The 115343-nt window shown below is 42.9% G+C and carries 117 protein-coding genes, 1 other RNA gene and 1 pseudogene (1 of these 119 running past the window's edge); 84 read left to right on the top strand and 35 right to left on the bottom strand.

The features are described from left to right. From GTK07_RS16620 to pgmB, 3 genes are all read right to left on the bottom strand, one after another. Positions 1 to 382: the 5' portion of a hypothetical protein gene (locus GTK07_RS16620; protein ID WP_163636358.1), read on the bottom strand. It extends 1274 nt beyond the left edge of the window; only the first 382 of its 1656 coding nucleotides appear in the window; the start codon lies at positions 380 to 382; the stop codon falls past the left edge of the window. Positions 383 to 606: 224 nt separating this feature from the next. Further along, positions 607 to 2454 (bottom strand): tetratricopeptide repeat protein, encoded by a 1848-nt coding sequence (locus tag GTK07_RS16615; RefSeq protein WP_163636357.1) that lies wholly within the window; start codon positions 2452 to 2454, stop codon positions 607 to 609. 92 nt (positions 2455 to 2546) lie between these two features. After that, a complete protein-coding gene (pgmB, locus tag GTK07_RS16610) occupies positions 2547 to 3206 on the bottom strand; it encodes a beta-phosphoglucomutase (protein ID WP_163636356.1) in 660 nt (219 codons plus the stop codon). Between the two features lie 203 nt (positions 3207 to 3409). Between pgmB and guaA the strand changes: the two genes are divergently transcribed. Genes guaA through GTK07_RS16585 form a run of 5 tightly spaced genes read left to right on the top strand, consistent with a single transcriptional unit; the run spans position 3410 to position 9092 of the window. Continuing rightward, positions 3410 to 4942 carry a glutamine-hydrolyzing GMP synthase gene (gene guaA / locus GTK07_RS16605; RefSeq protein WP_163636355.1) on the top strand — a complete coding sequence of 511 codons (1533 nt, stop codon included), beginning with the start codon at positions 3410 to 3412 and terminating at the stop codon, positions 4940 to 4942. After that, positions 4939 to 7080, top strand: a complete 2142-nt coding sequence (locus tag GTK07_RS16600; RefSeq protein ID WP_163636354.1) for a LysM peptidoglycan-binding domain-containing protein — start codon at positions 4939 to 4941, stop codon at positions 7078 to 7080. Before guaA ends, GTK07_RS16600 begins: the two co-directional genes overlap by 4 nt. After that, complete coding sequence (locus tag GTK07_RS16595) at positions 7058 to 7462, top strand: OsmC family protein (RefSeq protein WP_163636353.1); 405 nt, start codon at positions 7058 to 7060, stop codon at positions 7460 to 7462. Before GTK07_RS16600 ends, GTK07_RS16595 begins: the two co-directional genes overlap by 23 nt. Continuing rightward, the gene (locus GTK07_RS16590; protein ID WP_163636352.1) at positions 7450 to 7989 is read left to right on the top strand and encodes a DUF922 domain-containing protein; all 540 of its coding nucleotides are present in this window, start codon (positions 7450 to 7452) and stop codon (positions 7987 to 7989) included. Before GTK07_RS16595 ends, GTK07_RS16590 begins: the two co-directional genes overlap by 13 nt. A gap of 44 nt (positions 7990 to 8033) precedes the next feature. Then, the gene (locus GTK07_RS16585) at positions 8034 to 9092 is read left to right on the top strand and encodes a family 20 glycosylhydrolase (protein ID WP_163636351.1); all 1059 of its coding nucleotides are present in this window, start codon (positions 8034 to 8036) and stop codon (positions 9090 to 9092) included. Positions 9093 to 9105: 13 nt separating this feature from the next. Here the strand turns inward: GTK07_RS16585 and GTK07_RS16580 are convergent, their stop codons facing one another. Continuing rightward, on the bottom strand, positions 9106 to 10065 hold the full coding sequence (locus tag GTK07_RS16580; RefSeq protein WP_163636350.1) for a sugar phosphate isomerase/epimerase family protein: 960 nt from the start codon (positions 10063 to 10065) through the stop codon (positions 9106 to 9108). Between the two features lie 49 nt (positions 10066 to 10114). Continuing rightward, the gene (locus tag GTK07_RS16575; protein ID WP_163636349.1) at positions 10115 to 10978 is read right to left on the bottom strand and encodes a hydroxypyruvate isomerase family protein; all 864 of its coding nucleotides are present in this window, start codon (positions 10976 to 10978) and stop codon (positions 10115 to 10117) included. Positions 10979 to 11021: 43 nt separating this feature from the next. Between GTK07_RS16575 and GTK07_RS16570 the strand changes: the two genes are divergently transcribed. The 4 genes from GTK07_RS16570 to GTK07_RS16555 all read left to right on the top strand — a co-directional run bounded on the left by GTK07_RS16570 (position 11022) and on the right by GTK07_RS16555 (position 15508). Continuing rightward, positions 11022 to 11264, top strand: coding sequence for a DUF3820 family protein (locus tag GTK07_RS16570; protein ID WP_163636348.1), 243 nt, complete (start codon positions 11022 to 11024; stop codon positions 11262 to 11264). A gap of 49 nt (positions 11265 to 11313) precedes the next feature. Next, a complete protein-coding gene (locus GTK07_RS16565; RefSeq protein ID WP_163636347.1) occupies positions 11314 to 12948 on the top strand; it encodes a CTP synthase in 1635 nt (544 codons plus the stop codon). 65 nt (positions 12949 to 13013) lie between these two features. Continuing rightward, entirely contained in the window at positions 13014 to 14882 is a 1869-nt protein-coding gene (yidC, locus tag GTK07_RS16560; protein ID WP_163636346.1) for a membrane protein insertase YidC, read from the top strand. 80 nt (positions 14883 to 14962) lie between these two features. Beyond that, complete coding sequence (locus GTK07_RS16555; protein ID WP_163636345.1) at positions 14963 to 15508, top strand: DUF6515 family protein; 546 nt, start codon at positions 14963 to 14965, stop codon at positions 15506 to 15508. Between the two features lie 283 nt (positions 15509 to 15791). Here the strand turns inward: GTK07_RS16555 and GTK07_RS16550 are convergent, their stop codons facing one another. Beyond that, positions 15792 to 17627, bottom strand: coding sequence for a fasciclin domain-containing protein (locus GTK07_RS16550; protein WP_235932904.1), 1836 nt, complete (start codon positions 17625 to 17627; stop codon positions 15792 to 15794). Positions 17628 to 17859: 232 nt separating this feature from the next. Here GTK07_RS16550 and mnmA point away from each other — a divergent pair, with 232 nt between their 5' ends. The 3 genes from mnmA (at position 17860) to GTK07_RS16535 (ending at position 20631) form a co-directional block, all read left to right on the top strand. Beyond that, the gene (gene mnmA, locus GTK07_RS16545) at positions 17860 to 19050 is read left to right on the top strand and encodes a tRNA 2-thiouridine(34) synthase MnmA (RefSeq protein WP_163636343.1); all 1191 of its coding nucleotides are present in this window, start codon (positions 17860 to 17862) and stop codon (positions 19048 to 19050) included. Between the two features lie 116 nt (positions 19051 to 19166). After that, positions 19167 to 20108 carry an NAD(P)H-dependent flavin oxidoreductase gene (locus GTK07_RS16540; RefSeq protein WP_163636342.1) on the top strand — a complete coding sequence of 314 codons (942 nt, stop codon included), beginning with the start codon at positions 19167 to 19169 and terminating at the stop codon, positions 20106 to 20108. A gap of 49 nt (positions 20109 to 20157) precedes the next feature. Further along, the gene (locus tag GTK07_RS16535; protein ID WP_203583829.1) at positions 20158 to 20631 is read left to right on the top strand and encodes a YfiM family lipoprotein; all 474 of its coding nucleotides are present in this window, start codon (positions 20158 to 20160) and stop codon (positions 20629 to 20631) included. Here the strand turns inward: GTK07_RS16535 and GTK07_RS16530 are convergent. The 6 genes and pseudogenes from GTK07_RS16530 to GTK07_RS16505 form a co-directional block, all read right to left on the bottom strand. Beyond that, positions 20624 to 21958: pseudogene (locus GTK07_RS16530) on the bottom strand (DUF58 domain-containing protein). The gene GTK07_RS16535 and the pseudogene GTK07_RS16530 sit on opposite strands and share 8 nt — an antisense overlap. A 5-nt stretch (positions 21959 to 21963) precedes the next feature. Next, positions 21964 to 22962 carry an AAA family ATPase gene (locus GTK07_RS16525; protein WP_163636341.1) on the bottom strand — a complete coding sequence of 333 codons (999 nt, stop codon included), beginning with the start codon at positions 22960 to 22962 and terminating at the stop codon, positions 21964 to 21966. A 5-nt stretch (positions 22963 to 22967) separates the two neighbouring features. Beyond that, a complete protein-coding gene (locus tag GTK07_RS16520; RefSeq protein ID WP_163636340.1) occupies positions 22968 to 24179 on the bottom strand; it encodes a DUF4350 domain-containing protein in 1212 nt (403 codons plus the stop codon). 2 nt (positions 24180 to 24181) lie between these two features. Further along, entirely contained in the window at positions 24182 to 24901 is a 720-nt protein-coding gene (locus GTK07_RS16515; protein WP_163636339.1) for a DUF4129 domain-containing protein, read from the bottom strand. Continuing rightward, complete coding sequence (locus GTK07_RS16510; protein ID WP_163636338.1) at positions 24898 to 25839, bottom strand: hypothetical protein; 942 nt, start codon at positions 25837 to 25839, stop codon at positions 24898 to 24900. The genes GTK07_RS16515 and GTK07_RS16510 overlap by 4 nt, the downstream gene beginning before the upstream one ends. After that, the gene (locus GTK07_RS16505) at positions 25820 to 26791 is read right to left on the bottom strand and encodes a stage II sporulation protein M (protein WP_163636337.1); all 972 of its coding nucleotides are present in this window, start codon (positions 26789 to 26791) and stop codon (positions 25820 to 25822) included. Before GTK07_RS16505 ends, GTK07_RS16510 begins: the two co-directional genes overlap by 20 nt. 35 nt (positions 26792 to 26826) lie before the next feature. On the opposite strand from GTK07_RS16505, the gene GTK07_RS16500 reads away from it, so the two are divergent. The 5 genes from GTK07_RS16500 to GTK07_RS16480 all read left to right on the top strand — a co-directional run bounded on the left by GTK07_RS16500 (position 26827) and on the right by GTK07_RS16480 (position 32796). Next, complete coding sequence (locus GTK07_RS16500; RefSeq protein WP_163636336.1) at positions 26827 to 27552, top strand: RDD family protein; 726 nt, start codon at positions 26827 to 26829, stop codon at positions 27550 to 27552. Between the two features lie 2 nt (positions 27553 to 27554). Continuing rightward, positions 27555 to 28166 carry a trimeric intracellular cation channel family protein gene (locus tag GTK07_RS16495; protein ID WP_163636335.1) on the top strand — a complete coding sequence of 204 codons (612 nt, stop codon included), beginning with the start codon at positions 27555 to 27557 and terminating at the stop codon, positions 28164 to 28166. Between the two features lie 199 nt (positions 28167 to 28365). Further along, complete coding sequence (locus GTK07_RS16490; RefSeq protein WP_163636334.1) at positions 28366 to 29511, top strand: hypothetical protein; 1146 nt, start codon at positions 28366 to 28368, stop codon at positions 29509 to 29511. Between the two features lie 146 nt (positions 29512 to 29657). Then, positions 29658 to 32246, top strand: coding sequence for a TonB-dependent receptor (locus GTK07_RS16485; protein ID WP_163636333.1), 2589 nt, complete (start codon positions 29658 to 29660; stop codon positions 32244 to 32246). A gap of 10 nt (positions 32247 to 32256) precedes the next feature. Further along, a complete protein-coding gene (locus GTK07_RS16480) occupies positions 32257 to 32796 on the top strand; it encodes a hypothetical protein (protein ID WP_203583828.1) in 540 nt (179 codons plus the stop codon). Here GTK07_RS16480 and GTK07_RS16475 read toward each other — a convergent pair. Further along, positions 32726 to 33445: a dienelactone hydrolase family protein gene (locus GTK07_RS16475; RefSeq protein WP_163636332.1), complete on the bottom strand. Its 720-nt coding sequence runs from the start codon at positions 33443 to 33445 to the stop codon at positions 32726 to 32728. The genes GTK07_RS16480 and GTK07_RS16475 overlap by 71 nt on opposite strands. 50 nt (positions 33446 to 33495) lie before the next feature. Next, the gene (locus GTK07_RS16470) at positions 33496 to 34212 is read right to left on the bottom strand and encodes a peptidylprolyl isomerase (protein ID WP_163636331.1); all 717 of its coding nucleotides are present in this window, start codon (positions 34210 to 34212) and stop codon (positions 33496 to 33498) included. Between GTK07_RS16470 and GTK07_RS16465 the strand changes: the two genes are divergently transcribed. Both GTK07_RS16465 and GTK07_RS16460 read left to right on the top strand, forming a co-directional pair. After that, a complete protein-coding gene (locus GTK07_RS16465; protein ID WP_163636330.1) occupies positions 34211 to 34852 on the top strand; it encodes an NUDIX hydrolase in 642 nt (213 codons plus the stop codon). The two genes, GTK07_RS16470 and GTK07_RS16465, sit on opposite strands and share 2 nt — an antisense overlap. Positions 34853 to 34889: 37 nt before the next feature. Then, positions 34890 to 35702, top strand: coding sequence for a lysophospholipid acyltransferase family protein (locus GTK07_RS16460; protein ID WP_163636329.1), 813 nt, complete (start codon positions 34890 to 34892; stop codon positions 35700 to 35702). Here GTK07_RS16460 and GTK07_RS16455 read toward each other — a convergent pair. From GTK07_RS16455 to GTK07_RS16445, 3 genes are all read right to left on the bottom strand, one after another. Beyond that, positions 35699 to 36340 carry a hypothetical protein gene (locus GTK07_RS16455; protein ID WP_417939607.1) on the bottom strand — a complete coding sequence of 214 codons (642 nt, stop codon included), beginning with the start codon at positions 36338 to 36340 and terminating at the stop codon, positions 35699 to 35701. The genes GTK07_RS16460 and GTK07_RS16455 overlap by 4 nt on opposite strands. Positions 36341 to 36345: 5 nt before the next feature. Further along, the gene (locus GTK07_RS16450; RefSeq protein WP_163636327.1) at positions 36346 to 36840 is read right to left on the bottom strand and encodes an RNA polymerase sigma factor; all 495 of its coding nucleotides are present in this window, start codon (positions 36838 to 36840) and stop codon (positions 36346 to 36348) included. A gap of 66 nt (positions 36841 to 36906) precedes the next feature. After that, complete coding sequence (locus tag GTK07_RS16445) at positions 36907 to 38334, bottom strand: amidohydrolase (RefSeq protein ID WP_163636326.1); 1428 nt, start codon at positions 38332 to 38334, stop codon at positions 36907 to 36909. A 100-nt stretch (positions 38335 to 38434) separates the two neighbouring features. Here GTK07_RS16445 and GTK07_RS16440 point away from each other — a divergent pair, with 100 nt between their 5' ends. Then, positions 38435 to 39742 (top strand): NAD(P)/FAD-dependent oxidoreductase, encoded by a 1308-nt coding sequence (locus GTK07_RS16440; protein WP_163636377.1) that lies wholly within the window; start codon positions 38435 to 38437, stop codon positions 39740 to 39742. A 96-nt stretch (positions 39743 to 39838) separates the two neighbouring features. Next, positions 39839 to 40354 (top strand): hypothetical protein, encoded by a 516-nt coding sequence (locus GTK07_RS16435; RefSeq protein WP_163636325.1) that lies wholly within the window; start codon positions 39839 to 39841, stop codon positions 40352 to 40354. Positions 40355 to 40356: 2 nt separating this feature from the next. Here the strand turns inward: GTK07_RS16435 and xerD are convergent, their stop codons facing one another. Further along, on the bottom strand, positions 40357 to 41253 hold the full coding sequence (gene xerD / locus GTK07_RS16430; protein WP_163636324.1) for a site-specific tyrosine recombinase XerD: 897 nt from the start codon (positions 41251 to 41253) through the stop codon (positions 40357 to 40359). Positions 41254 to 41490: 237 nt separating this feature from the next. Here xerD and GTK07_RS16425 point away from each other — a divergent pair, with 237 nt between their 5' ends. The 3 genes from GTK07_RS16425 to aroQ all read left to right on the top strand — a co-directional run bounded on the left by GTK07_RS16425 (position 41491) and on the right by aroQ (position 43023). Further along, the gene (locus tag GTK07_RS16425) at positions 41491 to 42003 is read left to right on the top strand and encodes a hypothetical protein (RefSeq protein WP_163636323.1); all 513 of its coding nucleotides are present in this window, start codon (positions 41491 to 41493) and stop codon (positions 42001 to 42003) included. A gap of 78 nt (positions 42004 to 42081) precedes the next feature. Continuing rightward, positions 42082 to 42534 (top strand): hypothetical protein, encoded by a 453-nt coding sequence (locus tag GTK07_RS16420; RefSeq protein WP_163636322.1) that lies wholly within the window; start codon positions 42082 to 42084, stop codon positions 42532 to 42534. A gap of 72 nt (positions 42535 to 42606) precedes the next feature. Beyond that, positions 42607 to 43023 carry a type II 3-dehydroquinate dehydratase gene (gene aroQ / locus GTK07_RS16415; RefSeq protein WP_163636321.1) on the top strand — a complete coding sequence of 139 codons (417 nt, stop codon included), beginning with the start codon at positions 42607 to 42609 and terminating at the stop codon, positions 43021 to 43023. Here the strand turns inward: aroQ and GTK07_RS16410 are convergent. The 6 genes from GTK07_RS16410 to GTK07_RS16385 form a co-directional block, all read right to left on the bottom strand. Continuing rightward, a complete protein-coding gene (locus tag GTK07_RS16410) occupies positions 43015 to 43296 on the bottom strand; it encodes a DUF3817 domain-containing protein (RefSeq protein ID WP_163636320.1) in 282 nt (93 codons plus the stop codon). The two genes, aroQ and GTK07_RS16410, sit on opposite strands and share 9 nt — an antisense overlap. A gap of 8 nt (positions 43297 to 43304) precedes the next feature. Then, on the bottom strand, positions 43305 to 44693 hold the full coding sequence (gene lpdA / locus GTK07_RS16405; protein WP_163636319.1) for a dihydrolipoyl dehydrogenase: 1389 nt from the start codon (positions 44691 to 44693) through the stop codon (positions 43305 to 43307). Between the two features lie 125 nt (positions 44694 to 44818). Continuing rightward, positions 44819 to 45349, bottom strand: coding sequence for a DUF1572 family protein (locus GTK07_RS16400; protein ID WP_163636318.1), 531 nt, complete (start codon positions 45347 to 45349; stop codon positions 44819 to 44821). 6 nt (positions 45350 to 45355) lie between these two features. Next, entirely contained in the window at positions 45356 to 45760 is a 405-nt protein-coding gene (gene msrB, locus GTK07_RS16395) for a peptide-methionine (R)-S-oxide reductase MsrB (protein WP_163636317.1), read from the bottom strand. 4 nt (positions 45761 to 45764) lie between these two features. Next, positions 45765 to 46259: a peptide-methionine (R)-S-oxide reductase MsrB gene (gene msrB, locus GTK07_RS16390; RefSeq protein WP_163636316.1), complete on the bottom strand. Its 495-nt coding sequence runs from the start codon at positions 46257 to 46259 to the stop codon at positions 45765 to 45767. Between the two features lie 116 nt (positions 46260 to 46375). Further along, positions 46376 to 46954, bottom strand: coding sequence for a collagen-like protein (locus GTK07_RS16385; RefSeq protein ID WP_163636315.1), 579 nt, complete (start codon positions 46952 to 46954; stop codon positions 46376 to 46378). Positions 46955 to 47115: 161 nt separating this feature from the next. Between GTK07_RS16385 and glgB the strand changes: the two genes are divergently transcribed. From glgB to GTK07_RS16335, 10 genes are all read left to right on the top strand, one after another. Further along, positions 47116 to 49011 (top strand): 1,4-alpha-glucan branching protein GlgB, encoded by a 1896-nt coding sequence (glgB, locus tag GTK07_RS16380; protein ID WP_163636314.1) that lies wholly within the window; start codon positions 47116 to 47118, stop codon positions 49009 to 49011. Positions 49012 to 49107: 96 nt separating this feature from the next. Then, the gene (locus GTK07_RS16375) at positions 49108 to 51507 is read left to right on the top strand and encodes a glycoside hydrolase family 31 protein (protein WP_163636313.1); all 2400 of its coding nucleotides are present in this window, start codon (positions 49108 to 49110) and stop codon (positions 51505 to 51507) included. A 39-nt stretch (positions 51508 to 51546) separates the two neighbouring features. Next, a complete protein-coding gene (locus tag GTK07_RS16370; RefSeq protein WP_163636312.1) occupies positions 51547 to 52356 on the top strand; it encodes a M48 family metallopeptidase in 810 nt (269 codons plus the stop codon). Between the two features lie 118 nt (positions 52357 to 52474). Beyond that, positions 52475 to 53794 (top strand): MFS transporter, encoded by a 1320-nt coding sequence (locus GTK07_RS16365; protein WP_163636311.1) that lies wholly within the window; start codon positions 52475 to 52477, stop codon positions 53792 to 53794. A gap of 4 nt (positions 53795 to 53798) precedes the next feature. After that, positions 53799 to 54716, top strand: a complete 918-nt coding sequence (locus GTK07_RS16360; protein WP_163636310.1) for a polysaccharide deacetylase family protein — start codon at positions 53799 to 53801, stop codon at positions 54714 to 54716. Between the two features lie 194 nt (positions 54717 to 54910). After that, the gene (locus GTK07_RS16355) at positions 54911 to 55555 is read left to right on the top strand and encodes a DUF4304 domain-containing protein (RefSeq protein ID WP_163636309.1); all 645 of its coding nucleotides are present in this window, start codon (positions 54911 to 54913) and stop codon (positions 55553 to 55555) included. 122 nt (positions 55556 to 55677) lie between these two features. Further along, entirely contained in the window at positions 55678 to 56751 is a 1074-nt protein-coding gene (locus GTK07_RS16350; RefSeq protein ID WP_163636308.1) for an FAD-dependent monooxygenase, read from the top strand. 197 nt (positions 56752 to 56948) lie between these two features. Beyond that, the gene (locus tag GTK07_RS16345) at positions 56949 to 57581 is read left to right on the top strand and encodes a hypothetical protein (protein WP_163636307.1); all 633 of its coding nucleotides are present in this window, start codon (positions 56949 to 56951) and stop codon (positions 57579 to 57581) included. 163 nt (positions 57582 to 57744) lie between these two features. Further along, the gene (locus GTK07_RS16340; protein ID WP_163636306.1) at positions 57745 to 58137 is read left to right on the top strand and encodes a DUF1398 domain-containing protein; all 393 of its coding nucleotides are present in this window, start codon (positions 57745 to 57747) and stop codon (positions 58135 to 58137) included. 179 nt (positions 58138 to 58316) lie between these two features. Continuing rightward, the gene (locus GTK07_RS16335; protein WP_163636305.1) at positions 58317 to 59864 is read left to right on the top strand and encodes a serine hydrolase domain-containing protein; all 1548 of its coding nucleotides are present in this window, start codon (positions 58317 to 58319) and stop codon (positions 59862 to 59864) included. Between the two features lie 98 nt (positions 59865 to 59962). Here GTK07_RS16335 and GTK07_RS16330 read toward each other — a convergent pair whose 3' ends face one another. The 4 genes from GTK07_RS16330 to GTK07_RS16315 are packed head-to-tail and all read right to left on the bottom strand — an operon-like array spanning position 59963 to position 62918. Next, the gene (locus tag GTK07_RS16330) at positions 59963 to 60688 is read right to left on the bottom strand and encodes a head GIN domain-containing protein (RefSeq protein WP_163636304.1); all 726 of its coding nucleotides are present in this window, start codon (positions 60686 to 60688) and stop codon (positions 59963 to 59965) included. A 34-nt stretch (positions 60689 to 60722) separates the two neighbouring features. Beyond that, positions 60723 to 61820 (bottom strand): DUF4097 family beta strand repeat-containing protein, encoded by a 1098-nt coding sequence (locus GTK07_RS16325; protein ID WP_163636303.1) that lies wholly within the window; start codon positions 61818 to 61820, stop codon positions 60723 to 60725. After that, positions 61801 to 62358, bottom strand: coding sequence for a hypothetical protein (locus GTK07_RS16320; RefSeq protein WP_163636302.1), 558 nt, complete (start codon positions 62356 to 62358; stop codon positions 61801 to 61803). The genes GTK07_RS16325 and GTK07_RS16320 overlap by 20 nt, the downstream gene beginning before the upstream one ends. Then, positions 62355 to 62918 (bottom strand): RNA polymerase sigma factor, encoded by a 564-nt coding sequence (locus tag GTK07_RS16315; RefSeq protein WP_163636301.1) that lies wholly within the window; start codon positions 62916 to 62918, stop codon positions 62355 to 62357. Before GTK07_RS16315 ends, GTK07_RS16320 begins: the two co-directional genes overlap by 4 nt. Positions 62919 to 63144: 226 nt before the next feature. Between GTK07_RS16315 and lon the strand changes: the two genes are divergently transcribed. Together lon and cmk are read left to right on the top strand one after the other, a co-directional pair. Further along, the gene (gene lon / locus GTK07_RS16310) at positions 63145 to 65586 is read left to right on the top strand and encodes an endopeptidase La (protein ID WP_163636300.1); all 2442 of its coding nucleotides are present in this window, start codon (positions 63145 to 63147) and stop codon (positions 65584 to 65586) included. Positions 65587 to 65639: 53 nt separating this feature from the next. Further along, the gene (gene cmk, locus GTK07_RS16305) at positions 65640 to 66338 is read left to right on the top strand and encodes a (d)CMP kinase (protein WP_163636299.1); all 699 of its coding nucleotides are present in this window, start codon (positions 65640 to 65642) and stop codon (positions 66336 to 66338) included. A gap of 280 nt (positions 66339 to 66618) precedes the next feature. On the opposite strand, the gene GTK07_RS16300 is transcribed toward cmk, so the two are convergent. Beyond that, entirely contained in the window at positions 66619 to 66999 is a 381-nt protein-coding gene (locus GTK07_RS16300) for a LysM peptidoglycan-binding domain-containing protein (protein WP_119647148.1), read from the bottom strand. A gap of 261 nt (positions 67000 to 67260) precedes the next feature. Here GTK07_RS16300 and rpsA point away from each other — a divergent pair, with 261 nt between their 5' ends. Then, entirely contained in the window at positions 67261 to 69093 is a 1833-nt protein-coding gene (gene rpsA, locus GTK07_RS16295) for a 30S ribosomal protein S1 (protein ID WP_163636298.1), read from the top strand. 83 nt (positions 69094 to 69176) lie between these two features. Here rpsA and GTK07_RS16290 read toward each other — a convergent pair whose 3' ends face one another. Further along, the gene (locus GTK07_RS16290; RefSeq protein ID WP_163636297.1) at positions 69177 to 69671 is read right to left on the bottom strand and encodes a hypothetical protein; all 495 of its coding nucleotides are present in this window, start codon (positions 69669 to 69671) and stop codon (positions 69177 to 69179) included. Positions 69672 to 69841: 170 nt separating this feature from the next. On the opposite strand from GTK07_RS16290, the gene pyrR reads away from it, so the two are divergent. The 9 genes from pyrR to GTK07_RS16245 all read left to right on the top strand — a co-directional run bounded on the left by pyrR (position 69842) and on the right by GTK07_RS16245 (position 77404). After that, positions 69842 to 70378 carry a bifunctional pyr operon transcriptional regulator/uracil phosphoribosyltransferase PyrR gene (gene pyrR, locus GTK07_RS16285; RefSeq protein ID WP_163636296.1) on the top strand — a complete coding sequence of 179 codons (537 nt, stop codon included), beginning with the start codon at positions 69842 to 69844 and terminating at the stop codon, positions 70376 to 70378. Positions 70379 to 70384: 6 nt separating this feature from the next. Next, complete coding sequence (locus tag GTK07_RS16280; RefSeq protein ID WP_163636295.1) at positions 70385 to 71311, top strand: aspartate carbamoyltransferase catalytic subunit; 927 nt, start codon at positions 70385 to 70387, stop codon at positions 71309 to 71311. Position 71312: 1 nt separating this feature from the next. Beyond that, complete coding sequence (locus tag GTK07_RS16275; RefSeq protein ID WP_163636294.1) at positions 71313 to 71645, top strand: ribonuclease Z; 333 nt, start codon at positions 71313 to 71315, stop codon at positions 71643 to 71645. A 33-nt stretch (positions 71646 to 71678) separates the two neighbouring features. Then, entirely contained in the window at positions 71679 to 72035 is a 357-nt protein-coding gene (locus GTK07_RS16270; protein WP_203583827.1) for a four helix bundle protein, read from the top strand. Between the two features lie 45 nt (positions 72036 to 72080). After that, positions 72081 to 72986, top strand: coding sequence for a ribonuclease Z (locus GTK07_RS16265; RefSeq protein WP_163636293.1), 906 nt, complete (start codon positions 72081 to 72083; stop codon positions 72984 to 72986). Between the two features lie 296 nt (positions 72987 to 73282). Further along, positions 73283 to 73930, top strand: coding sequence for a pyridoxamine 5'-phosphate oxidase (gene pdxH / locus GTK07_RS16260; RefSeq protein WP_163636292.1), 648 nt, complete (start codon positions 73283 to 73285; stop codon positions 73928 to 73930). Between the two features lie 10 nt (positions 73931 to 73940). After that, complete coding sequence (locus tag GTK07_RS16255) at positions 73941 to 74429, top strand: SixA phosphatase family protein (RefSeq protein WP_163636291.1); 489 nt, start codon at positions 73941 to 73943, stop codon at positions 74427 to 74429. Beyond that, entirely contained in the window at positions 74430 to 76505 is a 2076-nt protein-coding gene (ppk1, locus tag GTK07_RS16250) for a polyphosphate kinase 1 (RefSeq protein ID WP_163636290.1), read from the top strand. It abuts the gene before it with no gap. 11 nt (positions 76506 to 76516) lie between these two features. After that, entirely contained in the window at positions 76517 to 77404 is an 888-nt protein-coding gene (locus tag GTK07_RS16245; protein WP_163636289.1) for a Ppx/GppA phosphatase family protein, read from the top strand. Here the strand turns inward: GTK07_RS16245 and GTK07_RS16240 are convergent. Next, positions 77401 to 77982, bottom strand: a complete 582-nt coding sequence (locus GTK07_RS16240; protein ID WP_163636288.1) for a MiaE family protein — start codon at positions 77980 to 77982, stop codon at positions 77401 to 77403. The two genes, GTK07_RS16245 and GTK07_RS16240, sit on opposite strands and share 4 nt — an antisense overlap. Before the next feature lie 52 nt (positions 77983 to 78034). After that, entirely contained in the window at positions 78035 to 79786 is a 1752-nt protein-coding gene (locus GTK07_RS16235) for a DNA polymerase III subunit gamma/tau (RefSeq protein WP_163636375.1), read from the bottom strand. A 107-nt stretch (positions 79787 to 79893) separates the two neighbouring features. On the opposite strand from GTK07_RS16235, the gene rnpB reads away from it, so the two are divergent. Next, an RNA gene (gene rnpB / locus GTK07_RS16230) (RNase P RNA component class A) lies at positions 79894 to 80209 on the top strand. Here the strand turns inward: rnpB and GTK07_RS16225 are convergent. The 3 genes from GTK07_RS16225 to GTK07_RS16215 are packed head-to-tail and all read right to left on the bottom strand — an operon-like array spanning position 80208 to position 82302. Further along, entirely contained in the window at positions 80208 to 80753 is a 546-nt protein-coding gene (locus GTK07_RS16225) for an RsmD family RNA methyltransferase (protein ID WP_163636287.1), read from the bottom strand. The genes rnpB and GTK07_RS16225 overlap by 2 nt on opposite strands. After that, positions 80754 to 81587, bottom strand: a complete 834-nt coding sequence (locus GTK07_RS16220) for a DUF3822 family protein (RefSeq protein WP_235932903.1) — start codon at positions 81585 to 81587, stop codon at positions 80754 to 80756. It abuts the gene before it with no gap. Then, positions 81568 to 82302, bottom strand: a complete 735-nt coding sequence (locus GTK07_RS16215; protein ID WP_163636285.1) for a hypothetical protein — start codon at positions 82300 to 82302, stop codon at positions 81568 to 81570. The genes GTK07_RS16220 and GTK07_RS16215 overlap by 20 nt, the downstream gene beginning before the upstream one ends. Positions 82303 to 82410: 108 nt before the next feature. Between GTK07_RS16215 and GTK07_RS16210 the strand changes: the two genes are divergently transcribed. The 37 genes from GTK07_RS16210 to GTK07_RS16040 all read left to right on the top strand — a co-directional run. Beyond that, entirely contained in the window at positions 82411 to 83844 is a 1434-nt protein-coding gene (locus GTK07_RS16210) for an ATP-dependent DNA helicase (protein ID WP_163636284.1), read from the top strand. A 29-nt stretch (positions 83845 to 83873) separates the two neighbouring features. Continuing rightward, positions 83874 to 84437: a DUF4126 domain-containing protein gene (locus GTK07_RS16205; protein ID WP_313790823.1), complete on the top strand. Its 564-nt coding sequence runs from the start codon at positions 83874 to 83876 to the stop codon at positions 84435 to 84437. 37 nt (positions 84438 to 84474) lie between these two features. Then, positions 84475 to 85188: a 3-deoxy-manno-octulosonate cytidylyltransferase gene (gene kdsB / locus GTK07_RS16200; protein ID WP_203583830.1), complete on the top strand. Its 714-nt coding sequence runs from the start codon at positions 84475 to 84477 to the stop codon at positions 85186 to 85188. Further along, entirely contained in the window at positions 85179 to 85886 is a 708-nt protein-coding gene (locus GTK07_RS16195; protein WP_163636281.1) for an HAD family hydrolase, read from the top strand. Before kdsB ends, GTK07_RS16195 begins: the two co-directional genes overlap by 10 nt. Beyond that, positions 85886 to 87013, top strand: a complete 1128-nt coding sequence (locus GTK07_RS16190) for an iron-containing alcohol dehydrogenase family protein (protein ID WP_163636280.1) — start codon at positions 85886 to 85888, stop codon at positions 87011 to 87013. The genes GTK07_RS16195 and GTK07_RS16190 overlap by 1 nt, the downstream gene beginning before the upstream one ends. Before the next feature lie 38 nt (positions 87014 to 87051). After that, the gene (locus tag GTK07_RS16185; protein ID WP_163636279.1) at positions 87052 to 87591 is read left to right on the top strand and encodes a 1-acyl-sn-glycerol-3-phosphate acyltransferase; all 540 of its coding nucleotides are present in this window, start codon (positions 87052 to 87054) and stop codon (positions 87589 to 87591) included. A 514-nt stretch (positions 87592 to 88105) separates the two neighbouring features. Next, on the top strand, positions 88106 to 88417 hold the full coding sequence (locus tag GTK07_RS16180) for a hypothetical protein (protein WP_163636278.1): 312 nt from the start codon (positions 88106 to 88108) through the stop codon (positions 88415 to 88417). A 327-nt stretch (positions 88418 to 88744) separates the two neighbouring features. Then, complete coding sequence (locus GTK07_RS16175) at positions 88745 to 89140, top strand: hypothetical protein (RefSeq protein ID WP_225604828.1); 396 nt, start codon at positions 88745 to 88747, stop codon at positions 89138 to 89140. A gap of 118 nt (positions 89141 to 89258) precedes the next feature. After that, complete coding sequence (locus GTK07_RS16170; RefSeq protein ID WP_163636277.1) at positions 89259 to 93659, top strand: CusA/CzcA family heavy metal efflux RND transporter; 4401 nt, start codon at positions 89259 to 89261, stop codon at positions 93657 to 93659. Positions 93660 to 93677: 18 nt separating this feature from the next. Then, positions 93678 to 94928 (top strand): efflux RND transporter periplasmic adaptor subunit, encoded by a 1251-nt coding sequence (locus GTK07_RS16165; protein WP_163636276.1) that lies wholly within the window; start codon positions 93678 to 93680, stop codon positions 94926 to 94928. A gap of 114 nt (positions 94929 to 95042) precedes the next feature. Continuing rightward, the gene (locus tag GTK07_RS16160) at positions 95043 to 95381 is read left to right on the top strand and encodes a P-II family nitrogen regulator (protein ID WP_094998960.1); all 339 of its coding nucleotides are present in this window, start codon (positions 95043 to 95045) and stop codon (positions 95379 to 95381) included. 10 nt (positions 95382 to 95391) lie between these two features. Further along, entirely contained in the window at positions 95392 to 95814 is a 423-nt protein-coding gene (locus tag GTK07_RS16155) for a Fur family transcriptional regulator (protein WP_094998959.1), read from the top strand. A 34-nt stretch (positions 95815 to 95848) separates the two neighbouring features. Further along, positions 95849 to 96220: a SpoIIAA family protein gene (locus GTK07_RS16150; RefSeq protein ID WP_094998958.1), complete on the top strand. Its 372-nt coding sequence runs from the start codon at positions 95849 to 95851 to the stop codon at positions 96218 to 96220. A gap of 27 nt (positions 96221 to 96247) precedes the next feature. Continuing rightward, a complete protein-coding gene (locus GTK07_RS16145; RefSeq protein ID WP_036383466.1) occupies positions 96248 to 96466 on the top strand; it encodes an SHOCT domain-containing protein in 219 nt (72 codons plus the stop codon). Positions 96467 to 96508: 42 nt separating this feature from the next. Then, positions 96509 to 97279, top strand: a complete 771-nt coding sequence (locus GTK07_RS16140) for an AlbA family DNA-binding domain-containing protein (protein ID WP_163636275.1) — start codon at positions 96509 to 96511, stop codon at positions 97277 to 97279. A gap of 69 nt (positions 97280 to 97348) precedes the next feature. Further along, on the top strand, positions 97349 to 97708 hold the full coding sequence (locus GTK07_RS16135; RefSeq protein ID WP_072882268.1) for a SpoIIAA family protein: 360 nt from the start codon (positions 97349 to 97351) through the stop codon (positions 97706 to 97708). A 50-nt stretch (positions 97709 to 97758) separates the two neighbouring features. Beyond that, positions 97759 to 98031, top strand: a complete 273-nt coding sequence (locus tag GTK07_RS19490) for a zinc-ribbon domain-containing protein (RefSeq protein WP_072882269.1) — start codon at positions 97759 to 97761, stop codon at positions 98029 to 98031. A 250-nt stretch (positions 98032 to 98281) separates the two neighbouring features. After that, positions 98282 to 98731 carry a hypothetical protein gene (locus GTK07_RS16125; RefSeq protein ID WP_235932902.1) on the top strand — a complete coding sequence of 150 codons (450 nt, stop codon included), beginning with the start codon at positions 98282 to 98284 and terminating at the stop codon, positions 98729 to 98731. 15 nt (positions 98732 to 98746) lie between these two features. After that, a complete protein-coding gene (locus GTK07_RS16120) occupies positions 98747 to 99637 on the top strand; it encodes a bestrophin family protein (RefSeq protein ID WP_163636273.1) in 891 nt (296 codons plus the stop codon). A gap of 1 nt (position 99638) precedes the next feature. Then, positions 99639 to 100061: an MgtC/SapB family protein gene (locus GTK07_RS16115; RefSeq protein ID WP_072882271.1), complete on the top strand. Its 423-nt coding sequence runs from the start codon at positions 99639 to 99641 to the stop codon at positions 100059 to 100061. 154 nt (positions 100062 to 100215) lie between these two features. Next, the gene (locus GTK07_RS16110; RefSeq protein ID WP_072882272.1) at positions 100216 to 100578 is read left to right on the top strand and encodes a SpoIIAA family protein; all 363 of its coding nucleotides are present in this window, start codon (positions 100216 to 100218) and stop codon (positions 100576 to 100578) included. Then, entirely contained in the window at positions 100575 to 102533 is a 1959-nt protein-coding gene (locus GTK07_RS16105; RefSeq protein ID WP_163636272.1) for a heavy metal translocating P-type ATPase, read from the top strand. The genes GTK07_RS16110 and GTK07_RS16105 overlap by 4 nt, the downstream gene beginning before the upstream one ends. 80 nt (positions 102534 to 102613) lie before the next feature. After that, positions 102614 to 104602 (top strand): heavy metal translocating P-type ATPase, encoded by a 1989-nt coding sequence (locus GTK07_RS16100; RefSeq protein ID WP_163636271.1) that lies wholly within the window; start codon positions 102614 to 102616, stop codon positions 104600 to 104602. A gap of 39 nt (positions 104603 to 104641) precedes the next feature. Next, positions 104642 to 105076, top strand: coding sequence for a Fur family transcriptional regulator (locus GTK07_RS16095; protein ID WP_036383475.1), 435 nt, complete (start codon positions 104642 to 104644; stop codon positions 105074 to 105076). A gap of 87 nt (positions 105077 to 105163) precedes the next feature. Further along, a complete protein-coding gene (gene lpdA, locus GTK07_RS16090; protein WP_036383477.1) occupies positions 105164 to 106567 on the top strand; it encodes a dihydrolipoyl dehydrogenase in 1404 nt (467 codons plus the stop codon). A 19-nt stretch (positions 106568 to 106586) separates the two neighbouring features. Continuing rightward, the gene (locus GTK07_RS16085) at positions 106587 to 106796 is read left to right on the top strand and encodes a hypothetical protein (protein WP_036383480.1); all 210 of its coding nucleotides are present in this window, start codon (positions 106587 to 106589) and stop codon (positions 106794 to 106796) included. Between the two features lie 43 nt (positions 106797 to 106839). Beyond that, on the top strand, positions 106840 to 107640 hold the full coding sequence (locus GTK07_RS16080; RefSeq protein WP_036383482.1) for a cation efflux transmembrane domain-containing protein: 801 nt from the start codon (positions 106840 to 106842) through the stop codon (positions 107638 to 107640). Between the two features lie 36 nt (positions 107641 to 107676). Then, positions 107677 to 108588: a cation diffusion facilitator family transporter gene (locus tag GTK07_RS16075; protein ID WP_081894367.1), complete on the top strand. Its 912-nt coding sequence runs from the start codon at positions 107677 to 107679 to the stop codon at positions 108586 to 108588. Next, positions 108585 to 109583 carry a sodium:calcium antiporter gene (locus tag GTK07_RS16070; RefSeq protein ID WP_036383486.1) on the top strand — a complete coding sequence of 333 codons (999 nt, stop codon included), beginning with the start codon at positions 108585 to 108587 and terminating at the stop codon, positions 109581 to 109583. The genes GTK07_RS16075 and GTK07_RS16070 overlap by 4 nt, the downstream gene beginning before the upstream one ends. 3 nt (positions 109584 to 109586) lie before the next feature. Beyond that, positions 109587 to 109760 (top strand): hypothetical protein, encoded by a 174-nt coding sequence (locus tag GTK07_RS19200; protein ID WP_164732281.1) that lies wholly within the window; start codon positions 109587 to 109589, stop codon positions 109758 to 109760. 14 nt (positions 109761 to 109774) lie between these two features. Further along, entirely contained in the window at positions 109775 to 109951 is a 177-nt protein-coding gene (locus tag GTK07_RS19195; protein WP_162987829.1) for a hypothetical protein, read from the top strand. A gap of 275 nt (positions 109952 to 110226) precedes the next feature. Further along, positions 110227 to 111069, top strand: a complete 843-nt coding sequence (locus GTK07_RS16065; RefSeq protein ID WP_036383490.1) for a universal stress protein — start codon at positions 110227 to 110229, stop codon at positions 111067 to 111069. Between the two features lie 365 nt (positions 111070 to 111434). Then, positions 111435 to 112505 (top strand): di-heme oxidoredictase family protein, encoded by a 1071-nt coding sequence (locus tag GTK07_RS16060; RefSeq protein WP_051947306.1) that lies wholly within the window; start codon positions 111435 to 111437, stop codon positions 112503 to 112505. Beyond that, a complete protein-coding gene (locus tag GTK07_RS19420; protein ID WP_036383492.1) occupies positions 112506 to 112946 on the top strand; it encodes a QcrA and Rieske domain-containing protein in 441 nt (146 codons plus the stop codon). It begins immediately after the preceding gene. Continuing rightward, positions 112936 to 114150: a hypothetical protein gene (locus GTK07_RS16050; protein ID WP_225604827.1), complete on the top strand. Its 1215-nt coding sequence runs from the start codon at positions 112936 to 112938 to the stop codon at positions 114148 to 114150. The genes GTK07_RS19420 and GTK07_RS16050 overlap by 11 nt, the downstream gene beginning before the upstream one ends. A gap of 207 nt (positions 114151 to 114357) precedes the next feature. Next, complete coding sequence (locus GTK07_RS16045; protein WP_203583825.1) at positions 114358 to 114516, top strand: ArsR/SmtB family transcription factor; 159 nt, start codon at positions 114358 to 114360, stop codon at positions 114514 to 114516. Between the two features lie 40 nt (positions 114517 to 114556). Next, positions 114557 to 115343, top strand: a 787-nt coding sequence (locus GTK07_RS16040; RefSeq protein WP_313790820.1) for an efflux RND transporter periplasmic adaptor subunit, incomplete at its 3' end; no start/stop codon positions are given.

Genomic DNA, 115343 nt, shown 5'->3' with positions numbered 1-115343 from the left:
CATCCAAAACCGTTACCGAGATTGGAATACCTTCTTTAAGTTCTTGTTGGATGGATTCATCCAAATCCTCATTTTTAAAGGATAAGTTGGCCAGATTGTTCAGTTCGTCAAAAAGAACGACTTGGTCCTCTATGTTTGAGGTGGACTCTATGGAAATTACCGCTTTGTAAGGTACATAACCTTTTTTTGCAATATCCCTACCGCTGATACTGATACCGATTTCCCCTTCATCAGTTTCAAATTCATTTGTGGAAATGGGGCTAGGTAGTACCTCTATCCCTTTTTTTGGAGGTTCTGGCGATTCATCCTTGCTACAGGCCATAAATAAAACGACCAGTAATGTGAGGGCCATTTTACTAAAATTATTAAATGTTGTTTTCATGATTCCGTGGTTTTGTGGTTAAACTTTTTAATGCGTTTTGTGCGACTCGCCCGGTAACGGTCTGCAGCCCTTAGCCGAGCAAGACCACAAAACGGTTTTGTCAAAATCATTGACAGGACAAACATAAAATGCTGATTTTGAGGAAGGAAATAATGGTGGTGGACAAAGGGTGGACACCCCATATTTTAATAAAGGGACATCAAGTGGACAGGGAGGTATTGATTTTATAGACTTAACACCAGGTCCTGAAGAGAATCCTCGGTGGCAATGTTCAGTTTTTTTCGGAGTCTGTACCGAGCTTTTTTGATGCCTTCTTGCGATATGTTCAAGATATTGGCAATCTCCTTGGAAGATAGGTTCATTTTCAGCAGTGCCAGCAAACGCAATTCATTTGCGGTGATATTGGGGAACCTGGCCTTTACGTTACTGTTGAAATCTTTATGGACTTCTTCAAAATATCGGGAAAAATTTTTCCAGTTATTGTCGTCCTGAAGGTCAAAATCAATGGTGCGGATGAGTTGCTGGTAACCATTTTTGGAAGCGTCGTTTTGCTTCAACTCTTTTGCTTTTTGTTTCAGGTCTTCCAGGACTTCGTTCTTTTTGGCCAAGTGAAGGGCATGGGTAGTAAGCTCCTTTCGCTTGAAGGCCAGTTCTGCATCCACTTTGGCTTTTTCCGCCTTGTTCCGTTTTAGTTTCTGCCGCACACCGTAAAACCCAAACCCAAAAACCAATACCGATAAGCCAAGTCCACCTCCCAAGAGTAATTTTTGAAGGTCACTTACCTTGGCCTCCTGTTCCAACAATACGATTTGCTGTTCCTTTTTTTCGGTTTCGTAAATGGTTTTCAGTTCTTCCGTGGCCTTGGTGCGGTTCAAGGTAAAGATGGAATCACTGATGGATTTGTTCTTCTTGAAATTGGTCAAGGCTTCCTGATAATCTTTTAGCCCTTCCAATGTTTCCGCTTTTGCCAAGTACACTTTGGCGAGAATTTCGGGGTCCCCCAAATCCTTGCCAATCTCCAAGCCTTTATCAAAATAGGTCATTGCTTTGTTCAGGTTCCCTTGCTTTTTGTAGGTCCTGCCCAAATATAAGAGGGATGTTGCCTCATTGTAAGGGGAGCCTATCGTTTCCCAAGTGACCAAGCTCGATTCGAAGTGCAATATGGCTTCCGTATAGGCATCCCGTGTAAACTCAAGAAGGCCTTTGTTGGAATACACCCTTGCTATGTTGGCATTGTATTCGAGTTTTTCCGAGAGGGCCAATGCTTCGTCCAAATCCTTTTCCGCGGACTCCAACTGTTTCAATTTGATTTTAGAGTCGGCCAGATAGTTCAGGGCCTGGGCCACACTTTGGTCGTTTTCTATTTTTTTGTAGTACCCAATGCTTTCCTCAAAAATGGCAATGGCCTTCTCGTGATCTTGAGTGGTCTGGTAAATGGTTCCGATTTGGAACAGATCCTCGGCCATCCTAAATTCATCGTTCAATGCTTTATGGATTTTCAACGCCTTTTGGGTTTCTTGCAGTGCTATGTTGAAAAATCCATTGGTCATGCCTATTTTTCCTTTCAGCAGATAGGCATTCCCTAAATGAACTGAATCCTTGAACTTGTTAAAAACAGGGATGTTCTCGTCCATAATGGCATTTGCACTTTCTGTGTTGCCTTGGTAATGGTCCAGTATCCCAATGTTGTGCCGGATCACCGAGGCGCGTAAGGTATCTCCCAACTTAAGGGATTTGTCCACCGAGGATTTAAGATAGCGTCGTGCAGAATCAATTTTGCCAAGTCTATAATAATAATTGGCCTTTTGGGCGTACAATTTGGCCACTCCCTTATCATTTTTGCTTTTTTGGTACAATGCCTGGGCCTTTTCCAGATATTCAAGGGTCTTGTTCTGGTCGTTGTACATGGTAAGGTCCGAGAGTTCCAGATAATTGCGCGCAGCAACGGTGTCAATTTTGGTTTGATTTATGATTTGAAGAATACTATCTATTTTTTTTTGATTCTCCTGACCCCGAACATTGGCAATTAAGCAAAGACAAAAGAGAAAGGCGCAGGGGATGTAGGGCTTCATGGAGGTTGAATTACACTCCTAAAATAACAATTTGTTCCAACTTTTTGAAAAAGAACGGATTATCGTGAAAAAAGTAAAACCTGAAAAAAGTTTTAGAAAAAATCCGAAAAGAAGGATTTGACCTCAAAAAAGGTGGCTTCTTTCATGGAATTGAACCTCACTTCCGCATGGCCCACCCTTTCCTCTGGGCCAATGCCCACACTGTGGAATCCTCCGGCAATGGCGGCATCAATGCCTTTTTCGGCATCCTCGAAAACCACACAGTTGCCGGGTTGCAATTTTAATTTTTCGGAGGCATATAAAAAGATATCCGGCGCAGGTTTGCTCTTGGCAACGCTGTTCCCATCCCCGATCACATCAAAAAAATGGGTGGCGTTGAGCTGTTGTAGCACTTTAATTGCATTTTTGCTCGCACTTCCCAAAGCGACCAAAAATCCCTCTTGGCGTAGATGGGTCAAAAGTTCTTTGGCGCCCGGTAGGTAATCGTTCGGGGTCATCGTATCCAAGCTGGCCACGTAGATGTTATTTTTTTTGGTGGCAAGTTCAACCACGGCATCATCGGTCAGGGTAACATGATTATGGTCCATGATGACTTTGATGGAATCCATCCGCGAAATCCCACGGAGTTTTTCATTGAGCTCGCGATCAAAGTGCCAGCCCATTTCATCCGAGAGTTTTTTCCACGCTTCAAAATGGAGTTCGGCCGTATCGGTGATTACTCCGTCCAAATCAAAAATGAATCCCTTGATCATGGTTTGGTTTATTTTGGTCTGCAAAGAAATGACGAAAACAGTTAAGAAAAAAACTACATTACGTTATGTTGATGACATTGTTCGGTAAGGTGCACAAATGATGTGGCCAATTGAGGAGGCAAACCCACTTCAGATGGAAAAAGTTGTCATAAATATCCATTAAAAGATACTTTTCCAACAAAACCAAATTGCTATTTTTGCCCATGCATAACAACGTACTTATTCTAGACTTTGGTTCCCAGTACACTCAATTGATCGCAAGACGCGTGAGGGAACTCAACATTTATTCCGAGATAAAACCGTTCAACAAACTGCCCAAGGACCTGTCGGATTACAAGGCTGTGATCTTATCGGGATCACCTTCATCTGTACGGTCAGAGCAGGCACCACACCCCGATCTTTCAGAAATAAAGGGAAAAATGCCTTTGCTGGGTATTTGTTATGGGGCGCAATACCTATCCCATTTCCATGGTGGAAATGTGGCGCCTTCCGCAACGCGTGAGTACGGTAGGGCCAATTTATCCTTCGTGAAGAATGACGAGGCGTTTTTAAAAGGACTGGACCAAGGAAGCCAGGTTTGGATGAGCCATAGCGATACCATCAAGGAGCTTCCTGAAGGAGGAATTCGATTGGCCAGTACACACGATGTGGAAAATGCAGCCTTTAAGATTGATGGAGAAACCACATATGGTATTCAGTTTCACCCCGAGGTTTACCATACCACGGATGGCAAGAAGTTGCTTGAAAACTTTTTGGTGAACATTGCAGGATTGAAACAGGATTGGACTCCTGACGCCTTTGTGGAAACTACCGTGGAGGAGCTCAAAAAGGAAATCGGGGATGAAAAGGTAATCCTGGGATTGTCAGGTGGTGTTGATTCCAGTGTTGCGGCCATGTTGTTGAACAAGGCCATTGGAGACCATCTTTATTGCATATTCGTAAACAATGGTCTTTTGCGCAAAAATGAGTTTGAAAGCGTTTTGGATCAATACAAACACATGGGTCTCAATGTGAAGGGAGTGGATGCTTCGGCACGTTTTTTGGATGCCTTGAAGGGTGAATCGGATCCGGAAGGCAAAAGAAAGATCATCGGAAGGGTCTTTATCGAAGTTTTTGATGACGAGTCCCACAAGGTCGAAAATGCAAAATGGTTGGCACAAGGGACCATTTATCCGGATAGGATCGAATCGGTTTCAGCAAGTGGAGGTCCATCAGCAGTGATCAAAAGTCACCACAATGTTGGTGGGTTGCCCGATTATATGAAATTGAAAGTGGTAGAGCCCCTAAAAATGTTGTTCAAGGATGAAGTGAGACGAGTGGGTGCCAGCATGGGCATGTCCGAAGATATTTTAGGAAGACACCCTTTTCCTGGTCCTGGTTTGGGAATCCGTATCTTGGGCGATATTACTGCAGAAAAAGTGGCCATTTTGCAAGAAGTGGATGCCATTTTTGTGGACGGATTGAAAAAATGGGGACTTTATGACAAGGTGTGGCAGGCCGGAGCCATGCTTTTGCCCGTAGATAGTGTAGGAGTTATGGGAGATGAGCGTACGTACGAAAAATGTGTGGCGCTCAGAGCGGTGGAAAGTACCGATGGTATGACCGCGGATTGGGTAAATTTACCTTATGAGTTCCTTCAAAAGGTTTCTAATGATATAATAAACAAGGTCAAGGGCGTTAATAGAGTAGTGTACGACATTAGCTCAAAACCACCTGCAACTATAGAATGGGAATGAAAAAAACACTTTTTAGACTGGTTTTGGCGGTTCTTTTTTTGGCCGTATTGCCAGCCACCGCGCAAAACTATGCCACGCATGCCGTAAAGGAAGGGGAGACGCTTCAGAGCATCGCACAAAAGTATCGGGTTACCCCATATTCCATCCTTCAGGCCAATAAAGAGATCAAGACTGCCACGGACGTTAAGGTGAACACGATTCTTGTGATTCCAATCAATGGCAATGCCACCCTCGAAAAAAAGGAGGAGAAACCCGCTCAGGAAGAGATCAAACCGATTGGATTTACCAAGCACAGGGTCCGTAAAAAGGAAACCCTTTTTGGGCTTACCCAAAAATATAAGATTACCGAGGAGCAACTCAAAAGATATAACAGGGAACTGTATTCTTCTTCCTTACAAAAAGGAATGGTCCTGCAAATACCAAAATTCCCGGAGGTTGACCCCAATGAAGAAAAGGACCTGGATTATGTAACGTATTTGGTACAACCAAAAGAAACCCGTTGGAGTATTGCACACAAATATGGGATTACAGTGGATAGCCTTCTTCTGTTAAACCCAGAGTTGCTAAAGAATACCGATTATTTGGCAGCTGGCCAGGAGCTTAAATTGCCAAGGCCCAAAGGGGATAGCTTAAAGGATCAGAAGGTGGAGCTTTTTTCTTCTTACACCGTTCCTCCAAAAATGACCCTGTACAGTTTGGGGAGGGAATATGGAATTCCTTCGGATTCCATAGTGAAGTTGAACCCCGAGATCATGAAAGAAGGGGGGCTTAAGGAAGGGATGGTCATCCGATTGCCTAAAAAGGCAAGTGACGCTGGAGTAGTAAATACTGAAAACTTTATTTTTTACGAAGTAAAACCCAAACAGAATATTTTCAGGATTACCCAAAACCTCAAAATTTCAAGGGATGAATTGTACCGTCTCAATCCTGATCTGGAAAATGGACTTAAGGCCGGTATGGTACTGAAGCTTCCAAAAGAGAAAGCCGCTGGACTTGAAGTGAAAAACGCCTTGGTTTTGGATCGAGTGAACCTAGTTGATAGTATTGATGTAGCCAACAGGCCCAAATTGGTGTTCATGTTGCCCTTTCGATTGGATAGGGTCAATATCAACGATGTGGAAAAGACCGAGGGCCAGATCAAGACCCGTAGAGATATGAACCTAAGTCTAGGTTTTTATTCCGGGGCATTAATGGCTTTGGATTCCATTAAAAAGCTTGGTGTTTCGGTAGATGTACAAACGTATGATACCGAATTGAGCCAGACCAAGGTCAAAGAGATCTTGTTTAGGGACAATCTTTCCGGGGTAAGTGCCATAATTGGTCCAGTCTCTGGGGCGGCCTTGGATGAGGTGGCCGTGCAGGCTGCCACCAAAAATATTCCGGTAATAGCACCGATTGCCTCGGAAAGTAAATTGAGCCATGGCAATGTTTTCTTTTCGGTTCCTAGGGATGCCGTCTTGCGGGAAAAGATGCTTTCTTATATGAAGAGGATCTATAACAATGAGAATGTGATCATCATTGCCGATTCAACCCATCAAGTGGCCAATGATTCCATTTTGGGAAAATTTCCGGCAGCACAAATGGCCAAATTGATAGACAATAAGTCCCTACATTTGGACCAGTTTTTGGTGAAACTCTCCGAGACCAAGGAAAACTGGGTGTTTTTGGAAACGGACCAACCCAATATGGTGTCGAGTGTCACTTCTATCCTCAACTCGGCCATTTCGGGTGATATCAAGGTACGTATGTTCACCACCAGTTATAATGGTGCTTTTGAGGACGATGCCATTTCCAAGACCCATTTGTCCAATTTAAAGTTCACCTATCCTTCCTTTTACAGGGAAGTGGGCACGGATAGTTTTACCAAAGCCTATGTAAAACGGTTTAATGGGAATCAACCGGACCGCTATGCAATCCGAGGTTTTGATGTGACTTTTGATGTTTTGTTGAAACTGGCACACAAGAACAATCTTTTTGAAACTTCCAAGATTATTGGGTTGACCGAATATACAGGTAACAGTTTTGATTATTTCAACGATTGGACTTCGGGATATTTCAATAAGGCATGTTACATTATGCAGTACGAAGATTTGCAAATCAAAGAAGTAAAACAGGATGACCTCAAAAGTAACCTATAACGGAAATCTTAGGACCACAAATGTACATGTACGGTCCGGGAACGAATATATTACGGATGCCCCATTGGACAATAATGGCAAGGGAGAAGCCTTTTCCCCAACCGATACGGTTGCTACGGGTCTCGCAAATTGCATGATGACCATGATGGGCATAAAAGCCCGTGATCTTGGTATTGACCTTACGGGTTCCTCGGCGGAAGTGACCAAGCACATGGCCGCCGATCCAAGGCGTATTTCCAAGATTGAAGTGAAATTGGAGATGCCCGCCGATGTTTCCGAAAAGAACCGAAAGATTTTGGTACATACGGCAAGGACCTGTCCGGTGCACTACAGCCTTCACCCTGATATTGAAAGAATAATCGATTTCCATTGGGTAAAATAATTTCCATAGGATGTTTTTTGTTCCTCAGCTTTTTGGGATTTGCACAAGAAATTGAGGAAGGCATTCCATGGGAAGAACATAAACGATTGAGTTGGGCCGATTTTAAGGGCAAAATTCCACCTGCAGCTGTCCCTGCAGCCACAACGGCCAGCGGTATCAGTTATACCTATTCTGCCAATTTATTGCACCATGAGGTGAAATTGGATTTTGAGGTGAATGCCTATTTCTATCCCAATGAATCGTGGTACAAGCCGGAACAATGTACGGACAATACGTTGCGCCATGAACAGCTCCATTTTGACATTGCCGAACTTTTTGCCCGTAAAATGCGCAATAGGCTGCACCGTACTTCCTTTTCCGATGATGTAAAGGAAGAAGTGCGAAAAATCTATAAGGATATTCTAAATGCTTTAAAGGATTACCAAGATCAATATGATTGGGAAACCAATTTTTCCAGAAACCTGGAAAAGCAAATGGAATGGAACCATAAAATTGAAGAAGCGTTACAGCAGGAATGGGAAGAATAGCATTTAGGGGTTTCCTGTAATTTAAACTGCTTAAAACCAATAGTATGAAGAAGATGTATTTTGTTTGGTTACTCTGTATGGCTTCCATCCTACATGCACAAAATGATAGCCTGCCTTTGCGGGGTCTGTCCATTGCTGCTCCCCAAAAAGAAAACGTGGCCCGTTTTGTAAAATTCATCTATGAGGAATTGGGTCCTAGAAAAGTGAACACCTTGGTATTACGGATAGAGTATAACTTTCAATACACATCACATCCAGAGCTTGTTTCGGATAATCCCCTTTCCCAGAAAGATGTGGATGACATTGTGAATGCCTGTCAGAACAATAATATTAAGATCATCCCCCAAATCAATCTGTTGGGGCACCAATCATGGGCCAGTAGTCTTGGCAAATTGTTGACGGTGTACCCTGAATTTGATGAAACCCCTAACGTTGCCATTCCTGAGAAATATGAGTGGCCCAATGATGATGGATTGTACTGCAAAAGTTATTGCCCATTGCATCCTGACGTGCACAAGGTGGTTTTTGATTTGGTGGATGAGATCATCGCTGCGTTTAAGGCAGATGCCTTCCATGCGGGGATGGATGAGGTTTTTTACATTGGAATGACAGAATGCCCAAGGTGCAACGGAAAGGATAAGGCCGAGTTGTTTGCAGGCGAGGTGGCCAAGATCAGGAACCATTTGGCACAGTCAGGAAAACGCCTTTGGATTTGGGGCGATCGATTGATCGATGGCAAGACCACCGGTTTGGGTATGTGGGAGGCCAGTATGAACACTACCCACAGAGCAATAGACCTTATCCCTAAAGATGTAATGATCTGTGATTGGCATTATGAACGTCCAGACCCCACCGCCGCCTATTTTGCCATGAGCGGTTTTGATGTGGCTACCTGTTCTTGGCGTAAACCCGAAGTGGCCCTTGAACAGCAGCAAATGTTGGTTGAATTAAGAAAAAATGCCACCAAGGAAATGAAACCCCGGTATAGGGGAATGTTGCATACCTCTTGGACCAGTGCGGCCAATTTTTTGGATATGTTCTATGAGGAAAATCCAAAAGGGGACAATGATGCCACCACTTTCAAGGCACTTTTCCTCAAATAAGAACTTTTCAAATTTAAATCGTCCTCAAATAGTCAATACTTTTCTTTAAGGCCAATCTTGGATTGTCCACCAAATCTTGCTCCACAAAAAAGTGTTTTACCCCTGATTTTTTGGCTTGCTCCACAATGGCTTTAATATTCATAGCCCCATCACCAACAGTGGTCATTTGCGGCCACAGTTCGATCCATTGGTCTGCAGATCCACCATCCCCTTTAAAATGGGTAATCTCCTTCATGTCCTTTAAATGAAGTGACACATAACGGCCAGGATAATTTTTTAGATATTCCACCGGGTCTGCCCCGCCAGCAATGGTCCAATAAATGTCCATTTCAAAAAAAACAAGATCGGGATCCGTGTTATTCAGGATAATCTGAAGTGGAATCTGGCCTTCCATTTCATGGATGCCGTACCCATGGTTGTGGTATAAAAATTTAAAACCTTCCTTTTTGGCGTTCTCCCCAATGGTATTGAAACGTTCCGCAATGCGTTTATAGTCGTCCAAAGTTTGTCTCAACTCATCCGGTATGGCGGATATGCCCAAATAATCCATTCCCAAAGTGCGGACCGATTCACCCACGGCGGGCATTTTGGTTTCCAGGGTAACAATGTCGATATGACCCGAAGTAGCTTTCAATCTATATTCATCCAACAGGGCCTTGAATTCCTTGGCGGTTTTTCCATAGAATCCACTTCCACTAAAACCTAAACTTGGTGTTATCTGTTTCCATCGTTCCTGTGCAGAAGCTGAGCTAAAAGGATACGGCCCATAAATTTCCACTTCCTTATATCCCATTTGGTGTAACATGGCCAGACTGCCAGCAAGATCTTGTTCGAGCATTTTAGGTAGCGAAAACAGCTGTATGCCAATGCTGTCCAAGCTTTTATAACTAGGAGTGGCACAGGCACCAAGCCCCATGAGCATGGTGGCACTGGATGCCATAGCCGTATTTTGGATGAATTGTCGTCTTTTCATGGTGGTTGGTTTGTTTTGCTTGAATTAGTGCAGAGGTTATATAAGGATATTACACATCACACCTCATAAATCCATCCTTTAAGGCTGCTAAGGGGTCTTCCCAAGTGGTAATGAACTCTTGGGCCACATACCCTTTGAAACCTGTGGCCATAATGGCCTTGATGATGGCAGGATAATACAGTTCTTGGGTTTCATCGATCTCATGACGACCGGGAACGCCGGCGGTATGATAGTGCCCAAAATACGGATGGTAGTTTTGGATGCTCCGGATGATATCGCCTTCTTGGATCTGCATATGGTAGATATCAAAAAGCAATTTGAAATTATCGCTACCCAAATGTTTGCACAGTTCCACTCCCCAAAGGCTTTTGTCACACATATAGTCAGGATGGTTCACTTGGTTAAAAAGCTCCATTTGGATGACAACCCCATGTTTTTCGGCCAATGGAATGATCTGCGACAACCCATCCACACAATTCTGTAGGCCCACGTAATCGTTCATGCCATTTCGGTTCCCGCTAAAGCAGATGAGGTTGGTATACCCTGCTTCTGCAACCTTTGGGATCATTTCCGTATAATTCTTGATAAGCTGCTCGTGGTACTTGGGATTGTTCCAACCTTCGGTAAGGCTAATTTCGGCACCGTTGCACATAGAGCAATGTATGTCGTATTTCTTCAACAACGGCCAATCTTTCGGTCCGATCAAATCAATGGCCTTTATGCCAAGTTCTTTAAGCGTCTTTAAAAAATCTTCCAACGGAATATCATCAAAACACCATTGACAAACGCTATGGTTCACATTGTTCTTCAATTTAAACTCCTTGGAATGCCCTCGATCGGAAGGCATAGCGGAAGTGGAGGCCAAACCTGCAGACCCGATGGCCGCAGTGGCTATAAAATTTCTACGTTTCATTATAAGGATTTGTTATTGGAAAGATAGTACTTTAGGCCTACAAATGGAAATCAAACCCGATTCAAAAGAGCTTTTGGAACTTGCCCATTATAAGATGCCCTTTGGAAAGTATAAGGGGCGTTATTTGGTGGATCTACCCTTGCCGTATTTGGTTTGGTTCCAACAAAAAGGATACCCGGAAGGCAAGCTGGGAAAGTTCCTGAACATCATGCTTACCATCAAGGATAACAGCTTGGAGCCCATGATACGAAAACTTCAAAAAGAATTTCCTCGCCAATCCTCCTGATTTCTGCGCGGCAATTTGTAACTTTACGCCCCGTAATAGAAAGATCAATATGTCACAGACCAAGTACATTTTCGTTACGGGAGGCGTTACTTCTTCCTTGGGTAAAGGAATCATCGCCGCATCTTTGGCCAAATTGCTACAGGCCAGGGGATACCGGACCACCATACAGAAATTGGACCCCTACATCAATGTAGATCCAGGGACATTGAATCCGTATGAACACGGGGAATGTTATGTAACCGATGATGGTGCCGAAACCGATTTGGATCTTGGCCACTACGAACGTTTTTTGAACGTACGTACCTCACAGGCCAACAATGTAACCACGGGCCGTATTTACCAAAGCGTTATTGAAAAGGAACGTAGAGGAGAGTTTTTGGGTAAAACCGTGCAAGTGGTGCCCCATATTACCAACGAGATCAAGGAGCGCATCCAAAACTTGGGGAAAAGTGGCGATTACGATATTGTGATCACCGAAATTGGCGGAACTGTGGGTGACATTGAGTCCTTACCCTATATTGAATCGGTACGTCAATTGCTTTGGGAATTGGGAGAACACAACGGCATTGTAATACACCTTACTTTGGTGCCTTTCTTGGCCGCTGCAGGGGAGTTAAAGACCAAGCCTACCCAACACTCCGTAAAAACGTTGATGGAAAGCGGAATCAAAGCCGATATCTTGGTCTGTAGGACCGAGCATCAGATTTCCGATGATATTAAATCCAAACTTGCTCTTTTCTGTAATGTAAGAAAAGAAGCCGTGATCCAATCTATTGACGCGTCCACCATTTATGACGTGCCTATTTTAATGCAAGAAGAAGGCCTGGATACCGTTACCCTTGAAAAATTGGCATTGCCCAATACCAAGGAACCGGACCTGGCCCAATGGAAGGAATTCTTGAAACGACATAAAAACCCAAAAAATAAAGTGACCATCGGGTTGATAGGCAAGTATGTGGAATTGCCCGATTCCTATAAATCCATTCAAGAAGCGTTTATTCACGCAGGAGCTACCAATGAGGTAGAGGTGGAAGTACGTTCCATCCATTCGGAGCACCTAACGGTAAACAATGTCGAGAAAAAATTGATAGGATTGGACGGAATTTTGGTCGCCCCGGGTTTTGGTGAGCGTGGTATTGAAGGCAAGGTAAAAGCAGTTCAGTATGCCCGTGAAAACAATGTCCCATTTTTGGGCATCTGTTTGGGTATGCAAATGGCGGTTATTGAATTTGCAAGGAATATTTTGGGCTTGACAGGGGCCAATTCTACTGAAATGGACAAAAATACCCCTTATCCTGTCATTAGCTTGATGGAAGAACAGAAAAATGTAAAGGACAAAGGCGGTACCATGCGTTTGGGAGCTTGGGATTGTCACTTAAAACCAGGCAGTCTTGCGGAAAAGGTGTATGGAGCCTCGGATATTTCGGAACGACACAGACACCGTTACGAATTCAACAACGAATATAAAAAGCAAATGGAAGATGCCGGGCTGGTGGCTTCAGGACTCAACCCTAAAACAGGATTGGTCGAAGTGGTGGAAATACCAGAACATCCATGGTTCATTGGTGTTCAATACCATCCGGAATACAAGAGTACCGTGGCAAACCCGCACCCTTTGTTCGTGGGCTTTGTAAAGGCGGTTTTGGCACAGAAACTGAAACAAAAGAATGCCAGTTTGGCATAAACTGCGGTTTTGGACATATATTTGCCACCGGATTTACCGATAAAGATTTCTACTAAATAATTTCCATGGAAGAAAAGAAGCTGGATATCAATTCCATTATTGGATTTGTACTGATTTTTGGGATACTCATTTTCATGTTTTACCAAAATCAGCCCACCCCAGAAGAGTTGGAGGCCCAAAAAGCGAAGCAAGAGCAAGTTGAGGCTGAAGCAAAGAAAGTTGAAGAAGAGGCCCAAAAGCCTGCCGTTAAGGAAACCCAAACCATCAATCTTAAGGATTCTACAGCCGTAGCCGCTTATAAAAGTGGAGTAGGGGCATTTGGTTTTAGTGCTGTTTCCGATGGAACCACCAAGTTGGAAAACGAGGTGCTGTATTTAGAGGTTTCCAATAAGGGTGGACAGATTGTGGAGGCTACCATGAAAAATTATGTCACCTATGATTCGGTTCCGGTATATTTGGTGAAGGATGGCAATGCCAATTTCGCCTTGAATTTTACCACCTCGGACAATAGGGTTCTGAACACGGCCGACCTGTATTTTGAACCATCGCTTTCCAAGAGCGGGGACAACCAAGTACTTTCCATGAAGGCCAAAGTGGCGGATAACCAGTTTTTGGAGTATCGCTACGAGATGAGACCGAACGAATACCTAGTTGATTTTACGATACGTTCCCAAGGATTGAACGGTGTGCTGAACAGTAGCAAACCGGTTACCTTGGAATGGGAATTGAAAGGTATTCGCCACAGCAAAAGTGTCAAATATGAAAATAGGTATACCCGTTTAACCTATAATCATGATGGTGACAACATCAGCAAGCTTTCTGAAAACAGTGAATTGGATGAGGAAACCGAAGAAGATGTAAAATGGATGTCCTATCGCCAACACTTCTTTAGTTCCATTTTGGCAACTGATGACCATTTTGAAACGGCCCAATTGAGTTCCAAAAACTTGGTAGAAGAAGAAAGCAAGGATATTCTTTTCACTAAGGAATACAGTACAAAAGCTCCTTTAAAATTACAAGGAGGGGAATTGTCCCAGCACATGCATTGGTATTACGGCCCTACGGACGTGAAAATATTGGATGATTACAAGGATTTGGGGCTTGTGGAGTCCATCCCGTTCGGATGGGGCATTTTTGGTTGGATCAACCGCCATGTCTTTACGCCATTTTACGGATTCTTGAGCTCCTTCCTACCTTTCGGGATTGCCATTATAGTGATGACCATTTTGGTGCGTTTAGCCTTGTCTCCGGTAACCTATAAATCGTACCTCTCCCAAGCCAAGATGAAGGTGTTGAAACCGGAGATTACCGAAATCAATGAGAAGTACAAGGACAATGCCATGAAAAAGCAACAGGAGACCATGAAACTCTACAATAAGGCAGGGGTTAGCCCCATGAGTGGTTGCATTCCAGCTTTATTGCAGTTGCCTATCTTTTACGCGCTGTTCATGTTTTTCCCGACCTCTTTTGCCCTAAGGCAAAAATCGTTCTTATGGGCAGATGATCTTTCATCTTATGATGTAGTACTTAATTTGCCTTTCGCAATTCCTTTTTATGGTGACCACGTAAGTCTCTTCCCCATTTTGGCATCGGTGGCCATCTTCTTTTATATGCAAATGACCACAGGTGAGAGCATGCAGATGCAACAGCAACCCGGTATGCCCAACATGAAGTTCATCATGTACTTATCACCCATTATGATGTTGTTCTTCTTCAACAACTATGCGAGTGGTTTGAGTTTGTATTATTTCATTTCCAACTTGATTACCATTTTGATCATGTTGGTAATAAAAAACTACATCTTGGACCAGGACAAGATCCATGCGCAGATCCAGGAGAACAAGAGCAAGCCTAAAAAGGAGAACAAGTTCCAGCGTAAAATGCGCGAAATGATGGAACAGGCCGAACAACAAAAAAAATCAGGCAAGAGATAATTTCATCGTAAATTGAATTAACGGATTAAACTTTTTTGAGCCAATTGTGTCCAAAAGGCAATAACCATTAATTCAGCAGTATGAAAAATCTAAAACTGATATTGTTTTTGTTTGCCCTCTTTTTTGTGGGCACTACCGAGTATGCCGAAGCCCAAGTAACGAGAGGGCAGGAGAGGAGGGTGGTTCGAAGAAAGGTTCGCCGTCATAACCGTAGGGTGGTCCGTAGGACTTTAAGACGGTTGCCAGCGAACACCAGACCGATTGTTTATCGTAAAATTTCCTATTACCCTGTTGGCGGCATGTACTACATCCACCGCAATGGAATCTATGTAAGGACTTTTCCGCCAAGGGGATTTCGGTTGGCCGTTGTGCCCACCACAGCAATGATTATTACAGTAGGTACTACTCGTTACCATTACGCTGATGGTGTGTTTTATCAACCTGTTGATGGGGAATATGCTGTGGCTGCCCCACCGATTGGCGCTGTAGTAAAGGAACTTCCAGAAGATGCCGAAGAAATCGATTTTGACGGGGTTACCATGCACGAACTCAATCAGGCGGTTTATAAGGAAGTGGAAAATGGATATGAAATCATAGAAGTGCTGGAAGATGATAGGGAACCATAAAGCCTTCGGGCAGTTTGATCAAGACATAAAAAAACTCCCTCAAAGATTTTTGGGGGAGTTTTTGTTTGTGGTTTAGTTTGGAAAGATTTGGGACTTCAAAGATGCGTCAACATCGCGGCGAAAAAAATTAATAGTTGTCAAACCATTGGTTTTTGTAGTGAAAATATCCCCTTATTGATGTGTCATCGATGAACGGTATTTTTACTACGATAAAAGCCCTCAGCATATTTAATGTTGAGGGCTTTTTTCTATTGATTATTCTTAATTAAGGTATATTAATGTACTAGTTTGTGGTGTCAGGGATCAATACCGTATCAATTACGTGGACCACTCCATTGATAGCCTGTACATCCACGGCTATAATGCCTATTCCTGTGTTTCCTGCACCATCGGTAATATCGGCAATATTATCACCAGTGCCAGGTAGACTGAAGGTAAGGGCATCACCTTCCAAAGTATTGGCGGTGGCTCCATTGCTCAAATCACCGGAGCGTACATTGGCACCTGCAACCACGTGGTGTTGTAAAATTGGAATTAGGTCAGCTTCTCCCGGAATATTGGGCAATGCTTCAAATGCAGTGTTGGTTGGAGCGAACACGGTAAACGGATCACTACCTGAACCACCTTGGGCCGAAAGGACACTTACAAAATCTGTACTGGGCGTCAATTCGGTCAAAGCTTGCACCAATGTAGAGAAGTTCGGGTCGGCTGCGGCAAAAGTGACCACGGTAGGCAAGTCGATTACGGCATCCACCACATGGATCACACCATTCGATGCCACAATGTCAGCGAAAATAACATCACTGGTCCCGTTCAAGGTCACCCCATCATCGGTGTTAATGTACAAGCTTAAGTTTTCGTTAGCTGCAAATTCGGCAGCCGTGTTCACATAGGAATTTTCCAAACCTGTAGAAAATGCAGCGGCGCCTATGACCACGTGATTGGATAAGATGGCATTCAAATCGTTCCCATTAGGATTGGTAAAGGCGGTGAAGGCATCATTGTTTGGTGCAAACACGGTGAAATCTTCATTTTCATTGGACAAAAGGTCGGTAAAAGTGGTATTGCCGCCACTGGTCAAAGCTCCTACCAATGAGGATAGGTTTGGATTGGCCGCGGCATGCTCCACAATATTTGGAATATCGATCACCGCGTTCACCACATGTACAATACCGTTCAATGCTTTTACATCGGGCACTTGAACTGTGGATACCCCGTTAAAGATGACATCTCCTGATGCATCAAAATAAAGGCTAACGTTTTCGTCACCAGCTCCCACGGCCAAAGTTTTGGTGTATCCAGAACCCAAGCTGGCCAAGTCGGCGGAAGTCACCTCACCACTGATTACGTGATTCAAAAGTACATTGGTCAACACATCTACAGGTATATCACTCAATTGGGCGCCACCCAAAAAGGTTTCAAAAGCTTCGTCGGTTGGTGCAAGAACTGTGAAAGGACCTTCACCTCGCAACACTGAGGGCAGATCACCGTCCGCTGCTTGAAGAGCAGCTACTAAACTTTCCAAATTTTCATTTCCCAATGCCAAATCGGTGATGGGTACCAAAATAATATCGGCCAATTCATCCAAAATAGCTTGGGGAAGCAATACTTTATCAATAATATGCACCACACCGTTGGAGGCTTCAACGTCTGGGGTAATCACCCTGGCGTCAACAGAAGTGGCATCGCCAATAAATACACCGCCCGTGGTGGAAACTTCCAAGGTTGAACCTTGTAGTGTGGTAATGGTCTGCCCATCACTCAGATCGGTGGAAAGCACGGCGGCCCCAGGTACTACGTGATACGTTAGGATCACGGCCAACAGGTCCTGTAGTTGTTGGGTGCTGAAATCGTCCAGGGAATCAAATCCATCCAATTGGGCCAACAGATCGTTGAAGGCTTCATTGGTAGGGGCAAAAACGGTAAAAGGACCTTCACCGCTCAAAGCGGCTACCAAATCATTGTTAGAGCTTTCATCAGCCTTCTGCAGTGCGCTGACCAAAGTGCTCAGTTCTGCTGTAGCTTGGGCTGTAGCCACAATGTTAACCTGTGTTTCAGGAGGGTTTGGTCCGTCGTCATCAGAGCATGAAACCATGGTCAATGTAAATAGAACAAACATTAATCTTGCAATTTTTTGTAGAGTTTTCATGTGTTTGTGGTATATTTTGTTTAACGTTTTAAAAATAATAGTAAACAAAATAGTTACAATATTGTTTAACATTTTAGCTTAAAAGTTTAACAAAAAAATGTTCATTTTGTGGGGATTAGCATTTGGACAACAGTTTTATACAATGGTAAAAGCTGTTTTTTATTCCATGCATTTCGTATTTTTGTACCCTTATAGCATTGAGATGAAAAAGGTTGTTGTAGGACTTTCGGGAGGAGTGGATTCCAGTGTGGCCGCATATCTGTTGAAGGATCAGGGATATGAGGTAATTGGCCTTTTTATGAAGAACTGGCATGACGATTCCGTGACCATTTCCGAGGAATGTCCTTGGTTGGAGGATAGCAATGACGCGTTGATCGTGGCCGAGAAATTGGGTATTCCTTTCCAAACGGTAGATCTGAGTGCCGAGTACAAGGAACGTATTGTTGATTATATGTTCAACGAATATGAACGAGGACGTACACCCAATCCGGATGTGCTTTGCAACCGCGAGATCAAGTTCGATGTGTTCCTTAAAATTGCCTTGCAATTGGGTGCCGATTATGTGGCCACAGGACATTATTGTAGAAAGGATATCATTAAAAATGCCGATGGTACCGAAACCTATCGGTTATTGGCAGGCAAGGATCCCAATAAGGACCAATCCTATTTCTTGTGCCAGTTATCGCAAGAGCAATTGGCCAAAACCTTGTTTCCCATTGGGGAATTGTTGAAACCTGAGGTGCGACAAATTGCCGCAGCGCATAATTTGATCACGGCCGACAAAAAAGATTCGCAAGGGCTCTGCTTTGTGGGTAAAGTGCATCTGCCCGATTTTTTACAACAAAAACTGAAGCCCAAAAAAGGAGTGATCGTGGAAGTGCCCAGCACAGCCTCGCAATTTGCTTTGACCGTGCCCGAGTTTCACAATGAAAAGGAGAAATTGGCCTTCCAAGCCGAAAAACCTATTTTTTCCATGGAAGATGGCAAAGTAGTGGGAGAGCACCAAGGGGCGCATTACTTTACCATTGGCCAACGTAAGGGCTTAAATGTTGGGGGTACCAAAGAGCCTTTGTTCGTTATTGAAACCGATGTGGACAAGAACATCATATACACCGGACAGGGCAAGACACATCCGGGACTGTTCCGGAATACGCTTTTTGTGAAAGAGGATGAACTGCATTGGGTACGCCCCGATTTGGCTCTGAAGGAAGACGAAACCATGGAGGTGATGGCTCGCATCCGCTACCGTCAACCTTTACAGCAAGCCACCCTCTATAAAGTAGGGAACGGACTTTATGTAGATTTCCAGGAAAAGCAATCCGCTATTACCGAGGGCCAGTTCGTGGCTTGGTATGTGGGCGAGGAATTGGTAGGTTCCGGAGTGATTTCGTAATCCTTCAGAAAATTGACATTTCGTCATTCTGAATTTATTTCAGAATCCTTTACAATATTATTTTTATTTTGATGGGAAACTGAAACAAGTTCAGTTTGACAATTATTCAATAGTACATGCAAAACAAAATTACCCAACTTTTCGGAATACAATATCCTATCATTCAGGCAGGTATGGTCTGGGCCAGTGGTTGGCGGTTGGCTTCAGCGGTTTCCAACGCGGGTGGCCTGGGTCTTTTGGGAGCCGGGAGTATGTATCCAGAAGTATTGGAAGAGCATATCGAAAAATGTAAAAAGGCCACCGACAAACCTTTTGGGGTAAATGTCCCCATGCTATATCCGGACATCGATAAGTTGATGAAGATCATCGTGGACCAAGGGGTGAAAATCGTCTTCACTTCCGCAGGAAACCCAAAAACCTGGACCTCCTATCTCCAAGAAAAAGGGATTATCGTGGTGCATGTGGTCAGCAGTGTCAAGTTTGCCATGAAAGCCCAAGAAGCGGGTGTAGATGCCATCGTTGCGGAAGGTTTTGAAGCGGGAGGCCACAACGGAAGGGACGAGACCACCACTATGGTATTGATTCCCTCCGTGAGGGAAAAAATAAGCGTTCCCCTGATTGCCGCAGGGGGCATTGCCACAGGTAGGGCCATGTTGGCCGCCATGGTGCTCGGTGCAGATGCGGTTCAAGTGGGTAGCCGATTTGTGGCAAGTCTCGAAGCATCGTCCCATGACTTATTCAAAAAATGGGTGGTAGATGCCCAAGAAGGCGATACCCAACTCACCTTAAAAGAGCTGGCCCCCGTACGCTTGCTCAAAAATAAGTTCTATCAAGATGTGCAAGCGGCGTATACCAAGGGAGCTTCTGTAGAGGATTTAAAAACCTTGTTGGGAAGGGCTCGGGCCAAGCGCGGCATGTTCGAAGGTGATATGGAAGAAGGGGAGCTGGAAATCGGTCAAGTTTCTGGATTGATACACGATATTAAACCCGCTGCCCAAATTGTGGCCGACCTAATCGCCGAATTCAACCAAGCCAAGGCGGAAATTCAAGACTACTAGTGTTTTACAGGGAAAGTTTCGGAAACTTTTAATACTTTTAGCGGGAGCAATGAGAACACTTGTCCCCACACTAGTATTTTTTGTGCTCGCTTCCTATTGCCATGGGCAAGTGGAACGGGACAAAGCACTCCATTTTTTGGGAGGAAACCTTTTTGGTCTGGCTGGAGCCGGAATCGCCAAACAGGCTTCTGATGGCAATCGTATCTGGACCTTTGTCGGTTCTGTGGCTGGGAGTACCTTGATCGGGTTGGCCAAAGAGACGGTGGATGCGGGCCAGCGAAACAATGGCTGGGACAACGACGATTTGGCCGCTACTATCCTAGGAGGTGTTACCGTTGGGGTTACCATTGATCTTTTCGCCAAAAAAGATGATAACAAACGGTTACGAGGTCGATATTCCAGCCTAGAGCGAAAGAAGAAAAAGCGCAATGATTTTTCTTTAGAACCCCAATTTGTAGTGTTGGATGGGAAGTTACCTAGTTTGAATACGCTTGGTCTTTCTTCTATGGATGTGACTAAATAAGTCCTCTTGCCTTTATTTCCAAGTATTTATTGATGGTGTTGATGGTGAGTTCTTCCGGTTTTGTCAATATGGTCTGGATACCGTGCTTGCGCAATTCGTTCACGATTAATTTTTTCTCATAAATAAATTTCTCCGCTATCGTCTACTCAAATATTTGATGGACCGTCTCCGCTTTTTGGGTGGCAAATTCATTCAGTTCGGTATTTTCAAAGAAAATCACCACCAAAAGATGTTGCTTGGCCATGGCAGTCAAATAGGGGAGCTGGCGGTGGAGTGCATCCAATGTTTCAAAGTTGGTATAGAGCAACAGTAGGCTTCGCTGGTTCAAGTTTCGCTTTACATCAACATACAATCTGCTGAAATCACTTTCGATAAAATTGGTTTCCAGATTGTATAGTGTTTCCAAAATCAGGTTCATTTGTGAACTGCGTCGCTCGGCAACCACCCTGTTTTCGATTTTGTCGCTGAAGGAGAACATACCAGCCTTATCTTGCTTTTTCAAAGCGATGTTGCTGATCACCAAGGTAGCGTTGATGGCATAGTCCAAGAGGCTCAATCCATTGAAGGGCATCTTCATTACCCGGCCTTTATCGATGACCGAATAGATGGGCTGCGATTTTTCATCCTGATACTGGTTCACCATCAATTGGCTGCGTTTTGCGGTTGCTTTCCAGTTGATGTTACGGATATCATCGCCCAAAACATAATCCTTGATCTGTTCGAACTCCATGGTATGTCCAATCCGGCGGATTTTTTTCAGCCCATATTCGTGCAATCGGCTGGTGAAAGCGATAAGGTCGTATTTCTGCAATTGCAAAAAGGAAGGATAAACTGGCACTTCCTGTTCTTGGTCGAACCGATATTTTTTGGCCAAAAAACCGATCGGGGATTTTGCAAAGACATTTAAGCTTCCAAAGGAGTACACCCCACGTTCTGTGGGACGAAGATGGTATTGGTAGAGTTTGGCCTGCCCTTTTTCCAATTTGCTTTCCAGACCAAAATCCCTTTTTTGGAACTGGAAAGGCATCTCATCGATGATTTTTAAGGTAACGGGAAAGAGATAGGTGTTTCCTAACTTCAACCGGATCAAATTATCATCCCCATTGGAAAGTTTGTCGGTCAATATGCGATGACCCTCAATTTTTCCTTTGGATGCAAAAAGCAAAAGCAGGTCGACCAAGAGCAACAAAATGAACAAAGCGAAAAGAATCTTGAAGGCCCCAAACAGGTTGGGAACCATAAAGGAAACCACAAATCCGGCCACTAAGGTCGTCAAGATTATGAAGAACCGTTTTTGGAGATATATGGGCCTAAAGATTTTTTTCACAGGGCTTATCTTGGAATTTCGATGCTTTCCACAATCTGTTTTACCACTTGCTCCGCGGTCAACCCTTCCATTTCACGTTCCGGGGTGAGCATGATACGGTGCGCCAAAACAGGGGCGGCCACCTTTTTAATGTCCTCAGGGGTTACAAAATCCCGTCCATTGATGGCAGCCAATGCCTTGGATGCCTCCATGATCGATATGGAAGCCCTTGGCGAGGCCCCTAGGTACAAATTGGCATTGGAACGGGTATTGTCCACAATGGATGCTATGTATTTCAGGAGGTTCCTCTCCACAATAATGGACCTAATGGTATTTTGATATTCCGCTATCTCGGCCGCGGATAGCAAGGTGCTTACCAAATCTTCCTCCACCTTGGTCCTTTGTCCATGCTTACTTTCCAAAATTTGGATTTCTTCTTCCAAGCTCGGGTAATACACATTGATCTTGAAGAGGAATCGGTCCAATTGGGCCTCTGGCAAGCGATAGGTGCCTTCCTGTTCAATGGGGTTTTGGGTAGCAAACACCAAAAAGGGCGGCTGCATGGCATACTCGATACCGTCCATGGTAATCTGCCGTTCGGCCATGGCCTCGAACAGGGCAGCTTGGGTTTTGGCGGGGGCACGGTTGATCTCGTCGATCAATATTATATTGGAGAACAAGGGTCCTTTCTTGAACTCAAACTCCGAGGTTTTCACATTGAAGATGGAAGTGCCCAAAATATCGCTGGGCATTAAGTCGGGAGTAAACTGGATACGGCTGAAATCCACGTTCAAGGTTTTGGCCAATAATTTGGCGGTCACCGTTTTGGCCACTCCAGGGACCCCTTCGATCAACGAATGTCCATCGGCCAGAATGGAGATGATCAACAACTCGATCATGTCCTGTTGCCCAATGATCACTTTGCCCAATTCAGATTTTATCTGGCCCATAGCTTCCTGAAGCTTGGTCAGGTCCACTCGGGAGCTGAACTGAAGTCCGTCGTCTTGTGTTTCTTGTTCTTCCATAGATATCACTGCTTAAATGCGGTTATTTTTTTGTTGAGTTCTATACTATCCTGCTCGGTGTGGGAGCTTTTGTTCTTTAATCGAATGATGAATTCGATCAATTTTTTGGTCTGGTCCAGGTCTTTGCCCGACTTGGCGGCCAATAGTTGAATGGTGCGCTCGTTCATTTGGGCGGTATCCACATGATATTGGGTGCGCATGTCGGCCAAAAAGTAATTGATCTTTTTATGGATCAAATCGGTGTAATCCTTATTTTGATGGTACAGGGAACCTACCGCTTTGGCAAATTCCACCGAGGAATTTTTTAAGGGTTCCACCACCGGAATGATCCGCTGCTCGCGTTTGCCCTTGAACAGCACAAAAAACAGAATGCCCAAAATGGTCAAGTAATAGGCCCATTTGAGTGAAGCTTGGTTCAATACAAATCGCATGGGGGAATCGATGATCACACGGCCTGCTTTTTTGTAATTGTCCCAATACAGCAGCTCACGGTCCGTTATATAAGAAAATGTTGAGGTTGCATAATCCGCGTTCCCTTTTAACATATAGTAATTGGCATAGGCCTGGGGTGTGGTGCTGAGTAGGAACTGCCCTTTCCCAAAATTGGTTTTGATAAAATTGGGACGGGTCACGGTTTCCTCGGGCTTGTCATCCAAATAAGTACTGCGGGTATAGGTAATGTGCCCCAAAATGGTAGTGCTGGTCGAATCCACGCTAGAAAAATGGGAATTGAACACGCCCCGTGAAAGCTCATATGTACGATTGACAAACGCATCATGGGTAAGATCCAATATAGCCGTACCTTCTTGCAACGAATAATCGGAGTCGATACCAATATTTAGGGTATCCATTAACTCTGGACCAAAACCAGTAGCGGCAATGAACACGGTATTGCCCTGATGGACAAAATCCAACAATTGATGGGTTTCTTGGGTGTCCAAATCAAGATATTCATTAATGAACAAGTAATTGGCTGCCTGTAGGGTATCTCGTTCCGTTAACACATCGTACACACTTTCCTGAACGGTTTCAATGGTACTTTCCGGGAAAATGGTTGGCAGTTCATTGTAAAGCACGTAGCATCCAAATGGGATTTTGTCCACTGCTGTGTACGATGGCCGCCAATTGATGGGTTTGGGACGCACAATTTCCGTAACGATGATGCCCAGCATCACCACTATAAAAACCACGATGACTATTTTTGATCTCCGGTCCATACTCAGCGTGTGATCAGGTTTTTAAGTTTGTTGAACCGTACATCGGTTTTTTCGTAGCCCGATTCGTCCAAGGGCTGTTCCCCGTACCAAATGTGTTCGTAGAGATAGGAAGCTTTCTTGAACTCTTGCCGGAGTTGGTCCTCCTTTATTTCCCGTTGATAGTCTGAATTGGTCTTTTCAAAATGCCAGGCGATCAGGTTTTGTTGGGACAAGAGTTTCAATAGTTTCAAAAATTGATAGCGCACCGCCAAGCGATAATCTTTGTTTTTTAGGGCATCGTTCATCAAGGCATCCAAATCGATGGACTCAATATGTTGTTCGGAAAGGTCAATATCGATGATGGATTTGGCCTTTTTGGTAAATAGGGCGTTGAACTGTTCGTTAACGAACATGCGCACCAGCAAGTAGATCACCAAGGCACCCATGAGGGCGTAAATGATGTACTCCAAAATCAACAAGGTCTGTGGGGATATATCGAAACCGAAGGTGTTGCTGACCAAATTCAGGAACCAGCGAATGGCCCGACTGAGTAGGTTGGCCGATTCTCCCGTTTTTACATCATAATCAAATTCTTCCCCAGCATATTTTTGGTTAAGGTCGTCGGGCAGTTTCCGTTCCGTCAGTACCGAATTTTGATCCTCGGGCAATACAATAGAGTCGTTTTGGGCATAGCCCAGACCAACCCACAGGAAGAAAAATACTATGTACAACCGTTTGCTCACTGTTCTGTTTGACCTATCTGTTCGATTTTGCTTCTTGTGTTGATGTTATAGGTTTTTTCATGAAGGGCATAGAACAACACCCCGTTTACGAACTGGGAAAGGCACTGCGCATACACCATCAAAATAAGCAACAGCCAGGTGCCCAAAGTATAGACCACAGTGGCTACCATCGAAGTGCCCACTTCTATATTGTTTTCCACCACATGAAAGGTGTAGATACCTATGATGATGCCCGGAACCATCAATATAATGAAGAACAGCAGGCCGTTGAGCAATCCCAGAATAAAATTGACCCCTACCGAACGCCAAAAATTGTTGATGACCAAATTCCAGCCTTCACCGAAACCTTCAATTACCCCCTTGTTTTGGCTGAACATGCTAAAAAAGGAAACCCCGATCCAGGCAGTCATCCCAAATTGGACAATGTATTGGGCAATCATTCCCAGTAACGGGATGAGGGCCATGATAAAGGCCACAATAAAAAAGACGAGGTAAATGGGAATCAACAAGAGAACAAAGACCAACGTATTCCCCAAGTTTTTCTTGGTGTGCTGCCATACTTCCCGTTTGTCAAAATCCATTCCTCTGTATTCCTCATATTTCACCAAATAGGAAGAGCTCAAACTAAAATTGAATCCTACTACCACAATGAAAATGACAATTAAAAATATGATTCCTGTTATTATATAGGTGACATAGCTTTCTGTATTGCCTAGATCGGCGCTTACCCCATACTGGTTGTAGCCCTCGGTGATCATGCCCACAAAACCGGACACCAAAAAATAACTGGTGATCAAGAGGCCGATCAAGAAAATGCCATTATAGCTGAGAAACACATTGGTAAACTTTTTCAGGTTCTGCCGAAGAAAATCAAAATAAACGGAAAGGATGTCTCCGAAGTCACGGTTGATCCGGAGTTCAATGTATTTGTCCTTCATGTACTTTTCGGTTTAGTAAGATGGGGTATAGGATATAATAGAAAACAATCAAAACCAAGGAGCCGCCTATGATTAAAAACGCCAGCCAGTCGGGCATTTCGGCGTAGCGGGTTATGAATCCTTCGATAAACCCCGCAATAATGAAAAAGGGGATGGTGCTCACAACGACCTTCAAACCATCCTTGGCGCCTTTCATGAACGAGACCCTTCGCGAATAGGTTTTGGGGAACAAAATACTGTTGCCCATGATCAATCCCGCACAACCGGCGATGATGATTACGGATATTTCAATGGTGCCATGGAGCCAAATCTGTCGGTTTGCCTCAAAAAATACGCCTTTGGTGTAAAAGAACGTGATAAAGGCACCCAACATGATCCCGTTACTGAACAAAATATAGGCTGTGCCAATACTGGTGATCACTCCAAAGGCAAATGCCAAAAATCCCACGCGGATATTGTTGATGGTAATGCCCAAAAATGTACCGATTTCGCTTCCACTTTTATAGATGGCTGTGGGTTCGCCCATGGCAATGTTGTTCAAAGTCTCATTTACATAGGCGTCCCCCAATATCAAACGTACAAAAGTGGAATCATTGAGGGCCGAAAGGGCACCAATGGCCGTGGCCACGCCAAAGATCAGGAATGCGATGAGCAGGGTCTTGTGGTATTGTCGAAAGAACAGAGGGAATTCCTTGCCCCAGAATTCCAAGATCCTGTTGCCGGATTCTTTTTTGTTCTTGTAAATTTTTTGGTGTGCTTGGGAGGCCAGGGAGTTCAAGTACAATAAAGTCTTGCTTTCAGCGTAATAGGTCTGCGCGTAGGCCAGATCGTTGGTCAGTTGGATGTAGCCATCCACCAAGGCATCGGGATCGGTATGGGAACGGGATGCAATTGCTTTTTCAAAAGCAATCCATTTTTCCTTATTTTGTTTCACAAAGGCAGCTTCGCGCATACGTGGAATTTCCTAAAATCTAAAAATACGGTTATATGGGTAACCTCCAAATCAATACAACGCAAAATGTCAATCTAGATTATAAAATCGTTGGCCTCGGGGAGCGAATCGTTGCTTTTTTGATTGATGGACTCATCCTCTATATGTATACCTATCTGGTCAGTGTGATCAGCAATATCATTGGATTCATTTATGAGGATACCTGGACCCAACGGGGTTTGGCGGCACTCATTTTTTTACCGGCCATGTTCTATTCCTTATTGATGCACAGCTTGTTCAACGGACAGACCGTGGGCAAAATGTTGATGAAGATGCGGGTGGTGCGTTTGGATGGCACTCCAGTGCACTGGAGCAATTTGTTGGTGCGCTGGATGCTCCGTTTGGTCGATATTTGGATTTTTTTGGGCTCCATTGGGATTTTGAGCATTCTTTTTTCCGATAAAAGACAGCGCGTGGGCGATGCCGCAGCCGGTACGGTCGTGATCAGCACCAAGAAGAAAACCAAGGTCACCCATACCATTTTGGAAGAAGTGGAGGAGGAGTATGTGCCTCAATTCACCAATGTGACACTGCTTACGGATAAAGATGTGCGTTTGATCAAGGAAACTTATCTCATAGCCAAGAAAAGTGGGGATTTTAAAACGTTGACCGCCTTGCGCGTAAAAGTGGAAAGCATACTGAAAACCAATTCTTCCCTATATGATCTGCCATATTTGGATACCGTACTCAAAGACTATAATTTTTACACCCAAAAAATGTAAGCATGCTGTACCAGATCATTGATATCTTGGGTACCGTGGCCTTTGCCATCTCTGGCGTTTTGGTGGCCATGGAAAAGCGATTGGACCTCTTTGGCGTACTGATAATAGCCTTTGTCACTTCCATAGGGGGAGGTACTTTGCGTGACCTGCTCATTGGGAACACACCGGTGGTTTGGATGCGGGACCTAACCTATGTGGGCACCATCTTCATAACCGTAGTCTTTGCCATCATTTTTGTGAACCAACTCAAGTATCTGCGAAAATCGTTGTTTTTGTTCGATACCATCGGGATAGGTCTATATACTATGCTGGGTGTGGAAAAGGGATTGGAAGCAGAGCTTTTGCCCATCATGTGTATCTTCTTGGGTACTATGACCGCCTGTTTTGGCGGTGTGATCCGAGACATTCTTTGTAATGAAATACCTGTGATCTTCAGAAAAGAAATTTATGCCACGGCTTGTATTGTGGGTGGGGCAAGTTATTTTCTGCTCATTTCCCTTTCACTCAAGGAAAGTTATGCCTATATCGTTGCAATAATAGTGGTCATTTCCCTTCGACTTTTGGCAGTTTGTTTTGGCATCAGCCTACCTAACATTTACAAATTTAGGAGCTAAAATTTGAGTCTTTTGCCTCCGTATACAATTGCTTAATTCTTGATTAATCCCATTAACCGTTTGTTAAGCATTATTACTTTTCCATTAGTCGTTCTTCATCATTGATAATTCTACTTTGGTTCTCATATTGCCAAATTCAGGGACAATGGTCCATTTTACGATGGGTCCTTTAAGAGCAAACCAATCAACTGAACAAACGATGAAAACAACACAATCACTAACAATTTTATGTTTTATCATGACCTCTTTTTTGGGGTCGCATATGGCCCAGGCACAAGGCTGTGTGGCCATTCGGCATTTTTCCTCCTGTGTGGGGAATACCCTGGAAAGTAATCTTTTGGGTCCCGGAGATATTCAAATTGGAACCAATTACCGTTATTTTAAATCCTTTCGCCATTTCCGCGGCACGGAAGAAGAACCTGATCGTGTGGCCAATGGATCGGAAGTGATCAATCATTCGCATTCTTGGGATTTCTTCTTGACCTATGGCATTTCCGATAGGTTGTACACGAGTATCACCATACCAACAGTCATCAATACACGATCTTCGCTGTATGAACACGGCCGTGAAGAACGAAACACCACTTTTTCGAGGGGGTTGGCCGATATCCGTGTAGGTGTGGGCTATTGGGTTTTTGATCCCGTGGCACATCAAAACGGGAATTTGGCCTTGGGCTTGGGACTCAAATTGCCAACGGGCAATTACAATGCTTCTGATATTTTCTATAATGTTGGCCCAGAGGGGAGCCCTCAAGTGAGGCCTGTCGATCAAAGTATACAACCTGGCGATGGTGGTTTCGGGATTACAGTGGATTTTCAATTCTATCAAAAGATTGCGGAACAATTTTTCGCCTATGGAGGTGGATTTTATCTTGTCAATCCTAGGGAAACCAATGGCACAAGAACTTTTAGGGAAACGTTGAGTCCCATTTTACAAAATGAGGCCATTATGGCTGTTCCGGACCAGTTTTCGTTGCGTGCAGGGGTAAGCCATGCTTTTGGCACGAACTTCTCCGGCTCGTTGGGAGCAAGATATGAAGGTGTACCGGTAAAAGACCTTATCGGGGGCAACGAAGGTTTCAGAAGACCTGGAAATGTCCTTTCCATAGATCCGGGTATTGCCTTCATGAAAAACAATTTTGCCCTAAATCTGAATGTGCCTTTTGCGGTCCGCAGGGAACGTCCACAAAGTGTGACGGACAAGCAGACGCAGGAATTGACAGGTAATCCGAGAAACGGGGATGCGGCTTTTGCCGATTATTTGATCAATGTGGGCATCTCGTATCGATTCGCCAATAAAAAGGTAAAGGTGGATCAAGAACTCATGAATGAATTCAGGAACTAGGGCTAAAAGGTAGGAAGGAACCGGGATGCAGTTTGAACTTCCCTTGACCTGTCCCACAAATATTTAATCGATTAAAATTCATGATTGTCCTTTGTAAATTTCGAATTACAACCTTCTATTTTATAATTTTTATTTTCTCAGGATATTTGAGCCGTACCCAAATAAATCTGAGTGGAAAAGTGGTTGATGCGGCAGATGGACAGCCTTTATTGGGTGCCCAAATTGTGGTGTCTTCCAATGGAAAGGGAACGCTTACGGATGATTTTGGAAAGTTTGTCATACAGGTAGGCAGGGAGGATCGCGCAATTGTGGTAAAGTATTTGGGGTATGAAGATGTGGAAATTGCCATTTCATCATCAAATACGGATTTGGGGACCATTGCACTCACTAGATCGAATACCACCTTGGATGAGGTCATTGTAAGTGCGTCGCCCAAAAATTTCAAGACAGACTTTGTGGGAAGTAATTTTCGAATCAATCCAGTCACACTTCAAAATATAAACCCTTTGAGTACCGAAGAGGTATTACGTACCATTCCAGGGGTGAACATTGTTGGTGACATGGGATTGTCCAATAGGCCCAACATCAGTATCAGGGGATCTTGGGGAAGGCGTTCCAAAAAGGTATTGCTCATGGAAGATGGCACCCCATCTGCACCGGCGCCCTATATTGCACCTGGCGCCTATTACAATCCAGTGAGTGACCGGATCACCTCGATTGAAGTCTATAAAGGAGCTGATTTGCTCAAGTATGGCCCGAACAATATGTACGGGGCCGTGAATTACATCACTGCTCTACCTCCCCAGAAACCAACTTTGCGACTGAAGTTGACCGGAGGACAACGAAACTATACTTCCGGGTTGTTTTCCTATGGAGGCACTTGGAACCAAATAGGTGGCTTGGTGGAAGGGGTCTATAAAAAGTTTGATGGGTTTACCGACAATTCCTCCGTGGAGATTCTCAACCTGAACGCCAAGATATTTGCCCAACTATCCGAGGACCAATCCTTGTATTTTAAAGTAAGCGGACAGTTTGAGGATAACCAGGCCTCCCTGAGTTCCCAAACACCTTTTACCTTTGAGACGGACTATACCCAAAATCCGTTGGATGCCGATCAGTTTACCATGAGGAGGTACGGAGTGGACATCATTCACAAATGGCTGCTCCATGAAAACTTGAGTCTTACCACAAAAGTATATGCCTCCGATTTTGAAAGGGACTGGTGGCGACAGGTGACGGCAAAAGTCAAGGCTTCGGAGGTCCAGGATTATGTAGGGGATGATATTTTTGCCGACCGCTACTGGTATTTGGCTGGAAAAACATTTGGCGATGAGGATTATGTGATAGTGGGCCGTGTTCAGAACGGACGTGAAAGTACTACGGATAGTCGATGGATTTATAAGGTTTCTGGAATCAAAGAGACCATCAAAGCAAAATGGGAAGCTTTTAACGCTCCTAGCGAATTTGAGGCGGGCATCAATTTACATCGGGAAACCTTTAAGGATGTTTTCCTGCAGGCCGATAGTTCCCGCTGGGCACGGAATGGAAGGACCACTACAGACCTCTGGTACCGGCTTTGGTCTGCCAATGGGTATGTGAGAAACGAGTTCCATTTTGGAAATCTGTCCGCAATTCCCATTCTACGCTTTGAACACGTGGACATGTATCGCCAAAACTTGTTGGCCTTGGCCCAAGATCCAGATTTGCAAAGTGCTTCCGAAGGTAGGGAGCCCAATGTATACAATCAATTTTTGCCAGGCTTGACCCTGAGTCATAGATATGGCAAAGGGGAGTTCTATGGCAGTATTTACGAAGGGATGATTGCTCCTTCCAAGGTGTTTGGATTCTTGGTGGAACAGAATGGGGTGGTCACCAATCCATTGGCAGGTCAGAGTATCAACATTGATCCTGAATTGAGTTGGAACAAAGAGTTGGGATGGAGAGGCAGCTTGCTGAAAAACTGCATTCAAGGACAATTGACCTATTTTCACAATGCCAGCAAAAACTTCTACGCAGGAGGTAGGAATGAAGTTTTCAGTGAGTTGGGCAAGATCAATGTGCAAGGCATAGAAATGGCCATCAATGCAGAATTGTTCAAAAAGAATGACCATCAACTCCATTTTTTGGCCAATGTAACCTACTTGCATTCCAAAGTAATGGAAGGTCGCTTGGAGGATAAAGATTTGTTCTCACAGGTCATCCACAGTACGGCTACACAAGACGAATACATCAACAAAGTAAATGCAAACAGAAACGCATTTGAAATTTATGTGGATGAAGGGACAGGTGAGACCCTTTTAACCGATGCCACTATCGATGCTGCCGACTTTGCCAATATTACCAAAAGTGTGATCACCTTTGGTGACGGTGGGCTATCCGATACCGAAGCACCTTACACTCCAAAAATCAACATGAACCTTGGATTGAACTATGATTGGAGGGGATTTTCAAGTGGATTAAGTGTGCAGCACGTAGGGACACAGTATACCGAGTTTCACAATTTTGTGAACGAATCCGCAGATGGTGCCATTGGGGAATTACCTTCCTACACCACCGTGGATGCCTTTGTAAACTATGATTTTAACATAGGTGATAAGGTAGATGCCACTGTTTTTGTCAATGGGAAAAATATAATGGATGACGTATACCGTGCATCAAGGTTGAATAGGGCCACTTCTGGCATTTTTGCTGGCGGCTTTCGTCAGGTCATTTTTGGAATCAATATGAAAATTTAATCTCAAAATAATGGACGCAACTAAATTAAAAACCAATCACAAATGGATTTCCATCGCCATAGGTGTTGTTTACCTATGGTTCGGGGCCCTAAAATTCGTTCCCAATCTGAGTCCGGCAGAGGGTCTGGCCAAGAACACCATTCACCATTTAACCTTTGGATTATTGGCGGATGAAGTTTCTATCATCCTATTGGCTATATGGGAGGTTGGGCTAGGCATTTTGTTGATCAGTCAACTCTTTAAAAGAACAGCGGTCATCATTGCCATAGTGCATATGGTTCTTACCTTTACTCCATTTCTTTTCTTTCCGGATGAGGTATTCACCAGTGGACCGTTTGCTTTGACATTGGTTGGTCAATATATCGTAAAAAATATCGTAATACTGGCAGCCTTGCTTTCCATTTATGAAGGAAAGAAGGTAAAAGTGGTGCATGTCCAAGGGGAAAAACCCGATAAAGAAGTTGTTTATGGCGGGGGTATCAGCCTACAAACACCTCTTCAAAAAACTTGGTCATCCGCAGCCAAGAACGATCGTTTGCCAGTTGATTGAACATCATTCCCTGATCGGGTGCATTGGCATTGGGATTGGTGAACGCATGACCAGTGTGTCCGAACACGTCCATCTCCCAAATAGCGTTCCTTTCGGTAAGCTCATATCCCAAGGAAATAATGTCTTTTGGAAACGCAAGGGGATCCTCCCAACCATGGAGCACCAAGATTTTGGATAATATATCACCTTCTTGTTCCAATCCCGGCGGATCAAAAATACCATGGAAACAAACGGTTCCTTTAATATCGATACCCGATCGGGCAAGATCCAAGGCACATTTTCCACCAAAGCAGAACCCGATAATGGCAGTTTTATCGGTATCGGCCAATTCATGTTTTTTAATTTCCTGAAAAGCCAAGAGCAACCTATCCAATAATGCTTGGCGATTTTCGAGCATTTCGTTCATGAATTCTTCGGCCTGTTCCGCATTTTTGGCCCTTTTGCCCTTACCATAAACATCCACGGCAAATGCCAAATAACCAAGTTTGGCAAGTTCAATGGCTTTGTCCGTTTCAAACTGGGACTGTCCCATCCAGGTGTGGGCAACCATGACAACGGGGCGTTTTCCTTCAAGGCTGGCATCATGGGCAATTACGCCCTCAAAGATATGACCGGTACCTTGGTAGCTGAATTTGTTAGTTTTAATCATTATGAGTTAGTTGTTCCGTTCAAAACTAAATTAGATTTTTTTTGATTCGGTCACAATACCTCGGCCTTTAGGATATAAACATTTTTTAAAGGCCAGTCCCCGTCACCAACGGTCACTTGATTGATTTTGTCCACCACATCCATCCCTTCAATGACCTTTCCAAAGGGGGTATAAGAGCCGTCCAAATGGTAGGATCCCGGTTTGGTGACCACAATAAAGAATTCATAAGGAGAGGCCAATTTATGTGGATTGTCCCTTTCGCTACTGGGCATGGAAATGGTGCCCCTGTCATGTCGGTATCCTTTTTTGGCATCTGGAGGCAACAGGTAACGTCCTATTTTTTGGCGCTTTAGAGCAGTTCGTTTGTCATCGGAATTTCCACCTTGGATAATGAAATCCTTCACCACTCTATGGAATTGGGTGCTGTCAAAATATTTTTGACGGGCCAAATAGATGAAATTGGCCTTGTGGTAGGGAACGTTGTCATAGAGTTCTAAGGTAAAACTACCCATGTTCGTAGTGATTTTGACCTTGTTTTTCTTCAAGGTTTTGTTGTAGTTAAAAAAGAAATCGATGGCATTTTCCTCTGTCAATACAAAGGCTGTATCTTTTTCATGTGTAATGGTGTCTTTTTCCATTTGAGGAATGGAGTCGATCTTTTCAATTTTTTCCTCAACTTTGTCTGCGTTATTTTTAGGGTTTTCGCCGCAAGAAATACAAAAGATAAACAGGATACCCGCGGTGAATATGGACGGTTTCAACAACATGAATTTTAACGATTTTTGTCAACGGGCTTTAAATTTAAAAAATCTCCCACTACCTGGTGAGGTTTCCCACCATAAAATGTCCCCGGCATTACGGATTCAGTGGTTAAAGGAAAACAAAATTGAAGATGCCAATCCTAAAAGGGCAGGAGTTCTGGCCCTTTTTTACCCTGATCTGGAACAGCAGACGCGGTTGCTTTTGATTTTAAGAAAGGTTTACGAAGGGGTCCATTCCAACCAAATTGGTTTCCCCGGAGGAAAATTGGAAGATCATGATAGGGACCTGTTGGACACGGCCTTAAGGGAGACCCATGAAGAGGTTGGGGTATTGCCATCCACTGTACAGGTGATCAAGGAACTCAGTGAAGTTTACATTCCGCCCAGTAATTTTTTGGTACAACCCTTTATTGGCATTTACCCCAATCCAAAGCCTTTTGTGAAGGATGAAAGCGAAGTTGAACGATTGGTGGAGGTATATTTGCGCGACTTTATGGACGATTCGAGTTTGATCCAAGAAAATTTAAGCACTTCGTATGCAAAAAATATAAACGTACCAGCTTATAAATTAAATGGTTATACGGTTTGGGGTGCCACGGCCATGATGTTGAGTGAAATCAGGGAACTTTTGCAACAAGTCCTTTAACCGCGATTTTGTAAATTTGTCAACAATACCAAACCCCATGGGCCTTTTCAAGAGAAATCCTTTTGGTCATATTTTGTTCCTGAAACGTTGGTTGATCCGCATTGCGGGTATGATGACGCATCAACGTTATAAGGGCTTCAATACATTGGAGATTGAGGGTTCACAAATAATCCGTGACCTTCCGGAGAACAATGTACTTTTTGTAAGCAATCACCAAACCTATTTTGCCGATGTAGTGGCCATGTTCCATGTTTTCAATGCCAGTTTAAGTGGAAGGGAGGACAACATCAAGAATTTAGGTTATCTCTGGTACCCAAAATTGAACATTTACTACGTGGCCGCCAAGGAGACCATGAAGAAAAGCCTGCTTACCAAAATTTTGGCGTATGCTGGTTCCATCAGTATTGAAAGGACTTGGAGAGCCGGCGGGCAGGATGTGAACCGACAGGTAAAATTCAGCGATATCACCAATATTGGGAAGGCACTTGATGATGGTTGGGTAATCACTTTTCCACAAGGGACCACAACTCCTTGGAAACCTTTAAGAAAGGGTACCGCTCACATCATCAAAAAATACAAACCGGTTGTTGTGCCGGTGGTGATCGATGGTTTTAGAAGGTCATTCGATAAAAAAGGGCTGCGTGTGAAAAAGAAAGGGATTTTGCAATCTATGCAAATTAAACAACCTTTGGATATTGACTACGACAATGAATCTGTCGATGCCATTTTGGAGAAGTTGGAGTATGCCATTGAACAACATCCTTCCTTTTTAAAAGTAATTCCGCAAGCCGAACTATTGGCCTACGAGGAAGAGAACCAAAAAAGAAGGTACAGCTACAAAGGCAATTAGATTTCCAATTTTTTCAGTTCATTGTAATTTTCCCGGAGCCTTTTGAGCAAGATTCCATATAAAAGCTTGTAGAACAGCCAGATCAAGAATAGGATAACAACTGTGAATACGATTGAAATGCCGATGACCATGATCCAAAAAACCGTGGAATTGCCATCTCGGGAAGCTGCTTCCACAATCTCTTTGCCTTCCGGTCCGTAGAGCAAGACCCCATACATATTGGTGATCAGATACGTGGTAAAGATGATTAAGTTGAACCAAACATATTGGGTTACGGTCCGCTTTACCTTAAGAATCGTTTGCATTAGTTTTTTGGAAGAATCAGTAAAGGAAATCTTCTTGTAGTTGTTGTAAAATTTAAAGATGAAATATAGGATGATAGCATAATTGACCACATTGAGTACCATGATCACCTTATGGATATGTAGGTCCTTTAACTCCTGAATGGAATCTGGGTCGTTGAAGATAAGATTGATGCCTGCCCAAAAAACGAATTCGAGAATACTGATGTAAAAGATCCATTTCACTATGGAAGAGGACTTTTTCCAGATCATCTTATATATTTGGTCATATGACAATTTAGGAAGGTCTGCCTCCCTTTTCTGCCAGTCTTTTTTCAAGAGCTCCAGTTCATCCATCATAATTACGGATTTAGTATGGTCCTTAATTTGTTTTTCACCCTGTTCATCTTCACCCTTGCATTTACTTCGGTAATACCCAAAGTTTCGGCTATTTCGGTGTAGTCCTTGTCTTCCAAATACAGAAATATCAGCGCTTTTTCAATATCACCCAGTTGTTTGATCGCATCGTACATCAGCTTTAACCTTTTTTCTTCCGTATCGTCATATTCGTTTGCTTTGATCTTGTTAATGACCGATTCGTAATCCTGGGTCTGCACCCTTTTTTTGGATTTACGATACAAAGTGATGGCGGTGTTCAAGGCAACTCGGTACATCCAAGTGCTGAATTTGGCATCTCCCCGAAACTTTGGGTATGCTTTCCACAGTTGTACAGTGATTTCCTGGAACAGGTCGTTATGAGCATCCTTATCGTTCGTGTACAGGCTGCACACCTTGTGAACAATATTCTGATTGTTCTCAAGTTCCGTCACAAAACGATGTTCCAGTTCTTTGTTCACTAATGGTTGGTGAGTTTGCTTTATTAGTATGGATAAAGCAGTTTTTGTTACAGCAACCCCTATAAATTATTTACGGTAGTCCAATGCAGGCGGCCTATTGCCCAACATAGGAACATATTTAAAATCCTTGCCCCTGCGCTCTTCCAGTTCGGCTTTGGCGGCTTTTACGGTATCAGGATTTTGGAATATGTCAATGGCAGTCAGCGCAATGGTTTTGGCGGCGACCATCATACCTTTGGTTCCAATGGACATTCCTCCAGCGGCAACAGCTTGCCAACTATGGGCAGGCGTTCCAGGAACCCAAGTAGCGGCTCCTAATCCAGCTGTTGGAACAGTGAAGCTTACATCTCCAACATCGGTGGAACCATAGGCCTGTGCACTTTCTTTATAGGGTTGGATGTTTTCTGCGGTGGCCAGATCCAAAGTCTCTTTGCCCAAGGTTTTGGAGATTTTCTCGCCAAAGGCTTTTTCCTCTTCGGTATAAGTTACTCCACCTACTTTGGTCAAATTGTCATACATGATTTTTTGAACGGTAAGGTTCGGAAGCAATTCATGTGTTCCTCCGATCATTTCATATTCCATGGTGGTCCCGGTTCCCAATGCCGCACCTTCAGCTGCTTTTACTATGCGATCAAAAATGTCGGTGACCACTTCCCTGCTAAAATGACGCGCATAATAGTAAACCTCGGCAAAATCGGGTACCACGTTTGGTGCTTTGCCCCCGTTGGTGATCACATAATGGATTCTGGTGTCTTGGGGAATGTGCTCACGCATCATATTAACCATCATGTCCATGGCTTCCACGCCATCCAAGGCGGAACGACCTTTATCAGGAGCCCCCGCAGCATGAGCGGATACTCCATGAAACCTGAATTTGGCAGACTTGTTGGCCAAGGCAGCACCGGCGCTGGCAGCATTGGCGGCACCTGGATGCCAGTGTAGGGCAATGTCAACATCATTGAAGACACCTTCACGGACCATATACACTTTACCAGAACCTCCTTCTTCGGCGGGACAGCCATAAAAACGAATGGTTCCCTGGATCTTGTTGGACTTCAACCAATCTTTTACAGAAATGGCAGCGGCAGTGGAAGCTGTTCCGAATAAATGGTGACCACAAGCATGACCGGCCGCTTTACCAGCTGAAACTTTTTCTGGAACCGCTTGTTGGGAAAGTCCAGGCAGTGCATCAAACTCGCCCAAAATAGCGATAACAGGATAACCGGAACCATATTCGGCCACAAATGCGGTGGGGATACCGGCAATTCCTTTTTTTACCGTGAAACCAGCATCGGCCAGTGTTTTTTGTAAGAGTCCGGAACTTTGTTCCTCCAAATACCCCATTTCGGCAAAATCCCAAATATTATGGGCTATTTCGCCATATTTTTTGGTCTTGGCATCAAGATCTTTCAATACATCGTCCTTACTTTCTTGAGCCAAAAGGGTAGAAGCACCCAAGAATAACAGGGCACTTAGCGGGAGAAATTTTTTCATCGTATGGAGTTTTTTGAGTTAGGCTTTAAAGATACTAAAAAACCCATCCCAAATGTGGTCGAGATGTGTGGGAATCCGTAATTTTACGGGCATGTCTAGCATGAACATTCCACAATCCAGTAATCCGAGGTTCGTCATCATAGGAGGTGGCTTTGGAGGTATAGCCTTAGCTAAAAAATTAAGGGACAAAGAAGCCCAAGTGGTTCTTTTGGACAAGCACAATTACCACAACTTTCAGCCTTTGCTCTATCAGGTATCTACTGGTGGATTGGAGCCCGATTCCATCGCCTATCCCATCCGGAAGGTATTGCAGGGCTATCCCAATTTCTACTTTAGATTGGCCAATGTGGTCGAAATTGATACAGTCAAGAAAAAGGTATTCACCAACATTGGCGATATCAACTACGATTATTTGATCGTGGCCACGGGGTCCCAGACCAATTATTTTGGGAACAAGGGAATAGAGGCCATGGGTATGGCTATGAAGACCATACCGCAGTCATTGAATTTGAGGAGCTTGATCTTGGAGAATTTTGAACAAGCCTTGTTGACCGACGATCTTCATGCCCGTGATGCCCTGATGAACTTTGTGATCGTAGGAGGTGGTCCCACAGGTGTGGAATTGGCAGGAGCTTTGGCAGAGATCAAGAAAGGGATTCTGCCAAAGGACTACCCTGACTTGGATACCAGAAGGGCACAGATCAATTTGATACAGGCAGGTGACAGATTATTGCCCGCCATGAGTGAGGTGGCCTCCCGAAAAGCTGAGCGTTTTTTGGAGGGATTGGGGGTAAATGTGTGGAAGAACATACGGGTGTCCGATTATGATGGGCTTCATGTGACCACAGATACGGATGTTTCCTTTGATACGGCAACTTTGGTTTGGGCCGCGGGTGTTTCTGCCGTGAGCATCAAAGGATTGGATGCCAAGGAATTTCTGTGTAGGGGTAATCGGTTGAAAGTGAACCAATTTCATCAAGTGGAAGGGTTCAAGAACATTTTTGCCATTGGTGATGTGGCCCAAATGGAATCGGAGGATTTTCCGAATGGACACCCCATGATGGCGCAACCTGCCATACAACAGGGTAGGAGTCTTGGTGAAAACCTGGTGCGCTTGATAGATGGCAAGCCCATGAAACCATTTGTGTATCGAGATAAAGGAAGCATGGCCACCGTAGGGCGCAACAAGGCTGTAGTGGATTTACCTAAAATTAAGTTCCAAGGGGTGTTTGCATGGTTTGTGTGGATGTTTGTCCACCTCTATTTCCTCATTGGTTTTCGAAATAGGGTAGTAGTATTCATCAATTGGGTCTACAACTATGTCCGTTTTGACCGGGAAGCCCGATTGATTATCCGACCCTTTAAAAAGCAGAACCAAGTGGAACGCAATAAACTAATGCAGGACTGATTCTCCAATGTATCTTCTTAAAAACCAGCGTTAAAGTTTGGCAAAACTTCTTTGTGAATAAGATAGGATGGGGTAATTTGTGGTAAAACACAAACCATGTCCATCCTCCGATTCTTTTTTATTATAGCCTACTGTATCTTTTATTTGGAAGCAGCCCAAGGTCAAACAACAAATACAACCCCGTTGTCTCCTGAGATTCCTATTTATCTGGAAGGGTTTGATTATCCCATGTTTGACAAAATATCCAATTATGCTTGGTTTAGGCTTAATTGGAAGGTGTTGGAAGGTACTGAAATCAGTTTGGGTGGGGAACATTATCGCAATTATTTTGCTGATCGTTTTACTGTTTCGGCCCAATTGAAGCAATACTTGGACCAAGAATTATATTTATTTGGCGGCCATCAACGGGAATGGGATCTATTGAACAAAGGAGCGGGTTATCCAAATCCGATTCCATTACAAGAGGCCTATTTTGGAGTGGGATACGATGTGGCCCCGAACCTAATGATAGAAGGAAGGGTTGTTCGGCCACTAAATAAGGCAGAATTCAATAAGGTTGGTTTTGATGGGTTTAAAACACGGGTGGAAATGGGTACCCGAATCAAGTTCTAAAGTTATTTTCGGGGATGGAACTCGTTCAACACTTTGGACAGGTGTACCCTGTTTACATGCATATATACCTCGGTCGTGGTGATGCTCTCGTGACCCAACATTTGTTGAATGGCCCTTAGGTCGGCTCCATTTTCCAGTAAATGCGTTGCAAAAGAATGCCTGAACGTATGGGGACTGATGCTTTTTTTCAACCCGATCTGTTCGGCCAATTGTTTGATGATAGTAAAGATCATGGCCCTTGTGAGTTGTTTTCCCCTGCGGTTTAGAAAAACAAAATCCTGATGCTCTTTTTGGATGGGTAAATGTACCCTGACCTGATTCCGATACAGGTTGATGTATTTTTTGTTAAAGTCGCTAATGGGGACAAAGCGTTGTTTACTTCCCTTGCCTGTGACCTTTATGAAATCCTCGTCAAAATAAAGGTCGGATAATTTTAGGTTGATCAATTCCGAGACCCTTAGCCCACAGCCATAGAGAGTTTCCAAAATGGCCCTGTTGCGCTCCCCTTCGGGTTTGGAAAGATCAATGGCGTTGATCAAATCATTGATTTCGGTAACGGAGAGGGTATCGGGCAATTTTCGTCCAATTTTAGGTGTTTCAATGAGTTCCATTGGATTGTTTTCTCGATAATCCTCAAAAATGAGATAGTTGAAAAAACCCTTCAAACCCGAAATGACCCTTGCCTGAGTGCGTGGATTTACCGTTTTGGCAAGATCATAAATGAATTGTTGAACGGTGTCCTTTCCAATTTTTAGCGGCTTCTCATCAATTTCCATTTCTTCCAGATAACCCGAAAGCTTTTGTAGGTCTAAAGTATAATTGGTAATGGAATTTTTGGAAAGTCCACGTTCTATCTTCAGATAATTTTGGTAATCCTTGATTGCCTGTTGCCAATTCATGGGATAAAGATAATCACAAAAATATTCAGGGGATGGGAGAGTAATTTCAAATCCATCAACCCAAAAGGTCAATCGGTCAAATGGGATCCCAAGGGTAACCATCGAATGAATACTTTTCGCCCCAAATGATACTAAGGGTATTGATTTTAAATGATCGACTGTGTTTTTGTAGGATTTTTAGGTCAATCGGACACTATATTCCTTGGGAGTGCGTTTAGTTCTTATTAAAAATCAACCATGAGAAAAAATACATTATTATTGGTAATCTTGGTAATGGTAAGTTTTACGGCCATTGCCCAAAGTGTAGACAGAAGTAGTTTTAAAGCAGGAGTTATGGCGGGGATGCCCATTGGGGATGCCTCGGACTATTCAACTTTTGCATTGGGATTGGATGTGGCGCACCATTGGGGTGTTTCCGAATTGTTCGACGCGGGTATAGCGACAGGTTTTATCCATGCTTTCGGCGAATCGGGTTCGTTAGGTGACGGTGCCATAACATACAAATTTGAGGACATTCAATTTATCCCAGTGGCTGCTGCCATACGAATGTACCCTACCTATGAATTTAAATTGGGCGCCGATTTTGGCTATGCCTTGGCATTGAACGACAATATGGACGGTGGTTTTTATATAAGGCCATCCATCGGATATAACATAACAGGAAATACGGAATTGAATGTTTCCTATATCAGCGTTAGCAACGATTGGAATTTTTCCATGGTAGCAGTTGGCTTGCTTTTCCTGTTTTAAATATGATTGAAAGGATACTGCGCTTAACCCCAAATTGGTGTAGTAAAACCATGAGTATTAAACTATAATAAAACGAAAATGAAAAAATTACTTTTTGTAATGGCGTTTGCCATGCTATGTTCAGTGGCCGCAAAGGCCCAAACCAGTTATAAGGCAGCATTGGGTTTAGGGATTGATGCCATTGACAATTCTACATTTGTTGGTGCCACAGGAAAATATTTTTTTACCGCAAATCATGTTGGTCAAGCCGATTTGGGATTTGAAAGCAATGCGACCATCATTACAGTTTTATATTCCTATCATAAATCTTTTCGTGGCGCCCCCGGACTACGATGGTATGTTGGGGCAGGGCCAAGCATTATTCTTCGGGATGGGGATAATTCATTTGCTTTGCGCCCACATTTGGGACTTGACTATAAAATAAACGGAGTCCCTATTGTACTGAACTTTGATTGGAGACCCTTCGTTGGTCTAGGAGATGCCGGCAATGAAGTAGGAGCGTTTGGATTGGGACTACAATTTGCTTTTTAACCGAGTCCAAAAAATATATGATAAAATGGCGGGAATATCCCGCCATTTTCTTTTTGTTGTATTTTTGGTTCCATGAAACTCATGATCATTAACGGGCCCAACCTCAATCTTTTGGGCAAAAGGGAGCCGGAAGTATACGGTAGCACGACTTTTGAAGACTATTTTGGGCAGCTTAAAACGAAATTTCCACAGGTGGAACTGTCGTATTTTCAATCCAATATTGAAGGTGAGATTATTGGCAAGATCCAAGAAGTGGGCTTTGATTATGATGGTATTATCCTGAATGCCGCGGCGTATACACATACTTCAGTGGGCATTGGGGATGCCGTAAAGGCGGTCAATGCTCCGGTGATCGAGGTTCATATCTCCAATACCCATAAACGGGAAGAATACCGTCATGTTTCCTTTATCTCATCGGGGGCAAAAGGGGTCATTTTGGGATTTGGCCTTCAAAGCTACGATCTGGCCATCCAGAGTTTTTTAAGCTAGTACCTTCAAGTATTTTTTATCGGCATAGAAAGTGCCGAAAGGCAACAGGGAGGCCAAGAACAAAATGATGAACCTTTTCAGGTTCCATTTGCGTTCCCAGCAAAACATTACGGCCACTAACACATAGAAAATGAACAATATCCCATGGGCATACCCCACATATTTATTCGGCTCGGGAATGTCTGCCCAATGTTTCAGGGGCATCGTCATCCCGAACAATAACAAATAGGAGATTCCTTCTAAAATGGCAGTGGCCCTAAAAAGCTTTAGCATAATAGAGATTATAGGTGGATCACTTCACCATAGGCATCAGCCACAGCTTCCATTACCGCTTCGCTCATAGTAGGGTGTGGGTGCACCGCTTTTAGGATCTCATGTCCGGTAGTTTCCAGTTTTCTGGCCACCACCGCTTCCGCGATCATATCGGTCACTCCTGCACCGATCATGTGGCAACCCAACCATTCACCATATTTGGCATCAAAAATAACTTTTACGAACCCATCAGGAGTACCTGAAGCTTTGGCTTTTCCGCTGGCTGAAAAAGGGAACTTGCCCACTTTGATGTCATATCCTTTTTCCTTGGCCTGTTTTTCGGTCAAACCAACGGATGCGATTTCTGGAGTACAGTAGGTACAACCTGGGATATTTCCGTAATCCAAGGCTTCTACATGCATGCCGGCAATTTTTTCAACGCAAAGGATACCCTCGGCAGAGGCAACGTGTGCCAATGCTTGACCAGGGGTAACATCTCCAATGGCATAATATCCTGGAATATTGGTTTGGTAATAATCGTTCACAAGGATTTTATCGCGGTCCACGGCAATGCCAACTTCTTCCAAACCGATGTTTTCAATATTGGTTTTGATCCCTACGGCAGAAAGAACGATGTCTGCCTCAAGCACCTCTTCCCCTTTGGAAGTTTTAATGGTGGCTTTCACACCTTCACCTGATGTATCGACTTTGGTTACCTCTGCGGAGGTCATGATTTTTACACCGGCCTTTTTGAAGCTTCTTTCCAATTGCTTGGATACATCCTCGTCCTCAACAGGAACAATGTTCGGCAGGTATTCCACTACGGTCACTTCGGTGCCCATGGAGTTGTAGAAATAGGCAAATTCGATACCGATGGCACCACTACCTACTACGATCATTTTCTTGGGTTGTTTGGGCAGGCTCATCGCCTCACGGTATCCTATGACTTTTTTGCCGTCTTGTGGAAGACTTGGCAACTGGCGGCTACGTGCACCGGTCGCTATGATGATATGGTCAGCACTGTATTCGGTAGTACCACTATCGGATTTTACATCTACCTTTTTACCTGGTTTCAGTCTTCCAAAACCATTGATGACCTCAATCTTGTTCTTCTTCATCAAAAATTGAACGCCCTTGCTCATACCATCGGCAACGCCACGGCTTCTGCTCACCACGGCACCGAAATCATAATCCACTTCCTTGGCGCTCAATCCATAACTTTCGGCATGCTTCAAATATTCGAAAACCTGAGCGGATTTTAAAAGGGCCTTGGTTGGGATACAGCCCCAATTAAGGCAAATGCCCCCCAAACTTTCCTTTTCTATAATGGCTGTTTTGAAACCTAATTGTGAGGCCCTGATTGCGGCAACATACCCACCGGGACCACTTCCCAAAACAATAACATCGAACTTGCTCATTGATCTTGATTTTAGTTGTTAGATTCGAAGCCTGCCTAATTGCTGGCAGGTGCAAAAGTACGGAAAACCATTTCCAAATCCCAAGTTGAAAAAAACCAAAAATGCGTTTGTTTGTGAAATCAGCTTTACTGGGAACCGAACATCTTTTGGTTGAAGGCCTTGGAGCCTCCTTTGGGTATGGATAGGGAGTTCCAATCCTTTCCCTTTATCATTTTTCCCAAGAATACTATTTGCCCTATATGGCTTGCATAATGTGCCAGTTGCCTATTGATGGCCTCCACTATGGTGTGTTCCTGACCACGGATTGTGATTTTGTTCCCGAAGTTGGAAGGATTTATACTGTCCAAAGCAGCGAACAGGCATTGCCAGCCTTTTTCCCAGGCCAAAAGCATTTCTTTTTTAGAGGGGTATGGGTCTTCAAATTCCATTTCACGGTCGCGCCAGGATTTCTCGCCATCCTCGATCAAAAAATGGGTCCATCTACTCAACATGTTGCCTATCATGTGCTTAACGATCAAGGCGATGGAATTGTCCCCTTCATTATATTTCCAATGGATTTCTTTCTCGGAAAGTTGAGCAAAGGTTTTATCTCCCAATGCTTTGTACCGATGGAATTCAAATTTGACGTTTGCCAGATAATTTTCCTGAAAATCCATAACCCATCAATCTTTTGGGTCGAAACCGATACTCACCGAATTGATGCAATAGCGTTGCCCCGTGGTTTCCCTTGGCCCATCATTGAACACATGGCCCAAATGGCTTCCACAATTGGCACAAAGCGTTTCGGTGCGGATCATGCCATGTGAAGTATCTCGGATGTACTCAATGGCACCTTCAACAGCTTGATCAAAAGAAGGCCAGCCACAACCGCTCTCAAACTTATGGTCACTCTCAAAAAGCTTCGCATTACAGGCCTTACAATGGTAGTCGCCGTTTTCAAAATGTAGGTTGTATTCACCAGTAAAGGGTCTTTCTGTCCCTTTCTGCCTCAGCACATAATATTCCTCCCTGGAAAGCTGGTCCTGCCATTCCTGTTCGGATTTTTGAACACCATATTTTTTGTCCATCTAATTAATTTTTACCGTCAGGGATAAAGTTAAGGGCTACGCCGTTAATACAGTGTCTTTTTCCTGTGGTTTCTCTTGGCCCATCATTGAACACATGGCCCAAATGCCCACCGCAAACGGCACAATGCTCTTCTGTCCGGGCCACGCCGATCTTGTAATCCACGTCATAGGCAACGTTTCCTTCAATTTCCCGATCAAAACTGGGCCATCCGGTACCCGAATCGAATTTATATTCACTTCGGAAAACAGGCGTGCCACATCCTGCACAAACATAGGTGCCTTTTGTTTTGATTTTGAGCAGATTACTGGAAAAGGCATTTTCCGTAGCTTCTTTACGAAGCACATAATATTGTGCGTCGGTCAATTCGGCTCGCCATTCTGCATCCGTTTTATTGACCTTGAAAGCGGTTTCTTTTTTATTTTCCTTTTTCTCTTCCTGTGATGTTCCCTTGCAGCCAATAAAAATCACAAGTACCATCAATAGCAATCTTTTTCCCATGTTTCGTTTTTATAAGTAGACGGTTTAAACCGGCAATCCTTTCAGAATTAAATGTTATTTAACAAAAAAGTCCCACTGAAAAACAATGAGACTTTAAGGTACTATTTTTGAAGAAATCAATTAAGATCCAATTTCAATACTTTATCTTCTTTAATGCCCAAGGCAGACATTACGTTTTCAATTTTGGAGGTGTCCAACTTGGATGATGTGGCATATTCGCTGGGTATGAACACAATCCTGAAAATTTGGTTGTCGGTAAACCCGGTGTCCAAACCGGAAAGGTCAAAATTACCGTCTATGAACAGTTCCAAATCCACAAAAGTGTGGGCAAACACATATTGCATGGTGCCTTCTGGCAAGAAGAAATTCTGCGGCAATTGGCTCCAGGCATCAGCAGTGGAACCATCGGAAAGGTCGATCAAACCATCATGACGGTAGACCAAAACGGCATCGGATTCGAACACTTCAAAATCAGTGACGTCGGAAAAATTGATCAAGGTGCTGAAAAGGTTGGAACCGGCATCATAGTCAAAGGTTACCCCTTCAACTTCTACCACTTGACCTTGAATACCGTCTTGACCGTCAAGTCCGTCCAAGCCATCAAGTCCGTCATATCCGGGAGGGCCTTGCGGACCTTCACAGGCTACAGTTAACAATACTATAATCGCCCCGAAAATTGTACTAAATTTATTCATGATTTTGGATTTTTGATTTGTCTTCATTTTTTGTTTGTCTCTGCAAGAAAATCAAAAAGCGTTCCAATTTTTAAAAAATGTTGTTTTAATGGGCAAAGAAGTTGTCAATATCAAATTCTTGGCCAAAGATGTGTATTATTGTAAAACTTAAACCCTCATTTATGTCCACGGTAGTTCCACATAGTTTTTTTACTGATTTTGATATCAACCTTTTTAAGGCTGGTAAGCATTTTAGATTGTACAACAAGTTGGGATCACACCTTACCGAGGTCAATGGGGTAAAAGGCACCTATTTTGCAGTTTGGGCACCGTCCGCCAAGTCGGTTAGTGTCATTGGGGACTTTAATTATTGGAATGCAGGAGAACACGAGCTCTATGTGCGTTGGGATAGCAGTGGCATTTGGGAAGGTTTTATTCCTGACGTCGATAAAGGTACCAAATACAAATACAAGATTCATTCAAACAACAATGATATTTGGACAGAAAAGGCCGATCCTTTTGCTCGGTTTTGCGAGTTACCACCCAACACCGCTTCATTGGTTTGGGATGCTCCCTATAAATGGAAGGACCAAGACTGGATGGACACCCGTGAGGATAAAAATGGCTTGGACAAGCCTTATTCCGTTTACGAAGTGCATTTGGGTTCTTGGAAGAAAAAGCATGGCTGGGAGTCGCTCACCTATTTGGAAATGGCGGACGAGCTGGTCAGCTATGTGGATGAAATGGGCTTTACCCATGTGGAGTTCATGCCCGTTATGGAATATCCGTACGATCCTTCTTGGGGGTATCAGCTCACGGGCTACTTTGCGCCTACCTCCCGATTTGGGAAACCGGAGGATTTTAAAGTTCTGGTGGATAAATTCCATCAAAAGGGCATTGGTGTGATCTTGGATTGGGTTCCGTCCCATTTTCCTGAGGATGCACACGGTTTGGGCTATTTTGATGGTTCCCATCTGTATGAACATCCCGATAGACGAAGGGGGTACCATCCCGATTGGAAAAGCCTCATCTTCAATTATGGAAGGAACGAAGTTCGGGCCTTCTTGATCAGTAATGCTGTTTTTTGGTTGGATCAATACCATGTGGATGGATTACGGGTAGATGCCGTTGCCTCTATGCTATACTTGGATTATTCCAGGGAAGATGGTGAATGGGAACCCAACATGTATGGCAACAACGAGAACTTGGAAGCCATGTCTTTCCTCAGGGAAATGAACCAAGAAGTGTATGCCAGCTTTAAAGGAATACAGACCATTGCGGAGGAGTCCACTGCATTTAGCGGTGTAACCAAACCTGTACATTATGGTGGTTTGGGCTTCGGTATGAAATGGATGATGGGTTGGATGCACGATACCTTGGAGTTCTTCAAAAAAGAACCTATTTATCGGTCTTACGATTTGAACAACATCACCTTCAGTTTAACCTATGCCTTCACTGAGAATTTTATGTTGCCGCTCTCACATGATGAGGTGGTCTATGGCAAGAATTCCCTGTTGTACCGTATGCCGGGTGACGAATGGCAGCGTTTTGCCAACCTTAGGTTGATGTTCGGATACATGTTTACCCACCCCGGGGCCAATCTGCTTTTCATGGGAGGTGAATTTGGTCAATCTTCCGAGTGGAATTTTTTGCAAAGTTTGGATTGGCACTTGACTCAATACGCATTCCATTCTGGGATACAAGAAACCTTAAAAGATCTGAACAAAATGTACAAAAGCAATCCCGCCCTGTATGAAAAACAGTTCAATCCTGATGGGTTTCAGTGGATCGAATACAACGACCATGAAAATGCGGTCATCTCATTCATCAGAAAAGGTAACGACCCCAAGGATGACCTGATCGTGGCCTGTAACTTTACTCCTGTTCCCCGTGAGAGCTATAGGGTAGGGGTACCCAAGACATCGGCCCTTAAATTGATCTTTAACAGTGATGATGTAAGGTATGCCGGCAGTGGAATGGGCAAGAAAACCATGAAACCAGCAAAGACACCTTGGAACGGCCATGATCAATCCGTTGTGATGACATTACCGCCTTTATCTGTGGTAGTGTACAAGTAACCAACATACTATAACGTTATAGTTCATTGAAGTTCACAACATCTTTTTCATTATTCACGCTAATGTGTTTCTTTTGTTAGCCTCAACTGACTAGAGATGATAACCAACACGGAAATAGAGAGAAGAGGAAACCAGTTTCCCAACCATATAGTCGATTTTAAACAAGAAAACGACAAGATATATTTCACCACCCAAAATGGGGTTATCCTGCAGATAACCATTCTTCGAGACAGTGTGGTCCGATTTAGGTACGCAACCGAATACGTTTTTGAGCCTGATTTTTCCTATGCGATCAGCGAGGATGTGAACTTGGGTTACAATGAACTTACAGTAAAGGAAGAAATTCCCGAGTATGTGATTACCACTTCCAAGATCAAGATTTATGTGAACAAAACGGACCTAAAGGTCCAGATTACCGATTTGAAGGATGTGGTGTTGAATGACGAGGAACTAGGCTTCCATTGGGAAGAGAACTTTGACTACGGAGGAAACGTGGTGAAGATGAGCAAAGTCTGTCATTCCGGCGAAAGCTATTACGGAATGGGGGACAAGGCTTCCCATACCAACCTGAAAGGAAAAAGGGTGAATAACTGGGTAACGGATTCCTATGCCTATGGTAAAGATCAGGAACCTTTGTACAAGGCCATTCCTTTTTACATTGGGTTAAAGGAGGGCATAGCCTACGGTATTTTCTTCGATAATTCTTTCAGTACCTATTTTGATTTTGCCAATGAGAAAAGAACAGTGACCAGCTTTTGGGCCGATGGAGGGGAAATGAACTACTATTTTTTCTACGGTCCCAAAATGAGCCATGTGGTAGAATCCTATACCGATTTGACCGGGGTTCCGGAACTTCCGCCATTGTGGGCCCTTGGGTTCCATCAATCCAAATGGAGTTATTATCCAGAGAGCAAGGTCAAGGAAATTGCCTCTTCTTTCAGGGAGCATCAAATACCTTGTGACGCCATTTATCTGGACATCGATTACATGGAAGGTTTTAGGTGCTTCACTTGGAACAACCGCTACTTCCCAAATCCCAAGAAAATGATCCAGGAAATGGAGGAAGATGGTTTTAAGGTCATTACCATGATCGATCCTGGGATCAAGATAGACCGCGATTATTGGGTATACCAGCAGGCCATGGATAATGAATTTTTTTGCCGAAGGGCCGATGGTCCCCATTTTAAAGGGAAAGTTTGGCCGGGGGAATGCAAATTTCCGGACTTTACCGATCCCGATGTACGCGAATGGTGGGCCGGACTCTACAAAGAAATGATTGCCGGTATGGGCGTTCGTGGTGTTTGGAACGATATGAATGAGCCCGCCGTGATGGAAGTACCCTCCAAGACGGCCAATTTGGACGTTCGTCACGATTATGACGGTCACCCATGTAGTCATAGAAAAGCACATAACGTTTATGGAATGCAAATGGTCAGGGCCACTTACGAAGGGGTTAAAAAATTTACCTTTCCCCGTAGGCCCTTCGTGCTTACACGTGCCGCTTATGCAGGAACACAGCGCTATTGTGCTACCTGGACGGGGGATAACGTGGCCACTTGGGAGCACCTTTGGATCGCCAACGTGCAGATGCAGCGTATGTGTATGAGTGGCTATTCCTTTGTAGGGTCCGATATTGGTGGTTTTGCCGAACAACCGAACGGCGAATTGTTTGCGCGTTGGATCCAGTTGGCCATTTTTCATCCGTTTTGTCGGGTGCATTCCAGTGGGGATCATGGCGATCAAGAGCCTTGGTCTTTTGGAGAAGAGATTACGGGCATCGTAAAGGAGTTTATTGAGTTGAGGTACCAATTGTTACCTTACCTATACACCATGTTTTACAAATACATCAAAGATGGAATGCCCATGCTACAATCTTTGGTGTTCTATGACCAGGAAGATCAACAGACCCATTTCCGTACGGACGAGTTCCTTTTCGGGGAGCAAATGTTGGTATGTCCGGTACAGGAACCCAATGCCCAAGGAAGAAGAATGTACTTCCCTAAAGGCGATTGGTACAATTATTGGACCGATGAATTGGTTTCCGGGGGAATGGAACGTTGGGTTCCCGCCGAGATCCACAGGGTGCCGTTGTATGTAAAGGCCGGTGCGATGATCCCTAAATACCCGGTACAACAATATGTGGGGGAAAAGACCATTACCGAGTTGGGTCTTGATGTGTACTACAAGGAAGGCAATGAAAATTCCATTGTGTACGAAGACCAACAAGACGGGTACGATTACAAAAAGGGAAGATACAGTCTTCGTAGGTTCCGATTGACCGGTAAGGGCAATGAATTGATCATACAACAGTTCAAGGACGGTAACTACATCACCCCATACGATAAATTCAAATTGACCCTTCACGGATTGCCTTTTATCATTGGTACTGTGGAGTTGGACAACGAGGAAGTGGACTTAAAGGATATCAAATTGAACGGAAACAATTCCATTGAGGTCAGTAAGGATTTCACCGAACTCCACATTATCGGAAAATAAATTTTTTGTACTTTACTTGTACTAAACACTGTTAATAATATGAAAAGGTTAGTTCTTTCTATCGCAATATTTTTGGCCGTTGCTTCCTGTAAAACCAATCCGTTTACGGGAAAGAGCACGTTGAATTTTTATTCGAACAGTCAAATGTTTCCCATGGCATTTGCCCAGTATGACCAGTTTTTGAACGAAAACAAAGTGGTAAAAGGGACTACGGATGCCCAAATGATCACGAGAGTTGGACAACGGATCGCATCCGCAGCAGAACGCTGGTTGGATGCCAATGGGTATCCCGGATATTTGAAAGACTACCAATGGGAATACAATTTGGTACAGGACGAGACGGTCAACGCTTGGTGTATGCCAGGGGGCAAGATTGTGGTCTACACGGGCATTTTGCCCATCACCCAGAATGAAACAGGTGTAGCCGTGGTGATGGGCCATGAGGTGGCGCACGCTTTGGCTGACCATGGGGCACAACGGATGAGTGCTGGAATGATTCAACAAATTGGGGCGGTTGCAGGGAATGTTGCCATTCAGGATCCTGAGAAAAGAAACATGTTCAACACCGCTTATGGTCTAGGTTCAACCGTTGGTGTTATGTTGCCCTTTAGTAGAAGCCATGAAACAGAAGCAGACCGAATTGGGTTGCAGATCATGGCCATCGCAGGTTATAATCCGGATGAGGCGGCCAGATTGTGGGAGCGTATGAAGGCCCAATCCGGTGGGCAGGCACCACCGGAATTTTTGAGTACACACCCCTCCAACGATACCAGGATCAGTAATTTGACCGCTTGGGCCCCAGCCGCAAAACAGGAAGCTAGAAAATTTGGGGTAACCTCGTTCAAATAAGTTGAAAACAAGCAAAAAACAGAGAATGTCATTTCGAGAAAACGAGAAATCTGATGCCCCGAAATTAGATTTTTCGAATGATGGTTCGAAATGACATTTTTCTTTTAAACCACTACATATGGAACAGGCTTTGGCATTAAAGGGTACCAAAAAATTATTGAACGCTTGGGCGTTTTACGATTGGGCCAATTCTGTTTATAGCCTCGTGATTTCATCGGCCATATTCCCCATTTTTTATGGTGCTCTTTTTCGGGTGTCCGGAATTGAGAAGGTGACCATTTTTGGCGGTGAGATTGCCCGCGCCCCCTTGATCAGTTACGTTACTTCCTTGGCATTCGTCTTTATTGCCATCGTAACCCCATTGGTTTCCGGTATTGCTGATTATTTGGGCAACAAGAGAAAGTTTTTGAAATTCTTCTGTTATCTGGGAGCGGTTTCCTGCATTGGGCTGTATTGGTTTTCCTTGGAGAACATCTACTTCGGACTTATTTGTTATTTCTTCGGATTGGTCGGGTTTTGGGTAAGTTTTGCCATCAACAATTCCTATTTGCCGGATATTGCCTATCCTGAACAACAAGATCGGATCAGTGCCAAGGGTTTTTCCCTCGGATATATTGGCAGTGTCATTTTGTTGGTCTTCAATCTGGCGATGGTCATGAGACCCGATGTGTTCGGTATTACCAATGACGGTGAGGTCGCCGAGATCAAGGCCATGAAATACTCCTTTATTTCCGTTGGCATCTGGTGGATACTTTTTAGCCAGTACACTTTTGCCAATCTTCCCAAAGGCTACAAAAGGGAAGGGGCAAGACAACATATCATTTTGAACGGGTTCAAGGAACTGAGAACTGTGTGGCATCAGTTGGGCGAGAATGTCCGACTGAAACGCTACTTGGGCGCCTTCTTCGTCTACAGTATGGCAGTGCAGACCATTATGCTCATCGCCACCTATTTTGGGGAAGAAGAAATTGCATGGGGTTCGGACAGTGAGCGCACCACAGGATTGATCATCAGTATTTTGGTCATTCAGCTGGTGGCCATCATCGGGGCTACGGTAACGGCTTGGTGTTCCAAGGTCTTTGGTAATATCCGCACGTTGATCGTGATCAACATCATTTGGGCCATGCTCTGTGTTTATGCTTATTTTCTTCAGACCCCTATGGATTTTTACACCGCAGCAGGCTTTGTGGGAATTGTGATGGGCGGTATCCAGGCCCTTTCCCGATCTACCTATTCCAAGTTTTTGCCCGAAACCACAGATACCACCTCGTTCTTTAGTTTTTATGATGTGGCAGAAAAAATAGGAATCATCATCGGTACCTTTTTGTATGGCGTGGTTGCACAGCTTACAGGCAGCATGCGAAACAGCACCATCTTTTTGGGCTTGTTCTTTATTATCGGTATCTTTTTACTGACTAGGGTCAAAAATAAAGATTGAACCAATGAAACAATTACTTGCCATCGCCCTTTCATTTTTATGGATAGGGTGCAACCTCTTTGCCCAAAAAACAATTGCCGAACAATTGGGCTATCCTGCCGATGCCAAACTACTTATCATTCATGCCGATGATTTGGGCGTGATCCATACCGTGAACCAAGCCACGTTTAGAGCCTTTGCCGATGGATCGGTCAAGAGTGCCAGTATTATGGTGCCTACGCCATGGTTGCCCGAAGTGGCGGCCTATGCAAAAGAACATCCCGATCACGATATGGGCATCCACTTGACCTTGACCAGTGAGTGGGAATACCTTCGTTGGGGTCCGGTGGCCCCTGCTGGGCAAGTTTCCAGTTTGTTGGATGAAAATGGATATTTCTACCCCGATTGTGCCCAGCTTTGGGAACATGCCAAAATAGAGGAAGTGGAAATGGAACTGAGGGCCCAGATCAAGAAGGCGATTGCCATGGGCATACAACCCACCCATTTGGACAGCCATATGGGATGTTTGTTTTCCAGTGATCCCAGATATTATGAACTCTATGTAAAATTGGCCAAGGAATTTGGCATTCCGGCCATGGTGAACCACCAAATAGAACAGTTGGGCGGAGTAGATGGCACCAAGATACCTGTGGTGATCAATGACATTTTGGGAGCCAACATTCCCGATTATGAAAGCAGTATGTCCGATTACTACGCCAATGCCCTTCGCAACCTAAAACCGGGCGTGCATGTGATGATCATCCATTGCGGGTACGACAATATGGAAAGCCAAGGGATGTCTTACGCACACCCGTATTGGGGGGCACAATGGCGCCAGCAGGACTTTGATTTCTTCACCAGTGACGCTTGTGCGAACATCTTGAAGGAAGAAAACATTCATGTCGTGACTTGGAAAGAATTGGGTTCCCTACTGAAGAAATAAAGGATGATAAAAAGCATCGATAATACTCCGTTTTGGGGGTATATGGATGTATTTTATGCTTATATAAACAAGTTGTGAGCAATTCCCCACATAAAGAAACTCTATTAATTTCTTAAGCTAGCGAGTCAAATTTTGTGTAGGAAAATTATACTAAATTTAACCGTTAGTCAGAATTAAAAACAACTTAGCAATTAATGAACGCATCCGAATTTCGAAAACTTGTAACAAAGCACTTTTCTCCAAAGATTAGAGAACTAGGATGGAAAGGTTCCGGATTCAGTTTTAAAAAAATTGACGATAATCATGTTGTAAATCTTTTCGGAATTCAAGGGAGTTGGATGGGAGGTTCTGTTTGTTGCGAAACAGCTATCCATTTTGACTTTTATCCTGACTTCGAAAAAATGACTTACGCTGGATGTGTAATTCGCAAAAGACTTTCTCCAGTCGGCGAAGGAGATTATCATTGGAGGTTCAGCAATAAGGAGGAAAGTAATATCGAATCGGTTCAATCAATTTGGACAGCTTTTGAAAAACATGGCCAAAAATTCTATAGGGACTTTGAAAGTTTCCCAAGTCCTTTTGATAAAATTCGACCTGAAGATTTAGAAAAAAACGACAGATATAAAATCTTGGATAAATATCATGTTCATAACCAAATCGAATTAGCTCGACTTTTAAAAGATATACATTTACTTATTGGTAATAAATCTTATGCGAAGGGATTCTCGGAATATGCAATAATTAGAATGGAAAAACTGGCAAAAAAATGCTTGTTGGAAGAAAAACTAAGGCGTATTATGAGACGGAGGCCTTTTTGCAAAAACAAATTGAGTCCTTGAAAATAAAATAAAACTGCTCACAACAAAACCTATAAGCAATAGCGCCCTGCGGGACGCTACTGCTCATAGCCAAACCGTTGGCGGTAATTGGGAAAACCCCGAAAGAAAACAGATAAATGTACATGGATAAAACAGTTTTAATTTCAGGAGCAAGCTTTGCAGGTTTAACTTTGGCATATTGGCTAAATAAATTTGGCTACAAAGTTACCCTTGTCGAAATTTCTTCTGGAATTAGAAAAGGTGGTTCCCCAATTGAAATACGGGGTGAAGCTTTGAACATTGTTAAAGAAATGGAGCTGTTGGAAAAAATAAGAGCAAAACGCCTGACAGTAAACCTCAACAAAAGAATGGTAAATGCGAAAAATGAAACACTTTTCTCGTGGAATCATTCGGAAGGAGATGATATTGAAATCGATAGGGACGATTTATTAGATATTTTAGAAGAAATTATTCCAAAAAATGTTGAATTTCTTTATCAGAACAGGATAGCAATAATTGAACAAAGCGATGAAACAGTAAATGTTACATTTAAAAATGGAGAAAATCGAAACTTTGACTTTGTATTTGGTGCAGACGGAACTCATTCTTCCGTTAGGAAAATGATTTTTGGAAACGAAGATAATTTTTCAGTTTTCTTCGGAGCATATTTTGCCACTTGTGAAACAAAAGAAATCCCAACAAATGAAGGAACAATTTACAATGAACCCGGCAGAATGGCTGGTCTTTTCCCGTTTAGAGACTCAACTCAAGCCATCGTTATTTTCAGATCACCCAAATTAAATTACGACTATAAAAATCAAACACAACAGAAACAGATTTTAAGGGATAACTTAAAAAACAGCGACTGGAAAATCCCTCAAATTGTAGAATTAATGCTCAAAAGCGAAAATTTATATTTTGATGAAATTTGCCAAATTAAAATGCCATCTTGGGCAATAAATCGCATTGCATTGGTTGGAGATGCTGCATATACCGCAGGATTTCCAACAGGAATGGGAACAACTTTGGCTATTCAAGGTTCTGCAACTTTAGCAAAATCACTATATGGGTCAAGAGGAGATTATAGGTCAGCATTTTTGAACTATTACGAATCGTACAGACCTTTTGTTGATAGTATTCAGCCTAAAATTATTGACGGACTAAACTTTACTGTTCCCAAAACACAAGAAGAAATTGACAATAGATTTAATAAATAAACTACCGCCAACAATGTATATAAAAAATAGGCGAAACAGTAGTAAAATCAAGGCTTGAGGCTCGTATAAATCTTTGTGCTTCACTGAAAGTTTGGTACTTCAAAATCGCCTACTTTTCATAGCCAAACCGTTAGAGGGCTTACCAATGATGGTTTCAAAAACAATTAATACATGTAATTATCAAGTTCTGATAGCAAATGCAAAAGTACTCCGTTTTAATATGTGTGATCATCTCCGGGCTTTTTCTTGTTATTGCCACCTTGTATTATCCGGGTGGTTCAATCCTTGATAAAAATGCTGTCGGCTTTGACTGGTCAAAGAATTTTTTCAGCAACTTATTCTTACCGAATGCACTCAATGGTTCTGAGAACCCTTCAAGGATTTGGGCACTTATCGGTATGGTTTTCAATTCAATTGGATACGGACTTTTCTTTATTCATACTTCTCGTAAAATACCCCATAAGCATACAAAGTTGGTTTTAATATCCATTGGTGTTGTTAATATGCTTTTCACCTTTCTTATTGCCACCCCCCTGCATGACATTATGGTAACGGTTTCAAGTACACTGACCATGATAGGTTTGTTTTACATTACCATATTTGTCTTAAGGACAAAGATTCACTGGTTGAAGTTGTTTTGCATAGTGGGTCTACTCATTTTTTATTCCACTTTGTATTTGTATGGTGCTGGGAACTGGGGATTGTTGGCTGTAATGCAGAAAGTCACTTTTCTATGTTTTATGCTGTTGGTTTTGACTATCGAATATTTTACGAAGGCTGAAGATTTTCATCAAAACAAAACTGACCAAGTGTCAAAAACGACCCGCTAAAATCACCCATACACATGGAGGTTTTTAGGGTTTTGATTGACAAAAAGTGTTAAATTTAATTCAGTCCTTCGCAGGAAGTTCAGAAGTAAAAATCCCTATTGCGTATAGTTGATAACCGTTGACCGTAATTATCCGATAAATAGAAAAAATAAAGTTTGACATAATGTTTACAGTAGAACAAATCGAATCTGCTCACGGGAAAGTTAAATCAGGAGCTGATTTCCCAAATTATATTCAAGAAAATAAGAGTATAGGAGTCTTATCTTTTGAAACTTGGGTTGTTGACAGTCACACTGAATATTTTGGAGAAAATGGATTTCAAACCAGCTCTAAACCAAAATACGGGAATTTAATAATTGCAGACATTTCTGATAAAGACAAATTTGGAGAATATTTAAAAATCCACCAGAAGGGAAATACCGATTATTTTACATTCTGCAATCATTGTGCAGAAACAGGAATCGAAAAATGGAATGTGAATCTTGAGAAAATGACTTTCACTTACTATGATAAAGCAGGAAATGAAATCTTAGTAGAAATTGTACCGACCATATAGAATACAGCGAACAGCCAACATAGTGTACAAGCATTGGCGGTATAGTGCTATTTGAAAAGTATAGGATAATCAAAGGTAAGTGTGCTATCTGATAGTTCAGTGGGTTAAAATCCACTACTTCCCATACACGAGACAGTTAGGCAAAATAAAGAGGAATCCTACCAACAAAAGAATTACTTATGAAAATATGCAAAGTCAATGTCCTAAGATTTACGGCTACAATAATTCCAATAATTTCCTTTTTTATAACCTGCGGTCAAATTCAAAACAAATCAGAAACAAGCACGCAAACTAAAGCTGAAATATTCAATTCATATTTATCTGAATTACATGATAGGGGACAATTTAATGGAAATGCGCTAATCATAGAAAATGGCGAAATCGCATATCGGGGAACATTCGGAATAGGAAATTTTGAACCTATTGATTCATTGAAACTGAATTCTGTTTTTAGGTTAGGCTCCGTAAGCAAGCAATTTACGGCCATGGGGATTATGATGTTGAAAGAGGAAGGTAAGTTAACGTATGAACAGGACATAAGGGATTTTATACCAGAGCTTCCCTACAATGGAATAACAGTAAGACATCTGCTGAATCATACCTCTGGCTTGCCGGATTACTCAAGGATCATGAACGAACATTGGAAAGTAGAGTTGGCATATGATGACCCGGAAAAATTTATATCTGGCAATGAAGATGTTATAATGATGTTGTGTGAATACAAACCCACTGTCCATTTTACACCTGGAGAAAGATGGGAGTATAGCAATACTGGTTACAATTTACTTGCTACTATTATTTCAAGAATTTCTGGTATGTCATTTAATGAATATCTGCAAGAACATATTTTTATACCTGCTGAGATGACTAGCACTTTGGCTTATAAGTATATCCCAGGTTTTGATGATAAAATGCCAAATCGGGTTTTTGGATTTGGGACCAAATTTAACGGTATCAACAGGTTTACTACGGATTCCCATTACCTAAATGGTGCCTATGGAGAAGGTGGAATATATTCTACTTTGGAAGACCTTATGAAATGGGACAGAATATTATATAATGATGTTCTTGTTTCAAAACAAACTTTGGAGGAGGCATTTTCACCAGGGAAACTGAATAATGGAAATTTAACGGATTATGGCTTTGGTTGGTTCATTGATAAATCACCAAACAATAAGAAAGTAGTCAAACACATGGGTGGTTGGGCAGGTTTCTTAACCAATATTTATCGTGAAATAGAAGAAAATAACTGTATAATAACATTAACCAATAACAATACGAGGTATTTCAATATGGATGATGGTCTAATCGATATTCTACACAACAAACCACCTAAATTCCCGAGAATATTTATTGCTGACGTAATAGGGAAAAAAGTTCAGAACGAAGGAATTAAAGCCTCCATACTATACTATAAAAAACTAAAATCAGAGCAACCGGATAACTATGTTTTTAATGAATATGAACTTAATTTTCTAGGATATGAATTGCTTGAAGATAAAAAGGTAGATGAGGCCATCGGTATATTTAAATTGAATATGGAGGAATATCCAAAATCTGCTAATGTTTACGATAGTTACGCAGATGCATTACTGTCAATGGGAGATACAGTAAATGCCTTGATAAATTTCAAAAAAGTTCAAGACATTGATTCTACTTTTTTTGAAATAAAGAAGAAAATCAATGCTATTGAAAAAAACACTATCCCTAACAATGACGATAATTAATTGCGGGTTATTACATTCAAAAGTGCATGTTATCCACAAAAAAAATGCCCCGAATCTCGGGGCATTTTTACGTTTTTTGATTGGTGCTAAACTCCAGATCAGCCTTTGGAGATATCTCCTGAACCTGATGATTTGGTATTAATTTTTTTAGGGTTGCCACGATAATGGATGTCACCAGAACCGGATACCCTGGCGTCGATGGATTGGTTGGCCGTAACCTTGATATCCGCGGAACCCGAAACGTTTGCCTTCACATTTTCGGCCTCCAATTCGTATGCCTTAATATCTCCAGAACCAGATACGGAAACGTCCAGATCATTGGTTCTTCCAGCTAAATTAATGTCGCCGGATCCTGCTAGGGAAGCTTCTACATTCTCTGCCTCAACCGTTAAGCTGATGTCCCCAGAGCCAGCAATACTGGTGCTGAAATCGTTGGATTTAATGGTAGTCTTGCCCACAATGTCACCCGATCCAGAAAGGCTTACGGAACTGATGGATTCCACAGGAACGGTGATCTTGATGCCCCTGTTCCAGGAAGAAGGCCTTAGGTTGATGTTGTTCTCGGTCTTGATTACCAATTTTCCGTTTTTTACTTCGGTTTGAATGTATTCCAAAAGGTTGGCCTCGCCGTCCAAGATAATTTCACCTTCCTTGCCGGCCACTAGGTCCACATCGAACCACCCTGCAAGGGCAACCCCGTCATATTCCCCGACCGAACGTTCAATGGTAACATAGTTACCGTCCCCCTTTACCCTTTTCCACCATTGTGCCTGTGAAACGGTAACTGCGCTCAAAGCAAGTGCCAGTGTGATGATTTTTTTCATGATTTTGTGTTTTTAACTGTTTTTTGATTTGATATTAATTTTGATAAAATGTGATGCCTCCGTAGTCGCTGGTAATACTTACCCTTTTTCCTGAGTTTTCACTGCCGTAGAAGCCTTTGTAATATTTTTCGGTTGATTTTTCCTTGCTGATGTTGATCTCAAAATCGTCCTTACCGCTCACACCTGCGTATTCGGTGGAAATTTCAAAATCAAAATGGTAATCGGGGTGATAGCCAATTTTGATGCCCGTGTAATCGGTCCGTATCTCAACGTTTCCTGCATCAGGCGCCAATTGGTCTATCTTAATGGAACCGTAATCGCTGATCAATGAAACGTTACCATGCACTTTACCTAATTTAATGCCGATATAGTCGCCATTGCCATCTACATTTTTCACCTCTTTGGCCTCTAGGGAGCCGTAGTCATTGGAGTAGTTTAGATTGCCCATCTCCTCGATTACGGCATTGGTGTAATCTGCCTTTATGGTCAGGTCACCTGCTTTTCCAATGGTAAAGCCTGAGTAATCTGCCACGATTTCGGCACTGTTGATATAATCAAAAGTAGATCTAGAGGTATAATCGAAACGGAGTTCGTTGTTACGCCCGCGTAGTTCACCGATTTCCATTTTGCCATAATCACAGCTGATCTTGGCATGCCCATCAATACGGTCCAAGAAAATGCTACCGTAATCATTATTGAGGTTTACACTGTTTTTTACAGGTAGTTTAATAGTGTAGTTCACCTGTACGCTCACACTGTTGCGTTTGCCCCAGTTCCATCCCCAGCCATTGTTGCGGTCCCCGAACAGGGTTCTGGCGGATACCATGCTGGAACTGTTCTCAAATTCCACATCTATTTCGTTCAAACGTTCCAACACACGCTCCTCGTTGTTGCCATTGGTCTTGATGTGCACCTCGATCTCCACCCGGTTTTCGTTCCAAGAGGTAATGTTGAGGTTACCGTAACTGTTGCTCACTTTAAAAAGAGCATCGGAGTTTACGTTGAATTCCTTTTTAATGGTTTTCTCCTTGGTGTATTTACCCTCCATGTTGTCGTGGTCTACACTTGCATGTATGGCAATGGGTAACAAAGCCAAAGCGAAAAGGATATTTTTAAATGATAAAGCTTTCATCTTTTTGTGATTTTAAATTCTTGATGTTTTCTATTTGGCTCAAAACTTCTTTCAATAAATCGATACGGGTCTGAAAATTGATGATCATGGCATTTAGGATAATTTTACTGTCCCCCCCGTTGACCAAGTCGCGCTCAAGTGCCGTATAATCTTTCTGCAATCTTTGTAATTGTGCCAAAGTGTCGTCCACCAATTGGGCGGTCTCTGGTGTTTTTTCGTCTTTTAGTTGTTGTACCTGCTGTTCGATCACGTTGGCAAAATAGAACTCGGTCTTGGACACTTCTGGGGCAATTTCCACTACTTGTTCCTTCAAGGAAAGTGTGGGACCAAAGGCTTGATATCCCAACAGGGCCACCAAGGCCACCGAAGCTGCTATGGAGAGCGGTTTCCACCAAGTAGGTCTCTTTTTGTTTATGGAAACCGTGCCGTTGGCCTGGTTCAATTTTTCCAAAAATCGTTCTCGGTGCCCACTTTGAGGCTCCTCAATGTCAAACTCCCCTCGGAATCTTTCAAACAGATGATCTATATTATCCTTCATGACTGCACATTTAAGGTTAATTTTTTTCTCAGGCTTTCCTTGGCCCTCGAAATGGTGGTTCTACAATTAGCATAGCTAATGTTCATTATTTCACTTATTTCTTCGTAATCGTACCCTTCAATCAAATGTAAGGTCAAAGAAACTCTGTAATTGTCTTTCAAACTTTTCATGGTTTCCATTACTTTTTGAGCCTTCAGTTCTGTATAACCATTTTGATCCGAAGCAACTCCGTCATTATCTTCGACCTTGTACATTACATCATCCAAATCCACAGCCCAATTTTTCTGCTGCTTTTTGTAATGATGGATACTGTTATTGATCACGATCCGTTTTAACCATGCCCCAAAGGTGACGTCTCCCTTGAAGGTATCCAATTTGGTGAATGCGCTCAGGAACGATTCCTGCATCACATCCTCGGCCTCGGCCGGATCTTTTACAATCCTATAGGCAGTATTGTACATAGCCTTATAGTAGCGATTGTAAATCTCTAATTGCGCACTTGGTTTTCCCTTTTTGCACAACTCGAGCAGTGCATCAATATGTTCATTTATGTGGCTCAAAAAATGAATGGTTTGTCTTATAGATTATGGAATTTACCAATTGTTACACTTTTTTCTAAAAAAATGCTTTTTAATGGCATAGGAATTGCCTTTTAAGAGAAGATAAAAACTGAAAAAGCTATCATTATTATTGAAAATGAGGATGTTGAATTGGTTTTTGATTAGATTTAATTTGATGTTTTTTTGTCGATTATGACAAAATGACCGAAAAGCAGATACAGGAGAGATGAAAATATCAAAATTTGACAATATTGACTTTCAGGGACTGGACGAGGATGCGGAATTGATTCCACTACTTACCCCTGAAGATGAGGAGCAGATGATCAACGAGGAGCTGCCTGAAACCTTGCCCGTACTACCCCTTCGTAATACAGTCTTGTTTCCAGGGGTTGTAATTCCCATTACAGCCGGAAGGGACAAATCCATTAACTTGATCAAGGACGCCAACAATGGAAACAAGACCATTGGTGTGGTATCCCAAAAGGATGAACTGACCGAGAACCCTGGGGTGGAAGATATCAATACTTTGGGAACGGTTGCCCGCATTCTTAGGGTGTTGCAGATGCCCGATGGCAATACCACTGTTATCATTCAAGGTAAAAAAAGGTTCCAGATCGAGGACATCGTTTCAGAAAAACCCTATTTGACCGCCAAGATCAAGGAGGCGAACGAGGAAAGACCGATCAAAGGCAGTAAGGAGTTTGAGGCCATCATCGATTCTATCAAGGATTTAGCCTTTAGGATCATAAAGGACAACCCAAATATTCCCAGTGAGGCCACTTTTGCCATCAAAAATATTCAGAGCAATTCGTTCCTGATCAATTTCGTATCCTCCAACCTGAACCTTTCGGTTGCTGAGAAACAACAATTGTTGGAGATTCCCAATCTTCAGGAAAGAGCATTGGCCACCCTGAAGTATATGAACATGGAACTTCAAAAACTGGAACTTCGCAACGATATCCAAAGCAAGGTCCGCAGCGATATGGACCAACAGCAAAGGGAGTATTTCCTTCACCAGCAGATGAAGACCATCCAAGAAGAGCTGGGGGGCATATCCTATGAGGAAGAGGTGGACGAGATGCGCGAAAAGGCCAAAGGTAAAAAATGGAGCAAAAAAGTGCGGGAACATTTTGAAAAGGAACTGGCCAAAATGCAGCGCATGAATCCCCAAGTTGCCGAATATTCCATCCAACGCAATTATTTGGACCTCATTTTGGATTTGCCGTGGGACAATTATTCCAAGGACAAGTTCGACCTAAAAAGAGCGCAGCAGATTTTGAATCGCGATCATTATGGTTTGGAAGATGTAAAACGAAGGATCATTGAATATTTGGCCGTTCTTAAATTGAGGAACGATATGAAATCGCCTATTCTCTGTCTGTACGGACCTCCCGGGGTAGGTAAGACCTCTCTGGGCAAATCCGTGGCAGAAGCATTGGGTAGGGAATACGTGAGAATGTCCTTGGGCGGATTGCGTGACGAGGCTGAGATCCGTGGGCACAGGAAAACCTATATCGGTGCCATGCCCGGCAGGGTGGTGCAAAGTTTGAAGAAGGCAGGGACATCCAATCCAGTTTTTATTTTGGATGAGATAGACAAGCTTTCCAACAGTCATCAGGGAGATCCCTCTTCGGCTATGCTAGAAGTGTTGGATCCCGAACAGAACAACGAATTCCACGATAACTTCTTGGAAATGGGCTATGATCTTTCCAAAGTCATGTTCATTGCCACGGCAAATAGCTTGTCTACCATTCAACCTGCTTTGTTGGATCGTATGGAGATCATCAACGTGACCGGTTATACCATCGAGGAGAAAGTAGAAATCGCCAAACGTCATTTATTGCCCAAGCAATTGAAGGAACACGGACTTTCTGCCAGTGATTTGAAGATAGGCAAAGCACAATTGGAAAAGATTGTGGAAGGCTACACTAGGGAATCCGGGGTTCGTAACTTGGAAAAGCAATTGGCCAAAATGGTTCGCTATGCTGCAAAATCCATCGCCATAGAGGAGGAGTATAATATTAAGGTCTCCAATGAGGATGTAGAGAAAATATTGGGTCCAGCCCGATTGGAACGTGACAAGTATGAGAACAATGAAGTGGCCGGTGTGGTCACCGGTTTGGCGTGGACCAGTGTGGGAGGCGATATCCTTTTTATCGAGTCCATTCTTTCCAAAGGAAAGGGACAACTCAACATTACCGGTAATTTGGGCCAGGTGATGAAGGAATCCGCTACCATTGCCATGGAGTACATCAAATCGAATGCGGAAACTTTTGGTATAGACCCTGATGTGTTCGATAAATACAATGTGCACATCCACGTGCCTGAGGGAGCGACTCCAAAAGACGGCCCTAGTGCGGGGATTACCATGCTTACCTCATTGGTGTCACTATTTACCCAACGAAAGGTGAAAAAGAGCCTGGCCATGACCGGTGAGATTACCCTAAGGGGTAAGGTATTGCCAGTGGGTGGTATCAAGGAAAAGATCTTGGCCGCGAAAAGAGCAAGAATCAAAGAGATTATCCTGTGCGAGGAAAACAAAAAGGATATTGAGGAAATCAAGGCGGATTATCTTAAAGGACTTACCTTCCATTACGTGACCGACATGAGTGAGGTGATTGATATTGCCGTGACCGATCAAAAGGTGAAAAACGCCAAAACGCTGTAGTTGGATGATAGGTGTCATAAAATTATAATGACATTTCTGCCTATTTTTGGCGCATGGGAAAAATTACAATAGCAATTGACGGATATTCATCAACAGGAAAAAGCACCATCGCCAAACGGTTGGCCAAATCGCTGAACTATATTTATGTGGACACAGGGGCCATGTACAGGGCGGTGACGCTTTATGCATTGGACCACGATTTGATCAATGAAAAGGGTGAGATCAAGGCACCCAAATTGATTGAGGCTTTGCCTGGTATTGCACTAAAATTTGTCCCCAATTCCGAAACAGGTCGTTCTGATATGCACATGAACGGACAGAATGTGGAAGAAGAGATTCGATCTATGAGGGTTTCTGGGAAGGTGAGCAAGGTTTCCGCCATAAAGGAAGTCCGGGAAAAGCTGGTAAAGATGCAGCAGCAAATGGGCAAGGACAAGGGTATTGTGATGGATGGTAGGGATATCGGTACCGTGGTTTTCCCCGAAGCAGAACTCAAGCTGTTCATGACGGCCTCCCCTGAGACCCGGGCCGCCCGAAGGTATAAGGAACTGTTGGACAACGGGGAAGAGGTAAGCTATGCCGAGGTGCTCAAAAATGTACAGGAAAGGGATTTCATCGATTCAACCCGAAGCATTTCACCGCTTAAAAAAGCCAAGGACGCCATTGAATTTGACAACAGTGATATGGGACTGGAAGAACAGTTTGAAAGGGTACACGACTTTGCCCAACGCGTGATTGCGAAGAAGGGGTGAAAAATTTAATAAAATTTCAAATTGCACTTATCGTAATTAGATATGAATCGTTTTAATGATTTATATCGACCGATAAGTGAAGTTAGTTTTTTTCTGGTTTTAATTCAAGTGTAAATGGATGGGTGAGTTTTTTGAATTGACCCAACCACGCTTTTGATTGCTTTGAATTCATAGTGAAACAAAAAGACGCCCTGAGGCGCCTAATGTTCTTAGAATTGTCACATCGAGCGCAGTCGAGATGTAAGCAAGTTCTTGACTGCAATCGAATTGACAAATTTTTCTACAAATTCGGGATGACCAACACCTGATCGGGGTGGATCAGGTCAGGATTCTTCAAAATATTGGTGTTGGCCTCAAAGATCTGTTTGTACTTCATGGCATCGCCATAGTAGTGCTTGGCAATCTTGCTCAACGATTCGCCGCTTTTTACGGTGTGGCGCGCGTAAACGGAATCGTCTTCCACTGTAATATTGGCCTTGATATCACTGGGGTGCTCACCGCCGATCTCCTTGATCTTGTCCCACAACAAGTTTTTTTCATAAGGAGTTGATGTCATTCCCTTTATCTTCAAAACGCCATTTTCTTCCGAAACATCGCCGTCCTTGACGTTCAATTTTAGGCCTAGATCCAAAACGGGTTGATACTTTGCTTTTACACTCATAATAGTAATTTTTATAGTTAACAATTAGAACCTTCAAGATAGCTATAAACCGCAAATTTTCCAGTTAAATAATGGTTATAGTTTTTTTGGGGCCAACCTTTCGTCCAGATACTTTGTGAATCAAGAATTTAATTGTATTTTTGCACTCCTTTTTTAACAAAGCAGCAAGAGGAGAAGGGAATTTAAAATCTATGTAAAAACCACTTCCGCGGTAATTGTTCAACTCTTGTAAAACGTGGAATACAAATTTTAAATCAGCACATGGCTGAAGAAAAAACAACCGTTGAGGCAACTGAAACTGCCACAGCACAAGTAAAAGAGGCAACTCAGGCCCAACAAGATCCAAAAGAATTTCTTGAAAATTTTGACTGGGACAAGTATGAAGAAGGAATTGAGCGTGTAGACGATAGCAAGCTTAAGGAATTCGAAAATCTTGTTGAGGAAAATTTTGTGGACACTGCCGATGAGGAAGTAGTGGAAGGAACAGTGGTTCACATGACCGACCGTGAGGCCATCATCGACATCAACGCAAAGTCTGAAGGGGTTATCTCCTTGAACGAGTTCCGTTACAACCCTAACCTTAAGGTTGGTGACAAAGTAGAGGTACTTATTGACATTCGCGAAGATAAGACCGGTCAATTGGTGCTATCACACAGAAAAGCCAGAACCATCAAGGCCTGGGATCGTGTGAACAATGCCCATGACAAGGAAGAAATCGTACAAGGTTACGTTAAATGTCGTACCAAAGGTGGTATGATCGTGGATGTATTCGGAATTGAGGCGTTCTTGCCTGGTTCCCAAATCGACGTGAAACCTATCCGTGATTACGATCAGTACGTAGGTAAGACCATGGAGTTCAAAGTAGTGAAGATCAACCACGAGTTCAAGAATGTAGTGGTATCTCACAAAGCTTTGATCGAAGCGGATATCGAAGAACAGAAAAAAGAGATCATAGGTCAGTTGGAAAAAGGCCAAGTATTGGAAGGTGTTGTGAAAAACATCACTTCTTACGGAGTCTTTATCGACCTTGGAGGTGTGGATGGTTTGATCCACATTACCGACCTTTCTTGGAGCCGTATCAACCACCCCAACGAGGTTGTTGAACTTGACCAGAAATTGAACGTGGTAATCCTTGATTTCGATGATAACAAATCTAGGATCCAATTGGGTCTTAAGCAGTTGGAGAAACACCCATGGGATGCCCTTGGGGATGAGATCAAAGTAGGAGACAAGGTAAAAGGTAAAGTAGTGGTTATTGCTGATTACGGTGCCTTTATCGAAGTAGCTGATGGTGTTGAAGGTTTGATCCACGTTTCTGAAATGTCTTGGTCTACCCACTTGAGGTCTGCACAGGATTTCGTAAACGTAGGGGACGAGGTTGAGGCTGTTGTTCTGACTTTGGATAGGGAAGAGCGCAAAATGTCTTTGGGCATCAAGCAATTGACTCCAGATCCATGGACCGACATCACTTCCAAGTACCCTGTAGGTTCCAAGCACAAGGGAATCGTAAGGAACTTCACCAACTTCGGTGTATTCGTAGAGTTGGAAGAAGGAATCGACGGTTTGATCTACATCTCTGACCTTTCTTGGACCAAGAAAATCAAGCACCCATCCGAGTTTGTTGCCGTGGGCGATACTTTGGAGGTGGAAGTTTTGGAATTGGACGTTGAAGGTCGTAAGTTGAGCTTGGGTCACAAACAGACCACAGCCAACCCATGGGATAAATATTCCGAGGATTTCGGTGAAGGTACCGTTCACACTGCTTCTATCGCTGAGGTGGTTGACAAAGGTGCTACCATCAACTTTAACGAGGATATCGTTGGATTTGTTCCATCAAGACACATGGAAAAAGAAGACGGTAAGAAACTTGTAAAAGGTGAAACGGCCGAGTTCAAGATCATTGAGTTCAACAAAGATTTCAAACGAGTTGTGGCCAGCCACACCGCTATCTTTAGGGAGCAAGAAGAGAAGAATGTGAAAGCTGCCAAAGGCAGGACTTCCACTTCTGATGAAGCAGCACCAACATTAGGTGATGCCAATGCCCAATTACAGGCGTTGAAAGACAAAATGGAGGCAGCTGCCAAAAAGAAATAATCACATTTCTTATATAAAGGAAGCCCCGCTGGAAACAGTCGGGGCTTTTTTATTTTAAATCTTGAACTTTGTATTTAGTTAAATTATTCTTGAACACATTCACCCTCTACATAAACTCCGCATTCAAATCCACGACATCCATTTGTATTATAACTGCACTCCAATGGACACGCATTTGGAAGAGTACTAATACTTTGTCTGCAATAAATTGTTTGACTGTTCACCTCGATATTTGTAAAATCAATGTAGGTATACGTTTCATTTTGAATATCAGATTCATTGATTTTTAATAATTTAATAATCGGTTCACCGTCTTTTTTTGCATATACTATATAATAATAGCCTAATTCTTCATTTTTTTGTGCATGGACATAATCTACATTGTCAAATAATGGGGAGAAATTCTTTTCTAATAGCGAATTGAGTGATTCATTTTCAATCGTGGTCAAATATTCACTTTCGAAAAACGTAATCAATTCATCGGATAAATGACTAGGATACTTTTTTTTAGGATTCTCAAAACTAAGGACCAAAAATCCAATGGCCACTGCGTATAAAACTAAAACTGCTTTTTTCATAATTAATGATTTTAAATGGTTATCCTTAAATATATAAAAGATTACAATTAAGAAAGAAAAAGATTACAAAATTGTTTAAAAATTAACATTGGATTTCCATTGCACCTGTCTTGACAAATCTTTCATTTTAAATTAATACTTTTACAAAATCTGTTTCGGTCACATCTTTTATGAGCCAAAAAGTACTGCTTACTTCCAAAGAGATCAACATCATACTGCACCGGCTGGCCTGTCAGCTCTTGGAAAACCATCTCGATTTTAAGGATACCGCACTGGTGGGTATACAACCACGGGGCGTTTTTTTGGCCGAAAGATTGGCCAAGATCCTGAAAACGGAGTACAAGGTGAAGGACATTGCCCTTGGTTTTTTGGACATTACCTTTTTTAGGGATGATTTTGGAAGGGGAGAAATCCTAAAAGCCAATTCCACCAAAATGGATTTTCTGGTGGAGGACAAAAAAGTGGTCTTTATTGATGATGTGCTCTATACGGGAAGAAGTATTCGGGCGGCCCTTACGGCCATTCAATCCTTCGGAAGGCCCAAGAGCATAGAATTGCTGACCTTGATCGATAGGAGATTTAGCAGGCATTTGCCCATTCAGCCCAACTATAGGGGTAGGCAGGTAGATGCCATCAATAAGGAGAAAGTTAAGGTGATGTGGGAAGAAAATGACGGGGAGGATATTGTTTATTTAGTTAGCAAATAGAAGAAAATGAGCGAATTGAGCGTAAACCACTTGTTGGGAATCAAGTATCTGAACAAAAAGGATATACAGCTCATTTTTGAAACCGCCGACCATTTTAAGGAGGTTATCAATAGATCCATAAAAAAGGTCCCAACCCTTCGGGACATCACCATAGCCAACATCTTTTTTGAGAACAGTACGCGTACACGGCTTTCTTTTGAGCTGGCCGAAAAACGGTTGTCGGCAGATGTGGTGAACTTCTCCGCAGCACAATCTTCGGTGAAAAAAGGGGAAACCTTGATCGATACCGTGAACAACATCCTATCCATGAAAGTGGATATGGTGGTGATGCGGCATCCCAACCCGGGAGCGGGCATCTTTCTTTCCAAACACGTAAAGGCTTCCATCGTAAATGCTGGGGATGGAGCACATGAACATCCTACCCAGGCTTTGTTGGATTCATTTTCCATCCGCGAGAAGTTAGGGGAAGTTGGGGGTAAAAACATTGTTATTGTTGGTGATATCCTGCATTCCAGGGTAGCACTATCCAATATATTCGCCCTAAAACTGCAGGGAGCCAATGTAAAAGTTTGCGGACCTAAAACATTGATTCCTAAATATATAACCTCTTTAGGAGTAGAAGTGGAAACGGATTTGCGCAAAGCATTGGAATGGTGCGATGTAGCGAACATGCTTCGCGTTCAGAACGAGCGTATGGACATTAGTTACTTTCCTTCAACCAGAGAATATACCCAACAATTCGGGGTAAATAAGCAGCTGTTGGACAGCTTGGACAAACAGATTGTGATCATGCACCCTGGGCCTATAAACCGTGGTGTGGAAATCACAAGTGATGTGGCGGATTCCGACCAATCCATCATTCTGCATCAAGTGGAAAATGGAGTGGCGATCCGTATGGCAGTACTCTATTTATTGGCATCAAAAATTAAGTAAGATGATTTTCGACAAGGACGGAACCACGACCATTGTTTTCCAGGAGAAGACCTCGCTCTCGACCTTCATGGAAAACCTGAACAATGCTTATCCCAAGTTGAAACACGATCATATTGTTGTCAACCTGTTTTCTTTCAACAAGATTTCGGCCAACGATATCTTGGAATTCTTGGATTTGTCTAACGTGCACAAACACTCTGGAAAATCATTTGTTTTGGTCACCGACAAGGTTTCCTATGACGAGATTCCCGATGAAATAAGTTTGGTGCCCACTTTACAGGAAGCCATGGATCTTATCGAAATGGAAGAAATAGAACGCGATTTGGACATTTAAGAATTGAAAATTATAAATTGAAAACGAATCCATTTGGTCAAAGAGAACATCATTCAACAAAAAAGTTTTGATTTTGCATTGAAAATTGTTCGGCTCACCAAACTTTTGGAAACAAAACAAAAGGAATTCGTACTTTCAAAGCAGCTATTGAGATCAGGAACTGCCATCGGAGCATTGGTTCGTGAAGCTGAACATGCAGAGAGTAAGAAGGATTTTATTCATAAAATGTCTATTTCTTTAAAAGAAGCCAATGAAACAAGATATTGGTTGGACTTGTTGAACAAGTCTGGTTTTGTAGAAAATTATGACTATGACGAGGTAAACAATGAAATTGTTCAAATCATTAAACTTCTAGCTTCTATCGTAAAGTCCTCAAAACAGAATGTTTAAATTCCAATGGATAGTTTTTAACTTTCCATTTTTAATTTACCATTAGTGAAATTAACCATACTAGGCTGCTACTCGGCAACACCCAGAACGTTTACCAACCCTACATCCCAGGTACTCGAAATCCAGAACCATCTTTTTTTGATCGATTGCGGTGAAGGAACACAAGTACAATTGAGAAAATACAAAGTGAAATTTTCTCGCATAAACCATATTTTCATTTCCCATTTGCATGGCGATCATTTCTTCGGATTGCCCGGACTTATTTCCACGTTTAGGTTGTTGGGAAGGGAAAAGGAACTCCATGTGTATGGTCCGAAAGGTATCAAGGAGGCAGTGAGCCTGTTCCTGAAATTGGGAGATTCCTGGACCAATTATCCCCTAATCTTTCATGAGTTGGAATCGAAGGAGTCGGAACTCATTATGGAAGACAGTAAGGTTTCTGTCCGAACCATACCGTTGGAACACCGAGTGTATACCAATGGTTTTTTGTTCAAGGAAAAGGAGGCCCCACGAACATTGAATGTGGAAGCGGCCCAACGCTATGGTATAGATCGGAGCCAATTCAACAATATTAAAAAAGGGAACGATGCCATGGATGAAAATGGTAAGTTGATACCTAATAAAAAACTGACACACAACCCGCCCAAACCCAAAAGCTATGCTTTCTGTAGCGATACTGTATATAATGAATCCGTTGTTCCTTTGATCAAGGGGGTGGATGCAGTGTATCATGAATCCACCTTTTTGGAGACCGAGGCCCATCTTTGCGACCGGACCAAGCATTCCACGGCCAAGCAAGCTGCACAAATTGCCAAGTCGGCCAACGCGGACCAATTGATTTTGGGGCATTATTCCACCCGCTACAAATCCATTGAATTATTTAAGGAAGAAGCGTTGACTGTTTTCCCAAAAGTGGAACTCGCCGATGACGGTAAGGTTTTTGATCTCTAGGATTGCGGTATTTGGTATTCTCAATTTGGAGCCAAACATGTCATTTTCGAATAAGCGTTGAGATGGGAAATCTAATTTTGACGAGTAACGATAATTTGTCCTTCAAGTTTATTTGGTAATCCTTGGTTTATGGGATATCTAGACTGCGCTCAAAATAATCCAGTTTTTTTCTTTTAACCCTGAACCATCAATCTTTAACCCTTTACCCTTCACCCTTAATAACAACCCTATACCAACCTCAATTGAATTATCATTTCATGCTTTGAAGACATTCGAATTTTAACGAACTTCACAACATGCAAAAAGACCTTGGCAATTACCGGAAATCATACGAAAAAAGCGAATTGACCGAAGATTCCATTAAGGAAAATCCGTTGGAGCAATTCCAAAAATGGTTTTATGAAGTAGAAGCTTCCGATGGGGTGGATGAAGCGAATGCCATGAACGTATCCACCATAGGATTGGATGGTTTTCCCAAGAATAGGGTCGTGTTGATGAAAAAATACACCCACGAGGGTTTTATCTTTTACACTAACTATAACAGCGAAAAAGGAAAGGCAATTGCTAAGAATCCTTCGGTGTGTTTGTCTTTTTTTTGGCCTAATATGGAACGTCAGGTCATCATAAAAGGCACAGCGGAAAAGATTGCGGAGAATCTATCGGACGGTTATTTTGAATCGCGGCCCGTTGGCAGCCAGTTGGGAGCTGTGGTATCCAATCAAAGTGAGGTGGTACCTTCCAGAGAGGTGTTGGAGAAAGCATTGAAAGATTTGGAAAAGGCTTATGAGGGGAAAGAAGTGGAACGTCCTGCCCATTGGGGTGGCTATTTGGTTCGCCCGATTTCCATGGAATTTTGGCAAGGAAGGCCCAACAGGCTCCATGATAGGATACGATATACCCTTCAAGAAGATTACGATTGGAAAATAGAACGATTGGCTCCATAAATAAACTAATATGAAACAGATTATTTTGATGCGGCATGGTAAATCCACTTGGGATTATGATGTTTCCGATAAAGACAGACCGTTGCAGGAAAAGGGTATAAAGGATGCCAATGTGGTTTCCAACACCTTCCGGATGCATGCCCCCAAGTTGGATTTCGCATTTTCCAGCCCTGCCATTCGTGCCCTTCATACCAGTATGATCTTTGTCCGAAACCTAGGTTTGGATCTTGCCCAATTCAAGGTAGAAAAATCCCTCTATGATTTCTCTGGTGATGGTGTGCAACAATTTGTTTCCAACTTGGACAATAATTTGCATACCGTGGCCATTTTTGGACATAATTATGCCTTTACTTCGCTTGCAAATAGCTGGGGAGATCAGTATATTGAAAACGTTCCCACGGCAGGGCTTGTCTACATTACTTTTGATGTGGATGATTGGTCCCGTATCTCAAAGGGGACCACTAAACAAATGGTCTTTCCAAAACACTTGAATAAATAAATGGTCAAAACAAAAAATGAATATATAAACCGGGAAATAAGCTGGCTACAATTTAATGCTCGGGTGCTTCAAGAAAGCAACGACAAAAAAGTACCACTGATTGACCGTCTTCGCTTTTTAGGAATTTTTAGTAACAATCTCGATGAATTCTTCAAAGTTCGCTATGCTACGGTAAAACGCATTGTGGAGGCGGGTAAAACCGGTAAGAGTGTGTTGGGGGGTGAAAGGGCAAAGGACCTTTTGGAAGAGATTACCAAAATTGTGATTGCCCAACAGGCCCGTAGTTTGGAAATTTTTAAAGCCATTGAAAAGGAATTACGGCAGGAAAATATTTTCATCATCAACGAGAGGGAGGTAACCGAGAGCCAGGCAGAATTCATCAGGGATTACTTTTTCAAAAAGGTGAACCAGGAGCTGATGACCATCATCCTGAACGATTTGAATGAATTTCCCCTTTTGAAGGATACTGCGGCCTACTTGGCAGTGAAAATTGTGATGAAAAATGGGTCAGGTGCGGGTAAACATAACCGCTATGCCCTAATCGAAATCCCCAAAGGCATTGACCGATTTGTTGTGCTTCCGAAAGAGGGTGATAAGGATTACATCATTATGTTGGATGATTTGATCCGGTTCTGTTTGGACAATGTGTTCACCATGTTCGAGTTTGAGTCCATTTCGGCCCATATGATCAAGATTACAAGGGATGCCGAGTTGGATATAGACAACGACTTGAGCAAGAGCTTTATCGAAAAGATCTCTACCAGTGTGGAGCACCGTAAGATCAGTGATCCGGTTAGATTCGTGTACGACAAGAAAATCGACAAGGATACGCTGCAGTTCCTTAAGGAAAAAATGGATATCATGGGTACCGATAGTGTCATTCCCGGCGGTCGATACCACAACAGAAGGGATTACATGGGATTCCCCAGTTTGGGAAGACATGATCTTATGTATGAAAAGATCGACCCGCTACCGGTAAAGGGGCTGAGCATGAAGGGAAGTCTCTTGGATATGATTGCCCATAAGGATTATATGATCTATGCGCCTTATCATACGTTTAGTTACGTGACTAAATTTTTGAGGGAAGTGGCTCTCGACCCGAAAGTCCGTACTATCAAAATCACTATTTATCGTTTGGCGAGCGATAGCCAGATAGCATCCGCTCTGATCAATGCCGTAAAGAACGGGAAACAGGTAACCGTACAGATTGAACTACAGGCAAGGTTTGATGAGCAGAACAACATCGAATACGCCAACTATCTTCAAGCGGAAGGAGTCAATTTGATTTTTGGTGTTCCCGGATTAAAGGTGCACAGTAAGATTTGTATGGTGGAACGTGAGGAAGCCGGTGAATTGAAACGCTATGGTTTTATAAGTACCGGAAACTTTAACGAATCCACAGCCAAGATTTACACGGATTATACCCTGTTCACCGCCCATGAGGGTATCCTGAAGGATATGAGCAAGGTGTTCGAGTTCTTCGAAACCAACTATAAGATAAATAAATACAAACACTTGGTTGTGTCACCGCACTATACCAAGTCTACCTTCATAAAGTTGATAGACAAGGAAATAGCCAACGCCAAGCATGGTAAGGAAGCCTATATCAAAATAAAGATGAACAGCCTCACTTCTTACCAAATGGTGGACAAGTTATATGAGGCCAGTAGGGCGGGAGTGAAGATTCAAATGATCGTGAGAGGCATATGTTGCCTTATTCCGGGTGTGGAAGGTATGAGCGAGAATATTGAGGCCATTAGCATTGTGGACAAGTTTTTGGAACACCCCCGAATGTTTGTTTTTGGAAATGGGGGAGACCCAAAAATTTATATCTCATCAGCCGATTGGATGACCCGTAACCTCGACTTTAGGGTAGAGGTAGGATGCCCAATCTATGATCCGGACATCCGCCAAGAACTTTTGGATACTTTCGATATTTCGTGGAGGGACAATCTCAAGGCCCGTATTTTTTCAGCCAAACAAGACAATGCCTATAGAAAACGCACAACAGGTGAAGCAGAATTGAGGTCTCAGTTTGAGATGTATTATTATTATCAAAAGAAATTGGAATCCTAACACCGCACTATTTGGTAGTCCGCAAATTTGCCGCCATTGATATTGGTTCGAACGCCATTAGGCTGCTCATCAACAATGTGATAGAACAAAAAGATAAACCTACCATCTTCAAAAAGAGTGAGTTGGTACGTGTGCCCGTGCGTTTGGGTGAGGATGCCTTTATTCGGGGTGAAATTTCTCCAAAAAGTGAGTCACGGTTGGTCAAGACCATGAAGTCATTCAACTATTTGATGCAGGTGTACGGCATTGAAAAGTTTATGATCTGTGCCACATCTGCCTTGCGCGAGGCCAAAAATGGGGTAGAGGTGGTACAGAGGGTCATCAAGGAAACCGGGATGCCTATAGAGATCATTGATGGTAAAAAAGAGGCCATGATCATTGCTTCCACTGATTTGAAGGATATCATCAAAATGGACAGGTATTATCTCTATGTGGATGTTGGTGGCGGTAGTACCGAGTTTACCATTTTTGAAAAAGGTGCGCCAAAGGTTTCCCGTTCATTTAAAATAGGTACCGTTAGATTGTTGAACAACCTGGTTGAAGATTCGGTTTGGGAAGAAGTAAAAACTTGGATCAAGTCCAATATTCCTTTGGATGGAACCGTAGAGATCATCGGTTCGGGTGGAAACATCAACAAATTGCATAAAATGTCCGGGCGAAAGTTGGGGCAGCCCCTTTCTTATATTTGGATAAAAGGGCAATACCAATTTTTGAACAATATGGCCTATGAGGATAGGGTTGCGGTTTTGGGCCTTAATCAGGATAGGGCCGATGTGATCATTCCTGCCATTAAAATATTCCTGAACGCGGCCAAATGGGGCAAGGCTACGAAAATCCACGTACCAAAAATAGGATTGGTAGATGGTATGATCAAAATGTTGTACTACCAGAAGGATTAACCATGCATGGTTTCCTTTTTGCCCAAATCTTTCATTAAACTCGCCTCGTAATCCAGCAAATCTTGCCATTTTTGGTCTACTTCCTCCTTATGTCCATATTTGCGGGCAAATTTGAGGAACATGGTGTAGTGGTTCGCTTCGCTCACCATTAGGTTTCGGTAGAATTCGGAAAGTTCCTCATCCTGAATTTCTTCGGAAAGCAAACGAAAACGCTCGCAGCTTCTGGCCTCGATCAAAGCAGCATATAACAGTTTGTGTACCAGATGGGTTTCCCTGCTTCCGCCTTTTGGGAAAAATTTCATCAGTTCAATTACATATTCATCTTTGCGTTCCCGACCTAGAACCCAGCCTCTGTTTATGATTTTATCATGCACCATGTTAAAATGGCCCATTTCTTCACGGGCAAGAGCTGTCATTTCTTTTACCAATTCCGATTTTTCAGGGAAACCTATGATTAGGGAAATGGCGGTACTGGCTGCTTTTTGCTCACAATACGCATGATCGGTGAGGATTTCCTCAATATTCTTTTCCACAATATTCACCCATCTGGGGTCCGTTGGTAATTTAAGGCCTAACATGAACGGTATTTTGAAATTTTAAGGTACAAAGATACGGGTAAGGGGCCTTACCCTAAAAATCAAGGTCGAATTCTTTGCGAAGCAATTCAATGGCCGGATTCTTTTCCCGCAGTTTTTCGTATTTCTCGGCAGGGGTAAAGGCAAATTTTTTGGCTACCTCCTCATTCACCGTGATTTGAAGGGTGATGGAGTAGTTGTTGAGCTTTTGTTTAAGGTAATCCAACATCAGGTTTTGCTCCCGCTCTATTTCCTTTTTCATGGTACCGTTGGGCAGTTCAATCCAAATAACCTCTCCATTTTTAAGCTTGGGGACATCTGTCTGAAAGTTACTGGCCAATATTTTCCTACCTTGGTTTTCTAGTTGATGCACAAAGTCATCCCAGTGCTTTTGCATCTCCTCTTCTGAAAAAGAATCCTTGGGCAAATCTTCATGGGCTATTTCAGGAGCTTTGGTGTTTTCATGCTCCTTTTTGATCTTGATGCTGGAAAGAGATAGACCGGAAACCCGCTTTTCCAAATTGCCGATCTGTATTTTTTTTGGTGGTTGGTATTCCTTTGCAGGCTCGCTAACGGATTCAATAGGTTCATTGACCAATTCTTCCTCTAAAACTTCTACATCAGGCTGATTTTGATCGGTTTCCGGCAAAGATTTTTGCACGGAACCATTGCTCTGGACCATTTTGGCCGCAGGTTCTCTTTTTCCGAAAAAAGAGGCTGGTATTATGAAATTAGAGTTTTTTTTTTCTCCATCGAAAGTGATGGACGCCAATTTCATGAGCGAGAGCTCTACCAACAACCGTTGATTCTTACTTGCCTTGTACTTCAAATCACAATCATTGGCTATATCAATGGCCTTCAAAAGGAATTCCTTAGGCGCCTTTTTGGCCTGTTCCTGATATTGCATTTTTACATCATCACCGACTTCCAATAGGTTTAGGGTATCAGGGTGTTGGCACACCATCAAATCCCTGAAATGGGAGGCCAGGCCGGATATAAAATGATGCCCATCAAAACCAAGCGACAATGTATTGTTGAAAAGCACCAAAAGCTCGGGAATATTGTTTTGCAAAATCAAATCGGTGGCTGCAAAGTAGATGTCATAATCCAGAACATTCAGGTTTTCAGTAACCGCCTTACGGGTCAGTTGTTTTCCTGAAAAACTGACCACACGATCAAAAATGGACAAGGCATCGCGCATGGCACCGTCCGCTTTTTGGGCAATAATATGTAGTGCACTTTCCTCTGCTTCAACCCCTTGTTGCTCCGCAATATATTTGAGGTATTCCGAGGCATCCTTTACCGTTATTCGCTTAAAATCAAAGATTTGGCAACGGGACAATATGGTGGGGATGATTTTGTGTTTTTCCGTAGTGGCCAAAATAAAAATGGCATGTTTGGGTGGTTCCTCCAAAGTCTTCAAAAAGGCATTGAAGGCGGATTGCGACAACATATGCACCTCGTCGATGATATAGACCTTGTATTTTCCCACCTGTGGAGGAATCCTAACTTGGTCTATCAAGTTTCGAATGTCGTCTACCGAGTTATTGGAAGCCGCATCCAGTTCAAAAATATTGAAAGCAAAATCCTCATCTTCTCGTTCCGTGCCATCTTGGTTGATTTTTTTGGCCAAGATTCTTGCACAAGTAGTTTTTCCCACTCCCCTGGGACCGCAGAACAAGAGGGCCTGCGCCAGATGGTTGTTATCAATGGCGTTCAGCAAGGTATTGGTAATGGCCTCTTGGCCCACTACATCCTTAAACGTCTGGGGACGGTATTTACGAGCTGATACGACAAATGGTTCCAATGGAGGAAAAATAGAGTTTTTACAAATATAAAAATAGCTTCCGTCAAAGCTACCTCTCTGTAACATGGATAGCCTTTTTTTATTAACAATTGGATTACCTTTGCAGCCAAGCAGGCCACCTTATCGCTGCAATTTTGGCAACAAGATTGGAGAGGAAAGTCCGGACACCGTAGTGCGGCATAGCGGGTAACGCCCGTCCGCCGAAAGGCGAGGACCAGTGCAACAGAAAGCAAGTACAGTTCGGCTGTAGTGAAATCAGGTAAACTCTATGCGGTGAAACGCCATGTAAACCAGTGTTCCGATAGCTATCGGAAGAGGGTAGCACGCCCGAGCTGGAGGGTAGGCGGTTGGAGCCTTTGGGTAACCATTGGCCTAGATAAATGGTAAGGGTATACAGAATCCGGCTTATGGCCTGCTTTTTTTATTCTTCTTTCTGTTGAAAGAAACTAAAGATGCTTCCCCCATATTTTCTTTGCTCGGAAAAGCTGGGGTGATTGGATAGATCCGTTTGGTCTGAATGTTCAATAACAAGCAGACCGTCTTCCTCAAGTAGTCTGTGTTCAAAAACCAAATCGGCAATTTTCAGGAATTGGCTTTGGTCAAAACTATAGGGTGGGTCTGCAAAGATGATGTTGAACTTTTCTTGGGTCCGTTCCAAGTATTTAAAAACATCGGCTTTTACAGTACTTATGGAAAAATCGAGTTCCATTGAAGTTTTGGCAATGTATTGGGTGCATCCCGGAAAACTGTCCACGGCCGTGATGTCCTCAACGCCCCTTGAGGCGAATTCAAAACTAATGTTTCCTGTTCCGGCAAAAAGGTCGAGAATCTTTAGCCCATCAAAATAAAAACGATTGTTCAAAATGTTGAAGAGCCCTTCCTTGGCCATGTCGGTAGTGGGGCGTACAGGCAATTTTTTCGGGGCAATCAATCGTTTTCCCTTATATCTTCCAGAGATGATTCGCATTTACAGGGAACTTAAAATGGAAAAATCAATGCTCTCGTTTTCCAATTCTTCCAAAGGAAAGGCAGTATTGGCGGGAACAAAGACGGAAACGTTTTTGATGTATTGGTGGCAAAGCTCAAAAATGGGGTCGCCCTCTTCAATGGAACCAAAAAGTTTTAGTTGTACTTTTTCAAGATCTATTTGCAATTGTTCCAAGCTAAACAGCAAGAAGTATAAAAAATCTTCCTTGGTCTTGTATTCAAATTGATTATAAAAGAGCAATCTTTTATCGGAGGCCACCATCATTTCCATTTCTTTCCCCGATACCTGTACGTAGCAGGTGGGTTCAGGAATGGTGCGGCTCTGGGACATTAGTGTGGATATGAGGACGGTTCCGCTGTGTTTGAACTCAAACTCCCCAAAAAGCTCGAAAATATAATTATTAATGTTGGTATAAGGGATGTACACATTCACGATGTCCTGGTTGGGAAGCTCATCATAGGCAACAAGGTCGTTGGCCATGATCTTGGCGTTGAATTTCAGGTAATTGGGTAGCTCCTCCTTGTTGAAAAGAGGTTTGGGCACCAATCCGAACATGTTGTTCTTATGTATGACGACCACTTCAGAGAAGTTACGGCCAATATTGCCCTGTTGGTTCAATTTTGCCTTAAGTTCCTTGAGCATTAGATATGGGGTAGAAGGTACTGTGAAAGTAACTTTCTCAAAGGCCAGTATCTTATTGGTAATGGTATCCAGAACACAAAAAGAAAGTCCATTCAAGCTAACCTGAATGGACAGTTTTCTAAATGCGTTATGTTCTATTGGCTGCGCTATATCAGTTGTCTTTTCTGTCATAGATTGGAGGCCAGTTACCATTGGTGCTCACATCGGTCAAGGAACCAACTTTAATTTCATCGCCATTTACTTCCTCAACACTCTGGTGGGCTTTTTCCCTATCTACCAAATCTTTTGGCTGGTCGTAAAGAACTACATCTTTCTTTACTTTAGCTTCAAAGACAGGTGCTTTATAACCGCTTTTGTCAATAATATCAGCCTTGAGTTCGAATTTTTCCGCATTTTGGGCATAAGGCACATCCATCATTGTTTTGTAACGATCACTACCTTTAAAAAGTGAATCTTTGATCTTTACCATTCCCAATGTGTCAATAATTATCGTATCTTGTTGAAGTTCAATTCCGTAGGCCTTATCGAACTTCATGAAAGAAGAGTCTCTTTGGGTTGTAATCGTATAGCTTCCTGTGTCAATGAATTTGATTAAGCTCTCAAAATTTCCGGCATATTTTCCGTTTACGGTTTTATAGGCCTCTTCAGCGTCACGGATATCCTTTAATTTTGCAATTACATGGGAAAATCTTTCTTTTCTTACCTTATTGAATTCGATGGGGGCATTGATGGACTGATATATTTTATAACCTAGGAAAATGCTCAAAAGTCCGAAGGCAATTACCAAAAAGGGCTTTACTTTTTGAGGTAAAAACCTGTCAATCACGAATACAAGCCCAAAGGTCACAAGGCATATTAATACAACAATAAGAATTAAGTTTAACATATCTGATACTGTCTTTCAAAGTTAATTTAGTGGTTACTGACAAATCTACAATTTTTTTTTAATCACGAAACTTTTTGCTTTAAAAAACCATGCTATCTTTAGATGCCCATGAACGATTTTACCACACCTGTATTTTTAAAAATTTTAAAGGAAAAATTCCCTCACACACCTACGGATAAGCAAGGATTGGCACTGGAAAAATTGGCCAGTTTTGTACTTGATGGTAAAAAGGAGGAAGTGTTTCTGTTGAAAGGTTTTGCAGGAACGGGTAAAACGACCTTGGTTGCCACATTGGTGAGCAGTTTGTGGAAGGTAAATATGAGTGCCGTACTGATGGCACCAACAGGACGTGCAGCAAAAGTAATGTCGGTCTATTCCGGTAACAAAGCTTTCACCATTCACAAGAAGATCTATTTTCCAAAAAAACAGTCGGGGGGAAATATCCTATTTGTATTGGCCCCTAATAAGCACCGCAATACCGTCTTTATTGTGGATGAAGCTTCCATGATACCTGATACCCCAGCGGATTCCAAACTCTTTGAAAATGGGTCATTATTGGACGACCTGATGTTCTACGTTCATTCAGGACATAACTGTAAATTGGTATTGATTGGCGATACGGCCCAGTTGCCCCCGGTAAAATTGGAGCTTAGCCCAGCCTTGGACGAGGATCGGTTATCCCTTAATTATGACAAGCAAGTATCGTGTTTGGAACTGGACGAAGTGATGCGGCAAACCGAGGATTCAGGCATCCTATATAATGCAACCAACTTACGGGAGCAGTTGCAGTCCCAGTTTTATGAAGGTTTCCAATTTGAACTGGACCACTATAAGGATATTGTTCGTTTGATCGATGGTGCCGAGATCCAGGAAGCCATCGATTCATCCTATAGTGAAAATGGAAAAGAGGAGACAGCTATCATTGTTCGTTCCAATAAAAGGGCCAATCTCTATAATCAGAATATCAGGGAGCGCATTCTTTTTCTGGACAACCAGATTTCGGTAGGCGATTATATGATGGTGGTAAAGAACAATTACTTTTGGTTAAAGGCCACCTCCGAGGCAGGCTTTATAGCAAACGGTGATATTATTGAAGTTTTGGAGCTTTTCGCCATCAAGGAACTGTACGGGTTTACTTTTGCGGAAGTGAAGGTAAAAATGGTGGATTATCCTTCCCAAAAACCGTTCGAGACCGTTTTACTACTGGACACCATCAACGCGGAATCGCCTTCGCTTTCCTATGAAGATGGTAACCGATTGTACCAAGAAGTAGTGAAGGACTATACACATGAGAAATCAAATTATAGAAAATTCATGGGCGTAAAGAACAACAAGTACTTCAATGCCCTTCAAGTGAAATTTTCCTACGCAATTACCTGCCATAAATCCCAAGGGGGACAGTGGGATACCGTTTTTGTAGAGCAACCTTATTTGCCCAACGGAGTGGACAAGGAATATTTGAGATGGCTATATACAGCCGTGACAAGAGCTAAGAAACAACTATACCTGATCGGATTTAAAGATGATTTTTTTCTTGATTAGGAATACCCTAAATTAGACCTAAGATGAACATTGAACCAAGTACCATAATAAGTATTTTCCTGGGAATCGGACTGGCAGCTTCGGCCGGGTTCAGGGTGTTTTTACCTTTGTTCGCGCTAAGTTTAGCTTCCCATTTTGGCGTTTGGGAACTGAACGAAAACTGGCATTGGCTGGGTAGTTTGGCCTCGGTGATTACCTTTGGGGTGGCCACCATGGCAGAAATATTCGCATATTTCATTCCTTGGATAGACAATGTCTTGGATAGTTTGGCCTTGCCTTTGGCAGGTATCGCCGGAACGGCCGTGATGGTGTCCACCATCACCGACTTGGATCCCGTGGTAACCTGGTCCTTGGCGATCATAGCCGGGGGAGGAACTGCAACTGCCATAAAAGGGGCCAATGCAGCAGGGAGATTGACCTCGACAGCAACCACAGGCGGACTTGCCAATCCACTAGTTTCTACAATGGAAACCGGTGCAGCCGTTGCGGTGAGCACGGCCTCCATTTTGGTGCCACCGATTGCCGCAATTTTGGTCATCATCATTCTGTTGTTCATTTTTACGATTTATAGAAAGCTTCGACCCAAAAAATAAAATCCAACCAATCCTTATTCAAGTGAAGATAATTTCCATGATACCCGCCCGATACCAAGCTTCTAGGTTTCCAGCCAAGTTGATGCAGGACCTTGCGGGTAAACCGGTCATTGTGAGAACCTATGAGGCGGCCGTGAACACCCAGCTTTTTGATGAAGTGTATGTGGTTACGGACAGTCCCATAATTGCCAAGGTCATTCAAGGGATCAATGGGAACGTGATCATGAGCAAGAACCAACACGAAAGCGGTAGTGATCGAATTGCCGAGGCCGTGGAGGATATGGATGTGGACATTGTGATCAATGTTCAAGGAGACGAACCTTTTATTGATGCAGTAAGTCTGGAAAAGGTTATCGATGTATTTAAAAAAGATGCGGACAAGTTAATAGACCTGGCATCGTTGATGACCCCGATTACCGATTGGGAGGAGATCTCCAATCCCAATACGGTGAAGGTAATTGTGGACAACCAAAACTTTGCCCTGTATTTTTCACGTTCACCCATTCCCTATCCTAGGGACAAAGAGGTTCAGGCAACCTATTATAAGCACAAAGGAATTTATGCCTTTAGAAAGCGTGCTTTAATGGACTTTAAAAAACTGCCCATGCTCACCTTGGAGGCCAAGGAAAAGATAGAGGCCATACGATTTTTGGAGTATGGCAAAAAAATAAAAATGGTGGAGACTCATGTCACCGGTATCGAGATAGATACCCCGGAAGATTTGGAACGTGCAAGAACGGTATGGAAGTAGATTTTTCGAACATAAAAGTAATTGGGTTTGATGCCGATGATACCCTTTGGGTAAACGAAACCTATTTTAGGGATACCGAAGAACGATTTGCCGAACTTTTGGAAGATTACGAGACCAAAAATAAAGTGGATCAGGAACTGTTCAAAATGGAAATGGCCAATCTGGAAATCTATGGGTATGGCATCAAGGGGTTTATGCTTTCCATGATCGAATCGGCATTGGACCTATCCAATAATCAGATTTCACAAAAGACCATAGCCAAGATTTTGGATTTGGGCAAAAGGATGATCGCCCACCCCGTGGAATTACTGGATGGAGTGGAGGAAGTACTCTCCCAATTGGTGGATAAATATCGCTTGATCGTCTTGACCAAGGGAGATCTTTTAGATCAAGAGCGCAAGTTGGAAAAATCTGGACTGTCCAAGTATTTTCATCATGTGGAGGTGTTGAGCGATAAAAAGGAAAGTAATTACAGCAACCTTCTGGAGCATCTGAAGATCGATGTAAAGGAATTTTTGATGATAGGGAACTCTCTTAAATCCGATGTATTGCCTATCTTGAATATTGGGGCCAAGGCCGTGCACGTGCCTTTTCATACCACATGGGCCCATGAAATGGTTTCCGAAGAGGATGAATTGGTGAACAACCATTTGAAATTGAACAGTTTAAAGGATATTTTGAAGTATTTGGATAATTAATGAAGATAGAAAACGGTTTGAAGAAAGCAAGCATAACCCCAAGTACCAAGACCCAGTATCGTAATTTTCCAATGGTGCCAAGGGTCATTTTCGGTTCAGGATGTTTTTCACAATTGGGTGATATTCTGTTGCCCATGCGTAAGAGTTCAGAGGCACCTTTTATATTCTTGGTAGATGATTTCTTTGAGAATGAATCATTCGTTTCCAGGGTACCCTTAATGTTCAATGACGAAATCATCTTTATTTCGGCGGATGAAGAGCCCAAAACGGCCCAAGTGGATGCATTGGTAGCCAGAATCAAAGAAAATTATACAGAGCTTCCTTCCGGTATCATTGGTATTGGAGGGGGAACCCTGTTGGATTTGGCCAAGGCAGTTGCCATCCTTCTGAACAATAAGGGATTGGCCGAAGAATACCAAGGGTGGGACTTGGTAAACAAACCGGCCTTGTACCATGTAGGTGTGCCAACCATTAGCGGAACAGGAGCGGAAGTCTCTCGAACCACAGTGTTGTTGGGTCCCGATAAAAAATTGGGCATCAACTCGGATTATACAACCTATGACCAGGTAATCCTAGACCCTGATTTTACAAGGACAGTCCCAAAAGAACAGTGGTTTTATACAGGAATGGACTGTTTTATTCATTGTGTGGAATCCCTCACCGGAACCTATTTGAACGCTTTTAGTCAAAGCTATGGCGAAAAGGCCTTGGAACTTTGCTTGGAAGTCTTTCTGGAAGATATTCCTGAGGAAGAATCCAGGGATAAATTGATGATGGCCTCATGGCATGGGGGCATGAGCATTGCGTATTCCCAAGTAGGTATTGCCCATGCCATGAGTTATGGACTTTCCTATCTTTTGGGAGTTAGACATGGTATCGGGAACTGTTTGGTTTTTCAGCATTTGGAGGATTTCTACCCGGAAGGGGTGGCCCTTTTCAAAAAAATGCTCAAAAAACACAATATCCATCTGCCAAAAGGCATCTGTACGGGACTTACCCAAAATGATTTTGACGTGATGATCAATGTTTCCCTTGGATTGGAAGCGTTATGGGAGAATGCCTTGGGCAGTGACTGGAAGAATATCATGACTGCGGAGCGCCTTCAGTCCATGTTCCAGAAAATATAATCCGGTGGTAATCGGTTTTCAATTAAAATTCCAAACAAATGCATCAGTTGGCCAAGTTCATATATTTCAAGGTTTTGGGATGGAAACTGGTCGGTACCTTTCCCAGTATGGATAAATGTGTGGTCATTGTGGTGCCCCATACCCATTGGCTAGATTTTTTCTTGGGACTTTTGGTACGAAAGGTTGTGAACCAGGAAATCAACTACATTGGCAAGAAAAGTTTGTTCAAACCACCGTTTGGTTGGTTTTTTAGATGGACGGGAGGGGCACCGGTGGATCGTTCCAAAAACTCCAACACGGTGGACAGCATTGTACAGATATTCAATGAACGACCAATCTTTAGATTTGCCTTGGCCCCAGAAGGTACCCGTAAAAAAGTGAAAGAACTAAGAACCGGGTTTTATCATATTGCCAAAAAGGCCCATGTGCCCATTGTAATGGTAGCTTTCGATTTTGGCAAGAAGGAAGTTAAAATAGGAGAGCCCTTTTTCCCTTCTGACCACCAAGAAAATGATTTTCAAAAAATCCATGAATTCTACAAAGATGTCAAGGGGAAAATACCTGAATACAGTTTTTAAAGTCTATTCCTGCATAGAATGATACACGTTCTGTATATCGTCTATTTTATATTAAATAACTGATATTGATTTAACTGTATTTAATTATATTTTTATTAGTTCGATATTAGTTCGATTTCGAGAGGTAATTCTAATGAGTGATTACTTTATTCTCACCAATGATAATCAAAATTTCAAAGAGATTGAAGTAATGCGGGGCATTCATTTGCAAATATACACAGGGGGAAAACCACAGTTTTTATGTGGATTTCCTGTAATGGGGTCTCAAATAAATTTTCTAAATTGGAAAACTCCCCCATTTTAAAAGCCACTCAAAATGAGGTGTGTGTATTTCTTACCCTAAAATTGGCTTCCCTAATTTTTTGAATATTTAAAAATTACCGAATATGAAAGCCACGTTCCACTCTTATTTCTCATTTTTTGCTTTTTTTCAGTACCAATTTCAGCTCAATATGGACGGTTTACAGAAGAAGAAAGACTTCGCGAACTCAGGAAAAATAGCGAACCATTACGTTTGCTTGTAGAGGATATCCGTAGGGCGGTTTACCCAAGCGAAAAGGACTTGGACGACTGTCTACCTCCTTTTACAAGTGGAACAATAACCCTTGAAGGGGCATCAGAAGGCGAGGCGGGAATTGAATTAAACCTAGTTCTGTTTAAAATAACATCAAAAAAGAACAAAGGGAAAATAAACAAATCTGTAATAACTTTTGTAAGGCACACGATTTGTAGTCCATTGATGGATAAAGTGAGAGATGGAAGCACGGAGAATTTTAATATTATTAGAAATCTTATTGTCTTATTGTTCAGCCTTTTCAGTTTATGAATTTTAGTGACTATTTGAAACCTTACCCTATTTTTGAAGTTCTTTTGTAACCCAGTCGCACGTAATCATTGTTATATTTGCAATTTGAAATTTTTGGCAATCATATTATAAATATATTTCTTGGCACTCAATTTTATGTCTGATATCTTACGATATAATATATATATATATATATATGACCTATCCTATGGAAAGCCTATTTCGCCCTCAAAAGATTCATGGATCTGCAGAATAACTAGTTTTTAGTGCTTCATGAAACCTTTTATCCCTGCTTTCAAGTTTTTGCACAACCTGTGCATCGATTAATTCTTACCTTTGTTGAAATTTATGAAAACACTTTTTTCCATATCAATGTCGCTATTATTCTTTTTTCAGGGAATTAGTATTGATATGGACTTTTGTGGACCCATTAAAGAAATTTCAAGCATCCTAATCCATTACCAAGACCATAAAGTTTATGGTGACTCTTTCCTTGAATATGTAGTTGAAGATTACTTTGGTAACGTAGCAAAAGCTGAAAGGCACCATAATGACTCTGGTAAGCAGAAAACACCAATCCATTCCCATCAGCAATGTTGCCACCCTTTAGTATTAATTATTGCGAACAACAATTCGGCTTTAATTAATCTATTAAAGTTTGAAGGGAAAGAACAGTTTAACTTATATAAAGTAAACTTCACTTCCAGATATTTGGAATCGCTTTTCCAACCACCTAAAGTATAATTCAGTTTTTTTAAGGATAGCTATATCCTTACGTGATGCTTTTCAAAATAAGCATCACATTATAAACGCATTGTATCTCATTGCATTGCGATGTTTAAACTGAATTAATACTTTTACTATGATTAACAAAATCATTTCATTTTCCATTAATAACAAGTTTATTATTGGGCTCTTCATAGTGGCACTGGTAGGTACGGGCATTTGGTCTATGGCCACTATAAATCTGGGTTCTGTCCCCGATATTACCAACAACCAAGTACAGGTTATTACAGTAGCCCCAAATTTAGGTACTGAGGATATTGAACAATTTGTTACCTATCCTGTAGAATTGGCAATGGCCAACCTTCCTGACGTTATCGAGCTGCGTTCGGTATCTCGTTTTGGGCTGTCCGTGGTTACCATTGTTTTTAAGGACGAAGCAGGCACCTATCTTCCCCGGCAATTGGTGCAAGAAAAATTGACCGAAGTCGCCGGGGAAATTCCCGAAGGTTTTGGTACGCCTTTTATGGCACCCATTACTACGGGTCTGGGCGAAATATTCCAATACACCTTAAAGGTAAAAGAAGGATACGAAGATAAATACGATGCAATGGAACTTCGTACCATTCAGGATTGGATTGTTAAACGCCAAATGGCATTAGTGCCCGGTGTGGTCGAGGTCAATGCTTTTGGGGGCTATGTGAAGCAGTACGAAGTGGCCATAAACCCTGACAAACTAAAAAGTTTTGGCATTACCATGGGGCAGGTTTTTGAAGCCCTTAAGGTGAACAATGCCAATACAGGCGGTGCCTATATTGAAAAAAACCATCAGGCCAACTTTATCCGTGGCGAAGGTTTGGCCCGTAGCCTTGAAGATTTGGAAAATACGGTGGTTACCACCCAAAATGGAACACCTGTTCTGGTACGTGATATCGCTGAGAAAGTGGGCTATGGGAATCAGGTACGTTATGGGGCGTTTACCCAAGATGGCCACGAATCCGTGGGAGGTCAGATTTTGATGTTAAAGGGAGAAAGCCCAAGTAATGTGATCAATAATGTAGAAAAACGAATTGACGAGATACAAAAATCGCTTCCCGAGGGCGTTTATATTGAACCGTTCTTAAGCCGTGCCGAACTTATAGCCAGGACCACAAGTACGGTAGAGAAGAACTTGATTGAAGGTTCATTGATTGTGATCTTTGTGCTTGTACTGCTCTTGGGGAGTTTACGTGGCGGATTGATTACCGCTTCGGTAATCCCGTTATCATTACTCTTCGCATTTATCCTGATGAAACAGTTCGGCGTATGGGCAAATTTAATGTCCCTTGGTGCCATCGATTTTGGTATCATCGTGGATGGTGCGGTCATTATCGTGGAAGGTATGGTATTGCATATCCATCAACGGATGAAAAAATCCAATACACCCATAGACCAGGCAGAAATGGACGAGATGGCCTATGAATCGGGAAGTACGATGATGAACTCTGCCTTTTTCGGTCAGCTTATCATTCTTATCGTATTTACACCAATCCTTTTCCTTACCGGAGTTGAAGGAAAAATGTTCCGTCCCATGGCATTTACCTTTGGTTTTGCCGTACTTGGGGCGATTATCCTCTGCCTTACCTACGTACCTATGGTTTCGGCCTTGTTCCTGAAACCTGCAAAAAACCCAGACCATTGGTTCGCCAAATTTGAAAACAAGATTGATAGGTTCAGTGATAAAATCATGGCAGGGTTAAACAAAGTGTATAAGCCATTGCTGTCGTTTGCATTGCGTTTTAAGGCTGGTATTGTTTTAGGGGCAGTTGCTTTACTGGCAATCGCAGGATTTATATTCAGCACTATGGGTGGTGAATTTATCCCAAAGCTGGATGAAGGCGATATTGCCATGCAGGCCCTGATAAAACCGGGCAGTAGCCTTGCCGAATCTATTGAAGCTTCAAAAAAACTACAAAATCTGGTAAATGAATTTCCCGAAGTGAAGACCATGATCTCGAGGATCGGGGTGGCCGAAATCCCCACCGACCCCATGCCCATGGACATTGCCGATAGTTACATCATCCTTGAAAAGGATAAGAGCAAATGGACCAGTGCGGGGAGCAAGGAAGAACTCATAGAAAAAATAAAGGAAAAGATTTCGGTTATCCCCGGCGTTAACTTTGTGTTTACCCAACCCGTAGAGCTCCGTTTCAATGAACTGTTGACGGGTGTGCGGGAAGATGTTGCCATCAAGATCTATGGTGAGGACCTGGATGTTCTGGCCGAAAAGGCACAGGAAATGGCGGCAATCATACAAACCGTAGATGGCGCTGGTGATGTACGGGCGGAAGCGACCAGTGGCCTGCCACAGATGACCGTTGTCTATAACCGGGCAAAGATGGCGCAATACGGGGTTACCATTGACAAGCTCAACGATTATGTGAGCGCCGCCTTCGCAGGGGAATCGGCAAGTGTCATATTCGAGGGCGAAAAGCGCTTTGACGTGGTCATCCGTCTGGCCGAGGCCTATCGAAAGGATATCAACAACCTTAAAAACCTGTACATAGACCTGCCCAGTGGTAACCAAGTGCCCCTAAAGGAATTGGCGGATATCAGCTATAAACCTGGGCCCATGCAGATTTCCAGGGACAATACCTACCGGCGAATCTATGTGGGGGTAAACGTTCGGGGCAGGGATGTCAAGTCCATGGTCGAGGAGGTTCAGCAAAAGCTCGATGCCCAGTTGAAACTGCCCCCGGGCTATTATATAACCTATGGCGGTTCTTTTGAGAACCTTCAAAGGGCGACCGACCGATTAATGATCGTAGTGCCTATTGCACTGTTCCTAATTTTCATATTGCTCTACTTTGCTTTGAGCTCGTTCTCACAGTCGGTAATGATTTATATGGCAGTACCCCTGGCAGCCATTGGTGGCGTGTTTGCCCTTTGGATACGGGGAATGCCATTCAGTATTTCCGCAGGAGTCGGATTTATCGTGCTTTTTGGTGTGGCAGTATTGAACGGACTGGTACTGATAAACAAATTCAATGATTTAAAAGAAAGTGGTATGACAAATTTAAAAGACAGGATCTACGAGGCAACCCACGAGCGCTTACGCCCTATATTGCTTACGGCAACGGCGGCCATTATGGGCTTTATCCCAATGGCGATTTCTACTTCCGGTGGTGCAGAAGTGCAGCGACCATTGGCAACCGTTGTTATTGGTGGCTTGATTACGGCAACCTTTTTAACATTGGTGGTAGTCCCGGTACTTTATAGTTGGTTGGAATCCCGTAAGGAGCGTAGAAATAATGGTGACGATACGGGTTATATCAAAAAAAACCAAGCCATCATTACAGTTTTATTGTTGGTTGGAGGATTTTTATCATCTGGTAACGTATCGGCCCAAAATAATCCCATAGCTCAAACCTTAACTTTAGATGAAGCTATAGTAATGGCAAGGGAAAATTATCCCACCCTTAAGGAAGGGCAAGCGTTCATAGACAGGGAAAAGGCCTTGAAGGGCACCAGTTTTGACCTTGGCAGCACGTTTCTATATGCCGGCAGGGAAGACCAAGGCCTGAATCAGGGAAGACTGCGTACCTTCGGGGTGCAACAGGGCAACATTGACCTGCTCTCCGGGTTTTCAAAATCCAGGTTCTATAAGGAACGCACCAAGCTGGGCGAGAAATTCTATGACCTTAGTGAGCAACAACTGGTTCGGGATGTGATGCAGGCCTATTATGAGATTGCCTACAATAAGGCCCGCTTGAAGCTTGCCGAGCGGCTGGACAGCATTTATGCCGATTTTGAAAGCGCAGCCAAATTAAGGTACGATAGCGGTGAGACCGGAAAACTCGCCTATATTTCGGCTACCTCGGAGTACCAACAAATACAGGTGTTAAAGCAACAGTCCTATGATGATATCGAGATTGCCAAAAGGGCATTGAAGCAATATCTGGGAATCGATGGTTCCATTGATACGATGGATGGGCCTTATGGGATCATAAACCCAATATCGGTTGTGGACACTTTGGATATAAGCAATAACCCGTTGCTGCAGTTCGACCTTCAGAACGCAGCAGTGGGCAAAGCGAACGTAAAGGTCGAAAAATCCCAGTTCCTGCCAAAGTTCAGCCTGAGTTATGACAATCTCAAGTATAATGATTTTACAGGGTTCAATGCCTATCAGGCGGGCATCAGCATCCCTTTGTGGTTCCTTCCGCAAAAAAACAGGGTAAGGGCGGCCAAGGCAGATGCCATGGTGGCCGAAAACCAGTATTTGACACAAAAGGCTACCACCGAGAGCCTGGTCTCCCAACTGTACAAAGCCCAGGACAAAACGTTGAAGTCGTTGAGGTACTATGAAGAAGCGGCACTGCCACTGGCAGAGGAACAATTGACCACTGCCGAACTGGCAAACAAGGAAGGTGAGATAGATTACATTAGCTATATCACGATTTTAAACAGTGCCATCAACATCAAAATAAACCATTTGGATTTCATCAACCAGTATAACCAACAGGCCATTGAGCTGCAATATCAATTGGGCAATCTATAATCTTAAAAAGAAAGAAAAATGAAGAATATACTATTAGTTAGTACCGTATTGTTTACACTTACGTTTCTGAGCTGTAACGATGCCCCAAAATCCGAGCTTGGGCATAACGAAACGGAAGGCGTATCAAAAACCGAAGCACCTGGAGAAGATGCGCACGGCGAAGAGGGTCACGACGAAGAAGAAGGTGGCCACGAGGAAGAGGGAGTTGTTGAACTTACAAAACAACAGGCCGAAACCATCGGTCTGGAAACAAAACCTTTGGAGGAGCGGAATTTGGGGAACAATATTAAGGTAACAGGAACACTCGAACTCTTCCCACAGGACAGGGCGAACATTAGTCCCTTTATCGGTGGAAATGTGAGTTCCATAAAAGTAGTACCTGGAGATAACGTAAGAAAAGGCCAGGTGTTGGCCTATATAGAACACCCGGATATCATCGCCATGCAACAGGAGTACCAGGAAAAAAACGATGAACTTGTTTTCCTTAAACAGGATTTCGAGCGAAAGCAGACTCTTTACGACAAAGGGGTTTCCTCTGGCAAGGAATTCCAAATGGCGCAATCCAAATTCCGTTCCACCACTTCCAGTGTAAACGGCCTAAAATCCAAATTGCGCTTGTTGGGACTGGACCCTTCCAAAGTGGCCGAAGGGGAGATCTATTCTGCTATCCCCATTATCACGCCCATTAGTGGCTATGTGGGCGAAGTAATGGTAAGCCTGGGGGATTACGTGGCCCCACAATCCAAAATGTTCTCGATAAGCGATAATTCAAAAATCTATGTCAATTTCAAAGTATATGAAAAGGACATCAAGCAGGTCAAGGAAGGGCAACAGATATATTTTTCAACAGCCTCAAAACCTAATGAATTGTTAAAGGCCACCGTGCGTTCCATAGGCCAGACTTTTGAGAGCGATCCCAAGGCCATAGAGGTATTGGCAGATATTGAAAATAAGGACAAAGACCTTTTGCCCGGAATGTATGTGGAGGGAAGAATCGTGCAAGGAGAAAAATCAGGCTTTGCTGTTCCCGAGGAAGCCATTGTCCAGGAAGGTGAACAGTCTTATATCTTCATCGTGGATGAGGATGAAGAACCTGTTGAAAATAAAATGAAATATAAACGCATCCCCGTGAGTACGGGGGTCAACGATCTGGGCTTTGTAGAAGTTAACCTGCCTGCAGGAACACCCGAAAATATCAAAATAGTAACAAATGGAGCCTATACCCTTTCTTCGGAAATGGTTAAAGGCGAATTGGAGCACGGACATTAATTCTCTAAAAATCAAAGGTTTTGATTCCGGGTTTGTTTATCGTCTTAATTGGTTAGTTAAAAATTAGAAAACAGGCTCGGTTCAAAATCGATTAAAAATTTAAAAATTTTAAAAATGAAAGAAATAAAAGCATTTGTAAAACCGAACAGGATACAAAGGGTCATCGAAGCCCTTAGCGATAACGGTTTTAAAAGTATGACGCTCTCACAAGCAGAGGGCACCGGGGCGTTCAAGGCAAAAGGAGCAAGACCCTCCCTTGATTTTAATATTACCGATAGCCCGGTGGTAAAAGTGGAGTTGGTATGCCAAAATGAGGAAGCACAAGCGGCAATCGATATTATTACGGAAAACGGTAAAACGCCCGACCCAGGGGACGGTATCATCTATTTATCGGATATAGAGGATGCCTTCCAGATCAAAACAGGAAAATCCCTTAAACGCTACGATCTGTAATCCTTTTAAAATGGAAAAAATTGTCAAAAAACTGGAAAGCAAGGGAATACGGCCCACACCGATGCGACTGTTGACCTATAAAAAGTTACTGCAAAGCGAGGTAGCCATCAGTTTGGGAGAGCTAGAGAATTTTTTCGAGATATCCGAAAGGAGCACCCTTTTCCGGACGATGAAAACATTTGAGGAAAAAGGCATCGTACATCAGATAGAGGATGGTACGGGCATTATGAAATATGCGCTCTGTGAGGAAGACTGTGAATGTGAGGTGGGCAACGACCTGCACCTGCATTTTCATTGCACTAGGTGCAACGAGACCGTTTGTTTGACCGACCGTAAAATCCCGCAGGTAAACCTGCCCCAAGGATATATGGCAGAGGATATCAATCTGGTCGTAACGGGAGTATGCAATAAATGCAATGGCAATTTGGAGTAACCTTTAAGGACAATAATATCAAAAGAATACGACGATGATAGCAATCTATAAAAAAGACCAAATCTTATATACCATCGCAGATCAAGAGCTGGATGCCGATGATGGGGCGACCTTAGTCAAGGCCCTGAATGAACATTTGAAAAGCAATGAACTGGCCGCTTGGTATATGGAAATGGAGCCTCGCAAAAAAGGAGTGAAGAAAAGCAGCGGTGAGAGGTTGGATATTTCCTTTCCCGAAGAAGCACGGCTTAAGAAAATAGCCTTGGTGGGCGAAAAAACATGGCAAGAACGGTTTACCGAATCGCTATTGCCGTTTAGTGAAGCCCACATAAAATATTTCGGACCTGAAGATGGAAACATGGCCAACAACTGGCTCGAACAAACAAGCAATAGCAATAGTAACTGAAACATGAATCTTTAAATCTAGAAAATTATGATGGACGATTGGTATTTTGGGGGAATGCACTGGATATGGTGGGGGTTATGGATAATCCTCATCTTCTGGATATTCCTGATTCCCTACCCCACACCGGGACAGAAAAACAGAAAGGACAGGGCAATGGAAGCCCTGAGGGAGCGGTACGCCCGCGGCGAAATCGACGAAGAGGAGTTTGAGAAACGCAAGACGTTCCTGTTAAAGGACAAAAAATAACAGTGTTTTGCTTTTGACCGAACGACCATAACACCGTTATCTATGCAAAGAAGAAAAATAGGGATATGGCTTTTGGCAGGCTTTGCCTTTGGGGTCTTTATACTGCAACCCTTGGGCCTATCCCTTTTTCTCTTTGACCGGTCGGGCGATTCCGGTCACTGGCCAAGCTATCTTGGCGAGGCTTTTGAAACCGTATGGGGTTTTACCGATGTTGACCAAGTCCTTAAAAACCTGTTGTTCGGAATATTGGGAAGCAGCCTTGCCTTGATGGTCTTTTTCAGAAAAAAGATTTTTCAACTGAACAGGAAACGGATGGATGGGCAAACCCTGCTGGAACTCATTAAAAAAGGCGAGAATGATTTGGTGGAGTTCAAATCAAGTCTGCGATGGGATTTACGTCAATCCAAAGTGAATAAACAGTTGGAATTTGTAATTATCAAGACCATAGCGGGTTTTATGAACACCAACGGTGGTAATTTGCTTATAGGAGTAGACGATAACGGCAACATCCTCGGTCTAAACCAGGATTTTGACACCTTGAAAAAACCTGACACAGATGGTTTTGAGCAATACCTGATGCAGTTGGTATCTCTGAAAGTGGGTGCCCATTTGTGTATGGCAGTAAATGTATCTTTTTACAGATATGGAGAAAATGACGTGTGCTACATAGAAATAGCCCCGGCCAAAATACCGGTCTATCTAAGTCAGGACGGGAGGTCACGGTTTTATATACGCACAGGCAATGCCACGCGCGAACTCGATTTGCCCGAAGCCATCTTGTACTTAGGAAAAGAGAAGGCACTTTATAATTAAAAAAAGTAAGTGTAAAGCCAATGGATATTTGCACTTACAATGCACTAATAATAATATTAATTTTAAAAGATGTTACAGATTACAGACATAAAGAGCGAAAATGTGGTTACCACAAAGGCTAGCGGTAAACTCAACCAGTACGACTTTGAAAAAATACATCCGCTTATCCATAGTATTCTTGAAAAAGGATTAAAGGTTCGGTGGTATTTTGAGATGAACGATTTTCAAGGCTGGCATATAGATGGGCTATGGAAAGATTTTACTAAAGATGTTGACCACGAAAAGGAGTATGAAAAAATAGCATTGGTCGGCGAAAAAAAGTGGCGAAAGTGGGCATCAGAATTTATGAAACCGTTTTGCAATGCCGAAATCAAATATTTTGGTTCAGACCAAAAACAGGAAGCCAAAATATGGATTGAAAGTGACTGATGACAGGTATTGGCTGGTTAATAAAAGAATAAACTAAAAGATATATTGATATGGGATTTTTAAAACATTTATTTCGAGGCTTTCAAAACGGAGGCCATCATTCCCGCGGACATCACAATAAACGCGGTTATGATTATAGGGAAGATAATTCAGGTTCAAAAGTTATGATACGTTGCACAGCCTGTGGTGAGAAAAATGATGAAAATGCAGCCTTTTGTAAAAAGTGCGGTTCACCTTTAGGCAAGTCCAACTGTAGCAATTGTAACGAGAGTGTGCCAGTCGAGGCAAAATTTTGCCCCAATTGTGGCACTGAAAGAAAATAATGATAGTGCAATACAGTAAAGAATTGAAGTTCAATAGTTGTATTAATAGCAGGCAGCTTTTATGATGCTTTTTTAAAGCAAAATGATTGATAGCATTAAAAGCTAAAGTAGAAGCTACTTTTTTTAAATTATACAATTAAAGATGGATATTATGAATGTTAAACACTTTATTTTAATAATCTTGTTGGTTAGCTATTTTAATGGTAGTGCCCAAAAAATTTACAGTACAAAAGAAGGCCACATTGAGATAATGGCAATGCTTGATAGTGTCCCCTTTAAGGCAGAAAGCCATAGCTTGGCATTATACCTTGACTATGATTCCAAAGTGGTCAGTGGTGTCCTCGACCTTAAAACGCTATCGACCAACAACCCTGAAATTAAAGCTATGCTGGCAGGGGAGGAAGACCCCTTAATGCTTCGGTTTACCGGTACGGTGCCTTCTGTTGATTTTTTGTCAAAACGGCACGACCCTATCGACTTTAATTGGCTGATAGATGTTACTTATCAAGGAAAAGCCTTTAAATCACAATTTAAAGCAACCATTACACATATTGAACAAGGCGTAAGTATGTCGTGTTTGATAAGTGCCAGAGGACAGGTTTTGGTGGCTGATACAGGCTTGGATTCCATCATAAAAGGTATCGATGATGCCATAGAAGTGCAGTTTGCACAAATGGTTTTAAAATTGGACAACCAGTAATTTAACAAATAAAAAATGCTCTTAAACAAACGTATATCCATATGGTCCTTTCTTAAATACATTAAGTATGATATTTTATTTATTGTGTTTTATGCCATAACTATGGGTATTTTAGACCAATTCGGTTTTCTAAGTAAAATTTCGATACCTATAGCCGTTACAGGGGTTTTTGGTACTGCCGTAGCCTTGTTACTGGGGTTTCGGACAAACCAGGCCTATGAACGCTGGTGGGAAGCCAGGATTATCTGGGGAGCCATTGTCAACGATTCTCGTACTTTGGTGCGACAGAGCATTACCTTTTATGATAAGAAGGATGACCAGTATGAATTTAGGATTAAAGAAATAGTTTTACGACAAATTGTGTGGTGCTATGCACTGGGTGAGTCCTTAAGGAAAGTGGACTTTTCCCCTAAGGTAGCCGGCTATTTAAAAATTCAGGACATTAATTACCAAAATGTTCCCAATGCTATTCTATTAAAACATTCTGAAGCCTTATCAGAATCCCTTAACGATAAGGTGGTCAATAAATTCCAACAGGTACAGATTGACAGCACAATTGCGCGCCTCTGCGATTCAATGGGCAAATGTGAAAGGATCAAAAACACGGTTTTTCCTAAGGCACATAGCCTTTTGATACACCTTATTATTTATGTTTTTGCCACAATGCTTCCGTTTGGTTTGTCCGATAATTACCTCTCTGTGGAAATTGGCCTTACCATCGCTATCCCTATCATCTTTATAGCCATTGAGAAGACCTCGATTTTAATGCAGGACCCCTTCGAAAATAATCCAATGGATACGCCTATGACCGATCTGGCCCAAACTATTGAAATTAATCTAAAGCAGATGATAGGTGATGAGGACATCCCCGAGAAAAAGAAACCTGAAACATATTACGTTTTATGATATGGATTTGCAAACTGAAATAACGCTGATTCCCAGATTATTGGTTGCCTTGTTACTGGGTTTCTTGATTGGGCTTGACCGGGAAATTCATGGTCACGACGCTGGCATAAGGACCTATGCTTCCGTTTGTTTGGGAGCGGCACTATTAACTATCATCAATACACATATTGAAGTGGCAGACCAAACCAGAATTGTCGCCAATATTGTTTCTGGAATTGGTTTTTTAGGAGCGGGTATTATTTTTAGGGACAGTTCAAAGAATACCATATCAGGGTTAACAACGGCCGCTACCATCTGGGCCAGTGCTGGTGTTGGCATTGCCATAGGATATGGGATGTACCTAATCGGCATAACCAGTACCTTTCTGATTATACTCCTGCTGGTTTCCCATCATTTTCCATTTTTTAAAAAGAAAAAACGATGAAAGGAATAGTAAAACCCGACGGAATGTATTTTATACCAACGTTGGAATGGGACACAATACAATTAAACGTGACCCGGTATGGGGGAGTTCGCTTCGGGATAATTGCACACCCTTTGCACGGTTATTTTATTTAGATTGACTAAAATTTATAAAAATGCTACAGAAAATAAACTTAGAACAGGAAAATCTCATTGCCGCTAAAATCAGCGGGAAACTTACGGAACAGGATATGCGTAAGCTGCACCCGCTTATTCATAATATCATAGAAAAAGGCCATAAAGTGGATTTCTATTTTGAAATGGAAGATTTTGAAGGTTATACCCTTAAAGGCTTTTGGGAAGACCTAAAGATTGATTCGGCACACTTGGGAGATTATGGTAAGATGGCCTTTGTTGGCAATAGGAAATGGCAGGAATGGGCAGCCAAGGCAACCGATTTTTTTACAAAGTCTGAAGTTAAATATTTTGATATTAAATATAAGGAACAGGCAATGGCTTGGGTCTCAACAAAAGGATGAAAAAGAAAAAACTACAGCTACGGGAGCTAAAAGGGAAACAGTCCTCTGTAATTTCAGCAAGCGAAAAAAAGTTCAAAACCTATCTGCCGGCAATTTTCAGCTTTGTGATGCTCATAGTTGGTATTGCCATTGACTATTTCGACGCCTTTCCTTCCTTTCAGGGATGGGTCAGGATTGTGTGGTACACGGTGGCCTACATCCCTGTTGGCTTTCCCGTCATCAAGGAGGGATGGGAAAGTATTAAAAATGGCGATTTCTTTACAGAATTTTTCCTAATGTCCATCGCAACCTTGGGAGCATTTGCCATAGGCGAATATCCAGAGGGCGTTGCCGTGATGTTGTTCTATGCCGTGGGCGAACTGTTCCAAAATGCTGCCGTAAACCGTGCCAAAGGAAACATCAAAGCACTCCTGGACGCACGACCCGATGAAGCATTGGTTTATAAAAATGGGGATTTTGTTTCGGTCAATCCAGAAACTGTTGAGATTGGTGAAAAAATTCAGGTACGCGTGGGCGAAAAAATTCCTTTGGATGGGGTTTTACTGTCCGAAAAAGCATCGCTGAATACAGCTGCCATTACTGGCGAAAGCAAACCCTACACCATAATACAGAACGAAAAAGTCTTTGCGGGAAGCATCAATCTCGACGGTGTCATAAAAGTAGAAACCACCAAGGAATTCAAGGACAGTTCCATCGCCCGTATTCTGGAGATGGTACAGAATGCCACGGCCCGGAAATCAAAGACCGAATTATTTATCAGAAAGTTCGCCAGGATTTATACGCCCATCGTGGTTTTCCTTGCTATCGGACTCACTTTGTTACCATACTTTTTTGTCGATGAATACGTGTTTAGGGATTGGCTATACCGAGCTTTAATTTTCCTGGTGATTTCCTGCCCTTGTGCCTTGGTCATTTCCATTCCACTGGGCTATTTCGGAGGTCTGGGTGCGGCATCGCGCAACGGAATCCTGTTCAAAGGTGCATCTTTTCTCGATGCGATGACCAAGGTAAATACCGTGGTGATGGACAAGACGGGTACAGTTACCAAAGGGGTCTTAAAGATTAAGGAAGTGGTGACCAAAAATAACTTCGCGCCTGCCCTGAGCGCAGTCGAAGGGGAAGTGGAATTTATGCAATACCTGATGGCGATGGAAGAACAATCCACCCACCCCATTGCAAAGGCAATTCTGGAATACAAGGCGGAAGGTGCTGATTTTAAGGCATCCGAAGTTTATGAAGTTGCCGGTAAGGGATTAAAGGGCATAGTCAACCATAAGGAGGTCTTGGTCGGCAACAAAGCTTTGATGACTTCCAATAATGTTGATGTTCCCCCTGAAACCGATGTGATAGTCGAATCTATAGTGATAGTTGCCATCGATGGAAAATTCGCAGGCTATGTGACCATTGCCGATGAATTGAAGGAAGACGCGTATCACACCATTCAACAGATTCGGGAGGCCGGAATAGCTAAAATCATAATGCTCTCTGGAGACAAGGATTCCATAACCCAACAAGTTGCCAAGGAACTGAATATTGATTGGGCCAAGGGTGGACTGCTACCGGAAGATAAACTGAACGAAGTCGAGAAACTCAAAACACAACCCGATACGACCGTAGCTTTTATGGGCGACGGTATCAATGATGCTCCCGTACTTGCTGCAAGCGATGTGGGTATCGCAATGGGTGGTTTGGGCAGTGATGTGGCCATAGAGACCGCAGATGTCATCATTCAGACCGACCAGCCGAGCAGGATGGCCCGAGGTATCCAAATTGGACGCTCAACACGCCGCATCGTATGGCAAAATATTGGTCTTGCTTTTGGGGTAAAAGGGATTTTCCTGGTTTTGGGTGCCATTGGCCTGGCAACGATGTGGGAAGCCGTTTTTGCCGATGTAGGGGTTTCGTTCGTGGCCATTCTCAATGCAATACGTTTGCAAAAAATGAATTGGAAATAATAAAAGTATTACCCTTTAAACAAAATACAAGCCCAAAAGTGGATTAAATCTTAATTAACGATAACAAAACCATTAATAATATGAAAGACAAGGAAAATCATAACAAAGACGATGGCCACAACCACGACCACGGCGGCATCTTCGGCAAAAACACAGAACTCTATTTTGCGATTTTAAGTGGGGTCACACTAATTACAGGTTTCCTGTTGGAAAAGTATACGGGGATTTCAGCCAACATCCATTTTGGGCTCTATATCGCAGCCTACTTTTTTGGTGGCTTTTTTACCCTGAAAGAGGCCGTTACCAAAGTGGCCAAGGGCGAATTTGAAATCGATTTCCTGATGCTGGTAGCAGCTGCGGGGGCGGCCTATCTGGGCGAATGGGCAGAAGGTGCCTTGTTGCTGTTCCTTTTTAGTCTGGGTCACGCATTGGAAAACTATGCAATGGGCAAGGCAAAAAAGTCCATTGCGGCACTGACCGACCTCGCTCCAAAAACAGCCCTTCTCAAGAAAGATGACGATACCGTTGAAGTGGGTATTGAAGAACTACAGGTGGGCGACATCATCGTGGTACGCCCCAACAGTAAAATATCTGCCGATGGTGTTATTGTAAAGGGCAATAGTAGTATAGACCAGTCACCCATTACCGGGGAGAGCGTTCCGGTGGACAAAACACCGATAGAAAATCCGGATAAGGAGTACACCTCAAAAAGTGATATCCCGGATGAGAACCGTGTTTTTTCAGGAACCATCAATGGCAACAATACCCTCGAAATAAAGGTTATCAAAGAGGCAAAAGATTCTACCCTCAACCGCTTGGTCACTATGGTTCAAGAGGCCCAGGACCAAAAATCGCCCACACAATTATTGACAGACAAGTTTGAGCGGTACTACGTGCCATCGGTAATCTTATTGGTCATAGTATTAAATTTTGCTTTTTTGGTCATCGATGAAACGTGGAATGAAAGCCTGTACCGTTCCCTGGCGGTACTTGTGGCAGCCAGTCCTTGTGCCCTGGCCATTTCTACGCCATCTGCTGTATTGAGTGGTGTGGCAAGAGCAGCACGAGGCGGGGTTTTGATAAAAGGCGGTCGCCCCTTGGAAGACTTAGGGGTACTTACCGCTCTCGCTTTTGACAAAACGGGAACACTTACCGAAGGAAAACCAAAGCTTACCGACGTCGAAAGTTTTGGCAGTATAGATAAAAAGGAACTGTTGGAAATCGCGATTGCGGTTGAGGAACTGAGTGACCATCCCCTGGCAAAGGCTGTTGTAAGGGATGGGATGGAGCGGCTTGGGAAGGACACCAAAATTCCCGATGCCGATGATTTGGAAGCCGTACAGGGCAAGGGCATAAAGGCAAACTATCAAGGGAATTCCATTTACATAGGCAACCTTGAGCTTTTTGAGGATATTGATAAAGGTGTTCCCAGCGATGTATCAGAAAAGGTAAGAGCGCTTGAAGGGGAAGGAAAGACCACGATGCTAATAAAAAGGGGCAATGAATTTATAGGGATGCTGGGGCTAATGGACACGCCACGGGAAAAAGCCAAGGAAACCCTTGCCCAACTAAAGGAAATAGGCATCAAGAAAATGATAATGCTTACCGGCGACAACCAGAAAGTAGCCGACGCTGTAGCCGAGGAAATCGGTTTGACCGAAGCTCGCGGAAGTCTGCTTCCCGAAGAAAAAGTGGAGGCCATCAAAAAACTTGCGGAACAGGAAAATAAACTGGCAATGATAGGTGATGGGGTCAATGATGCCCCTGCTATGGCAAACAGTACCGTTGGTATTGCAATGGGTGCGGCGGGAAGCGACGTGGCTTTAGAGACCGCAGATATAGCACTAATGGCAGACAAACTGGAAACCTTGCCTTTTGCCATCGGTTTGAGCAGAAAAGCGAAGGCGATAATCAAGCAAAACTTATGGGTTAGCTTGGGGGTTGTTGCCCTTTTAATTCCTGCGACCATAATGAGCTGGGCAAGTATCGGCATAGCCGTGGCGGTTCACGAAGGCTCTACGTTGGTAGTGGTGGTCAATGCATTGCGTTTGCTCGCCTATAAAAAATAAATCCAATAAAGGAGATTGCCTTTGAATCAAGATTAAAAAATGAACAAAACGGAAAAAATATTGTCAAGTCACGGTATTCGCCCTACTCAAATGAGGTCCAAGATATACAGGTATCTGAGAAGGAAGCAAAGTGCCGTGTCCTTTTCCGATTTAAAAAAGGTCTTTGCCGAAAAGAGCGAAACCAATAAGACAGCAAACAGAACGACCTTTTATCGCAACCTTAAGATTTTTGAGGAGAAGGGACTTATTCATCAGATTAATGATGGAACCGGAGTGGCAAAATTTGCAATTTCTGATGAAAACGTTAAAGGTAAATATGGTTCGGATTTACATCTGCATTTTCATTGTACCGAATGTAAGAAAACAATCTGTTTGCCAAATAAAATACCGGAAGAAAGTTTACCAAGTGATTATAAAATAAACGATGTCAACTTGGTATTAAAAGGGATATGCGTGAAATGTAAGGAAAAATAACAGGTGGGAGTTCCAGAACTTTGAACCCTTGCGCCCAAGAGGCAAGTTCAAGGTTCTTCCACCTTATTTAACCAAAAAAATACAATTATGGAAAAATATGATATAACAATTATTGGTTCCGGTCCAGGTGGCTACATGTGTGCCATACGTGCTGCACAACTGGGCTTTAAAGTGGCCATAATCGAAAGGTACAGTACCCTTGGCGGCACTTGCCTTAACGTGGGTTGTATCCCTTCAAAAGCCTGGCTGGAAGCATCGGAACATTACCACAAGCTCAAACACCAATTCGAGGATTTCGGCATTGATGTCAAGGAGGCGAATGTAGATATTGTAAAAATGAACCAAAGGGTTCAAGACGTCGTGGGGGAAATCATCAACGGGGTAGCCTACCTGATGAAAAAGAACAAGGTTACCGTTTATGAAGGCCACGGAAACATCAAGGACAAAAACACCATTGAAATTAAGGGCGAGGACAAAACACAAACCATAGAAACCGATAAAATGGTCATCGCCACCGGGTCAAAACCTGCATCCTTGCCCAACATAGAAATAGATAAAAAAAGGATTATTTCCTCTACGGAAGCGCTTGCCCTTAAAGAAATCCCCAAACACTTGATGGTCGTTGGAGGTGGTGTCATTGGGGTCGAGATAGGTTCGGTTTTCGCCAGGTTAGGTTCAAAGGTTTCCATCGTAGAGTATTTTGATGGGCTTATTTATACAATGGACAAATCCGTAGGGCATCAATTGTACAGGTCCCTAAGAAAACAAGATATCGAGTTCTATCTGGAACACAAGGTCACAAAAGCTGTGGCAGCAGATGATAAAGTAACCCTTACGGCACAGAACAGGAAAGACGACAAGGAAATGCAGTTGGAAGGCGACTATTGCCTGATGGCCATTGGGAGAAAACCTTTTACATCAGGCTTGGGCCTTGCAAACGTGGGAGTGGAAACCAACGAAAAAGGACAAATAAAAGTAGACGATAACCTGGAAACCAATGTAAAAGGGGTCTATGCCATTGGAGATGTAGTCCGAGGTGCGATGCTCGCCCATAAGGCCAGTGAAGAAGGTGTTTTTGTGGCCGAACGCATTGCGGGACAAAAGCCGCACATCAATTATTCCCTCATACCAAACATTGTCTATACACAGCCCGAAGTAGCCGGCGTGGGACTTACCGAAGAGGAACTTAAAGAAGCAGGAAGGGCTATAAAAACGGGCACGTTTCCCTTTAAGGCCAATGCACGGGCCAAGATAAGTATGGACACCGATGGCTTTATAAAAGTGATTGCAGACAAGGAAACCGATGAAATTTTGGGCGTTCATATGATAGGTCCGCGCATAGCCGATAGTTATACGGAAGCTGTCGTGGCGATGGAATTCAGGGCAGCGGCAGAGGATATTGCCAGAATGTCCCACGGACACCCCACATTTTCAGAAACCTTTAAGGAAGCCTGCTTGGCTGCTACCGAAGACAGGGCGTTGCATATATAAAATTATAAAAAAAACGAAGATGAAGAAAATTCAAAAACTAACCCAAGAAATCAACGAATTGACCCTAAGGATTGAACACGAATATCCCGAACTCTATCGGTATTTGGATGAGAACCCCATAACGATTCCCGTAGATGATGAAGCAAAACCGACCATTAAATCGTTCGCTGATTATTTGGAGAGCTTAAAATCGATTTTGGAAAAATATATGGAATCCCATAGTAAGTAAAGATTTAAAAGACCAAACGTAGAATTTAATACAGATTATTTAAATGTCCACTATAAACAAAAGCACTTTTAAGGTAAGTCAAATGGATTGCCCTTCAGAAGAACAGATGATACGGATGAAACTGGAGTCAAATCCTCAAATCAAATATCTGGACTTTGACATTCCGAATAGGAAATTAGATGTGTACCATCAAGGGAATGCCCAAGAAATAAACGTGGAATTGGGTGCATTAAAGTTGGGGGAAAAACTTTTGGGAACAGAAAAGGCGGAAGCACCTAATACTGAAGATGAGACCAAACAAAAGAAGATACTCTGGTGGGTCTTGTACATCAATTTTGGTTTTTTTGTTATCGAAATGACTACGGGTTGGATTTCTTCCTCGATGGGTCTAATTGCCGATTCACTGGATATGCTGGCCGATTCCATTGTATATGCATTGAGCCTTTTTGCCGTAGGCGGCGCTATTTCCAGAAAAAAGAAAGTGGCGAAATTCAGTGGCTATTTTCAGATGGCGTTGGCCCTGCTGGGATTTTCGGAAGTCGTGAGAAGGTTTTTGAGTAGTAGCGAAACCCCTTTGTTCCAATGGATGATTATCGTTTCCATTTTCGCCCTTATCGGCAACCTCGTTTCCCTATGGTTGATAAACAAGGCCAAAAGCAAGGAAGCGCATATGCAGGCAAGTGCCATCTTTACCTCAAACGACATTATTGTGAACGGCGGGGTAATACTGGCAGGGGTGCTGGTTTATTTTTTAGACAGTAAATGGCCCGATTTGGTCATAGGCGGTATTGTATTTGCCTTTGTGATGCGTGGGGCCATTAGAATTTTAAAATTGTCCAAATAACGTATTGGGAAGAAAAGAAATAGCAAAAGAAAGATTTTGGAAAGGAATCCAAATGCCATATCCCGAATAGGACTCAAAACTACCCTCGTAGGTATTTTGATCAGTGCATTATTGGCATTGATCAAAGGTTTGGGCGGGGTGTTCGGGCATTCTTATGCCCTTATTGCCGATGCGATCGAATCCGGGGCGGATGTGCTGACATCCGCACTATTATGGGCCGGGTTGAGATGGTCGTCAAGGCCACCGGATGAAAACCATCCCTACGGACACGGTAAGATAGAGGCCCTGGTGGCGGTGGGTATTGCCATAGCCCTAACCATTGCAGGTGGTATAATCATAAGGGACAGCATCGACCATATTCTGGTACCCCACAAAACTCCTGCACCCTTCACACTCTTCATACTGGTATTTGTTGTCCTCACGAAAGAGGCGTTGTATCGCTATGTCATGAAAACAGGTGATGAAATCAATAGTTCGGCCGTCAAGGCCGATGCATTTCACCATAGGAGTGATGCCATTACGTCGATAGCCGCTTTTATAGGGATTTCCATAGCATTGATCGGTGGCGAAGGGTTTGAGATAGCGGATGATTTCGCGGCACTCATTGCAGCGGGCATTATTCTGTTCAATGCCTATAAAATAGCTAGGTCATCGGTAAGGGAGTTGCTGGACGAAGCTGTGGAGCCCGAATTTCGAAATGAGGTTATCCGACTGGCCGAAGCCGTTCCTGAAGTGGTAAGGGTAGAGCGCTGCCATTCCCGAAAGATGGGAACGGCCTTTCATATCGATATGCATATTTGGATCGATGGGGAATTAACTGTGACCGAGGGCCATGATATTGCACACAAAGTAAAGGAGAGATTGTTCAGGTCATATTCCGAGATACTTGACGTGCACATCCATATCGAACCTAGCAAAGAGAGAAATGTTAAAATGACAGAATTATGAACATATGGCCATGGGTACTCGTTTTGGGCCTAGCGGCCTGGGCAGCACACTGGGGTGCGGATCGATTGTTGACTCCTTTAAAGTTGCTCCGCAAGCAATGGGGGCTTACCGCATCCGCTGGAGCCGCTTTTCTTGCCCTTGTAACGGCCAGTCCTGAAGTTGCCATCAATATAACCAGTGCGGCACGGGACGTTTCCGATATTGGCCTGGGCAACTTATTGGGTTCCAATATTATTTCCATTCCCTTGATGGTGACCATAGCTTATTTTGCTTCCAGGAAACAATTCAAGAACAACAAGGAACATCAAGAACATCTTGATAAAAACATTCTGGCGTTGAACAAACGTTCGGTTTCCGTACTGTCCCTTCCTTATCTGGGCATTATCGCCCTTGTGGCCATTTTAACTCTGCCAAAGCCCTGGCGTGGCCTGCAACCTGTGGACGGGTGGATTATGCTGGCGGCCTATGCTGCGTTCTTGACCCACGCAATCATAAAAGGCAAGGAAAAGGGCAAAAAAGTAGAATGGAACAAAAAACAGGTCTGGTTATCGATTGCCGGGGCCTTTGCGATAGCAGTTGGCGCTTTTTTCATAGTGAAGGCGACCGAAAATATTGTTTCTGCCCTAAATATTTCTGAAATCGTGGGAGGCCTTTTCATCACGGGCATAATGACCACGGCACCGGAAATATTCAAGACCTGGAGCGTGGTAAAAGGGGGCGAGGTGACAGCGGGCACCACCAGTGTTATTGCAGACAATGCCGTAACGATGACGGTGGCATTTTTTCCGCTGGCTTTGGTAACCACCCCCATTGAGGACTTTGAACTGTTCTGGGTCAACCTGGCCTTTGTCGGGCTTATGCCACTGCTTTACACACTATTTGTGCATCAAAGCAAGGAACTGCACGGTTTCTCTCGTTGGCAGATTTTTGTATTTGATGCGGCATATATAGTTTATTTACTGGTCATGGTTTTTTACGTGTTGAAACTTTTTTGATAGATGAAAGACGAACTTTTTAAAGATTGCTCGATGAGGCTCAATATGCTGGATGAAAACATCCACAAATTGGCCGTAAAGTATGCTAAAGAATACTATACGACAAACCAATGCTCCAAGGAGGAAGCCCTTGAACGCGGCATTGTAAAAGCAGAGATGGAAGGGCGAAAGCTCTAAAAAAAGTATACAATATGGACTGGACATTTGAAGATTTCAAAACAAAACTTGATGGCCTACAGCCGTCAGTTCGGAAGAAGGCCCTCAAAATTGCACAAGAATTGGTAAAGGAGAATGGGTATTCTCGTGAGAAGGCCATTACGGAGGGAATCAAACGTGCAGAAGAATGGTTTTATGACCTTAGGGGATAGCATTGGTGCGTTGATTTTAGTAAAGCACAGTATAATATGTCACGGGAAAGAAGAAAGCGGAGACTAGAGGAAAAAAAGGGGAATTCAATAAACAGGAAAGTAAGAACCAGAAAGGAGAAAGGGTATTGCTTGTTGGTTTTTGTGGCAATGTTCCTTGCGGTGCTGACAATTGCCTTTTTAGATGCCATTCTATATGGTTTTTACCTGCTTTTCAATTGAATAATTAAACCTAAAAAGAAAGATTAATGAAGTCAAATCAATAAAAACAAAATGATATGAAAGATAAAGGAATTTTAATACCCGTAGATTTCACACAGGTTTCAGAAAATGCGGTGAGCTACGCAATTGGGCTAGCACAAAAATTGAAATCAAAACTGGTTTTTGTCCACGCCTATTCAGTGGCATATCCATCCGGTACGCCCATCGGGATGGCAACTATGGCACACAATGTAACAGATACCACAGCATCACAAGAAAAACTCAATAAAGAAAAATTGGATAAGTTTCTAAGAGGCTTTCCTGAACTGGACAAGTTGGAATTTCAAGCAATTGTCGGTTTCGGGGCAACGGTCGATGTGATTTCTGGCCTGGCTAAGGAAATGAATACCAGTCTTGTCGTTATGGGTACCAAGGGCACGGCTTCGGGATTTGATGAAATTTTTATTGGAACCGTTACCGAAAAGGTGACACAAAAGGCGCCTTGTCCAGTACTGGCCGTACCTGAAGATGCCAGCTATACTGCATATAAGCGTATCGGGGTCGCAGTGGATACGGATAGTATGGATAATAGAATAGATTTTGAAATATTGTCCAGATTATTGCAAAACTATAATGCACAGTTGCACTTTGTACATATAGCGGACAAACAGGAAAGAGTGCCGGAGAAAGCATTTATTCGTGAAAGATTTGGCAAACTTCTTGTACCTAAGCAATGGTTCTTTACAGTTATCGAGGAAGACAAACCCGAAGAGGGTATCGATGAATTTTTGACTGAAACCCCAATAGACCTATTGGTTTTGCTTTACAGGGAACACGGATTTTTTGAGGCACTTTTCAAAAAGGGGCTAAGAAAAAAAATGCTGTATGCCTCCAAGGCCCCACTGCTGATAGTTAAGTAGCTTTTCTACCTATGTGATACTCTAGTAAATATTAGGTATAGCTTACTATGCGAAATTATCGTGCTCATTCTGGGCGCAGGTGGATTGGCTACCATGTGGGAAGCAGTCTTTGCGGATGTGGGCGTGGCGTTATTGGCGATTTTTAATGCGGTGCGGTTGCAGCGGATGAAGTGGGCATAAGCCCATAGTAAATATCGAAATATAAATTTTCATTCTGGCCAACCGACATTTCCCACAGTACGGGATTTTCATAATTAAATCAACAAACCCTTTAAGGTTTAACCACTTCTTTATTGAAGAATTTTACATCTATATTTAGACTTATCTAAAAATATATTTTATTTGGAATAAATATCATTATAGTAATGTCTAAAATCATTCATTTCTTTATTGGCCTGTCTTTAATCGCTCTATTTGGCTGTGAAAATTTGGGTCCGGAAGAACCTATGGAATTTGAGCTGTTGGACGGGCCATTGGACGGATTGTCCTTAAGCGAGCAACAACTGTTTTTAGCAGGGGATATAGCTTTTAACGATGATGTTTTCACGGTTGAAAAAGGTCTTGGCCCCTTGTTTGTTGGCACCAGCTGTGCAAGTTGCCATTCAGGGGATGGCAAGGGTCATCCTTTCAATCAACTAATCAGATTCGGTAACAATGACTTGAACTTACCCTCGATGTTATCCTTCGGTGATGGCAGGAACCAAATTCAAAATAAAGCCATACCGGGTTTTGAACCGGAGACCGTGCCTGAAGGCTTCCCATTTTCCATTTTGGTCGCTCCGGCGGTAACGGGATTGGGTTTGTTGGATGCTGTCCCTGACGCGAATATTTTGGCTCTCGCAGACCCTTCTGATGCAAATCAAGACGGTATTAGTGGAAGACCTCACTACAATATTCCTCCTGAATTCACCAAGATTCGGAATAATAGTGTTCCCCAGGGCAACAATTATATCTTCAGGTTTGGAAAGAAAGCGGGTAGTTATGATTTGTTGCACCAAAGCGTCAGCGCATATAACCAGGACATAGGGATTACATCTCTTTATGACCCCATTGACCCGTTCAGTGGACTTGAAGAGGATCTTGAAATTAGTACCCAAACCTTGAACGATGTCGTTTTCTACCTTAAAACCTTAAAAGCACCAATTCCCAGAAATCAAACAGACCCCGATGTCATTGCTGGAAAAGAACTCTTTGAATCGGTACAATGTGCTGTCTGTCACACACCCACGTTGACCACAGGATTTTCCCCAATTGAATCGTTATCCTTTAAGGAATTTCATCCCTACTCGGATTTGTTGTTACATGATGGAAGGGCTTCGAGTATTGAGGAGGCCATTGAATTGCACGGCGGTGAGGCCGATAATTCAAAAGCCCAGTATTTGTCCCTGACCCCAAAAGAAAAATCACAACTGATAAAATTCATTAATTCCCTATAAGTGCATAGAAAAGATTTTATTAAACAATTTGGATATCTGATAGCAGTCCTGCCAGCTTCCTCCGCTTTACTCGGTAGTTGCGCAGGCCTGTATTATGCATCCTTCGTTGAAGAAGGGGGAGTGCTACGAGTTTCAAAGGGGGAGTTTCAACAGGTGAAAGGGGGAAAGCAGATTGAACGTGATTTTGTGGTCATCCAGAGCGATTCCATGCGATACCCCATCGGAATATTCAAAACACAAAACAGTAATTATCTGGCCAGTTTGATGCAATGTACCCATAGGGGCTGTGAACTCAACATTGGCGGCGGCATATTCAACTGTCCATGTCATGGCAGTGAGTTCGACCGTTCAGGCAGGGTTTTAGAAGGGCCGGCCGAAGAAAACCTAAAATCATTTGAAACAACCGCCGATAATGAAAATATCTATGTGCATGGTTCGTAAAATATATGCAGCCCTTGCTTTAATGAACATTTACGTTTTAACCCTTAGCTCGCAAACTAGCGACAGGGACAGTATTAAGGAATCGATGAATATGGATGCGGTTTATGACCGTCCTTTTCTAACTTTCGATAAATTTCCAGTCAATCTGGGCGGTTATCTAGAGGCGAACTCAATCTACAGTATTGAGGACGGATTGTCCGAGGGGCTTTCTTTTCAGGCCCGAAGATTGACCCTTTTTGTCTCGGCTTCTATTTCAAAGCGCATTAAGTTTTTGACCGAATTGGAATTTGAAAACGGGACAGAGGAAATTGCTATTGAATTCGCCTCCATGGACATTGCTTTGCACCCCTTGTTGAACCTTAGGGGAGGCATCGTACTGAATCCAATAGGTTCCTTTAATCAAAATCACGACGGACCAAAATGGGAGTTTGTCGAGCGGCCAGATGTCAGCACCAATTTGTTGCCCGCCACTTTCTCCAATGCCGGATTTGGGATATATGGAAAGGCATATAAGGAAGCTTGGACCTTGGGCTATGAAGCATACCTCACCAATGGCTTTGATACAAGCATTATAGATAAAGAGGGAGAAAGAACATTTTTGGCTTCGGTCAAGGAGAATTCCTCGCGATTCGAGGAGAATTTTAGCGGAAATGCGCTCCTCAATGGAAAGTTGGCCATTAAGCATAGAAAATTAGGGGAATTGGGCATTTCTTATATGGGTGGGGCCTACAATAGGAAAGAAGTTGACGGGCTTCAGGTTGATACACAATCAGGGAGGGTAGATGTTCTTGCCCTGGATTTAAATACTGCCATTAAAAAAACGGGGACAAGGTTTATCGGTGAAATGGCCTACATATGGGTCGATGTTCCGGACACTTTTACCCAGCAGTTTGGTGATCGGCAAGTTGGTTTTTTTGTGGATATTGTCCAACCGGTACTAAAGACCGAAGTATTGGACTGGGAAAATGCCGTACTCAACCTGTCGCTCAGAACGGATTATGTGGACTACAACATTGGCAGGTTTGCCCAGACCAATACGAATGTTGGGGATGATTTATTCGCAATTACACCTGCAATAAGCTTTAGGCCCGCACCACAGACCGTTCTAAGGATCAACTACAGATACCAGTGGCAACAGGATATTCTCAACAATCCTGCCTCAAGAACGGCCACATGGTATTTTGGATTCAGCACCTATTTTTAATAAAATATTTTACATAGCTACTTTGATTTAATATCGGGTAGAATGTATTTAAGTAAAGTGTAATTTTGGAAGAGCAATGGTGGAGAATATTATTTTAGTATTTGCTTAAATAATTATATTTTTTTCAAAAACAATACTATGGCACTTGAATTAAGTTGAGCACGCGACGAGGCCGACCAAAAGCAGCTAATACGTTGTCGCGAAACCTTGGGAACAAACTCAGAGACAATTGTCGAAATCAGCAAAGTGCTAGCCCTGGCCGGTAACGAAACTCGGTTAAAGATACTTTTCTGGTTGAACGAGGAAGGTGAGCTTTGTCCCTGTGATTTTGCCGATATACTTGAAATGAGCGGTGGAAGCGGATGAACGATCGATCTATTCCCAATCTTCCCATATTCCCGGGAGGGTGGAACGGCTAATGGTCAATTTTACAGGGGAGTACATCAAGCAGGGGCAGATCATCGCCTATATTTATTCCCCTGACCTGGTCACTGCACAAGAGGAACTTTTTGAAGCAAGAAAGGTGGCGGACACCCAACCGCAGTTTTTTAATGCCGCCAAGGAAAAATTAAAAAACTGGAAGCTTTCCGACAACCAAATCGCACAGATACTTCAATCCGGGACCGTTAAGGAGGAATTGCCGATACATGCCGATGTTTCAGGCTACGTTACCGAAAAAATGGTAAACCTTGGCGACTATGTCAACAAGGGCAAGGCATTATATCAAATTGCCAACCTGAACAGCGTTTGGGTATTGTTCGATATTTATGAGTCCGACATGCCCTGGGTAAGGAAAGGCGACGAAGTGGTCTTTACCATACCCTCCCTCCCGGGCGAAAATTTTAAAGGCAGGATTTCCTATATCGACCCGGTGATCAATCCCATGACTAGGGTTGCCAAGGCCAGAATCGAGATCGGGAACGCCGGTTTAAGGTTAAAGCCGGAAATGTTCGCTTCCGGAACCGTGAAAGCAAAACAGCCCATTGCATCAGAAGCGATAACCATTCCTAAGTCGGCAGTGATGTGGACCGGGGAACGTTCTGTGGTATACATCAAGAATACCACGTCCAATGGGGTGAATTTTGTGTTGCGCGATGTCACCTTGGGACCATCGTTGGGAAATGGTTTCATTGTCAAGGAGGGTCTGCAAGAAGGGGATGAGATCGCGGTAAATGGGACCTTTAGTATCGACG

This window comes from Flagellimonas sediminis, from assembly GCF_010500845.1.
GTDB lineage: Bacteria > Bacteroidota > Bacteroidia > Flavobacteriales > Flavobacteriaceae > Flagellimonas > Flagellimonas sediminis.
Note: the sequence above shows the minus strand (reverse complement) of the source record. Positions and strands in the feature narration are given on the sequence as shown.

Bases quoted from the DNA above. Each gene is read 5' to 3' on its own strand.
- GTK07_RS16275 (WP_163636294.1), top strand. From the start codon at position 71,313: ATGATTTTCGACAAGGACGGAACCACGACCATTGTTTTCCAGGAGAAG.
- GTK07_RS16100 (WP_163636271.1), top strand. From the start codon at position 102,614: ATGAAAGACAAGGAAAATCATAACAAAGACGATGGCCACAACCACGAC.
- GTK07_RS16325 (WP_163636303.1), bottom strand. From the start codon at position 61,820: ATGAAAGCTTTATCATTTAAAAATATCCTTTTCGCTTTGGCTTTGTTA.
- GTK07_RS16080 (WP_036383482.1), top strand. From the start codon at position 106,840: ATGTCCACTATAAACAAAAGCACTTTTAAGGTAAGTCAAATGGATTGC.
- GTK07_RS16475 (WP_163636332.1), bottom strand. From the start codon at position 33,445: ATGATTAAAACTAACAAATTCAGCTACCAAGGTACCGGTCATATCTTT.
- GTK07_RS16455 (WP_417939607.1), bottom strand. From the start codon at position 36,340: ATGGATGAACTGGAGCTCTTGAAAAAAGACTGGCAGAAAAGGGAGGCA.
- GTK07_RS16575 (WP_163636349.1), bottom strand. From the start codon at position 10,978: ATGAAACGTAGAAATTTTATAGCCACTGCGGCCATCGGGTCTGCAGGT.
- guaA (WP_163636355.1), top strand. From the start codon at position 3,410: ATGCATAACAACGTACTTATTCTAGACTTTGGTTCCCAGTACACTCAA.
- GTK07_RS16495 (WP_163636335.1), top strand. From the start codon at position 27,555: ATGCTGTACCAGATCATTGATATCTTGGGTACCGTGGCCTTTGCCATC.
- GTK07_RS16600 (WP_163636354.1), top strand. From the start codon at position 4,939: ATGAAAAAAACACTTTTTAGACTGGTTTTGGCGGTTCTTTTTTTGGCC.
- GTK07_RS16050 (WP_225604827.1), top strand. From the start codon at position 112,936: ATGGTTCGTAAAATATATGCAGCCCTTGCTTTAATGAACATTTACGTT.
- GTK07_RS16385 (WP_163636315.1), bottom strand. From the start codon at position 46,954: ATGAATAAATTTAGTACAATTTTCGGGGCGATTATAGTATTGTTAACT.
- GTK07_RS16570 (WP_163636348.1), top strand. From the start codon at position 11,022: ATGGAAATCAAACCCGATTCAAAAGAGCTTTTGGAACTTGCCCATTAT.
- GTK07_RS16400 (WP_163636318.1), bottom strand. From the start codon at position 45,349: ATGGATTTTCAGGAAAATTATCTGGCAAACGTCAAATTTGAATTCCAT.
- GTK07_RS16225 (WP_163636287.1), bottom strand. From the start codon at position 80,753: ATGCGAATCATCTCTGGAAGATATAAGGGAAAACGATTGATTGCCCCG.
- GTK07_RS16340 (WP_163636306.1), top strand. From the start codon at position 57,745: ATGTTTACAGTAGAACAAATCGAATCTGCTCACGGGAAAGTTAAATCA.
- cmk (WP_163636299.1), top strand. From the start codon at position 65,640: ATGGGAAAAATTACAATAGCAATTGACGGATATTCATCAACAGGAAAA.
- GTK07_RS16525 (WP_163636341.1), bottom strand. From the start codon at position 22,962: ATGGAAGAACAAGAAACACAAGACGACGGACTTCAGTTCAGCTCCCGA.
- GTK07_RS16085 (WP_036383480.1), top strand. From the start codon at position 106,587: ATGAAGAAAATTCAAAAACTAACCCAAGAAATCAACGAATTGACCCTA.
- GTK07_RS16190 (WP_163636280.1), top strand. From the start codon at position 85,886: ATGAAGATAGAAAACGGTTTGAAGAAAGCAAGCATAACCCCAAGTACC.
- pyrR (WP_163636296.1), top strand. From the start codon at position 69,842: ATGAGCCAAAAAGTACTGCTTACTTCCAAAGAGATCAACATCATACTG.
- lpdA (WP_163636319.1), bottom strand. From the start codon at position 44,693: ATGAGCAAGTTCGATGTTATTGTTTTGGGAAGTGGTCCCGGTGGGTAT.
- GTK07_RS16355 (WP_163636309.1), top strand. From the start codon at position 54,911: ATGAACGCATCCGAATTTCGAAAACTTGTAACAAAGCACTTTTCTCCA.
- GTK07_RS16505 (WP_163636337.1), bottom strand. From the start codon at position 26,791: ATGCGCGAAGCTGCCTTTGTGAAACAAAATAAGGAAAAATGGATTGCT.
- GTK07_RS16175 (WP_225604828.1), top strand. From the start codon at position 88,745: ATGAAAACACTTTTTTCCATATCAATGTCGCTATTATTCTTTTTTCAG.
- GTK07_RS16595 (WP_163636353.1), top strand. From the start codon at position 7,058: ATGACCTCAAAAGTAACCTATAACGGAAATCTTAGGACCACAAATGTA.
- GTK07_RS16060 (WP_051947306.1), top strand. From the start codon at position 111,435: ATGTCTAAAATCATTCATTTCTTTATTGGCCTGTCTTTAATCGCTCTA.
- GTK07_RS16500 (WP_163636336.1), top strand. From the start codon at position 26,827: ATGGGTAACCTCCAAATCAATACAACGCAAAATGTCAATCTAGATTAT.
- pdxH (WP_163636292.1), top strand. From the start codon at position 73,283: ATGCAAAAAGACCTTGGCAATTACCGGAAATCATACGAAAAAAGCGAA.
- GTK07_RS16465 (WP_163636330.1), top strand. From the start codon at position 34,211: ATGAATTTTAACGATTTTTGTCAACGGGCTTTAAATTTAAAAAATCTC.
- GTK07_RS16585 (WP_163636351.1), top strand. From the start codon at position 8,034: ATGAAGAAGATGTATTTTGTTTGGTTACTCTGTATGGCTTCCATCCTA.
- yidC (WP_163636346.1), top strand. From the start codon at position 13,014: ATGGAAGAAAAGAAGCTGGATATCAATTCCATTATTGGATTTGTACTG.
- GTK07_RS16470 (WP_163636331.1), bottom strand. From the start codon at position 34,212: ATGTTGTTGAAACCGTCCATATTCACCGCGGGTATCCTGTTTATCTTT.
- GTK07_RS16110 (WP_072882272.1), top strand. From the start codon at position 100,216: ATGCTACAGAAAATAAACTTAGAACAGGAAAATCTCATTGCCGCTAAA.
- GTK07_RS16535 (WP_203583829.1), top strand. From the start codon at position 20,158: ATGAGAACACTTGTCCCCACACTAGTATTTTTTGTGCTCGCTTCCTAT.
- lon (WP_163636300.1), top strand. From the start codon at position 63,145: ATGAAAATATCAAAATTTGACAATATTGACTTTCAGGGACTGGACGAG.
- GTK07_RS16320 (WP_163636302.1), bottom strand. From the start codon at position 62,358: ATGAAGGATAATATAGATCATCTGTTTGAAAGATTCCGAGGGGAGTTT.
- GTK07_RS16580 (WP_163636350.1), bottom strand. From the start codon at position 10,065: ATGAAAAGACGACAATTCATCCAAAATACGGCTATGGCATCCAGTGCC.
- GTK07_RS16065 (WP_036383490.1), top strand. From the start codon at position 110,227: ATGAAAGATAAAGGAATTTTAATACCCGTAGATTTCACACAGGTTTCA.
- GTK07_RS16170 (WP_163636277.1), top strand. From the start codon at position 89,259: ATGATTAACAAAATCATTTCATTTTCCATTAATAACAAGTTTATTATT.
- pgmB (WP_163636356.1), bottom strand. From the start codon at position 3,206: ATGATCAAGGGATTCATTTTTGATTTGGACGGAGTAATCACCGATACG.
- GTK07_RS16095 (WP_036383475.1), top strand. From the start codon at position 104,642: ATGAACAAAACGGAAAAAATATTGTCAAGTCACGGTATTCGCCCTACT.
- ppk1 (WP_163636290.1), top strand. From the start codon at position 74,430: ATGGTCAAAACAAAAAATGAATATATAAACCGGGAAATAAGCTGGCTA.
- GTK07_RS19490 (WP_072882269.1), top strand. From the start codon at position 97,759: ATGGGATTTTTAAAACATTTATTTCGAGGCTTTCAAAACGGAGGCCAT.
- msrB (WP_163636317.1), bottom strand. From the start codon at position 45,760: ATGGACAAAAAATATGGTGTTCAAAAATCCGAACAGGAATGGCAGGAC.
- GTK07_RS16540 (WP_163636342.1), top strand. From the start codon at position 19,167: ATGCAAAACAAAATTACCCAACTTTTCGGAATACAATATCCTATCATT.
- GTK07_RS16615 (WP_163636357.1), bottom strand. From the start codon at position 2,454: ATGAAGCCCTACATCCCCTGCGCCTTTCTCTTTTGTCTTTGCTTAATT.
- GTK07_RS16210 (WP_163636284.1), top strand. From the start codon at position 82,411: ATGAACGATTTTACCACACCTGTATTTTTAAAAATTTTAAAGGAAAAA.
- GTK07_RS16460 (WP_163636329.1), top strand. From the start codon at position 34,890: ATGGGCCTTTTCAAGAGAAATCCTTTTGGTCATATTTTGTTCCTGAAA.
- GTK07_RS16290 (WP_163636297.1), bottom strand. From the start codon at position 69,671: ATGAAAAAAGCAGTTTTAGTTTTATACGCAGTGGCCATTGGATTTTTG.
- GTK07_RS16135 (WP_072882268.1), top strand. From the start codon at position 97,349: ATGTTACAGATTACAGACATAAAGAGCGAAAATGTGGTTACCACAAAG.
- GTK07_RS16565 (WP_163636347.1), top strand. From the start codon at position 11,314: ATGTCACAGACCAAGTACATTTTCGTTACGGGAGGCGTTACTTCTTCC.
- GTK07_RS16445 (WP_163636326.1), bottom strand. From the start codon at position 38,334: ATGAAAAAATTTCTCCCGCTAAGTGCCCTGTTATTCTTGGGTGCTTCT.
- aroQ (WP_163636321.1), top strand. From the start codon at position 42,607: ATGAAACTCATGATCATTAACGGGCCCAACCTCAATCTTTTGGGCAAA.
- GTK07_RS19195 (WP_162987829.1), top strand. From the start codon at position 109,775: ATGGACTGGACATTTGAAGATTTCAAAACAAAACTTGATGGCCTACAG.
- GTK07_RS16490 (WP_163636334.1), top strand. From the start codon at position 28,366: ATGAAAACAACACAATCACTAACAATTTTATGTTTTATCATGACCTCT.
- GTK07_RS16255 (WP_163636291.1), top strand. From the start codon at position 73,941: ATGAAACAGATTATTTTGATGCGGCATGGTAAATCCACTTGGGATTAT.
- GTK07_RS16115 (WP_072882271.1), top strand. From the start codon at position 99,639: ATGGATTTGCAAACTGAAATAACGCTGATTCCCAGATTATTGGTTGCC.
- kdsB (WP_203583830.1), top strand. From the start codon at position 84,475: ATGATACCCGCCCGATACCAAGCTTCTAGGTTTCCAGCCAAGTTGATG.
- GTK07_RS16240 (WP_163636288.1), bottom strand. From the start codon at position 77,982: ATGTTAGGCCTTAAATTACCAACGGACCCCAGATGGGTGAATATTGTG.
- mnmA (WP_163636343.1), top strand. From the start codon at position 17,860: ATGAAAAAGGTTGTTGTAGGACTTTCGGGAGGAGTGGATTCCAGTGTG.
- GTK07_RS16185 (WP_163636279.1), top strand. From the start codon at position 87,052: ATGCATCAGTTGGCCAAGTTCATATATTTCAAGGTTTTGGGATGGAAA.
- GTK07_RS16435 (WP_163636325.1), top strand. From the start codon at position 39,839: ATGTCCATCCTCCGATTCTTTTTTATTATAGCCTACTGTATCTTTTAT.
- GTK07_RS16145 (WP_036383466.1), top strand. From the start codon at position 96,248: ATGATGGACGATTGGTATTTTGGGGGAATGCACTGGATATGGTGGGGG.
- glgB (WP_163636314.1), top strand. From the start codon at position 47,116: ATGTCCACGGTAGTTCCACATAGTTTTTTTACTGATTTTGATATCAAC.
- GTK07_RS16410 (WP_163636320.1), bottom strand. From the start codon at position 43,296: ATGCTAAAGCTTTTTAGGGCCACTGCCATTTTAGAAGGAATCTCCTAT.
- GTK07_RS16350 (WP_163636308.1), top strand. From the start codon at position 55,678: ATGGATAAAACAGTTTTAATTTCAGGAGCAAGCTTTGCAGGTTTAACT.
- GTK07_RS16365 (WP_163636311.1), top strand. From the start codon at position 52,475: ATGGAACAGGCTTTGGCATTAAAGGGTACCAAAAAATTATTGAACGCT.
- GTK07_RS16125 (WP_235932902.1), top strand. From the start codon at position 98,282: ATGGCAATGCTTGATAGTGTCCCCTTTAAGGCAGAAAGCCATAGCTTG.
- GTK07_RS16300 (WP_119647148.1), bottom strand. From the start codon at position 66,999: ATGAGTGTAAAAGCAAAGTATCAACCCGTTTTGGATCTAGGCCTAAAA.
- GTK07_RS16120 (WP_163636273.1), top strand. From the start codon at position 98,747: ATGCTCTTAAACAAACGTATATCCATATGGTCCTTTCTTAAATACATT.
- GTK07_RS16520 (WP_163636340.1), bottom strand. From the start codon at position 24,179: ATGGACCGGAGATCAAAAATAGTCATCGTGGTTTTTATAGTGGTGATG.
- rpsA (WP_163636298.1), top strand. From the start codon at position 67,261: ATGGCTGAAGAAAAAACAACCGTTGAGGCAACTGAAACTGCCACAGCA.
- GTK07_RS16155 (WP_094998959.1), top strand. From the start codon at position 95,392: ATGGAAAAAATTGTCAAAAAACTGGAAAGCAAGGGAATACGGCCCACA.
- GTK07_RS16215 (WP_163636285.1), bottom strand. From the start codon at position 82,302: ATGTTAAACTTAATTCTTATTGTTGTATTAATATGCCTTGTGACCTTT.
- GTK07_RS16360 (WP_163636310.1), top strand. From the start codon at position 53,799: ATGAAACAATTACTTGCCATCGCCCTTTCATTTTTATGGATAGGGTGC.
- GTK07_RS16555 (WP_163636345.1), top strand. From the start codon at position 14,963: ATGAAAAATCTAAAACTGATATTGTTTTTGTTTGCCCTCTTTTTTGTG.
- GTK07_RS16220 (WP_235932903.1), bottom strand. From the start codon at position 81,587: ATGACAGAAAAGACAACTGATATAGCGCAGCCAATAGAACATAACGCA.
- GTK07_RS16420 (WP_163636322.1), top strand. From the start codon at position 42,082: ATGAAAAAATTACTTTTTGTAATGGCGTTTGCCATGCTATGTTCAGTG.
- GTK07_RS16425 (WP_163636323.1), top strand. From the start codon at position 41,491: ATGAGAAAAAATACATTATTATTGGTAATCTTGGTAATGGTAAGTTTT.
- lpdA (WP_036383477.1), top strand. From the start codon at position 105,164: ATGGAAAAATATGATATAACAATTATTGGTTCCGGTCCAGGTGGCTAC.
- GTK07_RS16165 (WP_163636276.1), top strand. From the start codon at position 93,678: ATGAAGAATATACTATTAGTTAGTACCGTATTGTTTACACTTACGTTT.
- GTK07_RS16440 (WP_163636377.1), top strand. From the start codon at position 38,435: ATGAACATTCCACAATCCAGTAATCCGAGGTTCGTCATCATAGGAGGT.
- GTK07_RS16375 (WP_163636313.1), top strand. From the start codon at position 49,108: ATGATAACCAACACGGAAATAGAGAGAAGAGGAAACCAGTTTCCCAAC.
- GTK07_RS16140 (WP_163636275.1), top strand. From the start codon at position 96,509: ATGCAAAGAAGAAAAATAGGGATATGGCTTTTGGCAGGCTTTGCCTTT.
- GTK07_RS16330 (WP_163636304.1), bottom strand. From the start codon at position 60,688: ATGAAAAAAATCATCACACTGGCACTTGCTTTGAGCGCAGTTACCGTT.
- GTK07_RS16070 (WP_036383486.1), top strand. From the start codon at position 108,585: ATGAACATATGGCCATGGGTACTCGTTTTGGGCCTAGCGGCCTGGGCA.
- msrB (WP_163636316.1), bottom strand. From the start codon at position 46,259: ATGGGAAAAAGATTGCTATTGATGGTACTTGTGATTTTTATTGGCTGC.
- xerD (WP_163636324.1), bottom strand. From the start codon at position 41,253: ATGAATTGGCAACAGGCAATCAAGGATTACCAAAATTATCTGAAGATA.
- GTK07_RS16280 (WP_163636295.1), top strand. From the start codon at position 70,385: ATGAGCGAATTGAGCGTAAACCACTTGTTGGGAATCAAGTATCTGAAC.
- GTK07_RS19200 (WP_164732281.1), top strand. From the start codon at position 109,587: ATGAAAGACGAACTTTTTAAAGATTGCTCGATGAGGCTCAATATGCTG.
- GTK07_RS16345 (WP_163636307.1), top strand. From the start codon at position 56,949: ATGCAAAAGTACTCCGTTTTAATATGTGTGATCATCTCCGGGCTTTTT.
- GTK07_RS16480 (WP_203583828.1), top strand. From the start codon at position 32,257: ATGGACGCAACTAAATTAAAAACCAATCACAAATGGATTTCCATCGCC.
- GTK07_RS16510 (WP_163636338.1), bottom strand. From the start codon at position 25,839: ATGAAGGACAAATACATTGAACTCCGGATCAACCGTGACTTCGGAGAC.
- GTK07_RS16150 (WP_094998958.1), top strand. From the start codon at position 95,849: ATGATAGCAATCTATAAAAAAGACCAAATCTTATATACCATCGCAGAT.
- GTK07_RS16370 (WP_163636312.1), top strand. From the start codon at position 51,547: ATGAAAAGGTTAGTTCTTTCTATCGCAATATTTTTGGCCGTTGCTTCC.
- GTK07_RS16550 (WP_235932904.1), bottom strand. From the start codon at position 17,627: ATGTTTGTTCTATTTACATTGACCATGGTTTCATGCTCTGATGACGAC.
- GTK07_RS16195 (WP_163636281.1), top strand. From the start codon at position 85,179: ATGGAAGTAGATTTTTCGAACATAAAAGTAATTGGGTTTGATGCCGAT.
- GTK07_RS16105 (WP_163636272.1), top strand. From the start codon at position 100,575: ATGAAAAAGAAAAAACTACAGCTACGGGAGCTAAAAGGGAAACAGTCC.
- GTK07_RS16160 (WP_094998960.1), top strand. From the start codon at position 95,043: ATGAAAGAAATAAAAGCATTTGTAAAACCGAACAGGATACAAAGGGTC.
- GTK07_RS16335 (WP_163636305.1), top strand. From the start codon at position 58,317: ATGAAAATATGCAAAGTCAATGTCCTAAGATTTACGGCTACAATAATT.